Annotated in this window: 67 protein-coding genes, 1 tRNA gene and 16 pseudogenes (1 of these 84 cut by a window edge); 54 read left to right on the top strand and 30 right to left on the bottom strand. The window is 65.2% G+C overall.

Annotated elements, in window-relative coordinates:
• Nucleotides 1-700 (top strand): annotated as a pseudogene (locus OR16_RS40920) (phosphate acyltransferase); the annotation flags it as partial.
• 173 nt (nt 701-873) lie between these two features.
• On the opposite strand, the gene OR16_RS05055 reads toward OR16_RS40920, so the two are convergent.
• Both OR16_RS05055 and OR16_RS05050 read right to left on the bottom strand, forming a co-directional pair.
• Entirely contained in the window at nt 874-1,119 is a 246-nt protein-coding gene (locus tag OR16_RS05055; RefSeq protein WP_043418489.1) for a hypothetical protein, read from the bottom strand.
• A gap of 184 nt (nt 1,120-1,303) precedes the next feature.
• On the bottom strand, nt 1,304-2,842 hold the full coding sequence (locus tag OR16_RS05050; RefSeq protein ID WP_006156882.1) for an MFS transporter: 1,539 nt from the start codon (nt 2,840-2,842) through the stop codon (nt 1,304-1,306).
• A gap of 186 nt (nt 2,843-3,028) precedes the next feature.
• Here OR16_RS05050 and OR16_RS05045 point away from each other — a divergent pair, with 186 nt between their 5' ends.
• Nucleotides 3,029-3,928 carry a LysR substrate-binding domain-containing protein gene (locus tag OR16_RS05045; RefSeq protein WP_006156881.1) on the top strand — a complete coding sequence of 300 codons (900 nt, stop codon included), beginning with the start codon at nt 3,029-3,031 and terminating at the stop codon, nt 3,926-3,928.
• 109 nt (nt 3,929-4,037) lie between these two features.
• Here the strand turns inward: OR16_RS05045 and OR16_RS05040 are convergent, their stop codons facing one another.
• The 5 genes and pseudogenes from OR16_RS05040 to OR16_RS05020 all read right to left on the bottom strand — a co-directional run bounded on the left by OR16_RS05040 (nt 4,038) and on the right by OR16_RS05020 (nt 8,992).
• Nucleotides 4,038-5,123, bottom strand: a complete 1,086-nt coding sequence (locus OR16_RS05040; protein ID WP_006156880.1) for a porin — start codon at nt 5,121-5,123, stop codon at nt 4,038-4,040.
• Between the two features lie 190 nt (nt 5,124-5,313).
• A complete protein-coding gene (uraD, locus tag OR16_RS05035; protein ID WP_006156879.1) occupies nt 5,314-5,832 on the bottom strand; it encodes a 2-oxo-4-hydroxy-4-carboxy-5-ureidoimidazoline decarboxylase in 519 nt (172 codons plus the stop codon).
• An 8-nt stretch (nt 5,833-5,840) separates the two neighbouring features.
• Nucleotides 5,841-6,791: an allantoinase PuuE gene (gene puuE, locus OR16_RS05030; RefSeq protein WP_043418540.1), complete on the bottom strand. Its 951-nt coding sequence runs from the start codon at nt 6,789-6,791 to the stop codon at nt 5,841-5,843.
• A gap of 48 nt (nt 6,792-6,839) precedes the next feature.
• Nucleotides 6,840-8,098, bottom strand: a pseudogene (locus OR16_RS05025) (nucleobase:cation symporter-2 family protein).
• 150 nt (nt 8,099-8,248) lie between these two features.
• Entirely contained in the window at nt 8,249-8,992 is a 744-nt protein-coding gene (locus tag OR16_RS05020; protein WP_006156876.1) for a GntR family transcriptional regulator, read from the bottom strand.
• A 313-nt stretch (nt 8,993-9,305) separates the two neighbouring features.
• On the opposite strand from OR16_RS05020, the gene uraH reads away from it, so the two are divergent.
• The 5 genes and pseudogenes from uraH to OR16_RS40915 form a co-directional block, all read left to right on the top strand.
• Nucleotides 9,306-9,659: a hydroxyisourate hydrolase gene (gene uraH / locus OR16_RS05015; protein WP_006156875.1), complete on the top strand. Its 354-nt coding sequence runs from the start codon at nt 9,306-9,308 to the stop codon at nt 9,657-9,659.
• 31 nt (nt 9,660-9,690) lie between these two features.
• A pseudogene (locus OR16_RS05010) lies at nt 9,691-10,593 on the top strand (urate hydroxylase PuuD); the annotation flags it as partial.
• Between the two features lie 138 nt (nt 10,594-10,731).
• A pseudogene (locus tag OR16_RS45340) lies at nt 10,732-10,890 on the top strand (efflux RND transporter periplasmic adaptor subunit); the annotation flags it as partial.
• Nucleotides 10,891-11,052: 162 nt separating this feature from the next.
• Nucleotides 11,053-11,732: pseudogene (locus OR16_RS05005) on the top strand (NADPH-dependent F420 reductase).
• Between the two features lie 27 nt (nt 11,733-11,759).
• A pseudogene (locus OR16_RS40915) lies at nt 11,760-12,011 on the top strand (SDR family NAD(P)-dependent oxidoreductase); the annotation flags it as partial.
• Between the two features lie 16 nt (nt 12,012-12,027).
• On the opposite strand, the gene OR16_RS39540 reads toward OR16_RS40915, so the two are convergent.
• From OR16_RS39540 to xdhA, 7 genes and pseudogenes are all read right to left on the bottom strand, one after another.
• A complete protein-coding gene (locus OR16_RS39540) occupies nt 12,028-12,459 on the bottom strand; it encodes a YXWGXW repeat-containing protein (protein ID WP_006156873.1) in 432 nt (143 codons plus the stop codon).
• Between the two features lie 201 nt (nt 12,460-12,660).
• A complete protein-coding gene (locus tag OR16_RS04995) occupies nt 12,661-13,761 on the bottom strand; it encodes a fatty acid desaturase (RefSeq protein ID WP_006156872.1) in 1,101 nt (366 codons plus the stop codon).
• 169 nt (nt 13,762-13,930) lie between these two features.
• Nucleotides 13,931-15,262 (bottom strand): guanine deaminase, encoded by a 1,332-nt coding sequence (guaD, locus tag OR16_RS04990; protein WP_006156871.1) that lies wholly within the window; start codon nt 15,260-15,262, stop codon nt 13,931-13,933.
• A gap of 63 nt (nt 15,263-15,325) precedes the next feature.
• Nucleotides 15,326-16,372 (bottom strand): adenosine deaminase, encoded by a 1,047-nt coding sequence (locus tag OR16_RS04985; protein ID WP_006156870.1) that lies wholly within the window; start codon nt 16,370-16,372, stop codon nt 15,326-15,328.
• A pseudogene (xdhC, locus tag OR16_RS04980) lies at nt 16,369-17,234 on the bottom strand (xanthine dehydrogenase accessory protein XdhC). Before xdhC ends, OR16_RS04985 begins: the two are co-directional and overlap by 4 nt.
• A 149-nt stretch (nt 17,235-17,383) precedes the next feature.
• Nucleotides 17,384-19,744, bottom strand: a complete 2,361-nt coding sequence (xdhB, locus tag OR16_RS04975; RefSeq protein ID WP_006156868.1) for a xanthine dehydrogenase molybdopterin binding subunit — start codon at nt 19,742-19,744, stop codon at nt 17,384-17,386.
• Nucleotides 19,745-19,756: 12 nt separating this feature from the next.
• Complete coding sequence (gene xdhA, locus OR16_RS04970; RefSeq protein ID WP_006156867.1) at nt 19,757-21,271, bottom strand: xanthine dehydrogenase small subunit; 1,515 nt, start codon at nt 21,269-21,271, stop codon at nt 19,757-19,759.
• Nucleotides 21,272-21,493: 222 nt separating this feature from the next.
• On the opposite strand from xdhA, the gene OR16_RS04965 reads away from it, so the two are divergent.
• Nucleotides 21,494-22,438: a LysR substrate-binding domain-containing protein gene (locus tag OR16_RS04965; RefSeq protein WP_006156866.1), complete on the top strand. Its 945-nt coding sequence runs from the start codon at nt 21,494-21,496 to the stop codon at nt 22,436-22,438.
• A 171-nt stretch (nt 22,439-22,609) separates the two neighbouring features.
• On the opposite strand, the gene OR16_RS04960 is transcribed toward OR16_RS04965, so the two are convergent.
• Nucleotides 22,610-23,371, bottom strand: a complete 762-nt coding sequence (locus OR16_RS04960; RefSeq protein ID WP_237716934.1) for a substrate-binding domain-containing protein — start codon at nt 23,369-23,371, stop codon at nt 22,610-22,612.
• A 226-nt stretch (nt 23,372-23,597) separates the two neighbouring features.
• Between OR16_RS04960 and OR16_RS04955 the strand changes: the two genes are divergently transcribed.
• The 5 genes and pseudogenes from OR16_RS04955 to OR16_RS04935 all read left to right on the top strand — a co-directional run bounded on the left by OR16_RS04955 (nt 23,598) and on the right by OR16_RS04935 (nt 29,348).
• Nucleotides 23,598-24,695: a substrate-binding domain-containing protein gene (locus tag OR16_RS04955; protein ID WP_006156864.1), complete on the top strand. Its 1,098-nt coding sequence runs from the start codon at nt 23,598-23,600 to the stop codon at nt 24,693-24,695.
• Nucleotides 24,696-24,810: 115 nt separating this feature from the next.
• Entirely contained in the window at nt 24,811-25,428 is a 618-nt protein-coding gene (locus OR16_RS04950; protein ID WP_006156863.1) for a DUF4126 domain-containing protein, read from the top strand.
• A 281-nt stretch (nt 25,429-25,709) separates the two neighbouring features.
• A pseudogene (locus tag OR16_RS04945) lies at nt 25,710-28,237 on the top strand (ABC transporter permease).
• 17 nt (nt 28,238-28,254) lie between these two features.
• Nucleotides 28,255-28,692: a group II truncated hemoglobin gene (locus tag OR16_RS04940; RefSeq protein ID WP_006156862.1), complete on the top strand. Its 438-nt coding sequence runs from the start codon at nt 28,255-28,257 to the stop codon at nt 28,690-28,692.
• Nucleotides 28,693-28,730: 38 nt separating this feature from the next.
• Nucleotides 28,731-29,348, top strand: a complete 618-nt coding sequence (locus OR16_RS04935) for a DUF924 family protein (protein WP_043418535.1) — start codon at nt 28,731-28,733, stop codon at nt 29,346-29,348.
• A 44-nt stretch (nt 29,349-29,392) separates the two neighbouring features.
• On the opposite strand, the gene OR16_RS04930 is transcribed toward OR16_RS04935, so the two are convergent.
• The 10 genes and pseudogenes from OR16_RS04930 to OR16_RS04885 all read right to left on the bottom strand — a co-directional run bounded on the left by OR16_RS04930 (nt 29,393) and on the right by OR16_RS04885 (nt 37,074).
• On the bottom strand, nt 29,393-29,977 hold the full coding sequence (locus OR16_RS04930) for a TIGR00730 family Rossman fold protein (protein ID WP_006156860.1): 585 nt from the start codon (nt 29,975-29,977) through the stop codon (nt 29,393-29,395).
• Nucleotides 29,978-30,673 (bottom strand): annotated as a pseudogene (locus OR16_RS04925) (TetR/AcrR family transcriptional regulator); the annotation flags it as partial.
• Nucleotides 30,674-30,789: 116 nt separating this feature from the next.
• Complete coding sequence (locus OR16_RS04920; RefSeq protein WP_006156859.1) at nt 30,790-31,290, bottom strand: diacylglycerol kinase; 501 nt, start codon at nt 31,288-31,290, stop codon at nt 30,790-30,792.
• A complete protein-coding gene (locus tag OR16_RS04915) occupies nt 31,190-32,344 on the bottom strand; it encodes a glycosyltransferase family 4 protein (RefSeq protein ID WP_006156858.1) in 1,155 nt (384 codons plus the stop codon). The genes OR16_RS04920 and OR16_RS04915 overlap by 101 nt, the downstream gene beginning before the upstream one ends.
• Before the next feature lie 111 nt (nt 32,345-32,455).
• A pseudogene (locus OR16_RS04910) lies at nt 32,456-33,438 on the bottom strand (UDP-2,3-diacylglucosamine diphosphatase).
• A 113-nt stretch (nt 33,439-33,551) separates the two neighbouring features.
• Nucleotides 33,552-34,537 (bottom strand): annotated as a pseudogene (locus tag OR16_RS48090) (esterase/lipase family protein).
• Nucleotides 34,534-35,100, bottom strand: a complete 567-nt coding sequence (locus tag OR16_RS04900; protein ID WP_043418528.1) for an RDD family protein — start codon at nt 35,098-35,100, stop codon at nt 34,534-34,536. Before OR16_RS04900 ends, OR16_RS48090 begins: the two are co-directional and overlap by 4 nt.
• A gap of 200 nt (nt 35,101-35,300) precedes the next feature.
• Nucleotides 35,301-36,074, bottom strand: coding sequence for a DUF3106 domain-containing protein (locus OR16_RS04895; RefSeq protein WP_006156854.1), 774 nt, complete (start codon nt 36,072-36,074; stop codon nt 35,301-35,303).
• Nucleotides 36,075-36,076: 2 nt separating this feature from the next.
• Nucleotides 36,077-36,511, bottom strand: coding sequence for a DUF3619 family protein (locus OR16_RS04890; protein WP_006156853.1), 435 nt, complete (start codon nt 36,509-36,511; stop codon nt 36,077-36,079).
• Complete coding sequence (locus OR16_RS04885) at nt 36,508-37,074, bottom strand: RNA polymerase sigma factor (protein WP_006156852.1); 567 nt, start codon at nt 37,072-37,074, stop codon at nt 36,508-36,510. Before OR16_RS04885 ends, OR16_RS04890 begins: the two co-directional genes overlap by 4 nt.
• Nucleotides 37,075-37,444: 370 nt before the next feature.
• Between OR16_RS04885 and OR16_RS04880 the strand changes: the two genes are divergently transcribed.
• The 7 genes and pseudogenes from OR16_RS04880 to OR16_RS04850 all read left to right on the top strand — a co-directional run bounded on the left by OR16_RS04880 (nt 37,445) and on the right by OR16_RS04850 (nt 45,099).
• Nucleotides 37,445-39,205 carry an acetolactate synthase 3 catalytic subunit gene (locus OR16_RS04880; RefSeq protein WP_006156851.1) on the top strand — a complete coding sequence of 587 codons (1,761 nt, stop codon included), beginning with the start codon at nt 37,445-37,447 and terminating at the stop codon, nt 39,203-39,205.
• Nucleotides 39,205-39,696: an acetolactate synthase small subunit gene (ilvN, locus tag OR16_RS04875; protein WP_006156850.1), complete on the top strand. Its 492-nt coding sequence runs from the start codon at nt 39,205-39,207 to the stop codon at nt 39,694-39,696. Before OR16_RS04880 ends, ilvN begins: the two co-directional genes overlap by 1 nt.
• A 97-nt stretch (nt 39,697-39,793) precedes the next feature.
• Nucleotides 39,794-40,810 carry a ketol-acid reductoisomerase gene (ilvC, locus tag OR16_RS04870; RefSeq protein WP_006156849.1) on the top strand — a complete coding sequence of 339 codons (1,017 nt, stop codon included), beginning with the start codon at nt 39,794-39,796 and terminating at the stop codon, nt 40,808-40,810.
• Nucleotides 40,811-40,963: 153 nt separating this feature from the next.
• Nucleotides 40,964-41,608, top strand: a complete 645-nt coding sequence (locus tag OR16_RS04865; protein ID WP_006156848.1) for a phosphatidylserine decarboxylase — start codon at nt 40,964-40,966, stop codon at nt 41,606-41,608.
• Nucleotides 41,609-41,650: 42 nt separating this feature from the next.
• Nucleotides 41,651-42,507, top strand: a pseudogene (locus OR16_RS04860) (CDP-alcohol phosphatidyltransferase family protein).
• Between the two features lie 146 nt (nt 42,508-42,653).
• Entirely contained in the window at nt 42,654-43,163 is a 510-nt protein-coding gene (gene lysM / locus OR16_RS04855) for a peptidoglycan-binding protein LysM (protein ID WP_006156847.1), read from the top strand.
• Between the two features lie 397 nt (nt 43,164-43,560).
• A complete protein-coding gene (locus tag OR16_RS04850; RefSeq protein WP_006156846.1) occupies nt 43,561-45,099 on the top strand; it encodes a 2-isopropylmalate synthase in 1,539 nt (512 codons plus the stop codon).
• 104 nt (nt 45,100-45,203) lie between these two features.
• Here the strand turns inward: OR16_RS04850 and OR16_RS04845 are convergent, their stop codons facing one another.
• A complete protein-coding gene (locus OR16_RS04845; protein WP_081488680.1) occupies nt 45,204-45,662 on the bottom strand; it encodes a hypothetical protein in 459 nt (152 codons plus the stop codon).
• A 116-nt stretch (nt 45,663-45,778) separates the two neighbouring features.
• On the opposite strand from OR16_RS04845, the gene OR16_RS04840 reads away from it, so the two are divergent.
• The 28 genes and pseudogenes from OR16_RS04840 (at nt 45,779) to OR16_RS04705 (ending at nt 73,023) form a co-directional block, all read left to right on the top strand.
• Complete coding sequence (locus tag OR16_RS04840) at nt 45,779-47,023, top strand: branched-chain amino acid ABC transporter substrate-binding protein (protein ID WP_006156844.1); 1,245 nt, start codon at nt 45,779-45,781, stop codon at nt 47,021-47,023.
• Between the two features lie 181 nt (nt 47,024-47,204).
• Nucleotides 47,205-47,477 carry a 30S ribosomal protein S15 gene (rpsO, locus tag OR16_RS04835; protein ID WP_006156843.1) on the top strand — a complete coding sequence of 91 codons (273 nt, stop codon included), beginning with the start codon at nt 47,205-47,207 and terminating at the stop codon, nt 47,475-47,477.
• Between the two features lie 472 nt (nt 47,478-47,949).
• Nucleotides 47,950-50,142: a polyribonucleotide nucleotidyltransferase gene (pnp, locus tag OR16_RS04830; protein WP_006156842.1), complete on the top strand. Its 2,193-nt coding sequence runs from the start codon at nt 47,950-47,952 to the stop codon at nt 50,140-50,142.
• Nucleotides 50,143-50,362: 220 nt separating this feature from the next.
• Entirely contained in the window at nt 50,363-51,367 is a 1,005-nt protein-coding gene (locus tag OR16_RS04825) for an NAD(P)H-quinone oxidoreductase (RefSeq protein WP_006156841.1), read from the top strand.
• A 126-nt stretch (nt 51,368-51,493) separates the two neighbouring features.
• Nucleotides 51,494-52,231, top strand: coding sequence for a triose-phosphate isomerase (gene tpiA, locus OR16_RS04820; RefSeq protein WP_006156840.1), 738 nt, complete (start codon nt 51,494-51,496; stop codon nt 52,229-52,231).
• A gap of 46 nt (nt 52,232-52,277) precedes the next feature.
• Complete coding sequence (secG, locus tag OR16_RS04815) at nt 52,278-52,646, top strand: preprotein translocase subunit SecG (RefSeq protein WP_006156839.1); 369 nt, start codon at nt 52,278-52,280, stop codon at nt 52,644-52,646.
• A 209-nt stretch (nt 52,647-52,855) separates the two neighbouring features.
• A tRNA-Leu gene (locus OR16_RS04810) sits at nt 52,856-52,940 on the top strand.
• 162 nt (nt 52,941-53,102) lie between these two features.
• Nucleotides 53,103-53,462: an NADH-quinone oxidoreductase subunit A gene (locus OR16_RS04805; RefSeq protein ID WP_006156838.1), complete on the top strand. Its 360-nt coding sequence runs from the start codon at nt 53,103-53,105 to the stop codon at nt 53,460-53,462.
• 6 nt (nt 53,463-53,468) lie between these two features.
• Nucleotides 53,469-53,951 (top strand): NuoB/complex I 20 kDa subunit family protein, encoded by a 483-nt coding sequence (locus OR16_RS04800; protein ID WP_006156837.1) that lies wholly within the window; start codon nt 53,469-53,471, stop codon nt 53,949-53,951.
• A 1-nt stretch (nt 53,952) separates the two neighbouring features.
• The gene (locus tag OR16_RS04795; RefSeq protein ID WP_006156836.1) at nt 53,953-54,552 is read left to right on the top strand and encodes an NADH-quinone oxidoreductase subunit C; all 600 of its coding nucleotides are present in this window, start codon (nt 53,953-53,955) and stop codon (nt 54,550-54,552) included.
• 9 nt (nt 54,553-54,561) lie between these two features.
• Complete coding sequence (locus tag OR16_RS04790; RefSeq protein WP_006156835.1) at nt 54,562-55,815, top strand: NADH-quinone oxidoreductase subunit D; 1,254 nt, start codon at nt 54,562-54,564, stop codon at nt 55,813-55,815.
• A gap of 212 nt (nt 55,816-56,027) precedes the next feature.
• Complete coding sequence (gene nuoE / locus OR16_RS04785; protein ID WP_006156834.1) at nt 56,028-56,534, top strand: NADH-quinone oxidoreductase subunit NuoE; 507 nt, start codon at nt 56,028-56,030, stop codon at nt 56,532-56,534.
• A gap of 1 nt (nt 56,535) precedes the next feature.
• Nucleotides 56,536-57,831, top strand: a complete 1,296-nt coding sequence (gene nuoF, locus OR16_RS04780; protein ID WP_006156833.1) for an NADH-quinone oxidoreductase subunit NuoF — start codon at nt 56,536-56,538, stop codon at nt 57,829-57,831.
• 12 nt (nt 57,832-57,843) lie between these two features.
• Nucleotides 57,844-60,158 (top strand): annotated as a pseudogene (gene nuoG / locus OR16_RS04775) (NADH-quinone oxidoreductase subunit NuoG).
• 18 nt (nt 60,159-60,176) lie between these two features.
• The gene (gene nuoH / locus OR16_RS04770) at nt 60,177-61,241 is read left to right on the top strand and encodes an NADH-quinone oxidoreductase subunit NuoH (protein ID WP_006156831.1); all 1,065 of its coding nucleotides are present in this window, start codon (nt 60,177-60,179) and stop codon (nt 61,239-61,241) included.
• A 65-nt stretch (nt 61,242-61,306) separates the two neighbouring features.
• Nucleotides 61,307-61,798, top strand: a complete 492-nt coding sequence (nuoI, locus tag OR16_RS04765; RefSeq protein WP_006156830.1) for an NADH-quinone oxidoreductase subunit NuoI — start codon at nt 61,307-61,309, stop codon at nt 61,796-61,798.
• A 144-nt stretch (nt 61,799-61,942) separates the two neighbouring features.
• Nucleotides 61,943-62,593, top strand: coding sequence for an NADH-quinone oxidoreductase subunit J (locus OR16_RS04760; RefSeq protein ID WP_006156829.1), 651 nt, complete (start codon nt 61,943-61,945; stop codon nt 62,591-62,593).
• 17 nt (nt 62,594-62,610) lie between these two features.
• Nucleotides 62,611-62,916 (top strand): NADH-quinone oxidoreductase subunit NuoK, encoded by a 306-nt coding sequence (gene nuoK, locus OR16_RS04755; RefSeq protein WP_006156828.1) that lies wholly within the window; start codon nt 62,611-62,613, stop codon nt 62,914-62,916.
• A gap of 59 nt (nt 62,917-62,975) precedes the next feature.
• Nucleotides 62,976-65,075: an NADH-quinone oxidoreductase subunit L gene (nuoL, locus tag OR16_RS04750; protein ID WP_006156827.1), complete on the top strand. Its 2,100-nt coding sequence runs from the start codon at nt 62,976-62,978 to the stop codon at nt 65,073-65,075.
• 13 nt (nt 65,076-65,088) lie between these two features.
• Nucleotides 65,089-66,555, top strand: coding sequence for an NADH-quinone oxidoreductase subunit M (locus OR16_RS04745; RefSeq protein WP_006156826.1), 1,467 nt, complete (start codon nt 65,089-65,091; stop codon nt 66,553-66,555).
• Nucleotides 66,556-66,573: 18 nt separating this feature from the next.
• Nucleotides 66,574-68,046: pseudogene (gene nuoN, locus OR16_RS04740) on the top strand (NADH-quinone oxidoreductase subunit NuoN).
• A 22-nt stretch (nt 68,047-68,068) separates the two neighbouring features.
• On the top strand, nt 68,069-68,377 hold the full coding sequence (locus OR16_RS04735) for a DUF2818 family protein (RefSeq protein WP_006156825.1): 309 nt from the start codon (nt 68,069-68,071) through the stop codon (nt 68,375-68,377).
• 52 nt (nt 68,378-68,429) lie between these two features.
• Nucleotides 68,430-69,161 carry an NUDIX domain-containing protein gene (locus tag OR16_RS04730; protein WP_006156824.1) on the top strand — a complete coding sequence of 244 codons (732 nt, stop codon included), beginning with the start codon at nt 68,430-68,432 and terminating at the stop codon, nt 69,159-69,161.
• A gap of 229 nt (nt 69,162-69,390) precedes the next feature.
• Nucleotides 69,391-69,807: pseudogene (locus OR16_RS04725) on the top strand (DUF1178 family protein); the annotation flags it as partial.
• A 32-nt stretch (nt 69,808-69,839) separates the two neighbouring features.
• Nucleotides 69,840-70,746 (top strand): annotated as a pseudogene (locus OR16_RS04720) (acyl-CoA dehydrogenase family protein).
• Nucleotides 70,747-70,759: 13 nt separating this feature from the next.
• Nucleotides 70,760-71,878, top strand: coding sequence for an acyl-CoA dehydrogenase family protein (locus tag OR16_RS04715; protein ID WP_006156822.1), 1,119 nt, complete (start codon nt 70,760-70,762; stop codon nt 71,876-71,878).
• 150 nt (nt 71,879-72,028) lie between these two features.
• Nucleotides 72,029-72,478, top strand: coding sequence for a MaoC family dehydratase (locus OR16_RS04710; protein ID WP_006156821.1), 450 nt, complete (start codon nt 72,029-72,031; stop codon nt 72,476-72,478).
• 65 nt (nt 72,479-72,543) lie between these two features.
• The gene (locus tag OR16_RS04705) at nt 72,544-73,023 is read left to right on the top strand and encodes a MaoC family dehydratase (RefSeq protein ID WP_006156820.1); all 480 of its coding nucleotides are present in this window, start codon (nt 72,544-72,546) and stop codon (nt 73,021-73,023) included.
• A 113-nt stretch (nt 73,024-73,136) separates the two neighbouring features.
• Here the strand turns inward: OR16_RS04705 and OR16_RS04700 are convergent, their stop codons facing one another.
• The 4 genes from OR16_RS04700 to OR16_RS04685 form a co-directional block, all read right to left on the bottom strand.
• Entirely contained in the window at nt 73,137-74,438 is a 1,302-nt protein-coding gene (locus OR16_RS04700) for an MFS transporter (protein WP_006156819.1), read from the bottom strand.
• A gap of 3 nt (nt 74,439-74,441) precedes the next feature.
• Nucleotides 74,442-75,224 (bottom strand): alpha/beta fold hydrolase, encoded by a 783-nt coding sequence (locus OR16_RS04695; RefSeq protein WP_006156818.1) that lies wholly within the window; start codon nt 75,222-75,224, stop codon nt 74,442-74,444.
• A gap of 125 nt (nt 75,225-75,349) precedes the next feature.
• Nucleotides 75,350-76,117, bottom strand: coding sequence for an SDR family oxidoreductase (locus tag OR16_RS04690; protein WP_006156817.1), 768 nt, complete (start codon nt 76,115-76,117; stop codon nt 75,350-75,352).
• Between the two features lie 76 nt (nt 76,118-76,193).
• The gene (locus tag OR16_RS04685; protein ID WP_006156816.1) at nt 76,194-77,681 is read right to left on the bottom strand and encodes a flavin-containing monooxygenase; all 1,488 of its coding nucleotides are present in this window, start codon (nt 77,679-77,681) and stop codon (nt 76,194-76,196) included.
• Between the two features lie 346 nt (nt 77,682-78,027).
• Here OR16_RS04685 and urtA point away from each other — a divergent pair, with 346 nt between their 5' ends.
• The 6 genes from urtA to OR16_RS04655 form a co-directional block, all read left to right on the top strand.
• Nucleotides 78,028-79,293 (top strand): urea ABC transporter substrate-binding protein, encoded by a 1,266-nt coding sequence (urtA, locus tag OR16_RS04680; protein ID WP_043418481.1) that lies wholly within the window; start codon nt 78,028-78,030, stop codon nt 79,291-79,293.
• A 169-nt stretch (nt 79,294-79,462) separates the two neighbouring features.
• Nucleotides 79,463-81,103 carry an urea ABC transporter permease subunit UrtB gene (urtB, locus tag OR16_RS04675; RefSeq protein WP_081488682.1) on the top strand — a complete coding sequence of 547 codons (1,641 nt, stop codon included), beginning with the start codon at nt 79,463-79,465 and terminating at the stop codon, nt 81,101-81,103.
• A complete protein-coding gene (urtC, locus tag OR16_RS04670; protein ID WP_006156813.1) occupies nt 81,103-82,308 on the top strand; it encodes an urea ABC transporter permease subunit UrtC in 1,206 nt (401 codons plus the stop codon). Before urtB ends, urtC begins: the two co-directional genes overlap by 1 nt.
• The gene (gene urtD, locus OR16_RS04665; RefSeq protein ID WP_006156812.1) at nt 82,305-83,153 is read left to right on the top strand and encodes an urea ABC transporter ATP-binding protein UrtD; all 849 of its coding nucleotides are present in this window, start codon (nt 82,305-82,307) and stop codon (nt 83,151-83,153) included. The genes urtC and urtD overlap by 4 nt, the downstream gene beginning before the upstream one ends.
• 35 nt (nt 83,154-83,188) lie before the next feature.
• Entirely contained in the window at nt 83,189-83,881 is a 693-nt protein-coding gene (gene urtE, locus OR16_RS04660) for an urea ABC transporter ATP-binding subunit UrtE (RefSeq protein WP_006156811.1), read from the top strand.
• A 192-nt stretch (nt 83,882-84,073) separates the two neighbouring features.
• Nucleotides 84,074-84,267 carry the beginning of an urease accessory protein UreD gene (locus tag OR16_RS04655; RefSeq protein ID WP_043418479.1) on the top strand. The gene runs 676 nt beyond the window's last position, so the window shows 194 of its 870 coding nt (coding positions 1-194); the start codon lies at nt 84,074-84,076; the stop codon falls past the right edge of the window.

The raw sequence follows: 84,267 nt of genomic DNA, 5'->3' as shown, positions 1-84,267 counted from the left end.
AGCGCGTGCTGCGCGCGGTGCAGACCGTGGTGGACGAAGGCCTGGCGCGCCCGATCCTGATCGGCCGCCCGCACGTGATCCAGATGCGCATCGAGAAAGCCGGCTTGCGCCTGAAGGCCGGCACGGACTTCGAGCTGATCAACCCGGAAGACGATCCGCGCTACCGCGCCTACCACGAGGCCTACCACGCGCTGCGTGGCCGCGATGGCGTCACGCCCGACATGGCCAAGGTGGCGCTGCGCCGCTCCAATACGCTGATCGGCACCATGCTGATGCATATGGGCGATGCCGACGCGCTGCTGTGCGGCACCGTGGGCCGCTTTGAAGCCCACCTGGAGCATGTGCGTGACGTGATCGGGCTGGCGCCGGGCGCCAAGGTGTTCGCCGCAATGAACGCGCTGATGCTCGAGAAATACACGCTGTTCATCACCGACACCTTCGTCAGGACGTGCGCCGTCACTTCCTGCCGGGCACCAAGCTGGCCGGCAGCGCCAACCTGCTGGTCATGCCGACGCTGGACGCGGCCAATATCGCCTTCAACCTGCTTAAGATCACGGGCGGGCAAGGCGTCACCATTGGCCCGATCCTGCTGGGCGCGGCCAAGCCGGTGCACATCCTCAACCCGCAAGCCACCACCCGCCGCATCGTCAACATGACGGCGGTAGCGGTGGCGGAAGCCAACGCCAACGCGGCGCGCTGATCCTGCGGCGCGGCCGGCTTGCCGGCCGGCCGCCGCCCAATGAGAACGGGGCTCCTCTGGAGCCCCGTTTTGTTTGACCGGCTTGTGCTGCAGTTCCGCCGGCCCGGAAAACCTGTCCTGCCCTGATCCTGTTGCTGCTACTGCTACTGCTACTGCTACTGCTACTGCTACTGCTACTGCAGCATGTTGTACTGCTCGCGCATCACGACGATGATGGATTTGGCCGCTGCCAGCCGGGTTGGCAAATGGTCCTCCTCCTCGCGCGGGAAATCGACTTCCGCGCTCCAGTTACAACCGGTGTGGTCGGGCTGGTGAACTCGCATGGCGTGCAGTTCGCACTCGCCGCACTCTGGATTGTTGTTGAGGAACTGGTTCAGGATGGCCATCAACTCCGACCGTGTCTTTGCATTACGCTGCATGAGTCACCTCGTCCGTTGCCGTCTTGTTGCCTGGAACCTAAATCTAGGCACGCAGGCGCTGGCTCGCCAATTGAATCGGCCTATTGGGCGGCGACTTTCGATCCTGAATTTCGGTAGTTTGTCTCTATCGCACTGCAGCATTCGGCGCGCCGCGCACCTTCAACGCAGCGATGACGGTGGGCTTCTAGGCGGAGCGGCACGCGGGATCGGCAACCGCCTGGCGCCCGCGCTGCCCCCGTTTGCCCGGGGCGAACACCATCAGGCTGAGCAAGGCCAGGACCCAGGCGCTGATCCCGCCATACAGCATCACCCAGCCAAAGCCATGGACCAGCGCCGCATGAAATGTGGCGCCGGATGCATCCAGCGCGGGCAGTTGCGTGAAGGCGCTCCCGAGCGAGTCCAGGTTGCCGGCGGCAATGCGTTGCGCCAGTGCGCGCAACTGCAACGCATCGAACGCCCCGGGAAAGGCGCGCTTCAGGTACGACGAGATACCCGCGACCAGGATGAATCCCATCAACGCGATATTGACCGCCAGCGAGATCATCCGCGCGCTCATGTCGATGCCGGACGCCATGCCCGCGCGGCTGCTGGGGACCGACCCGGTGGTGGTATTGGTCACCGGCGTGTTGGTGATGCCCAGGCCGATGCCGGCCAGCAGCGAACCCGGGAGCATGGTCAACCAGCTTGCCTGCGCCAGGCTGCTGCCGACCTTCATGAGCATGAAGCCCAGCCCGATCGTGAACAAGCCCAGGGGAATGACGACGCCGGGCCGGTAGCGCAGCGCCAGGCGTTCGCCCAGCGGCGGGAACAACAGCGTGGGCAGCGTATAGGCCAGCAAGGACAGACCGGCGGCCACGCTGCCGTAGCCCAGGCCACCCTGGAAATAGAGCGGCAGGTAGATCATGAGCGGCCAGAAGCTGAAGTTCATGCCCATGGAGCCAAGCAGGGCGCCAGAGAAGTCCCGGATGCGCAATACCGAGACATCGAACATCGGATGCGGGTTGCGTTTTTCCGCCAGCAGGAATGCCACGAAGCTGGCCGCCGTCGCGGCCATCAAGCCGATAGCGGCGGTGCGCGAAACACCCGCGTCCGGCCCCTGCGTGATCAGATAAGCCAGGCCAAAAACGGCCAGCGACAGGGTGACGATGCCCGCGATATCGAGCTTGCCCGCCTGCGGATCGCGCGACTCTTCCACACCGGCGAATACCAGCGCCAGGGTCACGATGGCAATCAGCACGTGGACCAGGAACACCCATTGCCAGTTGGAGACGGCGACGATCATGCCGCCGGCGATGGGCCCGAAACCCAGGCCGATCCCGAACACGATGCCCCATGCGCCAAAGGCCTTGCTGCGTTCCTTGCCCTCCTGGAACTGATGCGACAGGATCGCCACCAGGCAGATCAGCATCGCACCGCCGGCCATGCCCTGGAGAAATCGGCTGGCAATCAGCACGGCGGCGCTTTGCGCCAGGCCGCAGATCAGGGAGGCGATGCCGAACAAGGCAATGCCGGCGATGAAAATGCGCTTGCGGCCAAAGCGGTCAGCCAGCGTTCCGGCCGCCATCAGCACCGTGGTGCAGGCGATGGTGTAGGCGTTCATGATCCATTGCATGTCCCTGAAGTCGCCGTGCAGGACACGCTCAAGGGTGGGCAGTATGACCGGCACGCTGGAGATCTCCAGGCCGAACATCAGCGCGGCCAGGCAGACGGCGGCCAGTGCCATTTGGTTTTTACGGGAATGAGTGAGGCGCATCAATGGTGCTTTCCAGGCGAATCCGGTTGCGGGGAACGGATGGCGTCGTGCAAGACGCCGGTCTTGGCGCACATTGTGGGCGAGTCCTCGCTATGATAGAAATGATCTAATTTCCTTCGATTCATTAGCACTCATCATTAATATCAAGACGAAACCATGGATTTTGATCCGACCCTGCTGCGGGCCTTCGTCGCCGTCAAGGAAACCGGCGGTTTCACGCGCGCGGCGCAAAGGCTGCACCTGACGCAGTCCGCGGTCAGCCATCAGATCCGGCGGCTCGAAGAGCAGGTAGGCCGGCCGCTGCTGTACCGCACCACGCGCACCCTGACCCTGACCGAGGACGGCAACGATTTTCTCCAGCACGCGCAGCGGATCCTGGCCTCGCTCGATGCGCTTTCCCGCCGCTTCCAGCCATCCCGCCGCTTCCAGCCATCTCCCGTTTGCGGCGTGGTGCGGTTCGGCGTGCCGGAAACCTTCCTGGGCGAGCGGCTGCCGCAGCTGCTGTCACGCTTCGCGCGGGCATTTCCCGAGGTGCGCCTCGATGTGAACGTGGGCACGTACCTGGACTTGCGCGCGATGATCAAGGCTGGCGAACTGGATCTTGCCGTGGTGCTGGCGGAGCCCGGCGGGGAGGGCGGCACGGTGCTGCAGCACACGCGGTTTGTGTGGGCCGCTGCCGAGGCGTTCGACATCGCGCCGGGTGCGTCGTTGCCGCTCGCGCTGTCGCCGGCGCCGTGCGTCAACCGGCAGGTGGGCATGGCAGCGCTGGAGGGCACCTCCATGGCGTGGCACGTCGCCTTCACGTCGCCAAGCCAGGAGGGCATCCGCACGGCGGTGCTGGCAGGGCTCGGCGCCTCGGTGCAGATCCGCGGCGACCTCAAGCCGGGCATGAAAGTGGTCGATGGCCAGTACGGCCTGCCGCCGCTGCCGGCGGCCGATTTCGCGCTGATCTGGAGCGACGGCGAGAAGACACCGGCCGCCCGCGAGTTCGGGCAGATGCTGGTGAGCCTGCAGGCGCCGCGCCCCAAGCAAGGCCCGCGGCACGGGAAGGCCTAGTCCGGCAACACGGGCCGGTGCCGCGCCATGACGCGCTACGCCGCGCCGGAGGGCATAAAAAAACCCGCCACGAGGGCGGGTATCAATTCCCGTTGACAAGGGGAACGCGTCAGAACTTGTGGCGCAGGCCAACACCGAAGGTGTCGCCGTGCGACGTGTCGGTGATCTTGTCGTAGAAGTAAGCCGCGTAGACGTCGGTGCGCTTGGACAGGTTGTAGTCGTAAGCGACGGCCAACGTGTTGCGCTTGAAGTCAGCGACGGAGTTCTTGGTCTTGTCGTAAGCGTAGGACGCCAGCACATTGCCGTTGCCCACCGGCACCGAAACGCCGACCTGGCCGTTGGTGTGCTTGATGTCGCCGTTGACGTTGTTGTTGATGTCCGACTTGATGTACTGGGCTTGCGCGAACAGCTTGACGATCTTGAAGTCGTAGCTCACGCCGCCTTGCACCGCGTTCTGCTTGCTGAAGCCAACCAGCAGCGGGCTGGTCGATGAGGTCACGTCACCCGGCGTGCTGTCGAACTTGACTTGCTGGAAGGCCAGCGTGGCAGCGAACGGGCCGTTGAAATACATCAGGTTGCCGCCCCACTTGTTCTGGCCGGTGGAACCTGCCTTCTCGCCAAACGAGTAGATCACGTTGGCGGTCAGGCCGCCGAAGTTCGGCGTGGAGTACAGCAGCGAGTTGTTCCAGCCCGAATCGCCGATGATGCCGGGGTCGCTTACGCGGGCCGTGGAGGCGCCGAAATAGGTGTGGAACACCATCGGCGAGAACACGTAGGAGTCGATCAGCGGGTTGAACAGGATGGTCGACACGAAGTAAGGCGTGGTGTTGCGGCCCAGCTTGATGGTGCCCAGCGTGTCGTTCTGCAGGCCTACGAAGGCGTTGCGGCTGAACATCGAGTCGCCGTTGAAGCGGCCCGAGGAGCCGCTGTCGGTGCGGAAGAAGCCGTTCAGGTCGAAGATGGCCTTGGTGCCGTTGCCGAGGTCTTCGGTGCCCTTGATGCCCCAGTACGAGGTCTGCATGCCGCCCGAGTTGGCGACATAGGCGCGGCTGGCGGCGCCGGGGTTCTTCACGCCCCCGACGAACATGTCGGCCTGGCCGTACAGCGTGACGCTGGATTGCGCCATGGCCGCGCCGCTGAAAAGGGCTGCCGCCATCGCTGCCAGCTTGAGGGCCGGCTTGATCTGCTTATGCATTGTGGGATTCTCCGTGGTTGATCCGTTGCGCTTCTTGTGTACTGGGTCCCTGACGGGTTCTATTCGTTTTCTTGGTTCTGCTGCAATTTCCATTGGTGCCGGGCAGGCGCCGGACCTGGGCTCGGTCCGGGCAATGCCCGTCACAGCGGATTGGGTAATGCAGCGGTAGCGAAATGGCTGCTTTTTTTGCTCAGCCGGATACTAAGTCGTTCAGGCGGAATTGCGCAATGCGGTGGATCTGGTTGATGCAAGTTTGCAACTCTGCGGCCGCCTCGTTGTTCACGCGCCTTGCGAACTCGCCGATGATGCCGGCGCGGTCGTAGCCGCGCACGGCCAGGATGAAGGGAAAGCCGAATTTCTCGTTGTACTGGCGGTTGAGCGACTGGAGTTGCTCGAACTGCTCGGCGGAGCACTGGTCCAGGCCGGCGCCGCTTTGCTCGCGGGTCGACTCGGCGGTCAGTTCGCCGCGCACGGCGGCCTTGCCGGCCAGTTCCGGGTGGGCGCGCACCAGCTTGATCTGGGCGGCGTCACCTGCGCCGTCCACGATGGCGCGCATGGCGTCGGCCAGCGCGGCAGCGTGGGCGAAGGGGCGCTGCGTGGCGGCGGCTTCGGCCACCCACGCAGAATGTTCATAGATACCGCCGAGCACCTGGATGAAGTCGGCGGCCGGCAGGGCGTTGAGTTGGTCGAGGGTGTAGGTCTGGCTCATGGTTGGGCTTATGCGTGGTTCTGTGCGGAGTAGGGATGGGTTTCGGCCCAGTGACGCGCGATATCCACGCGCCGGCAGATCCAGACCTTGTCATGGCCTTGCACGTAGTCCAGAAAGCGCTGCAGCCCGCGCATGCGGCCCGGGCGGCCCAGCAGGCGGCAGTGCATGCCGACCGACAGCATCTTCGGGCGGTCCAGCCCCTGCGGGTCGCCCTCGGCGTAGAGCACGTCGAAGGCGTCCTTGAGGTACTGGAAGAACTGTTCGCCGGTGTTGAAGCCTTGTGGCGTGGCAAAGCGCATGTCGTTGGAGTCGAGCGTATAGGGCACCACCAGGTGCGACTTGGTCTCGCCGCTGCTGACCTCCACCTCGGTCCAGAAGGGCAGGTCGTCGCCGTAGTAGTCCGAGTCGTACAGCAGCCCGCCGTGCTCTACCACCAGCCGGCGCGTGTTGGGGCTGTCGCGGCCGGTGTACCAGCCGAGTGGCAGCGACCCGGTCAGCTCCTTGATGATCTGCATGCCGATGCGCATGTGCTCGCGCTCGGTGGCTTCGTCCATGCCCTGGTAGTGGATCCAGCGCCAGCCGTGGCAGGCGATCTCGTGGCCGAGTTCGACGAAGGCACGGGTCAGCTCCGGATGGCGCTGCAATGCCATTGACACGCCAAAGATCGTCAGCGGCAGCCCGCGCTGCTCGAACTCGCGCAGGATGCGCCAGACGCCGGCACGCGAGCCGTACTCGTACACGCCCTCCATGCTCATGTGACGGTCGGGGTAAGCCGCCGCCCCGATGATCTCGGAGAGGAACTGCTCGGAGCCGGCATCGCCGTGCAGCACGTTGTTTTCGCCGCCCTCTTCATAGTTGAGGACGAACTGCAGCGCAATGCGCGCACCGCCCGGCCAGCGGGCGTGCGGGGGTTGGCTGCCGTAACCGATCAGATCGCGTGGATAGTTGTGGCTTGTCATCTGGGTCATGGTTCTTCAGGAAACTGTGCCGGCCGCCGCCGGCTGGGCTTATTCCGTGCCGTGCGAGTTGGCCGCGGCGTTGCGCATCGCCTCTTCACGCGACTGGACGCCGTTGAAGAAGACGTTGAGCACAACGGCCACGATGGTGCCCAGCACGATGCCGCTGTGGGTGAACGGGTCGGTCCACTTGGGCAGGTACTGGAAGAAGGTCGGCGCCAGCGTCGGGATCATGCCGAAGCCGATCGAGATGGCGACGATGAACAGGTTGAAGCGGTTGCGGTTGAAATCGCACGAGCCCAGGATGCGGATGCCGGTGGCGGCCACCATGCCGAACATCACGATGCCCGCGCCGCCGAGCACGAACTGCGGCACCGAGGCGACGATGTGCGCCATCTTCGGGAACAGCCCCAGGCCGATCAGGATGATGCCGCCGGCCACCGCCACATAGCGCGAGCGCACGCCGGTCACCGTCACCAGGCCCACGTTCTGCGAGAACGAAGTGTAAGGGAAGGTATTGAACACGCCGCCGATCACGGTGCCAAGGCCGTCGGCACGCAGGCCGCGGGTCAGGTCCTGGTTGGACAGGCGCTTGCCGGTGATATCGGCCAGCGCGAGGAACATGCCGGTGGATTCCACCAGCGTGATCAGCATCACCACGCACATCGACAGGATGGCGGGAATGTCGAAGGTCGGGATGCCGAAGTGCAGCGGCGTGATGAGCGCGATCGCGCTGGCGTCGTTCAGGCCTTCGAAGGAGACCTTGCCCATCGCCATCGCCACCAGGGTGCCGATCACGATGCCGAGCAGCACCGCGCAGTTGGAGATCAGGCCGCGGCCGTACTTGCTCAGCAACAGGACCGCCACCAGCACCAGCGCCGCGATGCCCAGGTTGCCCAGGTCGCCATAGGCAAGGTTTGGCACATCCTTGACCACGCCGTCGATCACGGCGCGGGTGGTGGGCTGGCCGCCGGCCGCCCAGTTGATGCCCACCCGCATCAGCGATACCCCGATCAGCGTGATCACCGTGCCGGTGACGACAGGCGGGAACAGCCCGAGCATGCGTCCCATCAGCGGCGCCACCAGGATGCCGAACACCCCCGCGGCAATCACCGCGCCGTAGATGCCCAGCAGGCCCACGTTGGGGTCGGAGCCGATGGCGATCATCGGCGCCACCGAGGCAAAGGTCACGCACCGCGACGGTACCGGCATACATCACCAGCACGTGCTGCAGGCCGAGCGCAAGCAGCCGGCCAAGGCAGCCGCTCGTTGGTTTGGTCAATTGTGACCGTGGTGCTAGCGCTAGTCATGGATGTGTCTCCTCTCCTTTGGATTTGATGGGAACGCTGCCGGGCGGGGTGGCTCTCAGTATGTGATTCCGGCGGCGCGCCTCATCGGAGACGCGCTTTTCTTGAGCAGGAATCGGGCCTTGGCCGCAGGGTGGCAACGGGAACAACTTGCTAGGTGGAGTGCCCCAGCACGCTGCGAAGATCGAAATTGCCCGGTTCATCGGGCTGGACCCGGTCGGCGCAAGCGCCGAGATGGTGCGCCATGCGGCTCTGGGCAAGGGCGGCATCGCCCTGTTCCAGTGCATCGAGGATCTCTTCGTGCTCGTCGAAGGAGCAGGCGTTATTGCCCGGCGCCTCGACGCTGGCGATCATCAGCGTGGTGCGCGAGACCAGCCGGCGCATCATGGTGACCAGCAGCGCGTTGCCGGAAAGCTCGGCCAGCGCGGTATGGAACTCGGCCGACAGGCGGATCCACTTGGGCCGCTCGTTGGTGAGAAACGCCTGGCGTTCGGCCGCAACCATCTTGCGCAGCGGCGCGATCACGCGCTTGACGTCGCGCATGCCGGCGAGCTTTTCCAGCACGGCGCGCTCCAGCATCTGGCGCAGCTCGAACATGTCGTGCGCTTCATCGGTGGAGGGGCTGGCGATAAACGCGCCGCGATTGGGTTCGAGATCGACCATGCCGTCGGCGGCCAGGTGCGCCAGCACCTTGCGCACCGTGTGGCGCGCGGTGGCATAGATCTCGCACAGCGAGTGCTCCGTCAGCTTGGTGCGCGGGGGCAGCCGGTGCTCCATGATCGCGTCATAGATCTCGTGATACATGCGCTCCTCGACGGAGCCCTTGCGGGCGGGCTTGATTTCGGTCGGGGCGGCGGTGTCTTCGACACCGGCGATCAGCTTGAGACTCTTGGACATCTTGGCACCAGCGTATCGGTGAGGAGGGGAGCGGCGCGCCGCAGAAAGCGGGTGAAGCCGAGTAGCGCGCCCCAAAAATTGTTGACAATTATTTGGTTAGCACGGCAATATTGTCAACAAAACCGAGCTAGGTTTTCGACAAGTCAGGGTAATTCCTGAGTTGCCATCCGGACTGGTGCGAAGCATTGTCGCCATGCACCAGTCCAGCGCCGGGATGCGTTAGAAATACGTACCGAGCGGGCACCATTCCCACAAATGGTGCTAGTGAAGGCAGCGGCGCCTCTCACAACCCAAAGCCCTAAGGAATAACAGGATGGGACGCTTGACCACACATGTACTCGACACCGCAGCCGGCACGCCCGGCGCCGGCATGTCGATTGCCCTGCATAAAATTGTCGACAATCGCAAGGAGACGCTGAAGACAGTCGTCACCAACCACGATGGCCGCTGCGACCAGCCCCTGCTGGATGGCGACACCATGGCGGTCGGGGTGTACGAGCTGGAGTTCGGCGCCGGCGATTATTTCCGCACCCAGGGCACCAAGCTGCCCGAACCGGCTTTCCTTGACGTGGTGACGCTGCGTTTCGGCATTGCCGACACCAGCGCGCACTACCACGTGCCACTGCTGGTCTCCCCGTGGTCCTACTCGACCTACCGCGGCAGCTAAGCGCGGCGACGGGCAATAAAGGAGACAAGAGATGGAAGGCTATATCCTCGACTGGGCCAATCTGCTGCTGCGCTGGGTGCACGTCATCACGGCGATCGCGTGGATCGGTTCCTCGTTTTATTTCGTCTGGCTCGACAACAGCCTGACTCGTCCCGACGACCCCGACCTGCAGGAGAAGGGCGTGGGCGGCGAACTGTGGGCGGTACACGGCGGCGGGTTCTACAACCCGCAGAAATACCTGAGCGCGCCCAAGACGCTGCCGGAGAACCTGCACTGGTTCTACTGGGAGTCGTATTCCACCTGGATGACCGGCTTCGGCCTGCTGGTGGTGCTGTACCTGTTCAACGCCAGCACGTTCCTGATCGACAAGAACGTGATGGACATGTCGCCTGGCGCGGCGATCGGGTTTGCGCTGTCGTATCTCGGCGTGGGCTGGCTGGTGTACGACTGCATCTGCCGCGTGTTCGGCAAGAGCGACCGCACCGTCGGCATCCTGGTGGCGATCTACGTGGCGCTGGCCGCGTTCGTGGCCTGCCACGTGTTCTCGGGCCGCGCGGCATTCCTGCTGACCGGCGCGATGATCGCGACCATCATGAGCGCCAACGTGCTGGTGTGGATCATCCCGGGGCAGCGCAAGGTGGTTGCCGCGCTGCGCGCGGGCGAGGTGGATCCGGTGCATGGCAAGAACGCCAAGCAGCGCAGCGTGCACAACACGTACTTCACGCTGCCGGTGCTGTTTGCCATGCTGTCGAACCACTACAGCATGACCTACAGCTACAAGTACAACTGGGCTGTGCTGGTGCTGGTCATGCTGGCCGGCGTGCTGATTCGCCAGTTCTTCATCCTCAAGCACAAGGGCAAGATCAACATCGCGTGGCCGGCTGCCGGCGTGGCCGTGCTGGCAGTGGTCGCGGTGATGATCGCGCCCGTGCCGTAGCGCGCGCTGCTGGGCCAGTGGTTCGAGGCCGGAGCGAAGACCACCAACTAAGCTGAGCAACGGGCCTGCCGCACAGGCAGGCCCACTACCGAGCATCAGTGATCGACGGTCCGGCGGCCGTGCAGTTGACGGCCGGAGGTCCGGACTGGCGAGCTCAACCTGAGCTACACGACGATCCGGTCCCAGCTTACCGGCTTGTCGAGCTTTGCGCGGCAGCAGGACGGCAGCTACGTGACCGCGGCCGCAACGGGCTTGCTGACCTACATCTACCAGCTAGCGATTCGGCCGAGTTGGAGCACATCATCCTGTGCGCGGGCAAGCGCCAAATCGGTCACGCGGCGGCGAGCCGGCGGCGCGCGCTGCATTTTTCGCCTAGAGTTTGAAGGCGTCCCTGGCACGATGCATCCGATTGCTGTGTTGCACCATCAAGATCTTTGCCGGATCGAGGAGTCCGCCATGCCGTTTCCAGAGTCCGCCGAAACGATCGACTGGCGCCGCCGCCTGCTCACCGGCAGCACCGCGCTCGCCTTGCTGGCGATGTGGCTGGGACTCTTGCCTTCGCGCTTGCGCGCGCAGCCTGGCCGGGATGGCGCGCCAATGCCCATTGGCGTGATCGGCGCGGGCCACATCGGCAGCACGGTTGGCGGCCTGTGGGTGAAGGCTGGCCACCCCGTCCTGTTTTCCTCGCGCCACCCGGATGAACTCAAGCCGCTAGTCGAAAAACTCGGCCCGCTTGCCCGCGCGTGGTGGATGCGACCAATGCCGTGCGCGCGCGCGATGGCGCGGTCGCCGAAGAGGCGAAGCGCAAGGGCATCGGCATGACCACCGCAAAGTACCTGCGTGGCGCGCATATCGTGCGCGCCTTCAATTTCATGGGCGCCACCGACTTCGCGAACGAGAATCACCGGGCCGAGGGCCTGATCGCGGTGCCGATCGCCGCCGACGATCCAAAGGCCCTGCGCATCGGCGAGCAACTGGTGCGCGATGCCGGCTTCGATCCGGTGGTGGTCGGCAGGCTCGCCACGGCCGACAGCTTCGCCCCGGGCGGCCCGCTGTTCCATCAGATCGGCTCGGCCGACGCCATGCGCGCGCGCATGGCCGAACAGAGCGGGAAGAGGGTGACGACGCCTAAGTAATCATGCCGGCGCCGCGCTATTCAGGACGACCTGGACCGCCTGTACGCGCAAATCCAGAGGCAGGCGGGGCGGCTTGATGTGCTGTTCGCCAACGTCGGCGGCGGCGCCATGCTGCCGCTAGGCGCCATCACACAAGCGCACTACCAGCAGATTTTCGACAGCAATGTGAAGGGGGTGCTGCCGCTGCTGGTCGACGGGGCGTCGGTCATCCTGACCGGTTCCACCACCGGCAGCATGGGCACGCCTGCCTTTAGCGTGTACAGCGCGTCCAAGGCGGCGGCGAGCCCGTGCGGGCTTAGCCGTGCCAGGTGCCCTTCATCCAGACCCAGCCGCCGCCCTCGAAGCGCCAGACCCAGTGTCCGGGCACCCAGTAGGCGTGCTGCGCGGGCGGGGCAATCGTGATTTGTTCCACGATCACGGGCGGCATCGCCGGCACCGGCTGCTGGACCCAGCGGCCGTGCGCCCAGAACCAGTCGTTGCCTTCCCATTTCCAGTGGCCCGGCACCCAGTTCCAGCCGTAGGCAGGCGCTGGGCCGCGGTCTTCATGCACCGGCGGCGGCATGTTGCGCACCACCTGGTGGGGCGGCGGAGGCGGCGGCTGCCGTACTACCACGCGCTCGGTCACGCAGCCGGCAAGGCTGCCGAGCACGGCCAGCGAGGCGAGCGCCGGCAGGGCAGCGCGGAGCAGGCGGCGGCGCGAGGGCGCATGGGGTTTGCTGGTTGCCATTTTCTCTATGTCCTGTGGAATCTGATTTGCGTCAGGCGTCGTCTAAGGGGCGGCCCTCGGCCGGCATGACCTGGGGACCGATAGCTTCCTTAACGAGGCAAGCGCCGCGCCGCGGGACAAGAGTGGGCAAAGACTTTGTAATTGAGTATTACGCGCCCCAAACCGGCAAACCGCAGCCAAGGCGGCTGCGGCGGGCGTGCGTTATGCCGGCACCGGCGCGTTGGCGCTGGTCTGCCGGCCGCGGAAGTCGGTCCAGCACAGCGCCTTGAAGTCGTACAGCTTGCAGCGGCGCGCGGTATGGAAGTACCAGCGCCAGGTGAAGTTCTGGACGATGATGCGGCCCGGCAGCGCATGCTCAAGCAGCGCCTGCGCGCGCTTGAGACGGTACAGCGGCACGCTCATGTCCACGTGGTGGGCGGTGTGCTCCATGATGTGGTGCAGCGCCGCGCCGATGCCATAGCGAAAGCGCAGGTGCACGGTGGTGGAGACGAAGGGCTGGGCGCGCGCCCACATGGCCTTGGTGTCGTACCAGGCCACGCTGGTGTGGGTGTGGTGCACGTAGAGCACGAAGCCCACGGTGAAATTCCAGACCAGGAACGGCAGCACGAAGCCCAGCCCGACCAGCAGCGCGACCGACTGCCCGGTGGCAATGGCCAGCCACGCCAGCGCGCCGATCCACGCGGCGCCGAAGAGCGCCACCAGCGTGCAGTCCCACATGAAGACGGCGCGGCGCGTGGGCATCTGGCGGCGGCTTGGGAAGAACATCTTGAACCACCAGATCTCGACCAGGTAGTACAGGCCAGCGCCAAGGCCGGTGCGGTAGACGCGCTCCAGCGCGCGGCGCCAGCGCGGCAGGGCCTGGAACTCTTCCAGCGAGTAAGGCTGCCAGACAAAGTCGAAGCCCTTGAGGTTGGAGTAGCCGTGGTGGACCACGTTGTGGCCCACTTCCCACAGGCTGTAAGGCGTGAGCGATGGCAGGAAGGTCAGCCGGCCTAGCCATTTGTTCAGGCCGCGCCGGGGCGTCAGGCTCTGGTGGCAGGCATCGTGGCCGATGATGAAGAGGCGGGCGATGATGAGCCCCGTCGCCACGCTGGCCGCCAGCTTGGCGAGCCAGTGAGAGAACAGCACCACCCCGGCCAGCGCGGCCAGGAACAGCGCGGTGTCCAGCGCGAACAGCGCCAGCGCGCGCGGCGTGCTGCGCGCGCCAAGCGGGATCAGCCAGCCGCGGATGATCTTGCGCGAAGGCAGGGGGGCATCAGGGGAAATCGGCTCCGGAAAGGAAGCTTGCTGCGTGGCAATCATGCAAAAACCTTCAGTTGTCGAACGCGGGGTCGGGATGGGCCCGAGAGTAGCGGTGCACGGCCACAGGGCGGCCGATGATGTGACAGCTTAGAAGGATTGCGTGACAGGGGTGTTGATCCGGGTCAAGCGCGCAAGGCCGGCCCCGGTGCCACTTGCCGGAAAGTGATGATTAGTGCGCGGCGGCGGCCGATGCGCTCGCCGGCTCGCCCATCACATACACCTCGCCGATCACGCGGTCGTCGCCCAGCATGGCGAAGGCGAACAATTGCTCTTCCAGCGTCTCCGAGCGCTCGCTGCGGCGCGCGATCAGCGGCGTGGCCTGCGGGTCGAGCACGATGAAGTCGGCCTCGCAGCCCGGGGTGAAGCTGCCCACGCGCGCGCTCCAGCCCAGTGCATCCGCGGCGGCGCGGGTGGCCAGGTAGAACATGCGCAGCGCGCTCAGGTGGTAGCCGCCCATGCGCGCCACCTTGTGGGCGGCGTTCATGGTGCGCAGCATCGAGAACGAGGTGCCCCCGCCCACGTCGGTGGCGAGCGTCACGTTGAGGCGGTGCGCGTCGGACTGGTGGAAGTCATAGAAGCCGCTGCCCAGGAACAGGTTGGAGGTGGGGCAGTGCGCCACCGCCGCGCCGCTGTCGGCCAGGCGCTTGCGGTCGTCCTGGTCGAGGTAGATGGCGTGGCCGTACAGCGCGCCCGGGCGCAGCAGGCCGTAGTGATCGTAGATGTCGAGATAGCTGCGGGCTTGCGGGAACAGCTCGGCCACCCATTTCACTTCGTCGCGGTTCTCCGCCACGTGGGTCTGGATGAAGGCGTCCGGGTAGGCCTTGGCCAGTTCGCCGCAGGCTTCCAGCTGGGCTTCGCTGGAGGTGGGCGCGAAGCGCGGCGTGATGGCGTACGACAGGCGGTTCTTGCCGTGCCAGCGCGAGATCAGGTCGGCCGAATCGCGCGCGCCGGACTCGGCGGTGTCGCGCAGGAATTCGGGGCAGTTGCGGTCCATCATCACCTTGCCGGTCACCAGGCGCAGGTTGCGGCGGTCCGCTTCGGCAAACAGCGCATCGGCCGAGGCCGTGTGCACCGTGCTCCAGGCCACCGCGCTGGTGGTGCCGTTGCGCAGCAGTTCATCGGCGAAGAAGCCGGCCACGGCCGCCGCGTACTCCGGCTCGGCAAAGCGGCGCTCTTCGGGGAAGGTATAGGTCTCGAGCCAGTGCAGCAGGCCGGGCGAGGGCGAGGCGATGATGTCGGTCTGCGGGTAGTGCACGTGCGTGTCGATAAAGCCCGGCACGATCAGCTTGCCGCGGCGGTCGATCACTTCGGCGCCGGCAGGGATCTGGTCGGCCAGGTCGGCGTGGCTGCCAACCGCGGCGACATGCCCGGCGGTGACGATCAGCACCCCGTCTTCCCAATACTGATACGCGTCGTCATGAAACTGGGGGTCGCGCAGGAAGTGCAGCACGCGGCCACGGATGGCGCGGGTGATGGACTGGGTGGGGGGCGTGGTCGTCATATCGATGTCTCGTCATGCGCCGGCGCGCGCATGGCGCGCCGGCATCTTGGTGTGAGCCGCGCTTCAGGCCGTGGAGGCCGCGGCGGGCAGGGGGGATTGCCAGAAGTGGTCCACTTCGGCGAGGAAGGCAGTCTTTTGCGAGGCGGGCAGGAACGACGCCTCGAAACTGTTGCGGGCCAGCTTGTGGCCATCGGCCGCGGTCAGCGGCATGGCTTCGAAGGTGGCTTCCCAGTTCGCGTTCATATAGCCGCCGAAATAGGCGGGGTCGTCCGAGTGCAGCGTGACCAGTACGCCGGCTTCCAGCAGGCGGTGCAAGGAGTGGTCGCGCAGGTCCGGGTAGACCTTGAGCTTCTGGTTGGACAGCGGGCATACCGTCAGCGCCACGCGCTCGCGGGCCAGCCGCTCGACCAGTGCCGGGTCGTCGATGGCGCGCACGCCGTGGTCGATGCGCTCCACCTTGAGGATGTCGAGCGCGTCGGTCACGTACTGCGCCGGGCCTTCCTCGCCGGCATGCGCCACCAGGTGCAGGCCGAGCTCGCGGGCGCGGGCAAACACGCGGGCGAACTTCTCCGGCGGGTTGCCCTGCTCGGAGGAATCCAGCCCGATGCCGATGAAGCGGTCGCGGTAAGGCAGCGCGGCCTCCAGCGTGGCAAAGGCGTCTTCCTCGGAGAGGTGGCGCAGGAAGCAGAGGATCAGGCTGCTGGAAAAATCGTACTGCGTGCGGGCCTGGGCGAGTGCGTCGGAAATGCCATCGATCACCACATGGATCGGCACGCCGCGCTCGGTATGTGTTTGCGGGTCGAAGAAGATCTCGGCGTGGCGCACGTTGTCGGCGACGGCGCGCTGCACGTAGGCCATCGTCATGTCGAAGAAATCGTCCTCGGTCAGCAGTACGCTGGCGCCGGCGTAATAGATGTCGAGGAAGGACTGCAGGTCGGTGAAGGCATAGGCCTCGCGCAAGGCTTCCACACTGGCGTACGGCAGCTTGACCTTGTTGTGCTGGGCCAGCCGGAAGATCAGCTCGGGCTCGAGCGTGCCTTCAATGTGGACATGCAGTTCCGCCTTGGGCGTCTGGCGAATACGGTCTGCGAGCGCGGCATCGAGCGTCATGGGGTTCCTTTTGCGGTCTTGGTTTGCGTCGTGCTCGCCGCTTTGTGGCTGTGGCTGGCGCTCAGCGCGCCCAGATGGGCGAGGCGCTGGTCGCGAACCTGCAGCAGTTGGGCGACGATGGCAACCGCAATCATAGCCGGAGCCTTGTCCGTGATGCCGCAACGATGCTCGAAGCGCGCGCGCTTGGTCTTGGCGCGTGGTCGACCACCGCCTCGGGGATGTCGCTGGCTTCCGGGGTGACGTTGTCGGGCAGGTCGGACGGGAACAAGGTGTCGCGCTCATCCACCCAGTGCACCTGGCACGGCAGGTTGGCCAGCACCTTGACCAGCGCATGGCCCACGTGGCCGGCGCCGAACAGCACCACGTGCAGCTCGTCCGGCACCAGGGTGTCGGTCCAGCCACCGTCCGCATGCAAGGCCACCGAGGGCAGCAGCGCCGGCGCCGCCGCGTGTAGCACCGGGCCGGTGCGCGGCACCGTGCGCATCAGCGAGCGCCCGGTGCCGAACGCGGCCTGCACCGCGTCCAGCCACGGCAGGTCGGCTTCGCCCAAGACCTCGAAGGCGAGCAGCACCACGCCGCCGCAGCATTGCCCCAGCGCCGGGCCCAGCGGGATGCGCACGATCTGCCGCGTAGCATCGCGCTCGGCCAGCATGGTGCGGGCGATCTCCATGCCGCGCCATTCGAGATGGCCGCCGCCGATGGTGCCAGCCAGTTCGTCGGCGGTCACCAGCATGCGCACGCCCGCCTCGCGCGGGGCGGAGCCTTTCACCTCGGCGATGGTGACCATCGCCACCGGCACGCCCGCGCGCACCCAGCGGGTGGCGTCGGCGAAGCGGAAGGGTTTGAGGGGCGCGTCCTGCATGGTGATGCCTTTTGAGGTTGGTGCTTTGCCTTGGGGTAAGGCCTTCTACGTCATTACGTTATTACGTCGTTACATCGTTGCCGTCTTCAGCGATGGTGGCCTGTGGGGGAGGGCGGGCGCAACTGCACGCCCCGCGTCTCCCTCTCCTGTTACGCCGCCTGCGCAGCCGCGCGCACCGCGTCCACCGCATCCAGGATCGCCTCGCTGGTTGCCGGCGCGGCCAGCGGCGGGTTCACCTGGTAGTCCCCCACGCTGGCCACCGCGTCGCGGATGGCAAAGAACACCGAGAACGGCAGCAGCAGGGGCGGCTCGCCCACGGCCTTGGAACGATGGATGCTGTCCTCCGCGTTGTCGTTCTCGAACAGCCGCACGTAGAACTCCTCCGGGCAGTCGTTGACGGTCGGGATCTTGTAGGTGGAGGGCGCATGCGTCATCAGCTTGCCGTCCTTGTTCCACCACAGTTCCTCGGTGGTCAGCCACCCCATGCCCTGGATAAACCCGCCTTCGACCTGGCCGATGTCGATGGCCGGGTTGAGCGAGCGGCCAGCGTCGTGCAGCACGTCGGCGCGCAGCAGGCGCCATTCGCCGGTGAGCGTGTCCACCAGGACTTCCGAGCAGGCCGCGCCATAGGCGAAGTAATAGAACGGCCGCCCTTGCAGCTTGGACTGGTCCCAGTACAGCTTGGGCGTGGTGTAGAAGCCATCGGACCACAGCTGCACGCGTGCCACGTAGGCTTGCCGCGCCAGGTCGCTGAAGTCCAGGCGGAGCTCGCCCGCGACCACCAGGTCGTCGCCGAACTGCACGCTGTTGGCATCCACGCCAGCCTGGCGTGCGGCAAACGCCGCCAGGCGCTCGCGGATCTGCCGCGCGGCGTCCTGCGCGGCCTTGCCGTTCAGGTCGGTGCCGGTGGAGGCGGCCGTGGCCGAGGTGTTGGCGACCTTGCTGGTATCGGTCGCGGTCACGCGCACGCGTTCGAGCCGGATGCCAAGCTCATGCGCCACCACCATCGCCACCTTGGTGTTCAGGCCCTGGCCCATCTCGGTGCCGCCGTGGTTCACCAGCACCGAGCCGTCGTTGTACACGTGCACCAGCGCGCCGGCCTGGTTGAAGTGCGCCACGTTAAAGGAAATGCCGAACTTCACCGGGGTGATGGCGATGCCCTTCTTGAGCACCGGGCTGCTTGCGTTGAACGCGCGCGTCGCCTCGCGGCGCGCGCGGTAGGCGCTGGTCGCCTCGAGTTCGTCGAGCAGTTCGTGGATGACGTTGTCTTCCACGGTCTGGCCGTACGGCGTGACGTTGCGCTCGGTCTTGCCGTACAGGTTGGCGCGGCGCACGTCGAGCGCATCGCGGCCCACGGTGCGTGCCACGTTGTCGAGGATGTACTCCATGGCAAAGGCACCCTGCGGGCCGCCGAAGCCGCGAAAGGCGGTGTTGCTCTGCGTGTTGGTCTTGCCGCAGTAACCGTCGATCCGCACGTTCGGCAGCCAGTAGGCGTTGTCGAAGTGGCAGATGGCGCGGGTCATCACCGGGCCGGACAGGTCGGCCGAGAAGCCGGCGCGCGAGACCATTTCCACCGACACGCCGTCGAGGCGGCCGTCGGCATCGTGGCCGACTTCGTAGTCGAAGACGAAGTCGTGGCGCTTGCCGGTGATCATCATGTCGTCATCGCGGTCCGGACGCAGCTTGACCGGGCACAGCAGCTTCCAGGCGGCCAGCGCAGCGCAGCAGGCAAACATGGCCGACTGCGATTCCTTGCCGCCGAAGCCGCCGCCCATGCGGCGGCACTCCACCAGCACCTGGTGCGCGTGCCAGCCCAGCATATGCGCCACCGCATGCTGCATTTCGGTGGGGTGCTGGGTCGAGCACCACACGTGCATGCCGTCGTTCTCCTTGGGCGCGGCGTAAGCGATCTGGCCTTCCAGGTAGAACTGTTCCTGGCCGCCCAGGCGGATGTTGCCCTTGTCCCGATGCACGGCGGCGGCGATGTGGCTGGCCGGCTCGCCGCGCGCGAGGTGCATCGGCGGCAACACGTAGCTGCCGGCCTGGTGCGCCGCCTCCGGCGACAGCACCGGTGCCAGATCTTCATACTCGATCGCACCCAGGCGGGCGGCGCGGCGCGCGGCGTCGTGCGAGGTCGCCACCACCACGAAGATCGGCTGGCCGATGAACTGCACCAGGCCGTTGGCCAGGATCGGGTCGTCGTGGATGATCGGGCCGCATTCGTTGGCCGCGGGAATGTCCTCGGCGGTCAGCACCGCCACCACGCCTGGCGCGGCGCGCACCTTGTCCAGCGAGATCGACTTGACGCGGGCATGGGCGCGCGTGCTCATGCCGAGCGCGGCATGCAGCGTGCCCGCCAGCTCGGGGATATCGTCGGTGTAGGTTGCCGTGCCGGCCACGTGCAGGTGGGCCGACTCGTGCGGGCGCGAGACGCCCACTTGCTGCGTCGAAATGGCGGTCCTGGCTTCGGTCGCGGCGTCGAGCAGGAAGGGTTCGGTTTGCTTGTTCATGCCGATCTCTCCTTACGCGGTAGCGGTGGCGGTGGTCGCGCCCGCGCCGATGGCGCGGACATTGACGGCGGCGGCGGGCAGCGCGTCGGCGCGCGTTTCCAGCCAGAAGCGGTACAGCAGGTTGGCGGCGCCGCGGCTGCGGTACGCGGCCGTGGAGCGCATATCGGACAGCGGGGTGAAGTCCTGGGCCAGCGCGCTCATGGCGGCGCGGGCGGTGGCCTCCGTCCAGGGCTGGCCAACCAGCGCGGCTTCGGCATTGGCGCCGCGCTTGGGCGTGGCGGCCATGCCGCCAAACGCCACGCGTGCATGGCGGATCACGTCGCCCTCGATGGTCAGCGCGAAGGCGGCGCACACCGCGGAGATGTCCTCGTCAAAACGTTTCGACAACTTGTAGGTGCGGAAGTGCTGGGGGCCCGCCAGCGGCACGCGCAGCGCCGCGACGAACTCGCCCTCGGCCATGGCGGTCTTCTGGTAGGCGAGGTAGAGGTCTTCCAGCGCCAGGGTGCGGCGCACTTCGCCGCGTTGCAGCACCACTTCGGTGCCAAGCGCGATCAGCGCGGGCATGGAGTCGCCGATGGGCGAGCCGTTGGCGATATTGCCCCCCAGCGTGCCGGCATTGCGGATCGGCAGCGAGGCAAAACGCTTCCACAGTTCTTCCAGCTCGGGATGCACGGCATTGAGCGCGGCGTAGGCGCGCTCCAGCGAGACCGCCGCGCCGATTTCCACGGCGCCGTCCACCTGCTCGATGCTGTTGAGGTCGGCCACCTGCCCCACGTACAGCAGGTTGCCCAGCTCGCGGAACTGCTTGGTCACCCACAGCCCCACGTCGGTGCTGCCGGCCAGGATGCGCACGCCGGGCTCGGCGGCCTTGATGGCGGCAAAGGCGGAGGCGGTGCGGGGCGCGTAGAAATGCTGCCCTGCGGTGCTGTAGTGGAACGTGCCGTCGCGCCGCAGCGAGCGCAGCGTGTCGGCGATCTGGCGCGGGTCCAGCTTGCTGGCCTGCGGCGCCGGCAGCGCCATCATGCGCTGGCCGGCCTCGATGATGGGGCGGTAGCCGGTGCAGCGGCACAGGTTGCCGGTGAGGGCGTCGCAGATGGCCTCGCGCGCCGGGGCGCGGCCGGTGCCTGCGTCCGCGGACTTTTGCTGGTAGAGCGCCCACAGCGACATGACGAAGCCGGGGGTGCAGAAACCGCACTGGGAGCCATGGCACTCCACCATCGCCTGTTGCACCGGGTGCAGCGCGCCGTCGGCCTGGCGCAGGTCTTCCACCGTGATCAGCGCGCGGCCGTCCAGGGTGGGCAAGAACTGGATGCAGGAATTGACCGCCTTGAACTCGACCTGGCCGTTTTCGCCCAGTTCGCCCAGCACCACGGTACATGCCCCGCAATCGCCTTCGGCGCAGCCCTCCTTGGTGCCCGTGCAGCGCGCGTCCTCGCGCAGGTACTGCAGCACGGTGCGGGTCACGGGGGCGTCTGCGACCTCCGTCACCTTGCCGCGGTGGTAAAAGCGGATGGTTTGCGTCTCCATGGTGTCTTCTCTCTTTGTGGATGGGGCCAAACATAGCACTGACGCCGACGATGCAATATTCGGCCCAGGTGATATGCCCCATCAAGAGGGGGAGAGCGTTCTGGTGGCTGGCGAGGGCGGCGGCCACCGGATTTGACCAATGACGGGGTGCGTGACATACACTATGCGCCGTTCCCATTCCCCACGCCACCGGCCGCAAAGCGCGCCAGGCGCCCCCTCGCCATGCACGGACGCGACCATCTCGACACCTATTTGCTGCGGGTGCTGCACACCCTGCTCACCGAGCAGAGCGTGACCCGCACCGCGGTCCGCCTCGGCCAGTCGCAGCCCGCCATCAGCAATACGCTCAAGCGACTAAGGGAAATCACCGGGGATGCCATCCTGGTGCGCGGCAAGAGCGGCATGGTGCCGACCGAGCGCGGGCGCGAACTGCTGCAGCTGGCCGAACAGAGCCTGGCGGCCATGGACCGCATCGCGCGGCCGCCCCAGCATTTCGACCCCGCCACCACTACCCGTACCTTCCACCTGGGCGCGCCGGACTACCTGGACGCCTTCTTCCTGCCCAATATCGTCGAGCGCGTGCGCCGGCTGGCGCCCGGCGCCAAGCTGTTCGTGCACCCGATGACCTCATCGAGCGACTTCCTCGACAGCCTGGAGCAGGGGCAGCTCGATATCGTGGTCGGCAACTGGCTATCGCCGCCGGAACATCTGCATATCTCACCGCTGTTCGACGATGAGGTGGTGTGCATGCTGGGCGCGCAGCATCCGCTGGCGCGCAAGGGGCTGACTCTCAAGCATTACCTCGAGATGCCTCACCTTGCCCCCGCGCCCTATGCTTCGATGCAGCGCAGCATGATTGACCAGGCGCTGGCCGAGCAGGGGTACAAGCGCAATATCCAGGTCACGCTGCCGTATTTCGGGCTGGTGCCGTATGTGCTGATGAAGACCGATATGGTGTTCACCACGGGGCGGCAGTTTGCCGCGCACTATGCGCAGTACCTGCCGTTGAAGATGGTCCCTTCGCCGGTGGCGTTTCCGCGCATGCGGTTTTATCAGCTTTGGCATGAGCGGTGTCATGCTGCGCCGGATGTGGTGTGGATGCGCAGGATGATTGCCGAGGTGGCTGGGGAGTTACCGGTTTTGCCGCAGTTGACGAGGGAGGGGTAAGGAGGTGTTTGTGCGCAAGGGCAGAACCGTTGGCTCTTGTTCACAAGCTTTGGATTTGATTGCTGCGGCGTTGGCGTTTGCACCCAATTGGGTGCAAACGCCAACGCCGCTCAAAGAAAACCCAGCCAAGGCAACAAGAGCCAACGGTTCTGCCCCTGCGCATACCCCCCCTCACTTCCCCCTATAGCTAGGAAAAAACAACTGCTCCCCCTCCACCTTGTAAGCAGCAATGGTGTCCTGCCCATCCCTAGAAGTAATCCACTCCACCAACTTCATCGCATCCACGTAATTGGTACCAGCATGCTTGGCCGGATTAACAGCAATCACGCCATACGGATTGAACATCCTGGGATCGCCCTCCAGCAGGATCGCCAATCCGGTCTTGGCGCGATACGCGCCATAAGTAGCCCGGTCCGACAACGTATATCCCGGCATCTGCGCAGCCATGGTCAACACCTCACCCATCCCCAGCCCGGCATTCACGTACCACGGCTGCCCCTTGGGCTCGATCCCCACCTGCTTCCAGTAGGCCTTCTCCATCACGTCGGTCCCGGAGTTATCCCCGCGCGAGATGAATTTGGCGTTGCCGGCGGCGATCTTCCTGAAGCCGGCTAGCACGTCCTTGCCGCCCTTGAGCCGGTCCGGGTCGCTGGCCGGGCCGACCACGATGAAGTCGTTGTACATCACGTCGCGGCGGTTGACGCCGTAGCCCGCGGCCATGAATTCGTCTTCCATCTTGCGCGCGTGCACCAGCAGCACGTCGACATCGCCCATCTCGCCCATCTTCATCGCCTTGCCCGATCCCACCGCGATCACTTTGACGGTGACGCCGCTCTTCTGCTCGAACCTGGGCAGCAGGAATTTCAGCAGGCCGGAGTTCTCCGTGCTGGTGGTCGTGGCCAGCTTGAGCTCGCCGGCGAAGGCGCTGGCCATGCCAACCAGGCAAACCAGCCCGATAGCGCACGTGGCCCGGCTCGAAATGTGGCGTAAGGGGCTTTGTTTGCCGACCGCTTGCATGGGTTCTCCTTGTCTTATGTTTTCAGAAACACAATTGCCACAAACTCAAGAGATCGGTGAGAATGCAGCAAAATACGTGGAAATCAGCGTTTCGCATTCTCGGTGAACCACATCTCTAAAGTAAATATGAAAAGCGTTTCATATGACATTTCGCTTTGATCTGTTCCCCGTGGTCGCCGCGGACGATAATCCGCGCTCCAATGGCAAGGTGTTCCAGCTGCTCAAGGCAGTGCGCGAGACTGGCTCCCTGCATCGCGCGGCGCGCGAGATCGGGCTGTCGTACCGGCACGCCTGGGGCGTGATGCGATCGTGGGAGGAGATGCTCGGGCGCAGCGTGCTCGACATGGAGCGAGGCCGGGGGGCGTCGCTGACGCTGTTTGGCGAGCGCTTGCTGCGCGCGGAAGGGCGCTTGCGTGATTCCGTCGATCCGATCGTGCAGAAAGCGATGGTCGATTTCCTGGCGGACCTGGACGATGCGGCCCAACCGCAGACCCGTATCCGCTTTTCCGGCAGCCACGATCCGGCCATGGAGGTCCTGGCGGGGGCCTTGCACGATACGCCGGGCGGGCTGCAGCTCGATACCGTGTTCTGCGGCAGCGTGGAGGGCCTGATCTGCCTGCAGGAGCGGCAGTCCGAGCTGGCTGGCTTCTACGTCTCGCCGATCCAGAAAGCTGGCTCTGTGGCCCATGTGACGCTGCGCAAATGGCTGCGTCCGGCGGCCGTGCGCCTGATCCGGCTGGCGTGGCGCGAGCAAGGCCTCATCGTCGCACCCGGGCTCGCGAGCGAGATCCGCGATCTGCGCGACCTGGCCCGTACCCGCGCCCGCTTCGTCAATCGCCAGCGCAGTTCGGGCACGCGCATGCTGTTTGACCAGTTGCTGGCTACCCAGGGCCTTTTTCCGGACCAGATCGTCGGCTACGAATCCCCAGAGTTCAGCAACGAAAAGGTGGCGGAGGCGGTGCACGCCGGCCGCGCCGAGGTGGGATTCGGCCTGCGCATGAACGCCGAGGCCCATGGGCTGGCCTTTGTGCCGCTGACCCGCGAGGCCTACTACCTGGCACTGCGCAAGAACGACCAGATCACACCTTGGGCGCATGGCCTGCTGGCGTGCCTGGCGGACCCGGCCTTGCGGCACCGTATCGAGGCGCTGCCCGGCTACACCATGGCCGAGCCCAGCGGCATCCTGACGCCGCAGGAGGCACTGCCCTGGTACGGCCCGGACGGCAAGGAAGGCACCTGACCCCAACCGCCGGGACGGGCCGGCTCCCCGCTCCCGGCCATTTGCGCGTCCGCGTATTACACTGCTTGCATCGGCGCGGCTGCATGCCCGCCAGACAGACCGTGCGAGGAGCGCCATGCTAGAAACGGCCGCGTTGGCCGCGGGCTTGTCCTGGACCAGCGGATTCCGCCTTTACCTGGCCGTGTTCACGGCTGGCGCGCTGGGCCGCCTGGGCTGGCTGCACCTGCCGCCCGGCCTGCAGGCGCTGGAATCGTGGTGGGTGATCGCGCTTGCCGCGGTGCTGGCCCTGGCCGAATTCGTGGCCGACAAGGTACCCGGCTTCGATTCCTTCTGGGACAGCATCCAGACCTTTATCCGCATTCCCGCTGGCGCTATCCTGGCCGCCGCGGCCTTCGGGCAGCTCGATCCGCAATGGATGGTCGCCGCCGGCCTGGTGGGCGGCACGCTGGCCGGCACCGCCCATGCCGCCAAGGCCGGCACCCGCGCCCTGATCAACGTCTCGCCGGAACCGTTTTCGAATTGGGCTGCCTCACTGAGCGAGGACGTTGCCGCCAGCAGCGGACTGCTGCTGGCCTTTTTTCTGCCCGTAGTGTTCCTGGTGGTGCTGGCCGTGCTGCTGCTGGTGGCGGCGTGGCTGCTGCCCAAGCTGTGGCGTGGCGTGCGGCGCTTGCGTGACGCGCTGGCCAAGCGTGCCCCGGTGGCCTCGCCGGTCGGGCGTCAGCCCCGGCGCTGAGTGGCGGGTTAGCCCCCCGTCTCGCCCAATCCGGCCATAATCTGGCCCTGGTCCGGCGCATGCGCGCCGGGATCAACCCGCAGGTACCCTGCGCATCGCGCCAATCCTGGCACGCGGCCTGCCCGGCTGGCCGCCACCATGCATGTGCACGGACAAGAGATAAGAGATCAATGTCTTCAGAACCCACTTTCCAGCACGTCCCCGCAGCAGTCACCGCTACCGTAGCCGCATCGTCCGGCGCGCGCCCGGCGCGTTTCTCGCCCTGGCGCCAGGCACTGCGCATGGCGCGGCGCGACTGGCGTGCCGGCGAGCTGAGCCTGTTGCTGTTCGCGCTGGTGCTGGCCGTGGCGGCACTCAGCAGTGTCGGCTTTCTGGCCGACCGCATGCGCCTGGGGCTGGAGCGCGACGCGCGCCAGATGATCGCCTCCGATGTGCTGATCGTGTCGGACCAGCCGTTCGATGCCGCCTTCGCCAGCCACGCCGCGCAAGCCGGCCTGGCCACCACGCAGACCGTCACCTTCCCGAGCATGGCCAGCGCGCAGGCGCCGGGCAAGGCCACCAAGCTCAGCGCGGCCAGCGGCGCGGCGGCCGAGGCCGCCTCGCAACTGGCTGCGCTGAAGGCCGTTGCGCCCGGCTATCCGCTGCGCGGGCAGCTCAAGGTGGCGGCCGCGCCCGGCGCGCCGGAAACGGTCGCCACCGGCATTCCTGCCGAGGGCACCGTGTGGGTGGACGCGGCCTTGCTGGACTCGCTCGGCGTCGCCATGGGCGACACCATCCGGCTGGGCAGCCGCGGCTTTCGTATCGACCGCATCATCACGCAGGAGCTGGATCGTGGCGCCGGCTTCATGAATTTCGCGCCGCGCGTGATGCTGCCGCTCTCCGACCTGGCCGCCACCGGGCTGGTGGGCTGGGGCAGCCGGGTCAGCTACCGCCTGCTGGTCGCCGGCCCCGACGCCGCCGCGCAGGCCTACCAGAAATGGGCCGAGGCGGAGATCGACAAGCGCGCGCTGCGCAACACCCGCGTCGAGTCGCTGGAGTCGGGCCAGCCGCAGATGCGTGCCACGCTGGACCGCGCCGAGCGCTTCCTGTCGCTGGTGGCGGTGCTGTCTTCGATGATTGCCGCGGTCGCCATCGCCATGTCGGCGCGCCGCTATATGCAACGCCACACGGACGCCTGTGCCGTGTACAAGTGCATGGGCCTGTCGCGCCGCGAGATCCTGCTGGCCTTCGGGCTGGAGTTCCTGCTGCTGGGCGTGGGCGGCGCGGTGGCCGGCGTGGCGCTGGGCTACCTGGCGCACTACGGGCTGCTGCTCTCGCTGGGCAACCTGCTGACCGTGACGCTGCCTCAGCCGTCAGCGTTGCCGGCCGTGGTGGGCCTGCTGGCGGGCGTCGTCCTGCTGGCCGGCTTTGCCTTGCCGCCGCTGCTGGCGCTGACCCGGGTGCCGCCGCTGCGCGTGCTGCGGCGTGATATCGGCGCGCCGCCGGTTTCGACCTGGATCGCCTACGGGCTCGGCCTGGGCGCCTTCGTGGCACTGCTGCTGGTGGCCGCGCGCGATCTCAAGCTGGGGCTGACCACCGCGGGCGGCTTTGTCGCCGCAGGCGTCGTGTTCGCGCTGCTGGCTCTTGGCCTGCTGAGCCTGCTATCGCGGCTGATGCGCGGCCGGCGCCTGGCACGCGGGAGCGTGGGCTGGCGCTTTGCCCTGGCGGTGCTGGAGCGCCGCCGCGGGGTGACGGTGCTGCAGACGGTGGCGCTGGCGGTGGGCCTGATGGCACTGCTGCTGCTCGGCATGACCCGCAACGACCTGATCGCCTCCTGGCGCGACGCCACGCCCGTGAACGCACCCAACCGCTTCGTCATCAATATCCAGCCGCCCAGCGCGCGCCGCTGGCCGGCATGCTGGAGCATGCCGGCATTGCCGACCTGCTGTACCCGATGGTGCGCGGCCGCCTGACCCATATCGCCGGCCAACCCGTGCGCGCGGAGCGCTTCGCCGATGGCCGCGCCCGCAACCTGGTAGAGCGCGAGTTCAACCTGTCCTATACCGATGCGCTGCCGGCTGGCAACCGCGTGGTGGCAGGCTACTGGTTCGGTGCCGGCAAGGCCGGGGCCTCGGTGGAGGAGGGCATTGCCAAGACGCTGGGGATCCGGCTCGGGGACACCTTGCGCTTCGATGTGGCGGGACAGTCGGTGGAGGCGCCGGTCACCTCGCTGCGCAAGCTGGACTGGGGCTCGATGCGGGTCAACTTCTTTGTCATCCTGCCGCCTGCGGCCATGCAGGGCCTGCCGCAGACCTATATCACCGCCTTTCACCTGGCGCCCGCGCAAGCCGCGCTGGGCAACCGCATGGTGGCGGCCTTCCCGAACATCACGGTGGTCAACACCGACATGATCCTGCGCCAGATCCAGGACGTGCTCGACCAGGTCATCGCCGCCATCGAGTTCCTGTTCGTGTTCACGCTGGCGGCCGGTGTCACCGTGCTCTACGCGGCGCTCTCTGGCGCGCGCGACGAGCGCAAGCGCGATGCTGGCCTGCTCAAGGCGCTGGGCGCGTCCGCCGCCGTGGTGCGCCAGACCCAGTACGCGGAGTTCCTGGTGGTGGGCGGGCTGGCGGGCCTGCTGGCCAGCCTGGGCGCGATCGCGGTGGGCTGGGGCCTGTCGCAGTTCGTGTTCGATTTTCCCTACCGCTTCAATGGCTGGATCGTGCCGGCCGGTGTGCTTTCTGGCATGCTGTGCGCTTTCGCGGGCGGCTGGCTGGGCTTGCGCGAGGTGCTGCGGCAGCCCGCGCTGGCCACGCTGCGTGAAGCCTGAACCATCCTTGAGTGTTTATGAGTACCGATTCCAAGCCTGAAAATGCGGCATCCGATGCATCCGATGCCGCCCCCGAAGTCACCGCCTATGAACGGATCGGCGGCGAAGCGCGCGTGCGCGAGATGGTCGACCGTTTCTACGACCTGATGGATCTGGAGGACGAGTTCAAGGGCCTGCGCGCGCTGCATCCCGCCTCGCTCGACGGCTCGCGCGACAAGCTGTTCTGGTTCCTGTGCGGCTGGCTGGGTGGCCCCAACCATTTCATCGAGCGCTTTGGCCACCCGCGCCTGCGCGCGCGCCACATGCCGTTCGAGATCGGCACCAGCGAGCGCGACCAGTGGATGCGCTGCATGGCGCTGGCCATGCAGGACGTCGGCCTGCCCGAAGACCTGCAGCTGCGCCTGATGCAAGCCTTCTTCGGCACCGCCGACTGGATGCGCAACGTGCCGCGCTGATGGCGAACGCCACCGCGCCAGCCAACCACGCCTACGCCATGACCCATACGCAGCGCGACGCCGCCACGGACCTGCCCGCCGATGCCCGGCGCTTACTCGATTTCTGGTTCGGCGCGCCCGCGTCGCCGGCGTGGAACAGCACGCGCGCGGTATGGTTCACCAAGTCCGATGCCTTCGACGCCACGGTCCGCGCCGCCTTCCTGCCGCTGTGGGAAGCCACGCAAGCGGGCGCCAATGCCTGCTGGGTGCAAAACCCCGAAGGGGCTTGCGCACGCATCGTGCTGCTCGACCAGGTGCCGCGCAATGTCTTTCGCAACGACCCGCGCAGCTTCGCCTCCGATGCCCAGGCGCTGGCCACGGCCCGGCAGATGGTGGCGAGCGGCGCAGACCGCCTGCTGCCTACGGCATTCCACCGCATGTTCTGCTACATGCCGTTCGAGCATTCCGAAGCCCTTGCCGACCAGAACACGGCCGTGCAATTGATGACGGCGCTGCGCGACGAAAGCCAGGGCGGGGTGGACGAGGTCGAGTGGGCGCTCAAGCACCGGGCGGTGATCGAGCGCTTCGGGCGCTTTCCGCATCGCAATGCCGTGCTGGGGCGGCGGGATACGGAGGAAGAGAGCGCTTTCCTGAGGGAGCCCGGCTCATCGTTCTGAGCAGGGCTCGCTGGACGCAAGAGGCCGGGCCGCCGGGAGCACCATCAGGTCTCCTCGCGCTTCTCCTGCCACTTGTCCACCAGCAGGCGCGGTGCGTTGGCGAGCTTGTCGAGGATGCCTTCGGGCGTAGGCGCCACATGCAGCAGGTCATTGTGGATCTGCTTCAGGAAGCCTTCGTCCACGGCGTGCTGCATGAAGCCGAGCATGCTGTCGTAGAAGCCCGCCACATTGAGCAGCCCTACCGGCTTGGCGTGATAGCCCAGCTGCAGCCAGGTGAAGGTCTCGAACAGTTCCTCGAAGGTACCGACGCCGCCCGGCATGGCGATAAACGCGTCGGCGCGGTCGGCCATCATCTGCTTGCGCTCGTGCATGTTGCGCACCACGTGCAGCTCGGTCAGGCCGCGGTGGCCGACTTCCTTTTGCATCAGCGCATCGGGAATGATGCCGATGGCGGTGCCGCCGTTCGCCAGCACGGCGTCGGCCACGATGCCCATCAGCCCCACCTTGCCCCCGCCGTACACCAGCGCAAGGCCGCGCTCGGCCAGGGTCTTGCCCATGGCGCGCGCCGCGGCGGCATATTCGGGACGATGGCCGGGGCTGGAGCCGCAATAGATGCAAACGGCTTTCACTTTTTGTTCCTTTTCTGTTTGCGCCGCCTTGGCGGCAGCGTATTCCTGGGCTTGCTTGTCGAAGGCCTGGCGGGCCTTGCCGCGCAGGTAAGGGGCAAGGATCGAAAAGATATGGTAGCTGGCGCCGTGCAGGTAGCCGCGGATCAGCTCGGGGTCGTTGTACTGGCGCGGATGCTGCACGAACTGGAACGACAGCCAGTAGGTGGCAATCACCACGATATTGGTGCAGACGGCCTCGACCTGCTCGGGCGTGGCCTCCATCTCGCCGTCTTCCTGGAACTGCCGGCAGATCTCCATCGCAAAGCGTTTCTTCTGCTCGACGATGCGCTTGAAATTGGTCTCAAGCATGCGGTTGCGCGCCAGCAGGTCATTGATGTCGCGGTACAGGAAGCGGTAGTTCCACAGGAACTCCGCCATGTACTGCAGGTAGCCCCAGCTCTCGTCCAGCGTGGCCTTGTGATCGTCGGGCAACTTCAGGCGGCGCTCCATCTCCTGCTCGAACAGCACGAAGATGGAGCTGATGATGTCGTCCTTGTTGCGGAAGTGATAGTAGAGATTGCCGGGGCTGATCTCCATGGCTTCCGCGATGGTGGTGGTGGTGACGTTGGGCTCGCCCACCTCGTTGAACAGGCGGAGCGAGACGTCCAGGATGCGGTCCCGGGTGCGGCGGGGGCCGGCTTGCTGTTTGGGTTCCATAGGCGACCGGGCGAGCGGCAATTCGGTAAGTTGAAGCCGATTATAAGCAATCGCCGTTTGCCGCAACGCTGCAACGCCGCAAGCGCCCTTCGCGCCGTGCGCACGGCGCGAGCCTGTCAGGCCGCCAGCGCGCGCAGCCAGTCCACCACGATCGGCCCCGCAATGGCCAGCCAGGTGCCTCCGCACAGCACCAGCGCCAGCATGACGGCGGCGCTGCCGAAGTCCTTGGCGCGCTTTGAGAGGCTGTGCCGCTCCAGCGAGATCCGGTCGACGGCGGCTTCCACGCTGGAGTTGAGCAGCTCGACGATGAGCACCAGCAGCAGGGTGCCCAGCAGCAGGATGCGCTCGACGATGCCGACCGGCAGAAGCAAGGCGCAGGGCGTCAGGATCACCACCAGCGTCAGCTCCTGGCGAAACGCGCTTTCTTCCAGCACCGCGTAGCGCAGGCCCGACACCGAGTTGATGCCGGCATGCCAGGCCCGCGCCAGGCCGCGGTTGCCCTTGTGGGGGTTCTGCTCAATCGTGTAGTCGCTGCTCGGCGAGTCCGGGGCCGGGGTGGCGGTCTGCGGCGCCGGCTGGCGGTGCGGTTCGGACGGTGTGCGATGCGGAGTCGGCATGTTCGGGGGCGGGGTGGGCAGCGGTGCCGGTAGTGCCGTCGGGGGTCGCGCGTACCGTCGGCAGCGGCTGCAGGTGAGTCAGGAACTGCTCGGAGGCGGCGCGCCACGAGAACCGTTCGGCATGGGCGCGAGCGGTGGCGCGGTCGATGCGCAGCGCTTCCAGGCAAGCTTCGCGCAAGTCTTCGTGCATCACCCCGGCGTCGCTATGGCCGAGCACATCGATCGGCCCGGTCACCGGATAGGCTGCCACCGGCAGCCCGCTGGCCAGGGCTTCGAGCAGCACCAGCCCAAATGTATCGGTGCGGCTGGGGAATACGAAGACGTCGGCTGAAGCATACACCTTGGCCAGCTCCGGCTGGGTCAGCACGCCCAGGTAGTTGGCCACAGGATAGCGCGCGCGCAGCGACGCCAGCGCCGGCCCGTCCCCGACCACCCACTTGGAGCCCGGCAGGTCCAGCGCGAGGAAGGCCTCCACGTTCTTTTCCACGGCGACGCGGCCCACGTAGAGAAAGATCGGGTGCGCCGTGTTGAGCACGTTGGCCTGCTGGGGGGTGAAGACATCGAGGTCGACGCCACGGGTCCACAGCACGCCGTGGGTGATGCCGAAGCCATGCAGGTCGTGCAGCACCACCGGCGTCGGCGCCATCACGGCGCGCGCGGGGCCGTGGAACCAGCGCAGGAAGCGGTAGGTCCAGGCGAGCGGAATGCCGAAGCGTGCCTGCACGTACTCCGGAAAGCGCGTGTGGTAGGCGGTGGTGAACGGCAGCTGCTCGCGGATCGCATAGCGGCGCGCTGCCAGCCCCAGCGGGCCTTCGGTGGCGATATGCAGCGCGTCCGGCGCGAAGGCGCGGATGCGCTCGCGGACCTTGGCGCCGGCGAACAGGGACAGCGCGATCTCCGGATAGGTCGGGCAGGGAATGGTGGTGAATTCCTGCGGCGTGATCAGCTCCACCGTGTGCCCCATCGCGATCAGCTCGCGGCGGGTGGACTTGAGCGTGCGCACCACGCCATTGACCTGTGGCTCCCAGGCATCGGTGACGATCAGGATCTTCATAGGTGCTCCTTGCGGCCAGGCCGCGTGGGTGGCCGGCCTCGGCGAGGCCACGGCAATACCGGTGTACGGGTGGCGGCGTGGCGCTCGCCGCGCTCCAGCGCTCAAGCTTTCTCAGGCCGTGGCGGTGGCGCGGCGCCCGGCCGTGGCCGGCGCATCGAGCAGGGTGGTCCAGTAGACGATCTGCAATTCGCCGTCCTGCGTCTCCACCAGGGCGGAGAGGCTCTCCACCCAGTCGCCATCGTTGCAGTAGAGCTGGCCGTCGACCTCGCGGATTTCAGCCTTGTGGATATGGCCGCAGATCACGCCGTCGCAGCCGCGCCGGCGCGCCTCATCCACCATCGCCTGCTCGAACGAGTTGATGTAGTTGACCGCGTTCTTGACCTGATGCTTCAGGTATTGCGACAGCGACCAGTAGGGAAAGCCAAGCCGGGCGCGGATCCGGTTGAAGTGCCGGTTGACGGCCAGGATCAGGGTATAGAGCGAGTCGCCCAGGTAGGCCAGCCAGCGCGCATGCTGCACCACGCCGTCGAACAGGTCGCCGTGCACCACCCACAGGCGCCGTCCGGCGGCGGTGACGTGGATGGCGTCTTCGCGCACCGTGATATCGCCAAAGGCAAGGCCGTCGAACTGGCGCGCAACCTCATCGTGGTTGCCCGGCACGTAGATCACCTCGGTGCCCTTGCGCGCCTTGCGCAGCAGCTTCTGCACCACGTCGTTGTGGCTCTGCGGCCAGTACCAGCCGCGGCGCAGCTGCCAGCCATCGATGATGTCGCCGACCAGGTAGAGCTGGTCCGATTCATTGTGCTTGAGGAAATCGAGCAGGTAATCGGCCTGGCAGCCAGGCGTGCCGAGGTGAATGTCGGACAGCCAGATGGCGCGGTAGTGACGGATTCAGGGGGCAGGGCGCTGGCGGGAGAGGTCGCGCTGCGTACGGGAGGCTGTTGCCGCAAGTCGCTGGCCGGTGGCATGAAGGCGGCCAGCGCGGCGGGCAATGACATGGGCCGCGGCGGGGATTGCGACTCGGCGGTGCGGCTGCGCAGCAGTTGTGTGGCCTTGACCAGACGTCCGCAGGCAGAACGAAGAGCTTGAACCATGGCGGCCCCGGTAGCGACGATGGCTGCATTGGGCCAGCGGCGTATGACGGAGCCGTTAAGGAAACATGAATGTCATATGACCGTTGCATCCGTGCCATGAGGGGGTGGTGCCCTCAAGACGCGGGCGCCACCGCCGACAACTGCGCAAGCGCCCGCAACACGGCCTGCGTGGCCAGCGGATGGCGCAGCAGGCTGACATGGCCGATGCCGCCAAGGGCCACGTGGTGCGCGCCTTCCAGCCAGGAGGTGCCGGCCGGGCCGGCAATCGAGTCGTGCCAGCTGAAGATCGACACCAGGGCCGCGCGCTGGCGCGGCGCTTGCCGGGCTTCGCGCGCGCAGAGCGCCCGCAGCCAGGCGCTGCCGCAGCGCATCTGGCGGGAGTTGAAGCCCCGGCCGTAGCGGGCCAGCACGCAGCCGTGGTGCGGGGTGCCCAGCGTGACGATGCCACGGCAGGGCGGGGCTTGCCACGGCCCGCCAGCGCGGCGCGCGCGGCCAGGCCGCCCATGCTGTGGCAGAGCAGCAGCGGCGGCTGGCCGGTGGTGGCGGCGATGCGCGCGATGGCGGCGCGTACTTCGAGGGCGTACAGGTCGATGTCGCCGAAGACCGGGTCCAGGTCGATTGCCTCGCAGTGGTAGCCGGCCGCAGCCAGCGCTGGCTGCATGTCGAGCCAGACGGCGTGGTTGCAGCCGTAGCCGTGCACCAGCAGCAGCGGCGGGCGCGAGCCCGGGGCTTTGGCCGGGCGCAGGCGGCGGTGCGAGCAAAAGGGCTGCAGCCAGTTGAACATCCGGAACACGGCCGCGTATTCACGCAGGTAGCAGGCCAGCACCTGCCAAGGCGTCAAGCGGGCTGGCCGCATGGCCTGCAGGGCGGGAGGGACCGGCGGGCGCGTCGCTGCGGGCTCGCCGAGGCCGCGCAGGGTGAAGGCAAAGGCGCCTGCGACGGACAGCCCCAGTACCGCCAGCACCACGCCAACGCCGGCCAGCAGGCCAGCGGCGAGGGACCACCCATGCCAGGCGTTCAACTCAGCGGCGCAGCCTAGCGCCACGGCGGCCTGCAATGCCACCGCGATGCGGCGCAAGGCGGCGGCCGACAGGCTCATGGCTTGGGTGGGCGCAGGTCGGTCAGGCGGGTGCGGGCCAGGCGGTCGTGCAGGAACTGGCGCCTGGGGTCGATCAGCGCCAGCAGGACCCAGATCAGCAGTCCGGCGCAAAGCACGCCGACGAACGGGCCCTTGACCAGGCCAAGCTGATGCCCGAGCGCGGCCGATGGCGGCAGCCACAGCCAGGCGAGCAGGAAGCGCAGCGTGGCCTGCGGCCAGCGCGGGGGCACGCCCGCGGCCGTCTCCACGCGCATGCGCCAGGTCTGCATGGCAAGCGTCTGCCCGTTGCGCTGCCAGAACCAGACGAAGTAGCAGCCCAGCACCAGGAAGCTCCAGCACTGCATCGTGAACGGACCGTCCAGCCCTAGCTGCCGCAGCGCCGGGCGCGCCAGCAGGTAGGCCCCCGTCGAGGCGCTCAGCACGCCGAACAGCAATACGCCTTCGTACAGCATGCAGGCGATGCGGCGGCGGATCGTCGGTGCCTCGGCCGGATGCGCGGGACTAGCCGGCGTGGCGGATGCGGCTGGCTTGGCGTTGGGTTTGGGCGTGGTAGCTGCGGGCATGGCGACAAGGCGATAGGGCGATAGGGCCGTCAGGCCGGAGGAGGGCAAGGCCGGGCAGCGAGAGCCGGACCGCGAGGCAGCAAGCGAGCGCGGCCAGGCCGGCGCAAGCGGCATTATGCCAAAGCCCGGGTAGGCCGGGTAGCGCGCGTGGGTGGGGGCGAGCCGGCCGGGACTAGCCCGGCGGACAAGCGTGCAGCCGTTCAGCGGCGCACCGGCTCGTCGGGGCTGGCGGTAGCGCTGGTGCTGCTGGCCGTGGCCTCGGTGGCGGCTTCGCGTGGCGTGTCCAATGTCGGCACCGGTGCCCCGGCGCTGCTCATGGCGGCATGGGACTCCGCCGCCGGCGCGCCGGCTTCGGGCGCGCGCGAACGCGCGGTGGCCGATATGGCGCCGGCGGGCGCCTTCTTTTCCAGGTGCAGTTGCCGGGTGGTCTCGGCGGGCAGGCGCTTGCCGGAGGGCAAAGCACTGACCGCGCCCGGGCGGCGCGGCACTTTCTCGGCGGCCGCCAGGTTCTTCTTTTGCTCTTCCGGCAATTGCTGGTACTTGTTCCAGGCCTCGGTCTTCTTCTGCGCCGGCAGCGAACGCGTGATCTGGTAGTTTTCGCGAGCCAGGCGGCGCTGCTGAGGCGTCATCTTGACCCATTCGGTCATGCGGGTCTGCAGGCGTGCCTGTTCCGCGGGCGAGAACTTCTCGTATCGCTGGGCAATCTGCAGCCATTTGCGCCGGTTCAGTTCGGGGAAACTGTTCCACTCGCCGGCCAGCGGCGCGAGCACGCGCTGCTGGACGGCGTTGAGCTCGTTCCAGGTCGGGTGCGCGTTGGCCACGCTGGCAGCGGGTGCGCTGCCAGCGTGGCCGCCCTGCGCCTGGCAAGTGGCGGGAACCAGCGACCAGATCGTCGTGGCGGCGGCCAGGCCGGCCAGCAGCAAGGCTGCCAGCCGACGGCGCGGTGCGTCGGGGTTGAAGTCAGCGCTAGGCATGCTTACTGACCGCGCTTCAGGAACACGTGGAAGCCCTGATCCGCATAGGCCGTGGGAGGCAGGTCGTCGAGCAGCATCGCCGCGTCCACGTCCGCCAGCTCATCGACGCGCTTTTGCTGCTGCCAGTGGTAGATACCCGCCAGCCCGGCGGCCAGCGCCACCAGCGTCCATACCAGTCCAAGGCGGCGCAGCCAGGAACCTGCGCGGTGGAGTGCCGAATCGTCCTCGTCAAAGGAGAGCGTGGGCATCCCGGCCGAAGCCAGTTGCGGCACGGCCACGGCGGCGTGCGCCTTCTTGCGGGACAGCGCAATCCGCCGCGCGGCGGCAAGCCGATCGGTCACATTGCCTGGCAACGCGCTCGCAGAGGCATCTAGTGCCGTGCGGATCTCGTGTGCCAAGCGGCGTTCGTTGATTTCTTTTTCGTTTCTGGTGCTCATAGTCGGACCCCCCGCGCTCGCAATGCCTGCGCCAGTGTGTGCGTGGCACGGGAACAGTGCGTCTTGACGCTGCCTTCGGAGCATCCCATGACAGCAGCCGTTTCCGCGACGTCCATATCCTCCCAGTAACGCATCAGGAAGGCTTCGCGTTGACGTGTCGGCAAGCGCTGGATCTCCTGCTCGATGATGTGCATGGTCTGGGCGCGTTCCACCTTGTCGGCGCTGCTCTCGGCGGATTCGGAGCCAATTTCGGCCTCGAAGGTGTCGAGCAGGTCATTATCCTCACCTTCGCGGTCGTCGCGCAGGTTGGAAAACAGGGTGACCCAGGTATTGCGTACTTTCTGGCGGCGGAACCAGTCGTGAATGGTGTTTTGCAGTATGCGCTGGAAAAGCGGCGCGAGTTCGGCGGCGCTCTTGTCGCCATATTTTTCGGCGAGCTTGATCATCGCGTCCTGGACGATGTCCAGGGCGGCTTCGTCGTCGCGCACCGCAAACACGGCCTGCTTGAAGGCACGCCGCTCGACGCTGGCGAGAAAGTCGGATAGTTCCTGATCGGTTGCCATGCAGGCGGGGTACAGACGGTGAGGCCGTGGCCGGCGGAAGTGCAGGGTAGGGCTTCTTGCACGTCCAAAATGGTGGGATGCTAGCAAATAACCCCCCGGTTGCCCCCCTGTTCTCTCTTGTGGTCATTCAGGCTCAAGGCGTGGCCCAGGCATTCGCCGGATGGCGCGATGCCCCCCCCCGGATAAAAAAAGCCCGTAGACCAGCCCGATTCAATCCAGTATCATCGCGGGTTCACACGACATCAGTGGTTGTCTCATTCGGCCGCTTATGAGGCGGTCTATCATGCAGACGCGCACCGCTTGAACCCGTGCCACAAGCCCGGCAGAGAGCATCCGAACAATTTTTTGCCGAAAATTGCAAAGGACTAAAATGAACATGCCCAGCGCGGAATTCCACGCAGACAGCAATTCATCTGCCGCACCCGAAATGATCGGGGCGGAAATTCTCGTTCACGCACTTGCCGAAGAAGGCGTCGATTACGTCTGGGGCTATCCCGGCGGCGCAGTGCTGTATATCTACGACGAGTTTTACAAGCAAAAGAAGATCGAGCACATCCTGGTGCGCCACGAGCAAGCCGCGGTTCATGCCGCAGACGGCTACGCACGTGCGACCGGCAAGGTGGGCTGCGCCCTGGTGACCTCCGGTCCCGGCGTCACCAATGCGGTGACGGGCATTGCCACGGCCTACCTGGACTCGATTCCGATGGTGATCATCACCGGTAACGTGCCGACGCACGCTATCGGCCAGGATGCCTTCCAGGAATGCGACACGGTCGGCATCACCCGCCCCATCGTCAAGCACAACTTCCTGGTCAAGGACGTGCGCGATCTCGCCGCGACCATCAAGAAGGCGTTCTATATCGCCGCCACCGGCCGTCCCGGCCCGGTTGTCGTCGATATTCCCAAGGACGTCTCGCGCAATTCCTGCAAGTACGAGTATCCCAAGTCGGTCGACATGCGCTCGTACAACCCGGTGAACAAGGGCCATTCGGGCCAGATCCGCAAGGCGCTCGCGCTGTTGCAGGGCGCCGAACGGCCGTTCATCTACGCAGGTGGCGGTGTGGTCCTGGCCAACGCCAGCGAAGAACTGCGCCAGCTGGCCGCACTGACCGGCCATCCGGTCACCAACACGCTGATGGGCCTCGGCTCGTTCCCCGGTACCAGCAAGCAGTTCGTCGGCATGCTCGGCATGCACGGCACGTATGAAGCCAACATGGCCATGCAGAACTGCGACGTGCTGATCGCCATCGGGGCGCGTTTCGACGATCGCGTGATCGGCAACCCGGCGCACTTCACCTCGCAGCCGCGCAAGATCATCCATATCGACATCGATCCGTCGTCCATCTCGAAGCGGGTCAAGGTCGATATTCCCATCGTGGGCCACGTCAAGGATGTGCTGCAGGAGCTGATCTCCCAGCTGCAGGCCAGCGACGTCAAGCCCAAGCGCGAGGCCCTGGCCAAGTGGTGGGAACAGATCGAGCAATGGCGTTCGGTGGACTGCCTGAAGTACGACCGCACCTCCGAGATCATCAAGCCGCAGTACGTGGTGGAAAAGATCTGGGAACTGACGCACGGCGACGCCTTTGTCTGCTCGGACGTGGGCCAGCACCAGATGTGGGCCGCGCAGTTCTACAAGTTCAACGAGCCGCGCCGCTGGATCAATTCCGGTGGCCTGGGCACGATGGGCGTGGGCCTGCCGTATGCGATGGGCATCAAGAAAGCCTTCCCCGAGAAGGAAGTGGTGACCATCACTGGCGAGGGTTCGATCCAGATGAACATCCAGGAACTGTCGACCTGCCTGCAGTACGACACCCCGGTGAAGATCTGCGCGCTCAACAACCGCTATCTCGGCATGGTGCGCCAGTGGCAGGAGATCGAGTACGACAACCGCTACTCGCACTCCTACATGGACGCGCTGCCCGACTTCGTCAAGCTGGCCGAGGCCTATGGCCATGTCGGCATGCGCATCGAAAAGACGGCCGATGTCGAGCCCGCCCTGCGCGAAGCCTTCCGCCTGAAAGACCGTACCGTGTTCCTCGATTTCCAGACCGACCCGACTGAAAACGTGTGGCCGATGGTCCAGGCCGGCAAGGGCATCTCCGAGATGCTGCTCGGCGCGGAGGACCTGTAATGCGACATATCATTTCGGTCCTGCTGGAAAATGAACCGGGCGCGCTGTCGCGCGTGGTGGGCCTGTTCTCGGCGCGCGGCTACAACATCGAGACGCTGACGGTGGCCCCCACCGAAGACGCCTCGCTGTCGCGCATGACGATCGTCACCAGCGGTTCGGACGACATCATCGAGCAGATCACCAAGCACCTGAACCGCCTGGTGGAAGTGGTCAAGGTGGTCGACCTGACGGAAGGCGCGCACATCGAGCGCGAGCTGATGCTCGTGAAGGTGCGCGCGGTCGGCAAGGAGCGCGAGGAAATGAAGCGCACCGCCGACATCTTCCGCGGCCGCATCATCGATGTCACCGAGAAGACCTACACCATCGAGCTGACCGGCAACGGCGGCAAGCTGGATGCCTTCCTGGACGCCATCGACCGCGCTGCCATCCTCGAGACCGTCCGTACCGGCGGCTCGGGCATTGGCCGCGGCGAGCGCATCCTGAAGGTCTGAGCCTGATTGCAGTATCCAAGGGCGGCGCCGGTGCCGGCACTAGCCGGGCGGTGGCCGCCAACCCGACACACGAAAACGAAAGACTGAAGGAACGATCATGAAAGTGTTTTACGACAAGGACGCCGACCTCTCCCTGATCAAGGGCAAGAACGTCACCATCATCGGCTACGGCTCGCAAGGCCACGCCCACGCGCAAAACCTGAACGACTCGGGCGTCAAGGTCACGGTCGGCCTGCGCAAGAGCGGTGCCTCGTGGAACAAGGCGGTCAACGCCGGCTTGCAAGTCAAGGAAGTGGCCGACGCCGTCAAGGACGCCGACGTGGTCATGATCCTGCTGCCGGACGAGCAGATCGCCGACGTGTACAAGAACGAAGTGCACGACAACATCAAGCAAGGCGCCGCGCTGGCCTTCGCCCACGGCTTCAACGTGCACTACGGTGCCGTGATCCCGCGCGCCGACCTCGACGTCATCATGATCGCCCCGAAGGCCCCGGGCCACACCGTGCGCTCGACCTACGCGCAAGGCGGCGGCGTGCCCCACCTGATCGCCGTGCACCAGGACAAGTCCGGTGCCGCCCGTGACATCGCCCTGTCGTACGCTACCGCCAACGGCGGCGGCCGCGCCGGCATCATCGAGACCAACTTCCGCGAAGAAACCGAAACCGACCTGTTCGGCGAACAAGCCGTGCTGTGCGGCGGTACCGTCGAGCTGATCAAGGCTGGCTTCGAAACGCTGGTGGAAGCCGGCTACGCGCCGGAAATGGCTTACTTCGAGTGCCTGCACGAACTCAAGCTGATCGTCGACCTGATCTATGAAGGCGGCATCGCCAACATGAACTACTCGATCTCCAACAACGCCGAATACGGCGAGTACGTCACCGGCCCGCGCGTCGTGACCGAGGAGACCAAGAAGGCCATGAAGCAATGCCTGACCGACATCCAGACCGGCGAGTACGCCAAGAGCTTCCTGCTCGAGAACAAGGCCGGCGCACCGACCCTGATCTCGCGCCGCCGCCTGACCTCGGAGCACCAGATCGAAGAAGTTGGCGCGAAGCTGCGCGCCATGATGCCCTGGATCGCAAAGAACAAGCTGGTCGACCAGTCGAAGAACTAAGCTGTACTACAGTCCGACGGTCCGCCGCCTCTGACGGCGCGGGCCGCAGCCGTTCAGTAATCCGCACAAATCCCCGTTCGAGGGGTTATTCAGGCGGGGACTGAACGGCTTTTTGTTATCCTTGTCAGACTTTATCCACCAAGTAAGCATTGCATGAACTATCCTCATCCGCTGATCGCCCGTGAAGGCTGGCCGTTCCTGGCTGGCGCCTTTGTCATCTCGCTGCTGGTGCAGGTCAGCGCTGGCTTCTGGTGGGCCTTTCCGCTGTGGATCATTACGCTGTTCGTGCTGCAGTTTTTCCGTGATCCGCCGCGGGCCATTCCCGCCCAGCCCAACGCCGTGCTGGCGCCCGCCGATGGCCGCATCGTGGTGGTCGAGAAAACCATGGACCCGTACGCGGGCCGCGAGGCGCTGAAGATCAGCGTCTTCATGAACGTGTTCAACGTACACTCCAACCGGGTGTCCGTGGACGGCAAGGTCGAGAAGGTCGAGTATTTTCCCGGCAAGTTCGTCAACGCCGACCTCGACAAGGCCTCGCTCGAGAACGAGCGCAATGCCGTGGTCATCCGCCGTGCCGCCGACGGCAAGGTGGTGACCTTGGTACAGGTGGCTGGCCTGGTGGCCCGCCGCATCCTCTGCTACACCCGCGTCGGCGAGACGCTGTCGCGCGGCCAGCGCTATGGCTTCATCCGCTTTGGCTCGCGCGTCGACGTCTACCTGCCGGTGGATGCGCGCCCGCGCGTCACCATCGGCGAGAAGGTGTCGGCCTCGTCGACCATCCTGGCTGAGCTGGATTAATCCGGCGCAGCCGGAACAGATCAGACCCACTGGAGAACAGGCATGGGTGCTTTCAACCGACGCAATAAGCGCGTTACCAATGGCAACGTGACCAACTTGCGTCCTTTCCGCCACAACCAGTTGCGTGGCAACGAGTCCGAGGACTTCGACGACGATGCCGGGGACGATCACGACATCGAGTACGTGCGTCCGCGCCGGCGCGGCATTTACCTGCTGCCCAACGCGTTCACCACGGCGGCTTTGTTCGCCGGCTTCTTTGCCATCGTGCAGGCCATGAACATGCGCTTTGACAGCGCGGCCATCGCGATCTTCGCCGCGATGGTGCTGGACGGCATGGACGGCCGGGTCGCGCGTATCACCAATACGCAGAGCGCGTTCGGCGAGCAATACGATTCGTTGTCGGACATGACCTCGTTCGGCGTTGCGCCGGCGCTGGTGATGTATGAGTGGATCCTGCATGACCTGGGCAAGTGGGGGTGGATTGCCGCCTTCGTGTATTGCACCTGCGCCGCGCTGCGGCTGGCGCGCTTCAACGCCAACATCGGCGTGGTCGACAAGCGGGTTTCGTCTGGCTGGTGATCGACAACAAGCTGCCGGTCAAGGACCTCTGGATGCCGTGGGTGGCGTTCGGCATCACGCTGTACGCCGGGTTGTCGATGGTCTCCAATGCGCCGTTCTATAGCGGCAAGGCGCTGGATGTGCGCTACCGCGTGCCCTTTGGCATGATGGTGCTGGTGCTGGTGCTGTTCGTGGTGGTTTCCACGGATCCGCCGGTGGCGCTGTTCGGCCTGTTCGTGGCCTATGCCATCTCCGGCTACCTGCTGTGGGGCTGGCACGCGCTGCACGGCAAGCCGGCCGAGATCCGCAAGGTGCGGGACGGCGGGAACGATCGTTCCTGATCGCGGGTCAATAAAAAGGCGCTACGGCGCCTTTTTTACCTTTGTTTTCCAGGATGCTGCGCTTGCCGTGGCGTTTGCCGTGGTTCACTGTAGCCATGGTTGTCATGTGTAGTCCCCTTGTTGTCCACTTATCTTTGGAGGTTCTCATGGGCATGCTCGACTTCATCAAGGAAGCAGGAGAGAAACTGTTTGGCGGGAGCGCAGCACAAGCCGCGCCCGCGGCCGCTCCGGCCGATGCGCCGGCGGCGGACGCCGATGCCGATGCGGCCAACCGCGCCGCCGGCGATGCCATCGAAGGCTATATCAAGCAGATGAGCCTCGATGCCACCGGGCTCATGGTGCAGGTGGACGGCTCGCAGGGGCTGGTGACGGTATTTGGCGTGGCGCCGGACCAGGCCACCCGCGAGAAGATCATCCTGTGTTGCGGCAATGTGCAGGGCGTGGATAAGGTGGAAGACAAGATGTCGGTCAATGTCGACTCCACCGAATCGACCTGGCACACCGTGGTCAAGGGCGACACCCTCTGGGCGATTTCCCAGACAGCCTACGGCAACGGCGCGTTGTACACCGCGATCTTCGAGGCCAACGAGCCGATGTTGACGCATCCGGACAAGATCTACCCCGGCCAGAAGCTGCGCATCCCGCCCGCGGCCTGACGCCCGCCGCCCAGGGGGCAAGGCGCTCCCTGGGCCGGCTTTTTCGGCTATCGGCCCGATTAGCGCATCCATATTGCACACGCCCCGCTTCTCGGCTATAGTCGCTCACATGATTTCGCGCCAAGCCCTACTCGCCCGCACCATTCTAGGTGGCCTACTAGGCCGTCAGGTCGGGACGCGTTCGCGCTGAGGGAAGCCAAGACCCTCGCGTAAAGTCACACAGGATTTAAAAACGCCCCGGCCTGCATCACTGCACGCCGGGGCGTTTTGCATTCAGCGCAGTTACAGCCACACGAATACAGCCACACGAATACAGCAGCACAGCAAAGCGAAACGGCGGATGCCGAGACCGTAACTTGATTCGCCAAATACAAAAGTAAGCCCAGGAGCCCCACCCATGTCCGACAAACTCATTATTTTCGACACCACCTTGCGCGACGGCGAACAATCGCCTGGCGCCTCCATGACCCGCGAGGAAAAGATCCGCATCGCGCGCCAGCTGGAGCGCCTGAGGGTCGACGTGATCGAGGCCGGCTTCGCCGCCAGCTCCAACGGAGACTTCGAAGCGATCCGCTCCATCGCACAGGTCATCAAGGATTCCACCATCTGCTCGCTGGCCCGCGCCAACGACCGTGATATCGCCCGCGCCGCCGAGGCCCTGAAGCCGGCCAACTCCTTCCGTATCCACACCTTCATCGCCACCTCGGCGCTGCATATGGAAAAGAAGCTGCGCATGACGCCGGACCAGGTCTTCGAACAGGCCATCCAGGCGGTACGCTTTGCGCGCCAGTTCACCGACGATATCGAATTTTCGCCCGAAGACGGCAGCCGCTCGGACATGGACTTCCTGTGCCGCGTGCTCGAAGGCGTGATCAAGGAAGGCGCTACCACCATCAACCTGCCGGATACGGTGGGCTACGCCGTGCCGGAAGGCTACGCTGGCCTGATCCGCTCGGTGCGCGAACGCATTCCCAATTCCGACAAGGCCATCTGGTCCGTGCATTGCCACAATGACCTCGGCATGGCCGTGGCCAATTCGCTGGCGGCGGTCAAGCTCGGCGGCGCGCGCCAGGTCGAGTGCACCATCAACGGCCTCGGCGAGCGTGCCGGCAATACCAGCCTGGAAGAAGTCGTGATGGCGGTCAAGACGCGCCGTGACTACTTCGACATGGACGTCGGCGTGGACACCACGCAGATCGTGCCGGCCTCCAAGCTGGTGTCGCAGATCACCGGCTTCGTGGTGCAGCCCAACAAGGCCGTGGTTGGCGCCAACGCCTTCGCGCATGCTTCGGGCATTCACCAGGATGGCGTGCTGAAGGCGCGCGATACCTACGAGATCATGCGCGCGGAAGACGTGGGCTGGTCCGCCAACAAGATCGTGCTGGGCAAGCTCTCGGGCCGCAACGCCTTCAAGCAACGCCTGCAGGAACTCGGCATCGAGCTGGAGAGCGAGGGCGAAGTCAATGCCGCGTTCACCCGCTTCAAGGAACTGGCCGATCAGAAGTCCGAGATCTTCGACGAAGACATCATGGCCATCGTGTCCGACGAGGCGCACGACGTCAACGAGCACTTCCGCTTTATCTCGCTGTCGCAGCACTCCGAGACCGGCGAGCGCCCGCATGCGCGCGTGGTGTTCAACATGGACGGCAATGAGCTGACGGGCGAAGGCGAGGGCAACGGCCCGGTGGATGCCACGCTCCACGCAATCGAAGGCAAGGTCGCCAGCGGTGCCGAGTTGGTGCTGTATTCGGTCAATGCCATCACCGCCGGCACGCAGGCACAGGGCGAAGTCACGGTGCGGTTGTCCAAGGGCGGGCGCATCGTCAACGGCGTGGGCACCGATCCCGATATCGTGGCCGCCTCGGCCAAGGCCTATCTGGCCGCGCTGAACAAGCTGCACGACAAAGCCGTGCAGAAGATCAACCCGCAGATCTGATCCCGATCCGACCGGTAAGCCCGCGGCCTATCCGGCCGCGGGGCTTGAATCGGCCCGCCACGTTCCCATGAGGATGATGGCGGGCTTTTTGCATTTTCCCGCCCTCAGCGGCGTCGGCCGCGCCCCTCCGCGAGCGGGTCTGGCGTGATCTGGGTCTGGCGCAGCACGCCGGCGTCGTCGAAATAGAAATTGAACATCGACGGCCAGGTGTCCTCATGCCTGAAGCGGTAAGACCATACTTCGCGCTTCATCAGCGGGTAATACTGCTTGGGCTCGCGGGGCTTGCCGAAGTGCTGTTCCACGTCCAGCTTGGTCCAGACATCGACCTTCGCCTTGTAGAGCTCGCTGGTCTGCAGCATCTGGCGGAAGGCGCTCAGGTGGCCATCGCGGTCGAAGTCGGCCGCGTAGGATTGCTGCCCGAAGGGTTGCTTCGAGTAGATCCAGCGCTGCGTGCCGTCGGCTAGCTGGTAGGTATCGGTTGGCGTGCCGAAGCGGGCTTGCACGGCGGCTTCCGGCGAAAGTTGTGCGCGCCTCGTGTAGCCCTCAGGTCCTTCCGACGGCAAGCCGCGGGCTGGCGGCGTTATCCTCGCCCAATTGCCCGTTTTGCCGCGAGCGCCATCCGATTTGCCTCGGCCGGGCCGCTGGCTTACCATGCAGCGCTTTGGCGGGAGATCACTCGATGTGGGCTAAACGATGGCTGGCGGGCTGTTTGCTGGCGGTGGCGGCGAGTGCCGGCGCGCAGGAGCCGATCCGTCTCGGCATGATCGAAGGGTTGTCCGGCCCCTTTGCCAACGCAGGCGATGCGGTGGTGCGCAACCTGCGGATTGCCATTGACCGCGTCAATGCGCGCGGTGGCGTCAGGACCGCGGAAGGCGCGCGGCCCCTCGAGCTGGTTACCTTCGATAGCAAGGGCAATGTCGATGAGAGCCTGATCCAGCTGCGCAGCGTGGTGGACAAGCGGATTCCCTTTGTCCTGCAAGGCAACAGCTCCGCCGTGGCGGGCGCGCTGATCGGCGCCATCAACCGCCACAACAGCCGGCAGCCCGACGCGCGCGTGCTGTTCCTGAATTACTCTGCGGTCGATCCCACGCTGACCAACGAAGGGTGCAGCTTCTGGCACTTCCGCTTCGATGCCAGCGCCGACATGCGCATGCAGGCCCTGACCGAGGTCATCCGTGCCGATGCCAGCGTGCGGCGCGTTTACCTGATCGACCAGGACTACAGCTTCGGGCATCAGGTTGCGCGTTCGGCACGTGAGATGCTGGCGGCCAAGCGACCCGAGTTGCGCATCGTGGGCGACGAGTTCCACCCGATTGGCAAGATCAAGGATTTCGCCCCGTATATCGCCAAGATCAAGGCCAGCGGCGCGGATGCCGTGATCACGGGCAACTGGGGCAACGATCTCACTCTGATGATCAAGGCCGCGCGCGAGGGCGGGCTGAATGCCAAGTTCTACACCTTCTACGGCAACGGGCTGGGCGCGCCGGCGGCCATGGGCGATGCCGGGGTAGGGCGCGTGCTGGCGGTGGCGGAGTGGCACCCCAACGTGGGTGGCGCGGCGTCGGATGCGTTCTACCAGGCATTCCGCGCGCGTTACCCTGAGCCCAAGGACGACTACGTTCACCTGCGCATGCAGATGATGGTGGAGATGCTGGCCCGGGCCATCGAGCAAGCGGGGTCGACCGACGCGGTCAAGGTAGCGCGTGCCCTGGAGGGCATGCGCTACGTCAACGACTTCCATGATGCGACGATCCGCGCCGATGACCACCAGGTGGTGCAGCCGCTCTACGTGTCGGTGATGGAGAAGCAGGGCGGCGATGTGCGCTTTGACAATGAGGGGTCGGGATATGGCTTTCGCACGGTGAGGAAGCTCAAGTCGGCGCAGACCATGTTGCCCACGACCTGCAAGATGGAGCGGTTCTAGGCCTGCGTTGCCGCAAACGCCATCCCGGGCCCGTTTTCCGCTATAATCGCCCGCTGTCATAGCCAGCCGGTTGTCAAAAGCCGGCCCGGCGAGGCAGTTGCCTGTATGTAGGACACGCACAAGGCACGACGCATGCGGCACATTTCGTGCTGTAGCGTTCGCAAGTGAAAAGGAAATCACCATGGCAGAAGCCCAAATCAGCAGCAAAACCGAAGTCATCAAGCAGTTCGCACGCGCCGCCAACGACACGGGTAGCCCCGAAGTCCAGGTCGCTCTGCTGACCACCCGCATCAACGAACTGACCCCCCACTTCAAGGCCAACATGAAGGATCACCACAGCCGCCGCGGCCTGCTGCGCATGGTGAGCCGTCGTCGCCGCCTGCTGGACTACCTGAAGGCCAACGACGCCGACCGTTATCGTTCGCTGATCGAGAAGCTCGGCCTGCGTAAGTAAGCAGCCAGGATCGTCCGGATGGCAGCACGAATGGATGCACTGCACGCCTTCGCGTGAGCCACTAATGCCTGCATCAGCCTCGCTGATGCAGGCATTTTGTTTTTGCGGATGAAATGTCGCGGATCCGGCCGCGGTCCGGTCGATGTCCGGATCTCCTGCAAGTGATTTTTGTTTCACTTGATGGTGTCGTGACCCCGGGGGCGCACACGTTGCGCCAAGACGTGCAACGGAGTAAGTTACTGTGTTCTTTAGCTTTTTTTAGCTTTTTTACTGTTAATCCATACCGGAGTCGGCCAAGGAAGCGGGGCTTTGTGTCATTCCAGCGCGGTATCTGCCCAGGCAGGTGCCAGGTGCCGCGCTGGAATGGCATAGCACTTCCCTGTGACTGAGACCGACGCTGATCCGGCAGTTCGCCCGCGGCTGCTAACGCGGGCGTTGCACAAGCGTGCAAGCATGAACAAAAGGAACGCTCATGACCATGTTCAATAAAATCGTCAAGGAATTCCAGTGGGGCCAGCACAAGGTGCGCCTGGAAACTGGCGAGATTGCCCGCCAGGCTGGCGGTGCCGTGATCGTCGACATTGAAGACACCGTGGTGCTCGCCACCGTTGTCGCTGCCAAGTCGCCCAAGGCCGGCCAGGACTTCTTCCCGCTGACCGTCGACTACATCGAAAAAACCTACGCTGCCGGCAAGATCCCCGGCGGCTTCTTCAAGCGTGAAGGCCGTCCGTCGGAAAACGAGACGCTGACCTCGCGCCTGATCGACCGCCCGCTGCGCCCGCTGTTCCCGGAAGGCTTCTACAACGAAGTGCAAGTGGTCATCCACGTGCTGTCGTTGAACCCGGAAGTGCCCGCTGACATCCCTGCCCTGATCGGCGCCTCCGCTGCCCTGGCAGTGTCGGGCATTCCCTTCAGCGGCCCGGTTGGCGCAGCCCGCGTTGGCTACAAGGACGGCCAGTACCTGCTGAACCCGACCCGCTCGCAGATCGCCGCTTCGGAACTGGACCTGGTGGTTGCCGGTACCGAGCGCGCCGTGCTGATGGTGGAATCGGAAGCCCGCCAGCTGTCCGAAGAAGTGATGCTGGGCGCCGTGGTCTACGGCCACGAGCAGATGCAGACCGCCATCAACGCCATCCATGACCTGGTGCGCGACGGCGGCAAGCCGGAATGGGACTGGACCGCGGCCCCGAAGAACGAAGCGCTGATCGCCAAGGTTGGCGAGATCGCGCTGCCGCTGCTGCAGGACGTGTACCAGCTGCGCCAGAAGTCGGCCCGCAGCCAGAAGCTCAAGGAAGTCTACGCCACCGTCGCGGCCAAGCTGGCCGAAGCCGGTGTGGAGGCCGACAAGGTCGAAGTGGGCAACGTGCTGTTCGACATCGAAGCCAAGATCGTGCGCAGCCAGGTGCTGTCGGGCGAGCCGCGCATCGATGGCCGCGACACCCGCACCGTGCGCCCGATCGAGATCCGCTCGTCGGTGCTGCCGCGCGCCCACGGCTCGGCCATCTTCACTCGTGGCGAAACCCAGGCGCTGGTGGTTGCCACGCTGGGCACCAAGGGCGATGAGCAGATCATCGACGCGCTCGCTGGCGAATACCGCGACCGCTTCATGCTCCACTACAACATGCCTCCGTTCGCCACCGGCGAAACCGGCCGCGTGGGCAGCCCCAAGCGCCGCGAAATCGGTCACGGCCGCCTCGCCAAGCGCGCGCTGATCCCGGTCCTGCCGAAGGACGACGAATTTGCCTACACCATTCGCCTGGTGTCGGAAATCACCGAATCCAACGGCTCGTCGTCGATGGCATCGGTGTGCGGCGGCTGCCTGGCACTGATGGACGCTGGCGTTCCGATCAAGGCGCACGTGGCCGGCGTGGCCATGGGCCTGATCCTGGAAGGCAACAAGTTCGCCGTGCTGACCGACATCCTGGGTGACGAGGACCACCTCGGCGACATGGACTTCAAGGTCGCGGGTACCGACAACGGCATCACCGCGCTGCAGATGGACATCAAGGTCCAGGGCATCACCAAGGAAATCATGCAGGTCGCGCTGGCGCAAGCCAAGGAAGGCCGCCTGCATATCCTGGGCAAGATGCAGGATGCGATGGGCCATGCGCGCACCGAGCTGTCGGAGCACGCACCGCGCATGATCACCATGAAGATCCATCCGGACAAGATCCGCGAAGTGATCGGCAAGGGCGGCTCGACCATCCAGGCGCTGACCAAGGAAACCGGCACCACCATCGACATCCAGGAAGACGGCACGATCACCATCGCCTCGACCTCGACCGATGGCATGGCCGAAGCCAAGCGCCGCATCGAAGGCATCACCGCGGAAGCCGAAGTGGGCAAGATCTACGCCGGCACCGTGCTCAAGCTGCTGGACTTTGGCGCCATCGTCAACATCCTGCCGGGCAAGGATGGCCTGCTGCATATCTCCGAGATCGTCAACGAGCGCGTCAAGGACATCAAGGACTGGCTCAAGGAAGGCCAACACGTTCGCGTCAAGCTGATCCAGGCTGACGAGAAGGGCCGCCTGCGCCTGTCGCTGAAGGCCGCGCTGGCCGAAGAGGGCGGCAGCATCAGCCCGATCGCCAACACCAGCGAAGCCCCGGCTGCACCGGCCGCGCCGGCTGCGCCGACGACGCCGTCGGCTGATCAGCAGCAGTAAGCGTTTTACGGTACCGGTGGTACCGTACCCGTAGCAGAAAAAGCGGCTGGCGATGTCCAGCCGCTTTTTGTTTACACTGCCGCCAGTCCCGCCTGATAGAGCCCGGCTTTTCGGCCAGCTGTCCGGCCCGCCGCATGCGCAAAGTACGTAGCGCACCCAAGGCACCCAAGGCACACCAAACGCACCAACGCACCCAGAGCATCCAAAGCAAGGAGCAGCAATGCAAGCCATCGAAATCCGCGAGTACGGCGCCCCCGAAGTCCTGCAACTGGCGCAACGCCCCGACCCCGTGCCCAAGGCCGGCGAGATCCTGATCCGCGTGACCGCGGCCGGCATCAACCGTCCCGATGTATTCCAGCGCACCGGCAACTACCCGGTGCCGCCCGGCGCGTCCGACCTGCCGGGCCTGGAAGTGGCCGGCGTGGTGGCCGGCGGCGACCTGGCGCACGCCGACAACCGCTTCGGCCTGAAGCTGGGCGATCGCGTCTGCGCGCTGGTGCAGGGCGGTGGTTACGCCGAGCTGTGCGTGGCGCCCGCGGCGCAGTGCCTGCCGGTGCCGGCGGGCCTGTCGGATATCGAGGCGGCGGCACTGCCGGAGACGTTCTTCACGGTGTGGAGCAACGTGTTCGATCGCGGCTACCTGGGCCGCGGCCCTCTGGGCAAGGACGAGACCCTGCTGATCCAGGGGGGCTCGAGTGGCATCGGTACAACCGCCATCCAGATCGCCAAGGCCCTGGGCCACAAGGTCTTCGTGACCGCCGGCAGCGCCGACAAGTGCCGTGCCTGCGAGGAGCTCGGCGCCGACCGCGCCATCAACTACAAGACCGAGGACTTCGTCGCCGAAGTCAAGGCCCTGACCGGCGGCCGTGGCGCCGATGTCATCCTCGACATGGTGGCCGGCCCGTACCTGGCGCGCGAGCTGTCCTGCGTCGCCGACGATGGCCGCATTGTGCTCATCGCGCTGCTGGGCGGCGCCAAGGCCGAGATCCCGCTTGGCGACATCCTGCGCCGCCGCATTACCGTGACCGGCTCCACGCTGCGTCCCCGGCCGGTGTCGTTCAAGGGCGAGATCGCGCAGGCGCTGCACCAGCACGTGTGGCCGCTGCTGGCCGCCGGCAAGATCAAGCCGGTGATACACCAGACCTTCCCGGCCGCCCAGGCCGCCGATGCGCATCGCCTGATGGAGTCCAGCGAGCACATTGGCAAAATCGTCCTGACCTGGTAACGAGCGGGCGGCTGCCTGATAGCCAGGCGCGGCAGGGGCCCAGGCCCCGGCCGATTTCGGGGTCGTTCGGTGGCGTAGGGCCCTGGCCCGCGCTACAATAGCCGGTTTGATTGAGAGGGGCGCCCTGTGAGACAAAAGCTCGTTATCGGCAACTGGAAGATGCATGGCAGCCTGGCTGCCAATGTGGCCTTGCTGGAAGCGATCAAGGCGGCGCCCGCTAGCGCGCGCCTGGCGGTATGCGCGCCGTTCCCGTATCTTGCGCAGTGCCAGGCCTTGCTGGCAGGCTCCGCGGTGGCCTGGGGGGCGCAGGACGTGTCCGCCGAGGCGCGTGGTGCTTTCACGGGTGAAGTGGCGGCCTCCATGCTGGCTGAATTCGGTGTGTCGTACGCCCTGGTGGGGCATTCGGAGCGCCGCAGCTACCACGCGGAGAGCGATGCCACGGTAGCGGCCAAGGCGCTGCGTGCGCTGGAGTTCGGCATTGTGCCGGTGGTGTGCGTGGGCGAGACCCTGGCGCAGCGCGAGGCAGGCGAGACCGAGGCCGTGGTTGGCCGTCAGCTCGGCGTCGTGCTCGAGACCCTGTCGCTCGAGCAGCTCGGGCGCATTGTGCTGGCTTATGAGCCGGTGTGGGCGATCGGCACGGGCAAGACCGCCAGCAGCGAGCAGGCCCAGGCCGTGCACGCTTTCCTGCGCGCCCAAGTGGCGGCGCGCGACGCGGGCGTGGCGGCTCGCATGGCCATGTTGTATGGCGGCAGCGTCAAGCCGGACAACGCGGCAGAACTATTTTCCATGCCCGACATCGACGGGGGCCTCATCGGAGGCGCCGCGTTGAAGTCGGACGATTTCCTCGCGATCGGCAACGCCTGAATGCCGGCCGCACATAGGGTCTGATCAGGCAAGCGAATCGAACCAAATGGCAATTTTCAAAACTTTGTTGGTAGTGGCGCAGGTACTGTCCGCGCTTGGCGTGATTGGCCTGGTGCTGCTGCAGCACGGCAAGGGCGCCGATGTCGGCGCGGCGTTCGGCTCGGGGGCCTCGGGTAGCCTGTTCGGCGCCACTGGCTCGGCCAACTTCCTGTCGCGTACCACCGCCGTGCTGGCGACGCTGTTCTTCATCTGCACGCTGAGCCTGACGCTGATGGGCAACTATCGGCCGGCAGCTTCGCTGGGCGTGATGGGCTCCGCGCCCGCGGTGGCGCCGGTCGTGGCGGGTGCTTCCGCGCCGGCTGCTGCAGCGGCTGCTGCGGCCTCGAATCCGTCTGTTCCTGCAGTACCGAAATAATCAACGAGCCTTGTGTCTGATTCTTGAAGATTTTTGCAGTTGTGCATTGAACAAAACGAGAATCGTAGGTTAGAATACAAGGCTTGAAACGATCCCCCAGCGACGGGGCTCCAGCCAGGATAGGGTAGTATCCCAGCCAGAGTTCCGAAGGGTGTAAAAACCCTGGGCCCTGAAAAAGCCCGGCGCGAGGCAATATTGTTTCTCCCCCAGCCGACGTGGTGAAATTGGTAGACACGCTATCTTGAGGGGGTAGTGGCGAAAGCTGTGCGAGTTCGAGTCTCGCCGTCGGCACCAAACAACTTGATCGGGGTACCATCCGGAATCCATCCCGGGTAGTACCCCGGCCAGTCCGCAAGGCGGCGTCGTAATTTCTACGGAATGGCGCTTGGGGTGGGCAACAGGACGCCGCTTACCGCTGGTGCTGTTGACAACATTCCAGATAAGGCTGGCCGTACCTTGAATCTCGAAGCCTACTTCCCCGTCCTCATCTTCATCATCTTCGGTGTCGTGCTCGGCATTGCACTGATGTCGATCGGCCGAATTCTCGGTCCAAACAAACCTGATCCCGCGAAGCTCTCTCCGTACGAGTGCGGCTTCGAAGCGTTCGAGGACGCGCGCATGAAGTTCGACGTGCGCTATTACCTCATCGCTATTCTTTTTATCCTGTTCGATCTCGAAACCGCCTTCCTGTTTCCCTGGGGCGTAGCCCTGCGGGATATCGGCTGGCCGGGTTTCTTCGCCATGGGCGTGTTTCTGCTGGAATTCATCGTGGGCTTCGTCTACATCTGGAAAAAGGGCGCGCTCGATTGGGAGTGATGTGATATGGCAATCGAAGGCGTTCTCAATGAAGGCTTCGTCACGACTACCGCTGACAAGCTGATCAACTGGACCCGCACCGGGTCGCTCTGGCCGATGACGTTTGGCCTGGCGTGCTGCGCTGTGGAAATGATGCATGCTGGCGCCGCGCGCTACGACATGGACCGCTTCGGCGTGATTTTCCGCCCGTCGCCGCGCCAGTCCGACGTGATGATCGTGGCCGGCACGCTGTGCAACAAGATGGCCCCCGCGCTGCGCAAGGTCTATGACCAGATGGCAGAGCCGCGTTGGGTGATCTCGATGGGTTCCTGCGCGAATGGCGGTGGCTACTATCACTACTCGTATTCAGTGGTGCGTGGTTGCGATCGGATCGTGCCGGTGGATATCTATGTGCCTGGCTGCCCCCCGACGGCGGAAGCGCTGATCTACGGCATCATCCAGCTGCAGAACAAGATCCGTCGCACCAACACCATCGCGCGCAAGGGCTGACATGTCGAACCTCGATACTCTGAAGGCCGCGCTCGAAAAGGTACTGGGCAAGCGTATCCAGAAACTGGTAGAGGCGCTAGGCGAGATTACCCTTATCGTCAAGGCCGAAGATTCCCTGGAAACGGCGCTGATGCTGCGCGACGATCCCGCGCTGCATTTTGAGCAACTGCTCGATGTGTGCGGCGTCGATTATTCCACCTATGGCGACGGCGCCTGGGATGGTCCCCGTTTCGCGGCCGTGACGCACCTGATCTCGATCAAGCACAACTGGCGCCTGCGCATGCGCGTGTTCGCGCCTGACGACGACGTGCCCGTGGTGCCTTCGCTGAACGACGTCTGGAACTCGGCGAACTGGTTCGAGCGCGAAGCGTTCGACTTCTACGGCATCGTGTTCGAAGGCCACAACGACTTGCGCCGCCTGCTGACCGACTATGGTTTTGTCGGCCACCCGTTCCGCAAGGATTTCCCGGTCTCGGGCTATGTCGAGATGCGCTACGACCCCGAGCAAAAGCGGGTGATCTATCAGCCCGTCACGATCGAGCCGCGCGAGGTCACGCCCCGCGTGATCCGCGAAGAGAATTACGGCGGCTTGCAGCACTGAGAACGCGCAATGGCAGACATCAAGAATTACACCCTTAACTTCGGCCCGCAGCACCCCGCGGCACACGGCGTGCTGCGCCTTGTGCTGGAGCTGGACGGCGAAGTCATCCAGCGCGCCGACCCGCACATCGGCCTGCTGCACCGTGCCACCGAAAAGCTGGCCGAGCAGAAGACCTGGATCCAGAGCGTGCCGTACATGGACCGCCTCGACTACGTGTCGATGATGGTCAACGAGCATGCCTACGTGATGGCCATCGAGAAGATGCTGGGTCTCGAAGTGCCGATCCGTGCGCAGTATATCCGGGTGATGTTCGACGAAATCACGCGCTTGCTGAACCACCTGATGTGGATCGGCTCGCACGCGCTCGACGTGGGCGCGATGGCGGTGTTCCTGTACGCCTTCCGCGAACGCGAAGACATGTTCGACATGTACGAGGCGGTGTCGGGCGCGCGCATGCACGCGGCCTACTACCGCCCGGGTGGCGTGTACCGCGACCTGCCGGACACGATGCCGCAATACAAGGCGTCGAAGATCCATAACGAGCGTGCCATCAAGGCCATGAACGAAGCGCGTTCGGGCTCGCTGCTGGACTTCATCGAGGACTTCACCAACCGCTTCCCGAAGTACGTCGACGAGTACGAGACGCTGCTGACGGACAACCGGATCTGGAAGCAACGCCTGGTCGGCATCGGCGTGGTGAGCCCCGAGCGCGCGCTGCAGATGGGCTTTACCGGCCCGATGCTGCGCGGCTCCGGCATCGAGTGGGACCTGCGCAAGAAGCAGCCCTACGAAGTGTATGACCGCATGGACTTCCAGGTGCCGGTGGGCGTGGGCGGCGATTGCTACTCCCGTTACCTGGTGCGCGTGGAAGAAATGCGCCAGTCCAACAACATCATCAAGCAGTGCATCGACTGGCTGCGCCGCAATCCGGGCCCGGTGATGAGCGACAACCACAAGGTTGCGCCGCCGTCGCGCGTGGACATGAAGTCGAACATGGAAGAGCTGATCCACCACTTCAAGCTCTTCACCGAAGGCATTCACGTGCCCGAAGGCGAGACCTACGCGGCGGTGGAGCACCCGAAGGGCGAGTTCGGCATCTATGCCATCTCCGACGGTGCGAACAAGCCGTACCGGCTGAAGATCCGTGCTCCGGGCTTTGCCCATCTGGCCGCACTGGATGAAATGGCCAAGGGCCACATGATTGCGGACGCGGTAACGATCATCGGTACCCAGGACATCGTCTTCGGCGAAATCGACCGCTGACGAGCTAACAAGAGCCGCCGGCCCCGGACGACGATCCGGGCGCCCCTGGCACGGACCCACAACAGATCGTGTCCGGTCACGGGAAACCCGCGGTGGGCCCAGCATGCCTTTGACATGCGGGCTGCAACGGCAGCGACGGCTGCAAACCTGCGGAATGCGCGCCATGTGGCGGCGCAGCTCCGCAAATGACACGGCGTATTACAGCAACGACCATGCTATCAGCAGAAGCTCTCAAGGAAATCGATCGCGCAATCGCCAAGTATCCGGCTGACCAGAAGCAGTCGGCCGTGATGGCGGCGTTGGCCGTGGCGCAGGGCGAAGTGGGCTGGGTCTCCCCGGAAGTCATGCAGTTCGTTGCCAGCTACCTCGACATGCCGCCGGTATGGGTCGAGGAAGTCGCAACCTTCTACAACATGTACGACACCAAGCCGGTCGGCAAGTACAAGCTGACCGTCTGCACCAACCTGCCGTGCGCACTTTCCGGCGGCGAACGTGCCGGCGACTACCTCAAGCAAAAGCTGGGGATCGGCTACAACGAAACCACCCCGTGCGGCACCTTCACCCTCAAGGAAGGCGAGTGCATGGGTGCCTGCGGCGACGCACCGGTGATGATCGTCAACAATACCCGCATGTGCAGCCATATGAGCGACGCCAAGCTGGACGCGCTCGTCGACGAGCTCAAGGCCGCCGGCAGCACTGCAGCCAAGGGGGATAAGTAACATGACCTCTCTGCACGACCGCCATATCAAGCCGCTGATCCTGGCTGGCCTGGACGGCAGCAACTGGCACCTCGAAGACTATGTCAAGCGTGGTGGCTACCAGCAGCTCAAGCGCATCCTGACCGAAAAGATCACGCCCGAGCAGGTGATCGCGGACGTGAAGGCCTCCGGCCTGCGCGGCCGTGGCGGCGCGGGTTTCCCCACCGGCCTGAAGTGGAGCTTCATGCCGCGTCAGTTCCCCGGCCAGAAATACCTGGTCTGCAACACCGACGAGGGCGAGCCCGGTACCTTCAAGGACCGCGACATCATCCGCTACAACCCGCATTCGCTGATCGAAGGCATGGCCATCGGCGCGTATGCGATGGGCATCACCGTGGGCTACAACTACATCCACGGCGAGATCTGGAACGAATACAAGATCTTCGAGGAAGCTCTCGAAGAGGCGCGGGCCGCCGGTTTCCTGGGCGACAACATCCTGGGCTCGGGCTTTGACTTCCAGCTGCACGCCCACCACGGCTACGGCGCCTACATCTGTGGCGAGGAAACCGCGCTGCTCGAATCGCTGGAAGGCAAGAAAGGCCAGCCGCGCTTCAAGCCGCCGTTCCCGGCCAGCTTTGGCCTGTACGGCAAGCCGACCACCATCAACAACACGGAGACGTTTGCCGCGGTGCCGTTCCTGTTGTCGATCGGGCCGGAAAACTACCTGAAGATGGGCAAGCCGAACAACGGCGGCTCCAAGATCTTCTCGATCTCCGGCGACGTCGAGCGCCCCGGCAACTACGAGATCCCGCTGGGCACGCCGTTCGCGACCCTGCTGGAACTCGCCGGCGGCATGCGCGGTGGCAAGCGCATCAAGGCAGTGATCCCGGGCGGCTCGTCCGCCCCGGTGGTGCCGGGCGACATGATGATGGCGTCCGACATGGACTATGACTCGATCGCCAAGGCCGGCTCGATGCTGGGCTCGGGCGCGGTGATCGTGATGGATGAGACGCGCTGCATGGTTCGCTCGCTGCTGCGTCTGTCGTATTTCTACTTTGAAGAATCGTGCGGGCAGTGCACGCCGTGCCGCGAAGGCACCGGCTGGCTCTATCGCATGGTGAATCGTATCGAACACGGAGAAGGGCGCCAGGAAGATCTGGACCTGCTCAATAACGTCGCTGAAAACATCATGGGCCGCACCATCTGCGCGCTCGGTGATGCGGCAGCGATGCCGGTCCGCGGCATGCTCAAGCACTACTGGAAAGAGTTCGAATATCACGTCGAACACAAGCAGTGCATGGTTCCGGCCTACTCTTAAGCGTGGCAGAACATGGTTGAACTCGAGATCGACGGCAAGAAGGTTGAGGTTGCTGAAGGCAGCCTGGTGATGGAAGCCGCCCGCCAGCTGGGCACCTACATCCCGCACTTCTGCTACCACCGTAAATTGTCCATCGCGGCTAACTGCCGCATGTGCCTGGTTGAGGTTGAGAAAGCGCCCAAGGCGCTGCCCGCCTGCGCCACGCCGGTCACCCCTGGCATGAAGGTCTTCACCAATTCGGAGAAGGCGGTCAAGGCCCAGAAGTCGGTGATGGAATTCCTGCTGATCAACCACCCGCTGGATTGCCCGATCTGCGATCAGGGCGGCGAGTGCCAGCTGCAGGATCTGGCCGTGGGCTACGGCGCATCGGAATCGCGCTACAAGGAAGAAAAGCGCGTTGTCTTCCACAAGAACGTGGGCCCGCTGATCTCGATGGAAGAGATGAGCCGCTGCATCCACTGCACCCGCTGCGTGCGCTTTGGCCAGGAAGTGGCCGGCGTGATGGAGCTGGGCATGCTGGGCCGCGGCGAGCACTCCGAGATCACGACCTTCGTTGGCCAGACCGTGGATTCGGAGCTGTCCGGCAACATGATCGACCTCTGCCCGGTCGGCGCGCTGACCAGCAAGCCGTTCCGCTACTCGGCACGTACCTGGGAGCTGGCACGCCGCAAGTCGGTGTCGCCGCACGATGGCCTGGGCGCGAACCTGGTGGTGCAGACCAAGAACCAGCGCGTGATGCGCGTGCTGCCGCTGGACAACGAAGCCGTCAACGAATGCTGGCTGTCCGACAAGGACCGCTTCTCGTATGAAGGCCTGAACAGCCCCGACCGCCTCACCAAGCCGCTCGTCAAGCAGGGTGGCGAGTGGATGGAAACCGACTGGCAGACCGCGCTGGAATACGTGGCCAATGGCCTCGCGAGCATCAAGCGCGACCATGGCGCCGACCAGATCGCCGCGCTGGCCAGCCCGCACAGCACGCTGGAAGAGCTCCACCTGCTGGGCAAGCTGGTGCGTGGCCTGGGCAGCGACAACGTCGACTTCCGCCAGCGCCAGACCGATTTCTCGGCCGCCATCAAGGGCGCGCCGTGGCTGGGCCTGCCGATCGCCGACGTCTCCACGCTGCAACGCGTGCTGGTGATCGGTTCCGCCTTGCGCAAGGATCATCCGCTGCTGGCCGCGCGTCTGCGCCAGGCTGGCAAGAAGGGGGCCCGCGTGGCCGTGCTCGGCGCCAGCGCCGACGACCTGCTGATGCCGTTGGCCACACGCCTTGACGTGGCGCCGTCCGGCTGGACCGCAGCCCTGGCCGGCGTGGCCCGTGCCGTTGCCGCCGCCAAGGGCGTGGCCGCTCCGGCAGGCACCGATGGCTTCGATGGCGACGCCAAGTCCAAGCTGGTGGCCGATGCGCTGCTATCGGGCGAGCGCCGCGCCGTGTTCCTCGGCAACGAGGCCGTGCGTCACCCGCAGTTCGCCGCGCTGCACGCGCTGGCACAGTGGATCGCCACGGAAACCGGCGCTACGCTGGGCTTCCTGACCGAAGCGGCGAACACCGTCGGTGGCCATATCGCCGGCGCGCTGCCGCAAAACGGCGGCGCCAATGCGCAGGCCATGTTCGACACGCCGCGCCGCGCCTATGTGCTGCTGAACACGGAACCCGAGTTCGACGCCGCCAACCCGAGCCAGGCGCTGGCCGCGCTGGCCCAGGCCGGCACCGTGGTGGTGCTGTCCGCGTTCCGCTCGGACGCCGCGCTGCAATATGCCGACGTGATCCTGCCGGTGACCCCGTTCACCGAGACCGCCGGTACCTTCGTCAACTGCGAAGGCCTGCCGCAAAGCTTCAACGGCGTCGTCCGTGCACTGGGCGATTCGCGCCCGGGCTGGAAGGTGCTGCGCGTGCTGGGCAACCTGCTGGACGTGCCTGGCTTTGACTTCGAGACCGCCGAGAGCGTGCGTGACGAAGTCCTGGCCAAGCCTGTCGCGCCGCAACTGAACAACGCTACCGACGCGGCCATCCGCGTGAGCGCCGCTGCCGGTGGGATCGAGCGCATCGCCGATGTGCCGATCTACCACGCGGACCCGATCGTGCGCCGCGCCGATTCGCTGCAGCTGTCCGCTGCAGCGCGCCGCGCCATGCAAGCCGGCCTGTCGGCCGACCTGTTCGCCTCGCTGGGCGTGCAGGTGCCGCGCTGCCCGCCGGCACCGTGCGCGTGTCCGCCGGCAACCGTTGCCGCGACCGCGCTGGCGCATCGTTCGGCACTGTCACCGTAGAGAAAGCCATCGACCTGGCCGCCACCGCGAAGGGCGCGGCCGAGCCGGCGGCCACGGCATAAGAAGAGCGAGAAAGAAACATGATCGATTGGATTACCTCGCAAGGACAGAATCTCTTCGGCGGCGCCTGGACGCCGCTGTGGATCCTGATTCGCGCCGTGGTCATTGTGGTGCCGCTGCTGTTGTGCGTGGCCTACCTGATCCTGTGGGAGCGCAAGCTGATCGGCTGGATGCACGTGCGTATCGGCCCGAACCGGGTCGGCCCGCTGGGCCTGCTGCAGCCGATCGCCGACGTGCTCAAGCTCCTGCTAAAGGAAGTGATGATGCCCACGCAGGTCAGCCGGGGCATGTACCTGGTTGCCCCGCTGATGGTGCTGATGCCCGCCGTGGCGATCTGGGCGGTGATCCCGTTCCAGGCCGAAGTGGTGATGGCCAACGTCAATGCCGGCCTGCTCTACGTGATGGCCATCAGCTCGGTTGGCGTCTATGGCGTGATCCTGGCTGGCTGGGCCTCCAACTCCAAGTACGCCTTCATCGGCGCCATGCGCGCCGCGGCGCAGATGGTGTCGTATGAAATCGCCATGGGCTTTGCCCTGGTGACGGTGCTGATGGTGTCTGGCAGCCTGAACCTGTCGGCCATCGTCAATTCGCAGAACACCGGCTACTTCGCCAACATGGGGATCAACGTACTGTCGTGGAACTGGCTGCCGCTGCTGCCCATGTTCGGCGTGTACTTCATCTCCGGCGTGGCCGAAACCAACCGCCACCCGTTCGACGTGGTGGAAGGCGAGTCGGAAATCGTGGCCGGCCACATGATCGAGTACTCGGGCATGGGCTTCGCGCTGTTCTTCCTGGCTGAGTACATCAACATGATCGTCATCTCGACGATGACCGCGTTGATGTTCCTGGGAGGCTGGGCGCCGCCGTTCGAAAGCTTCATCACCAATGCGGTGCCGGGCTTCTTCTGGCTGCTGATCAAGGTATTTTTGCTGCTGTCGGTGTTCATCTGGATCCGTGCTTCGTTCCCGCGCTACCGCTATGACCAGATCATGCGCCTGGGCTGGAAGATCTTCATCCCGCTGACGGTGGGCTGGCTGGTCATCGTGGCGATCTGGATCCGGTCGCCCTGGAATATCTGGCATTGAACGGCCAAAGCAGGGGCGCGGCCGCCATTGGCGGCGCCCCGCGGAATCATTAGGAAGCAATCGTCATGCTGCTCGCCATCAAGGACTTCTTCAACAGCCTGCTCCTGAAGGAACTCTTCAAGGGCATGGCTCTGACCGGGCGCTATCTCTTCGCGCGCAAGATCACAGTCCAGTTTCCCGAAGAGAAAACGCCGATGTCGCCGCGTTTTCGCGGCCTGCACGCGCTGCGCCGCTACCCCAACGGGGAAGAGCGCTGCATCGCCTGCAAGCTGTGCGAAGCGGTCTGCCCGGCCGTGGCCATCTCCATCGAGTCCGATGCCCGTGCCGACGGCACCCGCCGCACCACGCGCTATGACATCGATTTGACCAAGTGCATTTTCTGCGGTTTCTGCGAAGAAGCCTGCCCGGTCGACGCCATCGTCGAGACGCATATCCTCGAATACCACGGCGAGAAGCGCGGCGACCTGTACTTCACCAAGGACATGCTGCTGGCAGTGGGCGACCGCTACGAACCGCAGATCGCCGCGGCCAAGGCCGCGGACGCCAAGTACCGTTAATACGGCGCAATACAGGGCGCGTCCGCCGATTCTGGCGGACGTTGCCAACGAATAGTGAATCGGGCCCCGTGCGGGGCTAACGAAAAGGATGCCGCAAGGGCAGGCCACCAGGGGTGGCTTGTGCCGGAAGGCTCGACGAGGACCATGGAACTCACGACCACCATCTTCTATGTCTTTGCGCTGGTGCTGGTGCTCTCCGCACTGAAAGTCATCACCGCGAAGAACCCGGTGCACTCCGCACTGTTCCTCGTGCTGTCGTTCTTTACGGCGGCCGCGATCTGGATGCTGCTGAAGGCCGAATTCCTCGCCATCCTGCTGGTGCTGGTCTATGTAGGCGCCGTGATGGTGCTGTTCCTGTTCGTGGTGATGATGATCGATATCGACATCGAGCACCTGCGACGGGACTTCTGGACCTATGTGCCGCTGGCCTCGGTGATCGGCGCGCTGATCATCGGCGAGATGGCCACCGTGCTGGTGCGCAACTTCATCGGTACCACGGTGCCGCTGAACAACGTGGTGCATGGCCCGGACTACTCCAACACGGCCGAGCTCGGCAAGCTGATCTACACCGACTACATCTACGCCTTTGAAGTAGCGGGCATCATCCTGCTGGTGGCCATCATCGCCGCCGTCGCGCTGACGCTGCGCCGCCGCAAGGACAGCAAGTCGCAAGACGTGGGCGTGCAGCTGCGTACCCGCCGCCAGGACCGCGTGCGCCTGGTCTCGATGCCCAGCGAAGCCCGTGCCGGCACCCAAGCCAGCCCGGATGCCGCGGCTGCCGCTAACAAGAACTAAAAGCCCGGAGAAACGCTGTGCTCTCTCTCGCCCATTTCCTCGTGCTCGGTGCGATCCTGTTCGCCATCAGCATCGTTGGTATTTTCCTGAACCGCAAGAACGTCATCGTGCTGCTGATGGCGATCGAGCTGATGCTGCTTGCGGTCAATATGAACTTCGTCGCCTTCTCGCACTATCTGGGCGACCTGGCAGGACAGGTTTTCGTTTTCTTCATCCTCACGGTGGCTGCGGCCGAATCGGCAATCGGCCTTGCAATCCTGGTCGTGCTGTTCCGCAACCTGGACACGATCAACGTGGACGACATGGACACCCTCAAGGGCTGATCCGAGTCTCTACGTTATGAACCAAGACCGTTCTCCGACCGCACACCACTAAGCGTCCTATGGCAACCACGCTCGACCCCAACCTGCTACTGGCGATTCCGCTCGCACCGCTCGCCGGTGCAGCCATCGCCGGCCTGTTCGGCACCAAGTTCTTCAGCACGTTCTCCTCGGAGACGCGCGCCGGCCGCACGCTGGCCCACACCGTGACGATCCTCGGTGTGGCGATCTCCTGCCTGCTGTCGATCATCGTGCTGATGGACGTCCTTGACGGCGCGAGCTTCAATGCCACCGTGTACGAGTGGATGACGATCGGCAGCCTCAAGATGGAAGTGGGCTTCCTGGTCGACTCGCTGACGGCGATGATGATGGTGGTGGTGACCTTCGTCTCGCTGATGGTGCACATCTACACCGTCGGCTACATGAGCGAAGACCCGGGCTACAACCGCTTCTTCGCCTACATCTCGCTGTTCACCTTCTCGATGCTGATGCTGGTGATGAGCAACAACTTCCTGCAGCTGTTCTTCGGCTGGGAAGCTGTGGGCCTGGTGTCGTACCTGCTGATCGGCTTCTGGTACACCCGCCCGACCGCCATCTTCGCCAACCTGAAGGCCTTCCTGGTCAATCGCGTGGGTGACTTCGGCTTCATCCTCGGCATTGGCCTGCTGCTGGCCTACAGCGGCAGCATGAACTACACCGACGTCTTCGCGGCGCGCGACCAGCTCGCCACGGTGATCTTCCCGGGCACCGACTGGCTGATGATCACGGTCGCCTGCATCTGCCTGTTCATCGGCGCCATGGGCAAGTCGGCCCAGTTCCCGCTGCACGTGTGGCTGCCTGACTCGATGGAAGGCCCGACCCCGATTTCCGCGCTGATCCACGCCGCCACCATGGTGACGGCCGGCATCTTCATGGTCGCGCGCATGTCGCCGCTGTTCGAGCTGTCGGACACCGCGCTGTCGTTCGTGCTGGTGATCGGCGCCATTACCGCGCTGTTCATGGGTTTCCTCGGTATCATCCAGAACGACATCAAGCGCGTGGTGGCTTACTCCACGCTGTCGCAGCTGGGCTACATGACCGTCGCGCTGGGCGCCTCGGCCTACTCGGTGGCCGTGTTCCACCTGATGACCCACGCGTTCTTCAAGGCACTGCTGTTCCTTGCGGCCGGCTCGGTCATCATCGGCATGCATCACGACCAGGACATCCGCAACATGGGTGGCCTGCGCAAGTACATGCCGATTACCTGGATCACCTCGCTGGTGGGTTCACTGGCCCTGATCGGCACGCCGTTCTTCGCGGGCTTCTACTCCAAGGACTCGATCATCGAGGCCGTGGCCGAGTCGCATATCCCGGGTTCGGGATTCGCTTACTTCGCGGTGCTGGCCGGCGTGTTCGTCACGGCCTTCTACTCCTTCCGCATGTACTTCCTGGTGTTCCACGGTGAAGAGCGTTTCGGCAAGGAAGACCACCATGCGCATCACGCGGGCAACCATGACGATGAGGAGGCAACCGCCGACCATCATCACGGCCTGGCCCCGGGCGAGAAGCCGCATGAGTCGCCTTGGGTCGTGACGCTGCCGCTGGTGCTGCTGGCTATCCCGTCGGTGGTGATCGGCGCCATGGCGATCGGCCCGATGCTGTTCGGCGACTTCTTCAAGCATGGCGTGGCCTTCAAGGACGTGATCTACGTCGGCGAGAACCACCATGCAATGGAAGAACTGGCGCAAGCCTTCCACGGCTGGGTGGCGATGGGCCTGCATTCGCTGACCACGCCGGTATTGTGGCTGGCGATCTCGGGTGTGGCGCTGTCCTGGTTCTTCTACATGAAGCGTCCGGATATCCCGGCCGCCATCAAGCAACGCTTCTCGGGCCTGTACACGCTGCTCGACAACAAGTACTACATGGACGCCATCAACCAGGCCGTGTTTGCCCGTGGTGCCCGTCTGCTTGGCACCGGCCTGTGGAAGGGCGGCGACCAGGGCCTGATCGACGGCCTGGTGGTCAACGGCTCCGCGCGCGTGGTGGCCTGGTTCGCGTCGGTAAGCCGTTACCTGCAATCCGGCTACATCTATCACTACGCATTCGCCATGATCCTGGGCATGTTGATACTGCTGACGATGACGGTGTTCGGCACCTCGTTCGCCACGGTGAGCGCCAAGTAAGGAAAACAAGAAAATGGTTCTGTCTTTCGCTATCTGGCTGCCGATCTTTTTTGGCTTGCTGGTCCTTGCCTCGGGTTCCGACCGTAGCCCCGGCTACGTCCGCTGGATGTCGCTGTTCGGCTCGATCGCCAGCTTCATCGTCACGCTGCCGCTGGTATTCCACTTCGACCGTTCCACAGCTGCGATGCAGTTCGTTGAGAAGTCGGAATGGATCGAGCGCTTCAACATCAACTACCACCTGGGTGTCGACGGCATCTCGATGTGGTTCGTGGTGCTGACCGCCTTCATCACGGTGATCGTGGTGATCTCCGCCTGGCAAGTGATCACCGAGCGCGTGGCCGAGTACATGGCCGCGTTCCTGATCCTGTCGGGCGTGATGGTCGGCGTGTTCTGCGCGCTCGACGGCATGCTGTTCTACGTGTTCTTCGAAGCCACGCTGATCCCGATGTACATCATCATCGGCGTCTGGGGCGGCCCGAACCGCGTCTACGCGGCCTTCAAGTTCTTCCTGTACACGTTGCTCGGCTCGCTGCTGACGCTGGTTGCCCTGTTGTACCTGTACAGCAAGACCGGTACCTTCGAGATTCTCGAATGGCACCAGGCCAAGCTGTCGATGAACGAGCAGATCGCGCTGTTCATCGCCTTCTTCATGGCGTTTGCCGTGAAGGTGCCGATGTGGCCCGTCCACACCTGGCTGCCCGACGCCCACGTGGAGGCGCCGACCGGCGGCTCGGTGGTGCTGGCTGCCATCATGCTGAAACTGGGCGCCTACGGTTTCCTGCGCTTCTCGCTGCCGATCGCGCCCGACGCCAGCCATAGCATGGCCGCCTTCATCATCACGATCTCGCTGATCGCGGTGATCTACATCGGCCTGGTCGCGCTGGTGCAGGCCGACATGAAGAAGCTGGTGGCGTACTCGTCGATCGCCCACATGGGCTTCGTCACGCTGGGCTTCTTCATCTTCAACGAGATCGGCATCGAGGGCGGCATCATCCAGATGATCTCCCACGGCTTTATCTCGGGCGCCATGTTCCTTTGCATCGGCGTGCTGTACGACCGCGTGCACTCGCGCCAGATCGCCGATTACGGCGGTGTGGTGAACACCATGCCGAAGTTCGCGGCGCTGTCGGTGTTCTTCGCCATGGCCAACTGCGGCCTGCCGGCTACCTCGGGTTTCGTCGGTGAGTTCATGGTCATCCTGGGTGCGGTCAAGTTCAACTTCTGGATCGGCCTGCTGGCAGCCACGGCACTGATCCTGGGCGCGGCCTATTCGCTGTGGATGGTCAAGCGCGTGATCTTTGGCGACGTGGTGCACAAGCATGTCGCCGAGCTGGTCGACCTGAACAAGCGCGAGTTCTTCATGCTTGGCCTGCTGGCGATCATGACCCTGTATATGGGCCTGTATCCGAAACCCTTCACCGATGTGATGCACGCTTCCGTGGTGAACCTGCTGTCGCACGTGGCGCAGTCGAAGCTGTAATCGGGGAGAGAAACAAACATGCAACCGTCCTCGACATTGGCACCTGTGGCGCCAATCATTTTTGGCGATCGCGATCGCCGCGGTCAACTGGATTGATCTTGCCCGTGGCAAGAACCGCTCCAGCGTGGCCTATCCGCTGTCGCTGCTGACCACGCTGGTGCTGACCGTATGGTTCGGCATCAACGGCGTCGCCGGCGAGACGCATTACGCGTTCGCCAACCTGGTGGTGGTGGACCCGATGGCCAACCTGCTGTCGGCCTTCGCCTCCGCCGCGCTGTTCGTCACGCTGGTCTACACCCGCAGCTACCTGGCTGACCGCGACATGTACAGCGGCGAGTTCTACATGCTCGCGCTGTTTACGCTCGGCGGCCAGATCGTGATGATCACCGGCAACAACTTCCTGACCCTGTACCTGGGCCTGGAGCTGCTGTCGCTGGCGTCGTACGCGCTGGTGGCCCTGCGCCGCGACAACCGCGTGACCTCCGAGTCCGCCATCAAGTACTTCGTGCTGGGCGCGCTGGCCTCGGGCTTCCTGCTGTATGGCATGTCCATGCTCTATGGCGCCACCGGCTCGCTGAACCTTGGCCAAGTGTTCCGCGTCGTGGAGTCGGGCCGCGTCAACACCACCATGCTGGCCTTCGGCGTGGTCTTCATCGTGGCCGGCATCGCGTTCAAGATGGCGCCGCGCCGTTCCACATGTGGATTCCGGACATCTACCAGGGCTCGCCGACCGCGGTGACGCTGCTGATCGCGGGTGCCCCGAAGCTGGCTGCGTTCGCCATGGCGCTGCGCCTGCTGGTCGAAGGCCTGCTGCCGCTGGCAATGGACTGGCAAGTCATGCTGGCCGTGCTGGCCGTGGCGTCCCTGGCCATCGGTAACCTGACGGCCATCGTGCAGACCAACCTGAAGCGGATGCTGGCGTACTCCACCATCTCGCACATGGGCTTCCTGCTGCTGGGCCTGCTGTCCGGCGTGGCCGACGGCAAGGCCAGCGGTGCCGCCAGCGCCTACGGTTCGTCGATGTTCTATGCCGTGACTTACGTGCTGACCACGCTGGGCACCTTCGGCATCGTGCTGCTGCGCGCCGGCAAGGATTTCGAAGCCGAGACCCTGGACGACCTCAAGGGCCTGTCGCGCAAGAACCCCTGGTACGCGCTGCTGATGCTGGTGATGATGTTCTCGCTGGCAGGCATCCCGCCGACCATGGGCTTCTACGCCAAGCTGGCCGTGCTCGAGGCCGTGGTCAAGAGCGGCATGACCTGGCTGGCCGTGGTGGCCGTGCTGTTCTCGCTGATCGGCGCGTTCTACTACCTGCGCATCGTCAAGCTGATGTACTTCGATGCACCGGCCGACGATCGCAAGCTGGAATCCAGCTTTGGCCTGCGTTCGATGTTGACCCTGAACGGCGCGGTCATCATCGCCCTGGGCCTGTTCCCGGCGGCGCTGATGAACCTGTGCTACCAGGCCATCCGCGCCACGCTGGCGTCCTGATGCACTACGGCGGCGCAGCGATATGAGTTCATCCACGGCGGGCTGGTTTGTCATCTTGCTGGCATTGGTCTGTGCCAACCTGCCGTTTATCAACCAGCGCCTGTTCGCGCTGATTCCACTGCGCGCCGTCAAGAAGCCGCTGTGGATGAGGCTGGCCGAGTTGATCACCTGGTATGTGGCGGCAGGCTTGGCCGGCTTCGCCGTGGAGGCGGGCCTGGGCAACGCCTTCCCGCAGGGCTGGCAGTTCTACGCCATCACCGCCTGCATGATGCTGGTGTTTGCCTTCCCGGGCTTCACCTGGCAGTACCTCGTCAAACATCGCGCGGCTTGACGGCCGGGTAGCGAAGGCGCCCGGGCCGGCCGCGTCCGGACCCGGAGCTTTCATGAGCGACAAGATTGACACGCAGGAAGCCGGCGACATCGCCGTCGGCGACGACCTCGGCCTGAAAGAAGTGTGCGTAGCATCCGCCACGCTGCACACAGGCAAATTCCTCACACTCAAGCAAGACATCGTCAAGCTCCCCGATGGCAAGCATGCCGGGCGGGAATACGTATTGCATCCGGGCGCGGTCATGATGATTCCGCTGTTCGACGATGGCACCGTGCTGCTGGAGCGGCAATATCGGTATCCGGTCGGCGAAGTGATGCTTGAGTTCCCCGCCGGCAAGCTGGATCCCCAGGAAGGCGCGCAGCGCTGCGGCGAGCGCGAGCTGCGGGAGGAAACCGGCTACAGCGCGCGGCGTTGGGATTACCTCACGCGCATCCATCCCGTCATTTCGTATTCCACCGAGTTTATCGATATCTTCCTGGCGCGGGACCTGACCGCCGGGCCGGCGCAGCTTGATGAAGGCGAATTCCTCGAGACGTTTATCGTGCCGGCGGGGCAGGTGATCGATTGGGTGCGCTCCGGGCGGATTACCGACGTCAAGACGATCATTGGGGCGTTTTGGTTGGAGAAGGTGGTGTCGGGGGTATGGGGGGTGGGGGAGCCCCCGCAGGGGGATGTCGTATGGCTCTTGGGTTCAACAACCAACGCCGATGAAATAAACAGCGACCAACCCCGCAGGGCGATGTCGTATGGCTTTTGGGTTCAACAACCAACGCCGACGAAATAAACAGCGACCAACCCCGCAGGGCGATGTCGTACGGCTCTTGGGTGCAAAAAACCATCGCCGCCCCAACGGCGTAAAATCCCATTTAGCCGTGTGATCGCAGCCATACCTCGTCACCCTTTGTACAAGGCTCCCCACCAAGGGCATGCGTAATGGCTGCAAAAAAATTAGCACGACCGTTCACAAAATTCCGTTTCGCGGATACTATAGCCTTCGACGGGCTGGAAACATCATGAAGGTGCTCGACCTGCGCTGCGCGCAAGACCATCGATTCGAGGGCTGGTTTGCTTCGGAGGACGACGCGCAATCGCAGATTTCGCAAAATCTCGTCCAATGTCCGGTCTGCGAAGACCATGCCATCACCCGGCTGCCCAGCGCGCCGCGCCTGAATCTCTCGGGAGCGGCCGGCGCGCCGGCAGGCAAGCCAGCCGGGGCGAAAGCCCCGATGGCCCCGGCGACAATGCAGTCGCTTTACCTGAAGGCGGTAAAGCAGGTGCTGGCGCGGACCGAGGATGTGGGCGAACGCTTTGCCGAAGAGGCCAGGCGCATGCATTACGACGAAGCGCCGGAACGCGGGATCCGCGGGACGGCTTCGCCGGATGAAGTGCAGGCGCTTGCCGACGAAGGCATCGATACTTTCCAGCTCGTGCCGGTCTCACACCGGCATCACTGGAGACGGGCATGGATCTCAACTATTCGGCGTCCGACGATGCCTTCCGCGCCGAAGTGCGCGGCTGGCTGGAGGCCACTCTGCCGGCGGAAATCAGCAGCAAGATTCTGAACCACCGCCGCCCTAACCGCGACGACCTGGTGCGCTGGCACAAGCTGCTGGCAGGCCGCGGCTATCGTCAACGGCCAGAAGACCTGGACCACGCTTGGCCAGCACGCCGACATGATCTTCTGCCTGGTCCGCACCGACTTTGAAGCCAAGAAGCAAGAGGGCATCTCCTTCCTGCTGATCGACATGAAGACCCCGGGCATCACCGTGCGCCCGATCATCATGCTCGACGAAGAGCACGAAGTGAACGAAGTGTTCTTCGACAACGTCCAGGTGCCGGTGGAAAACCGTGTGGGCGAAGAAAACCGCGGCTGGACCTACGCCAAGTACCTGCTCGGCCATGAGCGCACCGGCATCGCCCGCGTGGGCAACTCCAAGCGCGAACTGGGCTTTCTCAAGCGCGTTGCCAAGCAACAGCAGAAGAACGGCCGCCCGCTGCTGGAAGATCCGCTGTTCGGCGCCAAGGTTGCCGCGCTGGAAATCGAGCTGATGGCGCTGGAGCTGACCGTGCTGCGCGTGGTGTCGAGCGAGAGCGCCGGCAAGGGCCCCGGCCCCGAGGCTTCGATGCTCAAGATCAAGGGCACCGAGATCCAGCAGATGCTGACCGAGCTGATGGTGGAAGCCGTCGGCCCCTACGCCCAGCCGTTCGACACCGCCTACCTGGAATGCGAACACGAGCACGCGGTGACCGGCTATGACGATGCCGCGCCGCTGGCCGCTTACTACTTCAACTATCGCAAGACCTCCATCTACGGCGGGTCCAACGAAATTCAGAAGAACATCATCAGCCAGATGATCCTGGGGCTGTGAGGAGACACGCGATATGAACTTCAATCTCAGCGACGAACAGAAGCAACTGGCAGACGCCGTCCACCGCTTCATCGACAAAGACTACGATTTCGAAACCCGCAAGAAGGCCATCAAGGCCGCAGCGGGCCATAGCGACGCCGCCTGGGGCGCGCTGGTCGAGCTCGGCCTGACCGCGCTGCCGGTGCCGGAAGCGCAGGGCGGTTTCTCGGGCACGCCCGTCGACATGATGGTGGTGATGCAGGAACTGGGCCGCGGCCTGGTGGTCGAGCCGTACTTCGCCACCGTGGTTGCCGCCTACGCGCTCAAGCTGGCCGGCGGCCAGGACGCGCTGCTGGAACAGGTCGCCACGGGCGAGCTGAAGCTGGCCGCTGCCTTCAACGAGCCGCATGCGCGCTATGCGCTCAACGATGTGCGCGTGACGGCCAAGGCCGGCAAGCTCAACGGCCGCAAGGTCGTGACCATTCACGGCGCGCAAGCTGGCAAGCTGGTCGTCTCGGCCCGCACCAGCGGCGCCGATGCCGACACCAATGGCATCTCGCTGTTCCTGGTGGAGCCGAAGGCGGCTGGCGTCAGCATCACCGACTACCGCACCATCGACAACCTGCGCGCCGCCGATATCACCTTCAAGGACGCACAGGGCGAGCTGCTGGGCACCGAAGGCGCCGCGTTTGCGCTGATCGAGCAGGTGGCCGACTATGCCGCCGTGCTGCTGTGCGCGGAAGCCGTTGGCGTGATGGACACGATCAACGCCGCCACGCTGGAATACGCCAAGACGCGCCAGCAGTTCGGCGTGCCGATCGCGCGCTTCCAGGCGCTGCAGCACCGCATGGTGGAGATGTTCATCCACGCCGAGCAATCGCGCTCGATCACGCTGCTGGCCGCCGCCAAGTTCGACGAGGCCAGCCCGGAAGAACGCCGTCGCTTTGCCTCCGCGGCCAAGGCCCGCGTGGGCCAGGCGGCTCGCTCGGTCGGCCAGGAAGCCGTGCAGATCCACGGCGGCATGGGCGTCACCGACGAACTGCCGGCGGCGCATATGTTCAAGCGCCTGACGCTGATCAACACCACCTTCGGGGATGTCGATCATCACCTGGCGCGCTTCGCGACACAGCCTGGCTTCCTGGAAACGGTCTGATCCAGGCTGCACCAAAGAACCGCGCCGGTTGTTCCAGGCGCGGTTTTTTGTTATGTAATGATCTCGTGTCCTGCGGCTCGTTTCGCGTAATCCGCAATCACCGATTCACCGATTTACCGATTCACCGATTCACCGTTGACGGAGCGATTCATGCCCACCCTGTATTTCGAAGACTTCGCCGTCGGCAGCAAGCGCGATCTCGGGTCCCACCTGGTGACGGAGGAGGAGATCCTCACCTTCGCCCGCCAGTATGATCCCCAGCCCTTCCACGTCGACAAGGAAGCCGCGCAGAAGAGCATCTACAAGAACCTGATTTCCAGCGGCTGGATGACCTGCTCGATCATGATGCGCCTGCTGGTGGACAACATGACCTCCAAGGCCGCCAGCATGGGCTCGCCCGGCGTTGATGAGATCCGCTGGCTCAAGCCTGTCTACGCGGGCGATACGCTGAGCGTGTCGCTGGCGGTGCTGGATGCGCGCGCGTCCTCGTCCAAGCCGGATCGCGGAGTGGTGCACACCCAATGGGAAGCCACCAACCAGCGCGGTGAACTGGTCTGCACCGTCAAGGGCATGGGCATGTACGGACGGCGCCCCGCCTGAGTATCCTCAAGCATCATCCCGGCCATCCCGGCCACTACCGACAACACAGAGAACTAGGAGACACCATGCGTACCATCGCTTCGCTTGAAGAACTGGAAAGCCTGCAAGGCCAGGAAGTGGCCGTCAGCGACTGGATCGAGATCACCCAGCAGCAGGTCAACCAGTTCGCCGAAGCAACCGGCGATCATCAATGGATCCACGTCGACGTGGAGCGTGCCCGGCGCGAGTCGCCGTTCGGCGGGCCGGTAGCGCATGGCTTCCTGACCTTGTCGTTGCTGCCGGCGTTCATGCACAACGCGCTCGATATGCCGGGCGTGAAGATGGGCGTCAACTATGGCCTGAACCGCGTGCGCTTTACCGCGCCGGTGCCGGTCGGCAGCCGCCTGCGCGCGCGCGTGAAGCTGCTGTCGGTGGAGCGCCTGGAGCCGCTGCCGAACGCGCCAGCGCTGGTCGGCGCCCAGTCCACCTGGGAAGTCACGGTGGAGCGCGAGGGCAGCGAGCGCCCGGTGTGCGTGGCGGAGTCCATCAGCCGCCGTTACTCGTAAGCCAGCCGGGCCGCCACGCAATGGTGTGCGGCGGCCCGCACCGTTTTATCAATCGGCGCTTGTCATGCGGGTTGCCAAGGCGATCCACCTGTTCAGCAACGCCGCCGATCTCGTCAGGCCGGCGAGCGTACGGCCGCCAGCGTTTGCGGCGAGGCCGCCAGCGCCTTCGCGGAGCGCTCGGGATTGAGCCAGCACAGGCCAATCACACCGCTTGCCAGCAGCAGCGAAGCGTTGATCGTGAAGCCCACGTCGAAGCCGCCGTTCATGCCATGGCGCTGCACCAGTTGCCCCACCACCGCCGGTGCCAGGATGCCGGCCAGCGTGATTAGCGCCGTGTGGATCGACAACACGCTGCCGCGCTGGCTCTCTGGCACGATCTGCGCGAGCATGGCCGGCGTCAGTGCGAACGCCACGGGCGGCAGGCATGCCGCCACGGCGATCAGCAAGGTCTTGGGCACCGGCGCCAGCGTGATCGATGCGATCGCCAGGTACACGCCGCCGCCTGCCAGCGCGGCCACCGAGATGACCGCGCCACGCGCGAGCCGCGACGATGCGCCCCCTCGCAGCATGCGCTGCGACAGCCAGCTGAGGAGCAGCGTGACGGGCATGGCCGAGGCCACGATGGCCGCATACCAGCGTCCGGTGGTGACCGGGTCGAAGCCCAGGCCCTTTTCCAGGTAGGCGGGCAGCCAGGTCAGCCCCAGCGCCAGCGCCCAGTACGCGCAGAAGCCAATGGCCAGGCAGGCCAGCACGGTCGGGTCGCGGAAGATGCGGCGATAGGGCAGGCGCACGGGCGTGGCCGCGGTGCCGGCGTGTGGTGCGCTTGCCCGTGTCAGTGGTCCCTCGCGTCCCACGCAGAGCCACATCGCGCTCCACGCGATGCCAATGCCGGCCAGGATCATGAAATTGGCGCGCCAGCCCCATCGCATCGTCACCAGCGGGATCAGCAGTCCCGCCAGCAGCAGGCCCACGGTGGCTCCCTGGTTGATCATCGCCACCGGCAGGTTGCGCTTGTGGTCCGGAAACCATTTGAATAGCGCGTGCACGGAGATCGGGAAGGCCGGCCCCTCTGCCACGCCAAGCAGCATGCGGCACAACAGGATGGTCATGGCCGATCCCGCCAGCGCCAGCGGGACCTGGAGCACGGCCCACGACAGGCCCATCGCCAGCAGCAGCCAGCGCGTGGCCACGCGATTGGAGAGAAAGCCGACCAGCACGGTGGATAGCGAGAACAGCCAGAAGAAGCTGCTCGCGATCAGGCCGAACTCGGCCGGCGGCAGTTTCAGGTCCGCCATCAGCGGCACCGCGACCATGCCCAGCACGATCTTGTCGAGGAAGTTGATCAGCGAAAGCCAGGTCAGCATCGAGGCCATGGCCCAGGCGCTGCGCGGCTGGTAGGACGCAAGTGTATTCATCGGTCAGCCTTTGGCTCGGTTGGATCGGTTGGATCGGTTCGACGTGTTGGCCTGGTGCTCGCTTGTCCCGGTGGTGGCTGCATCCAGGTGCTGCTCGATCAGGGCGAGCAGGCGCTCGGGCTGTTCCAGCATCACCAGGTGGCCACTGTCGATCTCCGCGTAGCTGGCGCCGCTGATCGCCTCGGCGAGCGCGCGGCAATGGGCCGGCGGCACCATCTGGTCGTGGCGCATGCCGATCACGAGCGTGGCGGCGCGGATGCGGGGCAACAGCGGTGTGATGTCGACGATGGCGTCGAGCCCGGCCTGGCGGTCGCTGCCGGGCGCCAGGCTCGCGCCGAATCGCCGCAGGATGCCCTCGACGGTGGCGTGGTCCATGCGCGCGATGAAATGCTCCGATACGCCATTGAGCAGGATCATGCGCGCCAGTTGATTGTGGTCCGACCGCGCCAGCGACTGCCACAGCGCGAACAGCAGGCGCATGCGGCTATCGGTCCGCGCCCAGGCGCCGAACAAGACCAGGCGCCGCACGCGCTCGGGCATCAGCGCGGCGGCGGTGGCGGCCACCACGCCGCCTAGCGAATAACCGACCAGGTCCACGGGCTGGTCGCCAGCCAGCGCCATGCAGTCGCGCACCTGTCCGACCAGCGCATCGAGCGTCAGCGGCGCGCCGTCGTCACGGGTTTCGCCAGAGCCCGCAAGGTCGAGCGCCAGGCAGCGCCTGCGCTGCGCTAGCCCGGGCAGCAGGGCGGCCCAGTTGGTCTCCGCGCTGGAGCTGGTGCCGTGCATGAGAATAGCCGGCGGCCGGTGCCGGCCTCGATCAGGCTGGTTCGGATAGTCTCCGACGCGATTTCCAGGCGTTGCATGTCGAATTCCCTTGGCTTGGCTTGGCTTGGCGGGTTGGTTGGACAGGGTCACTGCGCGGTGATGCCGCCATCGACCGTGAACTGTGAGCCCGTGATGTAGCGGCCCTCGTCGCTGGCCAGCAGCAGGAAGACGCCGACGATTTCCTCCGGCGTGGCCAGGCGGCCAAGGGGCGTGAAGGCTTCGATGCGCGCGCGCGCGGTGCCGCCACCGGCATCGCGCTGGTCCAACGCGTCCCGGACCATCGGCGTGTCGACGAAGCCGGGGTGGATGGAGTTGACCCGCACCGGCGGCTTGAGCGTGGCACCGTGCAGGGCGGCCGAGCGCGTGAGCAGCGTGACGCCGCCCTTGGCCGCGCAGTAGGCGGCAACCTGCGCGCCGCCCACCTGGCCGTAGACCGAGGAAACATTGATGATGGCGCCACCTGCGCCCATCAGCGGCAGGGCGGCGCGGCAGCCCAGGAAGACGCCGGTCAGGTTGACGTCGAGCGTGCGCTGCCAGTCGGCCAGCGTGCAATCCGCCACCGAGCCGCGCAGCGCGATGCCGGCATTGTTCACCAGCACGTCCAGCTTGCCATGCCGCTCGCGTACCGTGCTCATGGCGGCTTCCCAGCCCGTCTCGCTGGTGACGTCCAGCGTTTGGTAGTGCGCCTGCGCGCCTTGCGCCCGCAGGGCTTCGGCCAGGACTCTCCCGGCGGCATCGTCGATGTCGGCGAGCACCACGCGCGCGCCGGCTTGCGCCGCCGCGCGCACAAAAGCCGCGCCGAGGCCGGACGCGGCGCCGGTGACCATGACCACTTTGTCGTGCAGACGCTGCATGTGAAGTCTTCCTCGAACGGTGGGTGTCAATGCAATCGATGTCGCCGATCTTGCCGGTGCCGGCGGCCGGGCAACGCTAGGCGCGCTCGCCGGCATGGCGCAGCACAAAGTGCCCCCAGTCCGGCTTGCGCGTCTTCCACCAATAGGCGGTGGCGTGGCTCGACCAGTTGTTGATGACCCTGCCGCTGGCCGACTTGTACCAACTGCTGCACGAGCCTGCCCACGCGGTCTGGCCGATGGCCGCCTGCAACGCCTGGTTGAAGCGCGCCACCACCTCCGGGCGCACCTCCATGGAGGCGAAGCGCGCCGAGCGGCAGGCCCGGATGCACTGCAGGACATAGCGCGCCTGGCACTCCAGCATGAAAATGATGGAGTTGTGGCCCAGGTTGGTATTGGGGCCGTACAGCACGAACAGGTTGGGAAATCCCGGTGCCGTCATGCCGAGATAGGCCTCGGGATCCTCGCGCCACTGATCGGCCAGGGTGCGTCCATGGCGGCCGTAGATGCGGATCGGCGCGAGGAAGGCGCGGGCGTCGAAGCCGGTGGCGAAGATGATGACGTCGGCCGGATGCCTGGCGCCGTCGGCCGTGACTACGGCATCGGCTTCGACGCGCTCGATGCGGGTGGTCTCGACCTGGACGTTCGGCCGCTTGAGCGCCTCGTAGAAATCGTCGGAAATCAGGATGCGCTTGCAGCCGATCGGGTAGTCGGGCGTGAGCTTGGCGCGCAGCGCCGGGTCGGGGATCCTGTGCGCCAGGTAGCGGCGCGCCAGCGTTTCCAGCTCCCGGTTGCGGCCGCTGTCGCGCTGCATGCGCCCGAAGCGCAGTTCGCGCTGCAGGTAGAGATGCCAGCGATGCAGCCGGGCCGTCCACGGGTGGCGTTCGAAGCGCGCCTGTTGCCCGGGCGTATAGGCCTCGCCGTTGCGCGGCAGCACCCAGTTGGCACTGCGCTGGAATACCGTCAGCTTGCCCGCCTCCGGCGCGATGCGCGGGATGAACTGCAGCGCGCTGGCGCCGTTGCCGATCACCGCGACCTGCTTGCCGCGCAGATCGGCGTCATGGCGCCAGCGCGCGGAATGGAAGGCCGTGCCGGCAAAACTGTCCAGCCCCGCAATGTCCGGCGCCAGCGGGCGGTTGAGTTGCCCCGTGCCGCTGACAAGGATGCGCGCGGCGATGGTGTCGCCGTTGCTGGTGGCCACCTGCCACAGGCAGGCGGCTTCGTCGTAGCGCGCCTCGGTGACCTCCGTGCCGAAACGGATATGCCCGAGCAGCCCAAAGCGCTCTGCGCAGTGCTGCAGGTAGCGATGGATCTCCGGTTGGGGCGAATACGCGGTGGACCAGTCCGGCTTGGGCGCGAACGAGAAGCTATAGAGATGGGAGGGGATGTCGCAGCCGCAGCCCGGGTAGGTGTTATCCCGCCAGGTGCCGCCTACGGTGCCGGCCTTCTCCAGCATGACAAAATCATCGATGCCGGCTTGCTTGAGCCGGATACCCATGCACATGCCGGCCACGCCGGCGCCGATGATGACGATCTGGTCCGCGCCGGGCGTCGTTGACGCTTTCAATGGGCTGTCTCCGTCGTGCTTTTTTTGGTAGGCGCGGCGCATGCGGCAACGCCGTGGCGCGCAATCGAGCGCTCACCATAGAGCCGATTGCGGATTCGGGCAAGTCACGGCGCAACATGCGCGCCGCCGGATGCCCCAATCTGAATCCGCTGGTGGCGGCGCACAGGCTTGGTGCGTGACGCTTGCGCACTATCGTGGTGCGATTGGCCGCATTGCGGCCTCCAGAGGCTCTTCAGGCCGTGTGCACAGCCTTGTATACATGCTTGTATGCCATGGCACGCTAGTTGCAGAAGGATTACCCGGGGTGCGTTGTTCCTTTATCCAACACGACAATCTGGGAGCTGCAATGAAAAGACGTGACATGCTGAAGCTGTCGGCGGTAGGCGCCGCGGCCTTGTTTGCAACGGCAGGCGTGAGCCCGCTGGCGTTGGCGCAGTCCAAGGAGCCGATCAAGATCGGTATCCTGCATTCGTTGTCCGGCACCATGGCCATTTCCGAGACTTCGCTCAAGGACGTGGCGCTGATGACCATCGACGAGATCAACAAGAGCGGCGGCGTGCTTGGCCGCAAGCTTGAGCCGGTGGTGGTCGACCCCGCTTCCAACTGGCCGCTGTTCGCCGAGAAGGCGCGCCAGCTGGTCACCAAGGATAAGGTTGCCGTGACGTTCGGCTGCTGGACCTCGGTGTCGCGCAAGTCGGTGCTGCCCGTTTATGAAGAGCTGAATTCGCTGCTGTTCTATCCGGTGCAGTACGAAGGCGAGGAGATGTCCAAGAACGTTTTCTACACCGGTGCGGCGCCCAACCAGCAGGCCATTCCGGCGGTGGAATACCTGATGAGCAAGGAAGGCGGCGGCGCCAAGCGCTTCTTCCTGCTGGGCACCGACTACGTCTACCCACGCACCACCAACAAGATCCTGCGCGCCTTCCTGAAGAGCAAGGGCGTGGCGGACAAGGATATCGAAGAGGTCTACACGCCGTTCGGCCACAGCGACTACCAGACCATCGTTGCCAACATCAAGAAGTTCTCGCAGGGCGGCAAGACCGCCGTGATCTCCACCATCAACGGCGACTCCAACGTGCCCTTCTACAAGGAGCTGGGTAACGCCGGCCTGAAGGCCAAGGACGTGCCGGTGGTGGCGTTCTCGGTGGGTGAGGAAGAACTGCGCGGCATCGACACCAAGCCGCTGGTGGGCCACCTAGCCGCATGGAACTACTTCATGTCCGTCAAGAACCCGGAGAACGAAGCCTTCAAGAAGCAATGGGCGGCGTGGGTCAAGGCGAACAACCTGCCGGGCGGCGACAAGCGCGTGACCAACGACCCGATGGAAGCTACTTACGTGGGCATCCATATGTGGGCGCAAGCCGTGAAGAAGGCCGGCACGACCGATCCTGACAAGGTGCGTGCCGCGATGTATGGCCAGACCTTCAAGGCGCCGGACGGCTTCACCCTGACCATGGGCGAGAACCATCACCTGTACAAGCCGGTGATGATCGGCGAGATCAAGGGCGATGGCCAGTTCACGGTGGTGTGGAAGACGCCCAAGGCCGTGCGCGCACAGCCGTGGAGCCCGTTCATCGCGGGTAACGAAGGCAAGCCGGACAAGGTGATGTAAGCAAGCTTGGCCTTGCTCTGTCTGCCTGCCGGGCTTGCGGCCTGTGGGCGAGCAGAGGGAGCAAGGCAGCATCTCTTCTACGCTGTCCGCCGCTTCGGCGCCGTGGTGGCAAATCGTCACGCTGATCAAGGTGATGCGCGCGCTTCATCGCGCGCGCTTCGCAAACCTTATGCACCGACCCTTATCGTTCTCTCTCGCTTCACGGTTGCGCGCCATGCTGGCCGCGCTGCTCCTGCTGGCCGCGTGCCCGCTGTGGGCCGCGCCGCTTACGCAGGCCGACCTGAAGCCGCTGGCCGAAGACGACTTCGATGCCAAGACCGCCGCGATCACCGCGCTGACCAAGGCACCGGTGGCGCAGGCCGGCCCCATTCTCAAGGCGTTGCTGCAGGACGATACGCTGCAATACGCGCCCGACGTTGGCATGGTGCGCCAGGACGGCGACAAGCTGGTGGACGCGATCAGCGGCAAGCCCGTCACGGTCAAGCCCGATGCGCTCGAAGCGCTCACCCTCAACAACAGCCTGCGCGCGATGGTGGACAGTGCCGCCAGCAGCACGCTGCTGCAATCGCCCGATGCGGCGGTGCGCACGCAGGCCGTCAATACGCTGCTGGACCAGCCGGGGAGCGCTTCGCGCCCGGTGGTGGAAGCCGCGCGCAAGGCCGAGGCCGACGCCGGCCTGCGCACCAAGCTCGACGTGATCTGGGCCAATATCGTGCTGGCGGATGGCAGCCGCGACGATCGGCTCGAAGCCATTCGTATCCTTGGCCGCGACAGTAATCCGCAGAGCCGCCAGAAGCTGCAGCCATTGCTGGAGAAAGATGCCGCCGGCAATTATCGTGAGCCCGACGCCGAACTGCGCGGCGCCGCGCTGCAGGCGCTCGATGCCCTGCGCGGCGACCAGCGCCGCGCCGAGCTGATCGGCAACCTCTTTGCCGGCCTGAGCCTGGGCAGCGTGCTGCTGCTCGCCGCACTGGGGCTGGCCATCACCTACGGCCTGATTGGCGTCATCAACATGGCGCACGGCGAATTCCTGATGATCGGCGCCTATGCCACGTACATGGTGCAAGGCGTGTTCCGCGCGCATTTCGCCAGCGCGTTCGACTGGTACCTGCTGTTCGCGCTGCCCGCGTCGTTCCTCGCCTCCGCGGTGGTCGGCTTCGTGCTGGAGCGGCTGGTGCTGCGCCATCTCTACGGCCGTCCGCTGGAAACCCTGCTGGCCACCTTCGGCGTGAGCCTGCTGCTGATGCAGGCGGTGCGCACGCTGTTTGGCGCGCAGAACGTGGAAGTGGCCAATCCGTCCTGGATGAGCGGTGGCGTGGAGTGGCTGCCCGGCATGGTGCTGCCGTACAACCGCATGGTCATCATCGTGTTTGCGCTGGCGGTGGTGGCGGTGGCCTGGGCTGTCCTCAATCGCACCCGCCTTGGCCTGTTCGTGCGCGCCACCACGCAGAACCGCACCATGGCGGCTTGCGTGGGCGTGCGCACCTGGAAGGTGGACAGCTACGCCTTTGCCTTTGGCGCGGGTATCGCCGGCCTGGGCGGCTGCGCGCTGTCGCAGATCGGCAATGTCGGCCCCGACCTCGGCCAAGCCTACATCATCGACTCCTTCATGGTGGTGGTGCTGGGCGGTGTGGGGCAGCTCGCAGGCACCATCATCGGCGCTTTCGGGCTGGGCCTGATCAACAAGTTCATCGAGCCGTTCTATGGCGCGGTGCTGGCCAAGATCTTTGTCCTGGTGCTGATCGTGCTCTTCATCCAGAAACGCCCGCAGGGACTGTTCGCGCTCAAAGGGCGCAGCGCGGAGGCATGATGAAGACTTCACTCTCGAATCCATCCACGGCGGGTTTCCGGCTGGCTGTGCCGGAGCGCCAGCCGCTGTTCTCCGGGCGCAGTTGGGCCGCCCTGCTGGTGATCGCGCTGGTGGTGGGCTTCGGCGTGCCGGTGTGCGCGCTGCTGGTGCCCGAAGGCCATCCCATGCATCTGTCGGCCTATGCGCTGACGCTGATCGGCAAGATCATGTGCTTCGCGCTGGCCGCGATCGCGCTGGACCTGGTGTGGGGCTACTGCGGTATTCTCAGCCTCGGCCACGGCTTGTTCTTCGCGCTCGGCGGCTATGCCATGGGCATGTACCTGATGCGCAGCATCGGCCGCGAAGGCGTGTACAAGAGCGACCTGCCCGACTTCATGGTGTTCCTCGACTGGAAGGAGATGCCGTGGTTCTGGCACGGCACCGAGCATCTCGGCTATTCGATGCTGCTGGTGGTGCTGGTGCCGGGCGTGCTGGCGTGGCTGTTCGGCTTCTTCGCCTTCCGCTCGCGCATCAAGGGCGTGTACCTGTCCATCATCACGCAGGCCATGACGTACGCGGCCATGCTGCTGTTCTTCCGCAACGAGACCGGCTTCGGCGGCAATAACGGCTTCACCGATTTCAAGCGCATCGCCGGCTTTGCCGTGGCGGCGCCGCAGACCCGTACCGCGCTCTTCGTGCTGACGTTCCTTGCCTTGCTGGCGGGCTTTATCGCCTGCCGCTACATCGTGACGTCCAAGCTCGGCCGGGTCGTGACCGCGATCCGCGATGCCGAGATGCGCGTGATGTTCTCGGGCTACAACCCGCTTGGCTACAAGCTGTTCGTGTGGACCTTCTCGGCCGTGCTGTGCGGCATCGCCGGCGCGCTCTACGTGCCGCAGGTGGGCATCATCAACCCGGGCGAGATGTCGCCGGCCAACTCCATCGAGATGGCGGTATGGGTGGCCGTGGGCGGACGCGGCACGCTGATCGGCCCGATCATCGGCGCCTTCATCGTCAATGGCGCCAAGACCATGTTCACGGCGTACTTCGCCGAGTACTGGCTGTTCCTGCTGGGTGCGATGTTCGTGCTGGTGACGCTGTACATGCCGGATGGCGTGATCGGCCTGCTCAAGCGCGCGCGCGCCATGCGCGCAAGCCCGCAGGCCGCGCCGGGCAACGCGGCGAACGCGCCGGCGGCCGCCACCCGCAGCGGAGGGGAAGCATGAACGCAGCACTGGGAGCACAACAGGCGGAAAGCGGCGGCACCACCGGGCTGGGCCGCGTCATGGAGCCGGGCGTCATCGACGTCTCGCACGGCCCCATTCTTTACCTGGAAGACGTGACGGTGCAGTTCGATGGCTTTCGCGCGCTCAACCAGCTCACGCTGTCGATCGACCACGGCGAGCTGCGCTGCGTGATCGGGCCTAATGGCGCTGGCAAGACCACCATGATGGACGTGATCACAGGCAAGACCGGGCCGCGCAACGCCAATGTGAGCGGGCGCGTGTTCCTCGGCCAGACCATCGACCTGATGCGCATGACCGAGCCCAGGATCGCGCAGACCGGTATTGGCCGCAAGTTCCAGAAGCCCACCGTGTTCGAGCAGCACGAAGTGTGGGAGAACCTGGAACTGGCGATGAAGGGCGACAAGCGCTGGTTCCATTCGCTGCGGGCGCGCCTGGGGGCCGAAGGACATCGCCGCATCGAGCAAACGCTGGCGCTCACGGGGCTGGAGGACGAGGCCTATCGCCCGGCCGGCTTGCTGTCGCACGGGCAGAAGCAGCGGCTGGAAATCGGCATGCTGCTGATGCAGCAGCCGCAGTTGCTGCTGCTCGACGAGCCGGTGGCGGGCATGACCGATGAAGAAACCATGCAGCTGGCCAAGCTGCTCAACAGCCTGCGCGGCACCTGCTCGATGATGGTGGTGGAGCACGACATGGAGTTCGTCGCGGCGCTGGCCGGCGATGCGGGCAAGGTCACGGTGCTGGCCGAGGGCAGCGTGCTGGCCGAAGGCACGCTCGACGCCGTCAAGCGCGAGGAGCGCGTGATCGAATCCTATCTCGGCCGCTAAGCGCTTCGCACCGGATAGAAACAAGGAACGAGACTATGTTGCAGGTCAATGCACTCAACCAGTTCTACGGCGGCAGCCACATCCTGCGCAACGTCACCTTCGAGGTGCCGCAAGGCAAGCTGACGACCTTGCTTGGCCGCAATGGCGTGGGCAAGAGCACCTTGCTCAAATGCCTGATGGGCGTGGTGCCGACCAAGAGCGGCAGCATCAGCTGGGCGGGGCAGGCGCTGGAGAAAAAGCCGCCGTACGAGCGCGTGGCATCGGGGCTGGCCTACGTGCCGCAGGGCCGCGAGATCTTCCCGCGCCTGACGGTGGAGGAGAACCTGCTGATCGGCGCGGCCAGCCTCAAGAGCCCGTCGGGCGTGCCGGACCGCATCTACCAGTTGTTCCCGGTGTTGCGCAGCATGCGCCAGCGCCGCGGCGGCGATCTCTCTGGCGGCCAGCAGCAACAGCTGGCGATCGGCCGCGCGCTGATGAGCGAGCCGGAACTGCTGATCCTGGACGAGCCGACCGAAGGCATCCAGCCCTCGATCATCCAGGACATCGGACGGGCGCTGCGCCTGCTGGTGGATGAGTTCGGCATGACCGTGCTGCTGGTGGAGCAGTACTACGAATTCGCCCGGCACCTGGCGGATCACTACGTGGTGATGAGCCGCGGCGAAGTGGTGGCCAGGGGCGAGGGCGCGAAGATGGAAGAGGAGGGCGTGCGGGAGCTCATCGCGGTGTGATATCACACGCGGAGCCGCATGATCGTCATGCGGGTGTGTTCCCCTCTCCCGCTGTGCAGGAGAGGACGAACGCGTGCCGGTGATGGTTCGGACACCGCCCCGAATACCACTTCCAGTGCTTCTGGCTGCGCGCTATGATGCCCGCATCCAGCACACGATGCATTGCCGGCCGCCTCCGCCATTCCACTATTCATGCGTCATCCAGACTTTCCTTCGTCCCTCGCCGTGCCACCCGCATGGGAGGCCAGCCTGCGCCTGCGGTTTGCCGCGCGCGGCGAGCGCAGCGCGCTGGTCGAGCGCCGCCACAGGGGGCCTTTGCTGGTGCAAAAGCCACTCTATCCGGAGGGGTCGATCTGCCACGTGGTGATCCTGCATCCGCCCGCCGG

The sequence above is a fragment of the Cupriavidus basilensis OR16 genome, assembly GCF_000243095.1.
In the GTDB taxonomy this organism is placed as follows: Bacteria; Pseudomonadota; Gammaproteobacteria; order Burkholderiales; family Burkholderiaceae; genus Cupriavidus; species Cupriavidus basilensis_D.
The sequence above is the reverse complement of the archived record's forward strand: the minus strand, read 5'-3'. Positions and strand labels throughout refer to the sequence as shown.

Excerpts from the sequence above, each read along its gene's own strand:
- OR16_RS04800 (WP_006156837.1), top strand. The coding sequence starts at position 53,469 with ATGGCAATCGAAGGCGTTCTCAATGAAGGCTTCGTCACGACTACCGCT.
- OR16_RS04885 (WP_006156852.1), bottom strand. The coding sequence starts at position 37,074 with ATGGCAACCGATCAGGAACTATCCGACTTTCTCGCCAGCGTCGAGCGG.
- ilvC (WP_006156849.1), top strand. The coding sequence starts at position 39,794 with ATGAAAGTGTTTTACGACAAGGACGCCGACCTCTCCCTGATCAAGGGC.
- OR16_RS04950 (WP_006156863.1), top strand. The coding sequence starts at position 24,811 with ATGCTAGAAACGGCCGCGTTGGCCGCGGGCTTGTCCTGGACCAGCGGA.
- rpsO (WP_006156843.1), top strand. The coding sequence starts at position 47,205 with ATGGCAGAAGCCCAAATCAGCAGCAAAACCGAAGTCATCAAGCAGTTC.
- nuoH (WP_006156831.1), top strand. The coding sequence starts at position 60,177 with ATGATCGATTGGATTACCTCGCAAGGACAGAATCTCTTCGGCGGCGCC.
- OR16_RS04880 (WP_006156851.1), top strand. The coding sequence starts at position 37,445 with ATGAACATGCCCAGCGCGGAATTCCACGCAGACAGCAATTCATCTGCC.
- OR16_RS04965 (WP_006156866.1), top strand. The coding sequence starts at position 21,494 with ATGCACGGACGCGACCATCTCGACACCTATTTGCTGCGGGTGCTGCAC.
- nuoF (WP_006156833.1), top strand. The coding sequence starts at position 56,536 with ATGACCTCTCTGCACGACCGCCATATCAAGCCGCTGATCCTGGCTGGC.
- OR16_RS04795 (WP_006156836.1), top strand. The coding sequence starts at position 53,953 with ATGTCGAACCTCGATACTCTGAAGGCCGCGCTCGAAAAGGTACTGGGC.
- OR16_RS05040 (WP_006156880.1), bottom strand. The coding sequence starts at position 5,123 with ATGCATAAGCAGATCAAGCCGGCCCTCAAGCTGGCAGCGATGGCGGCA.
- pnp (WP_006156842.1), top strand. The coding sequence starts at position 47,950 with ATGACCATGTTCAATAAAATCGTCAAGGAATTCCAGTGGGGCCAGCAC.
- urtC (WP_006156813.1), top strand. The coding sequence starts at position 81,103 with ATGAAGACTTCACTCTCGAATCCATCCACGGCGGGTTTCCGGCTGGCT.
- OR16_RS04715 (WP_006156822.1), top strand. The coding sequence starts at position 70,760 with ATGAACTTCAATCTCAGCGACGAACAGAAGCAACTGGCAGACGCCGTC.
- secG (WP_006156839.1), top strand. The coding sequence starts at position 52,278 with ATGGCAATTTTCAAAACTTTGTTGGTAGTGGCGCAGGTACTGTCCGCG.
- guaD (WP_006156871.1), bottom strand. The coding sequence starts at position 15,262 with ATGACGACCACGCCCCCCACCCAGTCCATCACCCGCGCCATCCGTGGC.
- OR16_RS05045 (WP_006156881.1), top strand. The coding sequence starts at position 3,029 with ATGGATTTTGATCCGACCCTGCTGCGGGCCTTCGTCGCCGTCAAGGAA.
- OR16_RS04760 (WP_006156829.1), top strand. The coding sequence starts at position 61,943 with ATGGAACTCACGACCACCATCTTCTATGTCTTTGCGCTGGTGCTGGTG.
- OR16_RS04850 (WP_006156846.1), top strand. The coding sequence starts at position 43,561 with ATGTCCGACAAACTCATTATTTTCGACACCACCTTGCGCGACGGCGAA.
- OR16_RS04920 (WP_006156859.1), bottom strand. The coding sequence starts at position 31,290 with ATGCCGACTCCGCATCGCACACCGTCCGAACCGCACCGCCAGCCGGCG.
- OR16_RS04995 (WP_006156872.1), bottom strand. The coding sequence starts at position 13,761 with ATGATTGCCACGCAGCAAGCTTCCTTTCCGGAGCCGATTTCCCCTGAT.
- puuE (WP_043418540.1), bottom strand. The coding sequence starts at position 6,791 with ATGACAAGCCACAACTATCCACGCGATCTGATCGGTTACGGCAGCCAA.
- xdhB (WP_006156868.1), bottom strand. The coding sequence starts at position 19,744 with ATGAACAAGCAAACCGAACCCTTCCTGCTCGACGCCGCGACCGAAGCC.
- OR16_RS04940 (WP_006156862.1), top strand. The coding sequence starts at position 28,255 with ATGAGTACCGATTCCAAGCCTGAAAATGCGGCATCCGATGCATCCGAT.
- OR16_RS04825 (WP_006156841.1), top strand. The coding sequence starts at position 50,363 with ATGCAAGCCATCGAAATCCGCGAGTACGGCGCCCCCGAAGTCCTGCAA.
- lysM (WP_006156847.1), top strand. The coding sequence starts at position 42,654 with ATGGGCATGCTCGACTTCATCAAGGAAGCAGGAGAGAAACTGTTTGGC.
- OR16_RS04895 (WP_006156854.1), bottom strand. The coding sequence starts at position 36,074 with ATGCCTAGCGCTGACTTCAACCCCGACGCACCGCGCCGTCGGCTGGCA.
- OR16_RS05050 (WP_006156882.1), bottom strand. The coding sequence starts at position 2,842 with ATGGCACTGGCCGCCGTCTGCCTGGCCGCGCTGATGTTCGGCCTGGAG.
- OR16_RS04735 (WP_006156825.1), top strand. The coding sequence starts at position 68,069 with ATGAGTTCATCCACGGCGGGCTGGTTTGTCATCTTGCTGGCATTGGTC.
- OR16_RS04710 (WP_006156821.1), top strand. The coding sequence starts at position 72,029 with ATGCCCACCCTGTATTTCGAAGACTTCGCCGTCGGCAGCAAGCGCGAT.
- OR16_RS04935 (WP_043418535.1), top strand. The coding sequence starts at position 28,731 with ATGACCCATACGCAGCGCGACGCCGCCACGGACCTGCCCGCCGATGCC.
- OR16_RS04705 (WP_006156820.1), top strand. The coding sequence starts at position 72,544 with ATGCGTACCATCGCTTCGCTTGAAGAACTGGAAAGCCTGCAAGGCCAG.
- OR16_RS04745 (WP_006156826.1), top strand. The coding sequence starts at position 65,089 with ATGGTTCTGTCTTTCGCTATCTGGCTGCCGATCTTTTTTGGCTTGCTG.
- xdhA (WP_006156867.1), bottom strand. The coding sequence starts at position 21,271 with ATGGAGACGCAAACCATCCGCTTTTACCACCGCGGCAAGGTGACGGAG.
- OR16_RS04890 (WP_006156853.1), bottom strand. The coding sequence starts at position 36,511 with ATGAGCACCAGAAACGAAAAAGAAATCAACGAACGCCGCTTGGCACAC.
- OR16_RS04960 (WP_237716934.1), bottom strand. The coding sequence starts at position 23,371 with ATGGCCAGCGCCTTCGCCGGCGAGCTCAAGCTGGCCACGACCACCAGC.
- uraD (WP_006156879.1), bottom strand. The coding sequence starts at position 5,832 with ATGAGCCAGACCTACACCCTCGACCAACTCAACGCCCTGCCGGCCGCC.
- OR16_RS04900 (WP_043418528.1), bottom strand. The coding sequence starts at position 35,100 with ATGCCCGCAGCTACCACGCCCAAACCCAACGCCAAGCCAGCCGCATCC.
- ilvN (WP_006156850.1), top strand. The coding sequence starts at position 39,205 with ATGCGACATATCATTTCGGTCCTGCTGGAAAATGAACCGGGCGCGCTG.
- OR16_RS04955 (WP_006156864.1), top strand. The coding sequence starts at position 23,598 with ATGACATTTCGCTTTGATCTGTTCCCCGTGGTCGCCGCGGACGATAAT.
- OR16_RS04790 (WP_006156835.1), top strand. The coding sequence starts at position 54,562 with ATGGCAGACATCAAGAATTACACCCTTAACTTCGGCCCGCAGCACCCC.
- OR16_RS04700 (WP_006156819.1), bottom strand. The coding sequence starts at position 74,438 with ATGAATACACTTGCGTCCTACCAGCCGCGCAGCGCCTGGGCCATGGCC.
- OR16_RS04915 (WP_006156858.1), bottom strand. The coding sequence starts at position 32,344 with ATGAAGATCCTGATCGTCACCGATGCCTGGGAGCCACAGGTCAATGGC.
- OR16_RS04690 (WP_006156817.1), bottom strand. The coding sequence starts at position 76,117 with ATGCAGCGTCTGCACGACAAAGTGGTCATGGTCACCGGCGCCGCGTCC.
- nuoI (WP_006156830.1), top strand. The coding sequence starts at position 61,307 with ATGCTGCTCGCCATCAAGGACTTCTTCAACAGCCTGCTCCTGAAGGAA.
- nuoE (WP_006156834.1), top strand. The coding sequence starts at position 56,028 with ATGCTATCAGCAGAAGCTCTCAAGGAAATCGATCGCGCAATCGCCAAG.
- uraH (WP_006156875.1), top strand. The coding sequence starts at position 9,306 with ATGGGACGCTTGACCACACATGTACTCGACACCGCAGCCGGCACGCCC.
- OR16_RS05020 (WP_006156876.1), bottom strand. The coding sequence starts at position 8,992 with ATGTCCAAGAGTCTCAAGCTGATCGCCGGTGTCGAAGACACCGCCGCC.
- urtD (WP_006156812.1), top strand. The coding sequence starts at position 82,305 with ATGAACGCAGCACTGGGAGCACAACAGGCGGAAAGCGGCGGCACCACC.
- OR16_RS04985 (WP_006156870.1), bottom strand. The coding sequence starts at position 16,372 with ATGACGCTCGATGCCGCGCTCGCAGACCGTATTCGCCAGACGCCCAAG.
- nuoL (WP_006156827.1), top strand. The coding sequence starts at position 62,976 with ATGGCAACCACGCTCGACCCCAACCTGCTACTGGCGATTCCGCTCGCA.
- OR16_RS04840 (WP_006156844.1), top strand. The coding sequence starts at position 45,779 with ATGTGGGCTAAACGATGGCTGGCGGGCTGTTTGCTGGCGGTGGCGGCG.
- OR16_RS04695 (WP_006156818.1), bottom strand. The coding sequence starts at position 75,224 with ATGCACGGCACCAGCTCCAGCGCGGAGACCAACTGGGCCGCCCTGCTG.
- urtE (WP_006156811.1), top strand. The coding sequence starts at position 83,189 with ATGTTGCAGGTCAATGCACTCAACCAGTTCTACGGCGGCAGCCACATC.
- urtA (WP_043418481.1), top strand. The coding sequence starts at position 78,028 with ATGAAAAGACGTGACATGCTGAAGCTGTCGGCGGTAGGCGCCGCGGCC.
- OR16_RS04865 (WP_006156848.1), top strand. The coding sequence starts at position 40,964 with ATGAACTATCCTCATCCGCTGATCGCCCGTGAAGGCTGGCCGTTCCTG.
- urtB (WP_081488682.1), top strand. The coding sequence starts at position 79,463 with ATGCACCGACCCTTATCGTTCTCTCTCGCTTCACGGTTGCGCGCCATG.
- OR16_RS39540 (WP_006156873.1), bottom strand. The coding sequence starts at position 12,459 with ATGGCAACCAGCAAACCCCATGCGCCCTCGCGCCGCCGCCTGCTCCGC.
- OR16_RS04730 (WP_006156824.1), top strand. The coding sequence starts at position 68,430 with ATGAGCGACAAGATTGACACGCAGGAAGCCGGCGACATCGCCGTCGGC.
- OR16_RS05055 (WP_043418489.1), bottom strand. The coding sequence starts at position 1,119 with ATGCAGCGTAATGCAAAGACACGGTCGGAGTTGATGGCCATCCTGAAC.